General features: G+C 58.9%; 109 protein-coding genes and 4 tRNA genes (1 of these 113 only partly in view). 71 read left to right on the top strand and 42 right to left on the bottom strand.

The window, feature by feature from the left end:
- A protein-coding gene (locus ACN0RV_RS11045) for a type II secretion system protein (RefSeq protein WP_417347654.1) crosses the window boundary here: on the bottom strand, positions 1 to 72 show its 5' portion. It extends 483 nt beyond the left edge of the window; the window shows 72 of its 555 coding nt (coding positions 1–72); the start codon lies at positions 70 to 72; its stop codon lies off the left edge, out of view.
- A gap of 133 nt (positions 73 to 205) precedes the next feature.
- Between ACN0RV_RS11045 and ACN0RV_RS11040 the strand changes: the two genes are divergently transcribed.
- The 4 genes from ACN0RV_RS11040 to ACN0RV_RS11025 all read left to right on the top strand — a co-directional run bounded on the left by ACN0RV_RS11040 (position 206) and on the right by ACN0RV_RS11025 (position 2,957).
- A complete protein-coding gene (locus ACN0RV_RS11040) occupies positions 206 to 985 on the top strand; it encodes a CHAD domain-containing protein (protein WP_417347653.1) in 780 nt (259 codons plus the stop codon).
- A gap of 103 nt (positions 986 to 1,088) precedes the next feature.
- A tRNA-Ser gene (locus tag ACN0RV_RS11035) sits at positions 1,089 to 1,176 on the top strand.
- Positions 1,177 to 1,721: 545 nt separating this feature from the next.
- Positions 1,722 to 2,426, top strand: a complete 705-nt coding sequence (locus ACN0RV_RS11030) for a hypothetical protein (protein WP_417347652.1) — start codon at positions 1,722 to 1,724, stop codon at positions 2,424 to 2,426.
- 81 nt (positions 2,427 to 2,507) lie between these two features.
- On the top strand, positions 2,508 to 2,957 hold the full coding sequence (locus ACN0RV_RS11025; protein WP_417347680.1) for an FKBP-type peptidyl-prolyl cis-trans isomerase: 450 nt from the start codon (positions 2,508 to 2,510) through the stop codon (positions 2,955 to 2,957).
- Between the two features lie 182 nt (positions 2,958 to 3,139).
- Here the strand turns inward: ACN0RV_RS11025 and ACN0RV_RS11020 are convergent, their stop codons facing one another.
- The 3 genes from ACN0RV_RS11020 to ACN0RV_RS11010 all read right to left on the bottom strand — a co-directional run bounded on the left by ACN0RV_RS11020 (position 3,140) and on the right by ACN0RV_RS11010 (position 8,517).
- Positions 3,140 to 4,117: a helix-turn-helix domain-containing protein gene (locus ACN0RV_RS11020; RefSeq protein ID WP_417347651.1), complete on the bottom strand. Its 978-nt coding sequence runs from the start codon at positions 4,115 to 4,117 to the stop codon at positions 3,140 to 3,142.
- Between the two features lie 231 nt (positions 4,118 to 4,348).
- Positions 4,349 to 6,184: an Ig-like domain-containing protein gene (locus ACN0RV_RS11015; protein WP_417347650.1), complete on the bottom strand. Its 1,836-nt coding sequence runs from the start codon at positions 6,182 to 6,184 to the stop codon at positions 4,349 to 4,351.
- Positions 6,185 to 6,597: 413 nt separating this feature from the next.
- On the bottom strand, positions 6,598 to 8,517 hold the full coding sequence (locus ACN0RV_RS11010) for an Ig-like domain-containing protein (RefSeq protein WP_417347649.1): 1,920 nt from the start codon (positions 8,515 to 8,517) through the stop codon (positions 6,598 to 6,600).
- Positions 8,518 to 8,965: 448 nt separating this feature from the next.
- Between ACN0RV_RS11010 and ACN0RV_RS11005 the strand changes: the two genes are divergently transcribed.
- Positions 8,966 to 9,676 carry a TetR/AcrR family transcriptional regulator gene (locus ACN0RV_RS11005; protein ID WP_417347648.1) on the top strand — a complete coding sequence of 237 codons (711 nt, stop codon included), beginning with the start codon at positions 8,966 to 8,968 and terminating at the stop codon, positions 9,674 to 9,676.
- 578 nt (positions 9,677 to 10,254) lie between these two features.
- Positions 10,255 to 12,099: a cytochrome c3 family protein gene (locus ACN0RV_RS11000; RefSeq protein WP_417347647.1), complete on the top strand. Its 1,845-nt coding sequence runs from the start codon at positions 10,255 to 10,257 to the stop codon at positions 12,097 to 12,099.
- Between the two features lie 416 nt (positions 12,100 to 12,515).
- Here the strand turns inward: ACN0RV_RS11000 and ACN0RV_RS10995 are convergent, their stop codons facing one another.
- Together ACN0RV_RS10995 and ACN0RV_RS10990 are read right to left on the bottom strand one after the other, a co-directional pair.
- Positions 12,516 to 14,552, bottom strand: a complete 2,037-nt coding sequence (locus ACN0RV_RS10995) for a hypothetical protein (protein ID WP_417347646.1) — start codon at positions 14,550 to 14,552, stop codon at positions 12,516 to 12,518.
- A 314-nt stretch (positions 14,553 to 14,866) separates the two neighbouring features.
- Positions 14,867 to 15,451 (bottom strand): helix-turn-helix transcriptional regulator, encoded by a 585-nt coding sequence (locus ACN0RV_RS10990; protein WP_417347645.1) that lies wholly within the window; start codon positions 15,449 to 15,451, stop codon positions 14,867 to 14,869.
- 408 nt (positions 15,452 to 15,859) lie between these two features.
- Here ACN0RV_RS10990 and ACN0RV_RS10985 point away from each other — a divergent pair, with 408 nt between their 5' ends.
- The 5 genes from ACN0RV_RS10985 (at position 15,860) to ACN0RV_RS10965 (ending at position 22,580) form a co-directional block, all read left to right on the top strand.
- A complete protein-coding gene (locus ACN0RV_RS10985) occupies positions 15,860 to 16,600 on the top strand; it encodes a TetR/AcrR family transcriptional regulator (protein WP_417347644.1) in 741 nt (246 codons plus the stop codon).
- A gap of 282 nt (positions 16,601 to 16,882) precedes the next feature.
- The gene (locus ACN0RV_RS10980; RefSeq protein WP_417347643.1) at positions 16,883 to 18,091 is read left to right on the top strand and encodes an acetyl-CoA C-acetyltransferase; all 1,209 of its coding nucleotides are present in this window, start codon (positions 16,883 to 16,885) and stop codon (positions 18,089 to 18,091) included.
- Positions 18,092 to 18,102: 11 nt separating this feature from the next.
- Positions 18,103 to 20,235, top strand: coding sequence for a 3-hydroxyacyl-CoA dehydrogenase NAD-binding domain-containing protein (locus ACN0RV_RS10975; protein ID WP_417347642.1), 2,133 nt, complete (start codon positions 18,103 to 18,105; stop codon positions 20,233 to 20,235).
- 27 nt (positions 20,236 to 20,262) lie between these two features.
- Entirely contained in the window at positions 20,263 to 21,411 is a 1,149-nt protein-coding gene (locus tag ACN0RV_RS10970; protein WP_417347641.1) for an acyl-CoA dehydrogenase family protein, read from the top strand.
- On the top strand, positions 21,408 to 22,580 hold the full coding sequence (locus tag ACN0RV_RS10965; protein WP_417347640.1) for a CaiB/BaiF CoA transferase family protein: 1,173 nt from the start codon (positions 21,408 to 21,410) through the stop codon (positions 22,578 to 22,580). The genes ACN0RV_RS10970 and ACN0RV_RS10965 overlap by 4 nt, the downstream gene beginning before the upstream one ends.
- Positions 22,581 to 22,640: 60 nt before the next feature.
- Here the strand turns inward: ACN0RV_RS10965 and ACN0RV_RS10960 are convergent, their stop codons facing one another.
- From ACN0RV_RS10960 to ACN0RV_RS10925, 8 genes are all read right to left on the bottom strand, one after another.
- Positions 22,641 to 23,174 carry an NUDIX hydrolase gene (locus ACN0RV_RS10960; RefSeq protein ID WP_417347639.1) on the bottom strand — a complete coding sequence of 178 codons (534 nt, stop codon included), beginning with the start codon at positions 23,172 to 23,174 and terminating at the stop codon, positions 22,641 to 22,643.
- Between the two features lie 124 nt (positions 23,175 to 23,298).
- Positions 23,299 to 25,383: a flagellar biosynthesis protein FlhA gene (flhA, locus tag ACN0RV_RS10955; protein ID WP_417347638.1), complete on the bottom strand. Its 2,085-nt coding sequence runs from the start codon at positions 25,381 to 25,383 to the stop codon at positions 23,299 to 23,301.
- Between the two features lie 9 nt (positions 25,384 to 25,392).
- The gene (flhB, locus tag ACN0RV_RS10950) at positions 25,393 to 26,523 is read right to left on the bottom strand and encodes a flagellar type III secretion system protein FlhB (protein ID WP_417347637.1); all 1,131 of its coding nucleotides are present in this window, start codon (positions 26,521 to 26,523) and stop codon (positions 25,393 to 25,395) included.
- On the bottom strand, positions 26,520 to 27,299 hold the full coding sequence (gene fliR / locus ACN0RV_RS10945) for a flagellar biosynthetic protein FliR (protein WP_417347636.1): 780 nt from the start codon (positions 27,297 to 27,299) through the stop codon (positions 26,520 to 26,522). The genes flhB and fliR overlap by 4 nt, the downstream gene beginning before the upstream one ends.
- 3 nt (positions 27,300 to 27,302) lie before the next feature.
- Complete coding sequence (locus ACN0RV_RS10940; protein ID WP_417347635.1) at positions 27,303 to 27,572, bottom strand: flagellar biosynthetic protein FliQ; 270 nt, start codon at positions 27,570 to 27,572, stop codon at positions 27,303 to 27,305.
- A gap of 4 nt (positions 27,573 to 27,576) precedes the next feature.
- Entirely contained in the window at positions 27,577 to 28,311 is a 735-nt protein-coding gene (fliP, locus tag ACN0RV_RS10935) for a flagellar type III secretion system pore protein FliP (RefSeq protein WP_417347634.1), read from the bottom strand.
- The gene (locus tag ACN0RV_RS10930; RefSeq protein WP_417347633.1) at positions 28,304 to 28,666 is read right to left on the bottom strand and encodes a FliM/FliN family flagellar motor switch protein; all 363 of its coding nucleotides are present in this window, start codon (positions 28,664 to 28,666) and stop codon (positions 28,304 to 28,306) included. Before ACN0RV_RS10930 ends, fliP begins: the two co-directional genes overlap by 8 nt.
- A gap of 1 nt (position 28,667) precedes the next feature.
- Complete coding sequence (locus ACN0RV_RS10925; RefSeq protein WP_417347632.1) at positions 28,668 to 29,474, bottom strand: FliM/FliN family flagellar motor switch protein; 807 nt, start codon at positions 29,472 to 29,474, stop codon at positions 28,668 to 28,670.
- Between the two features lie 507 nt (positions 29,475 to 29,981).
- Here ACN0RV_RS10925 and ACN0RV_RS10920 point away from each other — a divergent pair.
- From ACN0RV_RS10920 to ACN0RV_RS10885, 8 genes are read left to right on the top strand one after another with little or no spacing between them, the layout of a single operon-like run.
- Positions 29,982 to 30,857, top strand: a complete 876-nt coding sequence (locus ACN0RV_RS10920) for an OmpA family protein (RefSeq protein WP_417347631.1) — start codon at positions 29,982 to 29,984, stop codon at positions 30,855 to 30,857.
- Positions 30,854 to 32,161, top strand: coding sequence for a sigma-54 interaction domain-containing protein (locus ACN0RV_RS10915; protein WP_417347630.1), 1,308 nt, complete (start codon positions 30,854 to 30,856; stop codon positions 32,159 to 32,161). Before ACN0RV_RS10920 ends, ACN0RV_RS10915 begins: the two co-directional genes overlap by 4 nt.
- Before the next feature lie 16 nt (positions 32,162 to 32,177).
- Positions 32,178 to 32,495, top strand: a complete 318-nt coding sequence (fliE, locus tag ACN0RV_RS10910; protein ID WP_417347629.1) for a flagellar hook-basal body complex protein FliE — start codon at positions 32,178 to 32,180, stop codon at positions 32,493 to 32,495.
- Positions 32,496 to 32,504: 9 nt separating this feature from the next.
- Positions 32,505 to 34,148, top strand: a complete 1,644-nt coding sequence (gene fliF, locus ACN0RV_RS10905) for a flagellar basal-body MS-ring/collar protein FliF (protein ID WP_417347628.1) — start codon at positions 32,505 to 32,507, stop codon at positions 34,146 to 34,148.
- Positions 34,149 to 34,167: 19 nt separating this feature from the next.
- Positions 34,168 to 35,154: a flagellar motor switch protein FliG gene (locus ACN0RV_RS10900; protein WP_417347679.1), complete on the top strand. Its 987-nt coding sequence runs from the start codon at positions 34,168 to 34,170 to the stop codon at positions 35,152 to 35,154.
- Positions 35,154 to 35,858, top strand: a complete 705-nt coding sequence (gene fliH / locus ACN0RV_RS10895) for a flagellar assembly protein FliH (protein WP_417347627.1) — start codon at positions 35,154 to 35,156, stop codon at positions 35,856 to 35,858. The genes ACN0RV_RS10900 and fliH overlap by 1 nt, the downstream gene beginning before the upstream one ends.
- A complete protein-coding gene (locus ACN0RV_RS10890) occupies positions 35,842 to 37,170 on the top strand; it encodes a FliI/YscN family ATPase (RefSeq protein WP_417347626.1) in 1,329 nt (442 codons plus the stop codon). Before fliH ends, ACN0RV_RS10890 begins: the two co-directional genes overlap by 17 nt.
- Positions 37,160 to 37,591 (top strand): flagellar FliJ family protein, encoded by a 432-nt coding sequence (locus ACN0RV_RS10885; RefSeq protein WP_417347625.1) that lies wholly within the window; start codon positions 37,160 to 37,162, stop codon positions 37,589 to 37,591. The genes ACN0RV_RS10890 and ACN0RV_RS10885 overlap by 11 nt, the downstream gene beginning before the upstream one ends.
- A 68-nt stretch (positions 37,592 to 37,659) precedes the next feature.
- Here ACN0RV_RS10885 and flgN read toward each other — a convergent pair whose 3' ends face one another.
- From flgN to flgA, 3 genes are read right to left on the bottom strand one after another with little or no spacing between them, the layout of a single operon-like run.
- Positions 37,660 to 38,106: a flagellar export chaperone FlgN gene (gene flgN, locus ACN0RV_RS10880; protein WP_417347624.1), complete on the bottom strand. Its 447-nt coding sequence runs from the start codon at positions 38,104 to 38,106 to the stop codon at positions 37,660 to 37,662.
- Positions 38,103 to 38,384, bottom strand: a complete 282-nt coding sequence (gene flgM / locus ACN0RV_RS10875) for a flagellar biosynthesis anti-sigma factor FlgM (RefSeq protein ID WP_417347623.1) — start codon at positions 38,382 to 38,384, stop codon at positions 38,103 to 38,105. The genes flgN and flgM overlap by 4 nt, the downstream gene beginning before the upstream one ends.
- 59 nt (positions 38,385 to 38,443) lie before the next feature.
- Positions 38,444 to 39,172, bottom strand: a complete 729-nt coding sequence (flgA, locus tag ACN0RV_RS10870; RefSeq protein WP_417347622.1) for a flagellar basal body P-ring formation chaperone FlgA — start codon at positions 39,170 to 39,172, stop codon at positions 38,444 to 38,446.
- Between the two features lie 94 nt (positions 39,173 to 39,266).
- Between flgA and flgB the strand changes: the two genes are divergently transcribed.
- From flgB to ACN0RV_RS10810, 12 genes are read left to right on the top strand one after another with little or no spacing between them, the layout of a single operon-like run.
- The gene (gene flgB / locus ACN0RV_RS10865; protein WP_417347621.1) at positions 39,267 to 39,617 is read left to right on the top strand and encodes a flagellar basal body rod protein FlgB; all 351 of its coding nucleotides are present in this window, start codon (positions 39,267 to 39,269) and stop codon (positions 39,615 to 39,617) included.
- Between the two features lie 2 nt (positions 39,618 to 39,619).
- Positions 39,620 to 40,033, top strand: a complete 414-nt coding sequence (flgC, locus tag ACN0RV_RS10860; protein WP_417347620.1) for a flagellar basal body rod protein FlgC — start codon at positions 39,620 to 39,622, stop codon at positions 40,031 to 40,033.
- A gap of 2 nt (positions 40,034 to 40,035) precedes the next feature.
- Positions 40,036 to 40,716, top strand: coding sequence for a flagellar hook assembly protein FlgD (locus tag ACN0RV_RS10855; protein WP_417347619.1), 681 nt, complete (start codon positions 40,036 to 40,038; stop codon positions 40,714 to 40,716).
- A 16-nt stretch (positions 40,717 to 40,732) separates the two neighbouring features.
- Positions 40,733 to 41,926 carry a flagellar hook protein FlgE gene (gene flgE, locus ACN0RV_RS10850; RefSeq protein WP_417347618.1) on the top strand — a complete coding sequence of 398 codons (1,194 nt, stop codon included), beginning with the start codon at positions 40,733 to 40,735 and terminating at the stop codon, positions 41,924 to 41,926.
- Positions 41,927 to 41,933: 7 nt separating this feature from the next.
- Positions 41,934 to 42,650 (top strand): flagellar basal body rod protein FlgF, encoded by a 717-nt coding sequence (locus tag ACN0RV_RS10845; protein ID WP_417347617.1) that lies wholly within the window; start codon positions 41,934 to 41,936, stop codon positions 42,648 to 42,650.
- Positions 42,651 to 42,664: 14 nt separating this feature from the next.
- A complete protein-coding gene (gene flgG / locus ACN0RV_RS10840; RefSeq protein WP_417347616.1) occupies positions 42,665 to 43,450 on the top strand; it encodes a flagellar basal-body rod protein FlgG in 786 nt (261 codons plus the stop codon).
- A 10-nt stretch (positions 43,451 to 43,460) separates the two neighbouring features.
- On the top strand, positions 43,461 to 44,126 hold the full coding sequence (gene flgH / locus ACN0RV_RS10835; protein ID WP_417347615.1) for a flagellar basal body L-ring protein FlgH: 666 nt from the start codon (positions 43,461 to 43,463) through the stop codon (positions 44,124 to 44,126).
- Positions 44,127 to 44,134: 8 nt separating this feature from the next.
- Positions 44,135 to 45,241: a flagellar basal body P-ring protein FlgI gene (locus ACN0RV_RS10830; protein WP_417347614.1), complete on the top strand. Its 1,107-nt coding sequence runs from the start codon at positions 44,135 to 44,137 to the stop codon at positions 45,239 to 45,241.
- Complete coding sequence (locus ACN0RV_RS10825) at positions 45,241 to 45,645, top strand: rod-binding protein (protein WP_417347613.1); 405 nt, start codon at positions 45,241 to 45,243, stop codon at positions 45,643 to 45,645. The genes ACN0RV_RS10830 and ACN0RV_RS10825 overlap by 1 nt, the downstream gene beginning before the upstream one ends.
- Positions 45,642 to 47,012, top strand: a complete 1,371-nt coding sequence (flgK, locus tag ACN0RV_RS10820; RefSeq protein WP_417347612.1) for a flagellar hook-associated protein FlgK — start codon at positions 45,642 to 45,644, stop codon at positions 47,010 to 47,012. The genes ACN0RV_RS10825 and flgK overlap by 4 nt, the downstream gene beginning before the upstream one ends.
- A gap of 9 nt (positions 47,013 to 47,021) precedes the next feature.
- A complete protein-coding gene (gene flgL / locus ACN0RV_RS10815) occupies positions 47,022 to 47,939 on the top strand; it encodes a flagellar hook-associated protein FlgL (protein WP_417347611.1) in 918 nt (305 codons plus the stop codon).
- A gap of 3 nt (positions 47,940 to 47,942) precedes the next feature.
- Positions 47,943 to 48,962, top strand: a complete 1,020-nt coding sequence (locus tag ACN0RV_RS10810) for a hypothetical protein (RefSeq protein WP_417347610.1) — start codon at positions 47,943 to 47,945, stop codon at positions 48,960 to 48,962.
- On the opposite strand, the gene ACN0RV_RS10805 is transcribed toward ACN0RV_RS10810, so the two are convergent.
- The gene (locus ACN0RV_RS10805; RefSeq protein ID WP_417347609.1) at positions 48,956 to 49,150 is read right to left on the bottom strand and encodes a hypothetical protein; all 195 of its coding nucleotides are present in this window, start codon (positions 49,148 to 49,150) and stop codon (positions 48,956 to 48,958) included. The two genes, ACN0RV_RS10810 and ACN0RV_RS10805, sit on opposite strands and share 7 nt — an antisense overlap.
- Positions 49,151 to 49,534: 384 nt before the next feature.
- Here ACN0RV_RS10805 and fliD point away from each other — a divergent pair, with 384 nt between their 5' ends.
- The 23 genes from fliD to ACN0RV_RS10690 all read left to right on the top strand — a co-directional run bounded on the left by fliD (position 49,535) and on the right by ACN0RV_RS10690 (position 67,575).
- A complete protein-coding gene (fliD, locus tag ACN0RV_RS10800) occupies positions 49,535 to 50,887 on the top strand; it encodes a flagellar filament capping protein FliD (RefSeq protein ID WP_417347608.1) in 1,353 nt (450 codons plus the stop codon).
- A gap of 11 nt (positions 50,888 to 50,898) precedes the next feature.
- A complete protein-coding gene (fliS, locus tag ACN0RV_RS10795; protein WP_286339657.1) occupies positions 50,899 to 51,279 on the top strand; it encodes a flagellar export chaperone FliS in 381 nt (126 codons plus the stop codon).
- Positions 51,254 to 51,574, top strand: a complete 321-nt coding sequence (locus ACN0RV_RS10790; RefSeq protein ID WP_417347607.1) for a hypothetical protein — start codon at positions 51,254 to 51,256, stop codon at positions 51,572 to 51,574. The genes fliS and ACN0RV_RS10790 overlap by 26 nt, the downstream gene beginning before the upstream one ends.
- Complete coding sequence (locus ACN0RV_RS10785; RefSeq protein WP_417347606.1) at positions 51,555 to 52,712, top strand: flagellar hook-length control protein FliK; 1,158 nt, start codon at positions 51,555 to 51,557, stop codon at positions 52,710 to 52,712. Before ACN0RV_RS10790 ends, ACN0RV_RS10785 begins: the two co-directional genes overlap by 20 nt.
- Before the next feature lie 16 nt (positions 52,713 to 52,728).
- Entirely contained in the window at positions 52,729 to 53,190 is a 462-nt protein-coding gene (locus ACN0RV_RS10780) for a flagellar basal body-associated FliL family protein (protein WP_417347605.1), read from the top strand.
- Between the two features lie 8 nt (positions 53,191 to 53,198).
- Positions 53,199 to 53,927 carry an RNA polymerase sigma factor FliA gene (locus ACN0RV_RS10775; protein ID WP_417347604.1) on the top strand — a complete coding sequence of 243 codons (729 nt, stop codon included), beginning with the start codon at positions 53,199 to 53,201 and terminating at the stop codon, positions 53,925 to 53,927.
- Complete coding sequence (gene motA, locus ACN0RV_RS10770; RefSeq protein WP_417347603.1) at positions 53,924 to 54,781, top strand: flagellar motor stator protein MotA; 858 nt, start codon at positions 53,924 to 53,926, stop codon at positions 54,779 to 54,781. The genes ACN0RV_RS10775 and motA overlap by 4 nt, the downstream gene beginning before the upstream one ends.
- 20 nt (positions 54,782 to 54,801) lie before the next feature.
- Positions 54,802 to 55,755, top strand: a complete 954-nt coding sequence (locus ACN0RV_RS10765; RefSeq protein WP_417347602.1) for a flagellar motor protein MotB — start codon at positions 54,802 to 54,804, stop codon at positions 55,753 to 55,755.
- Positions 55,748 to 56,056 (top strand): hypothetical protein, encoded by a 309-nt coding sequence (locus ACN0RV_RS10760; protein WP_417347601.1) that lies wholly within the window; start codon positions 55,748 to 55,750, stop codon positions 56,054 to 56,056. Before ACN0RV_RS10765 ends, ACN0RV_RS10760 begins: the two co-directional genes overlap by 8 nt.
- Before the next feature lie 375 nt (positions 56,057 to 56,431).
- Positions 56,432 to 57,796, top strand: coding sequence for a hypothetical protein (locus ACN0RV_RS10755; protein WP_417347600.1), 1,365 nt, complete (start codon positions 56,432 to 56,434; stop codon positions 57,794 to 57,796).
- An 18-nt stretch (positions 57,797 to 57,814) separates the two neighbouring features.
- Positions 57,815 to 58,480, top strand: coding sequence for a TorF family putative porin (locus ACN0RV_RS10750; protein ID WP_417347599.1), 666 nt, complete (start codon positions 57,815 to 57,817; stop codon positions 58,478 to 58,480).
- Positions 58,481 to 58,975: 495 nt separating this feature from the next.
- Positions 58,976 to 61,108, top strand: a complete 2,133-nt coding sequence (locus tag ACN0RV_RS10745) for a prolyl oligopeptidase family serine peptidase (protein WP_417347598.1) — start codon at positions 58,976 to 58,978, stop codon at positions 61,106 to 61,108.
- Positions 61,109 to 61,269: 161 nt separating this feature from the next.
- The gene (gene ybgC, locus ACN0RV_RS10740) at positions 61,270 to 61,671 is read left to right on the top strand and encodes a tol-pal system-associated acyl-CoA thioesterase (RefSeq protein ID WP_417347597.1); all 402 of its coding nucleotides are present in this window, start codon (positions 61,270 to 61,272) and stop codon (positions 61,669 to 61,671) included.
- Positions 61,661 to 62,347: a protein TolQ gene (tolQ, locus tag ACN0RV_RS10735; protein WP_417347596.1), complete on the top strand. Its 687-nt coding sequence runs from the start codon at positions 61,661 to 61,663 to the stop codon at positions 62,345 to 62,347. The genes ybgC and tolQ overlap by 11 nt, the downstream gene beginning before the upstream one ends.
- The gene (tolR, locus tag ACN0RV_RS10730; protein WP_028108974.1) at positions 62,344 to 62,778 is read left to right on the top strand and encodes a protein TolR; all 435 of its coding nucleotides are present in this window, start codon (positions 62,344 to 62,346) and stop codon (positions 62,776 to 62,778) included. The genes tolQ and tolR overlap by 4 nt, the downstream gene beginning before the upstream one ends.
- Before the next feature lie 3 nt (positions 62,779 to 62,781).
- Entirely contained in the window at positions 62,782 to 63,714 is a 933-nt protein-coding gene (gene tolA, locus ACN0RV_RS10725) for a cell envelope integrity protein TolA (protein WP_417347595.1), read from the top strand.
- A gap of 10 nt (positions 63,715 to 63,724) precedes the next feature.
- Positions 63,725 to 65,080, top strand: coding sequence for a Tol-Pal system beta propeller repeat protein TolB (tolB, locus tag ACN0RV_RS10720; protein ID WP_417347594.1), 1,356 nt, complete (start codon positions 63,725 to 63,727; stop codon positions 65,078 to 65,080).
- A 33-nt stretch (positions 65,081 to 65,113) separates the two neighbouring features.
- Positions 65,114 to 65,644, top strand: coding sequence for a peptidoglycan-associated lipoprotein Pal (gene pal / locus ACN0RV_RS10715; RefSeq protein ID WP_028108977.1), 531 nt, complete (start codon positions 65,114 to 65,116; stop codon positions 65,642 to 65,644).
- Positions 65,645 to 65,660: 16 nt separating this feature from the next.
- Positions 65,661 to 66,437 (top strand): tol-pal system protein YbgF, encoded by a 777-nt coding sequence (ybgF, locus tag ACN0RV_RS10710; RefSeq protein ID WP_417347593.1) that lies wholly within the window; start codon positions 65,661 to 65,663, stop codon positions 66,435 to 66,437.
- Positions 66,438 to 66,593: 156 nt separating this feature from the next.
- Positions 66,594 to 66,669: transfer RNA gene (locus ACN0RV_RS10705), tRNA-Lys, on the top strand.
- Positions 66,670 to 66,705: 36 nt separating this feature from the next.
- A tRNA-Lys gene (locus tag ACN0RV_RS10700) sits at positions 66,706 to 66,781 on the top strand.
- Positions 66,782 to 66,817: 36 nt separating this feature from the next.
- Positions 66,818 to 66,893 (top strand) — tRNA-Lys (locus ACN0RV_RS10695).
- 250 nt (positions 66,894 to 67,143) lie between these two features.
- The gene (locus tag ACN0RV_RS10690) at positions 67,144 to 67,575 is read left to right on the top strand and encodes a hypothetical protein (protein WP_417347592.1); all 432 of its coding nucleotides are present in this window, start codon (positions 67,144 to 67,146) and stop codon (positions 67,573 to 67,575) included.
- On the opposite strand, the gene ACN0RV_RS10685 is transcribed toward ACN0RV_RS10690, so the two are convergent.
- The 6 genes from ACN0RV_RS10685 to ACN0RV_RS10660 form a co-directional block, all read right to left on the bottom strand.
- Positions 67,559 to 68,083 (bottom strand): DUF4136 domain-containing protein, encoded by a 525-nt coding sequence (locus ACN0RV_RS10685; RefSeq protein WP_417347591.1) that lies wholly within the window; start codon positions 68,081 to 68,083, stop codon positions 67,559 to 67,561. The two genes, ACN0RV_RS10690 and ACN0RV_RS10685, sit on opposite strands and share 17 nt — an antisense overlap.
- Positions 68,084 to 68,111: 28 nt before the next feature.
- On the bottom strand, positions 68,112 to 68,438 hold the full coding sequence (locus ACN0RV_RS10680) for a DUF3135 domain-containing protein (protein ID WP_417347590.1): 327 nt from the start codon (positions 68,436 to 68,438) through the stop codon (positions 68,112 to 68,114).
- Between the two features lie 227 nt (positions 68,439 to 68,665).
- Entirely contained in the window at positions 68,666 to 69,922 is a 1,257-nt protein-coding gene (locus ACN0RV_RS10675) for an HD-GYP domain-containing protein (protein ID WP_417347589.1), read from the bottom strand.
- A gap of 56 nt (positions 69,923 to 69,978) precedes the next feature.
- Positions 69,979 to 70,404, bottom strand: a complete 426-nt coding sequence (locus tag ACN0RV_RS10670; RefSeq protein ID WP_417347588.1) for a DUF2057 family protein — start codon at positions 70,402 to 70,404, stop codon at positions 69,979 to 69,981.
- Positions 70,405 to 70,503: 99 nt separating this feature from the next.
- Positions 70,504 to 71,892, bottom strand: a complete 1,389-nt coding sequence (locus ACN0RV_RS10665) for an ATP-binding protein (RefSeq protein ID WP_417347587.1) — start codon at positions 71,890 to 71,892, stop codon at positions 70,504 to 70,506.
- Entirely contained in the window at positions 71,883 to 72,557 is a 675-nt protein-coding gene (locus ACN0RV_RS10660; RefSeq protein WP_286339635.1) for a response regulator, read from the bottom strand. Before ACN0RV_RS10660 ends, ACN0RV_RS10665 begins: the two co-directional genes overlap by 10 nt.
- Positions 72,558 to 72,800: 243 nt before the next feature.
- On the opposite strand from ACN0RV_RS10660, the gene ACN0RV_RS10655 reads away from it, so the two are divergent.
- Entirely contained in the window at positions 72,801 to 73,091 is a 291-nt protein-coding gene (locus ACN0RV_RS10655) for a YebG family protein (protein ID WP_417347586.1), read from the top strand.
- A gap of 147 nt (positions 73,092 to 73,238) precedes the next feature.
- On the opposite strand, the gene ACN0RV_RS10650 is transcribed toward ACN0RV_RS10655, so the two are convergent.
- The 3 genes from ACN0RV_RS10650 to ACN0RV_RS10640 form a co-directional block, all read right to left on the bottom strand.
- Positions 73,239 to 73,568: a hypothetical protein gene (locus tag ACN0RV_RS10650; protein ID WP_417347585.1), complete on the bottom strand. Its 330-nt coding sequence runs from the start codon at positions 73,566 to 73,568 to the stop codon at positions 73,239 to 73,241.
- 139 nt (positions 73,569 to 73,707) lie between these two features.
- The gene (locus ACN0RV_RS10645; protein WP_417347584.1) at positions 73,708 to 77,457 is read right to left on the bottom strand and encodes a translocation/assembly module TamB domain-containing protein; all 3,750 of its coding nucleotides are present in this window, start codon (positions 77,455 to 77,457) and stop codon (positions 73,708 to 73,710) included.
- Positions 77,454 to 79,319, bottom strand: coding sequence for an autotransporter assembly complex protein TamA (locus ACN0RV_RS10640; RefSeq protein ID WP_417347583.1), 1,866 nt, complete (start codon positions 79,317 to 79,319; stop codon positions 77,454 to 77,456). The genes ACN0RV_RS10645 and ACN0RV_RS10640 overlap by 4 nt, the downstream gene beginning before the upstream one ends.
- Positions 79,320 to 79,606: 287 nt before the next feature.
- Between ACN0RV_RS10640 and ACN0RV_RS10635 the strand changes: the two genes are divergently transcribed.
- The 4 genes from ACN0RV_RS10635 (at position 79,607) to ACN0RV_RS10620 (ending at position 83,961) form a co-directional block, all read left to right on the top strand.
- Positions 79,607 to 80,620: an isoaspartyl peptidase/L-asparaginase family protein gene (locus tag ACN0RV_RS10635; RefSeq protein ID WP_417347582.1), complete on the top strand. Its 1,014-nt coding sequence runs from the start codon at positions 79,607 to 79,609 to the stop codon at positions 80,618 to 80,620.
- A 292-nt stretch (positions 80,621 to 80,912) separates the two neighbouring features.
- Positions 80,913 to 81,329, top strand: coding sequence for a CBS domain-containing protein (locus tag ACN0RV_RS10630; protein ID WP_286339627.1), 417 nt, complete (start codon positions 80,913 to 80,915; stop codon positions 81,327 to 81,329).
- A 178-nt stretch (positions 81,330 to 81,507) separates the two neighbouring features.
- Positions 81,508 to 83,205 (top strand): gamma-glutamyltransferase, encoded by a 1,698-nt coding sequence (ggt, locus tag ACN0RV_RS10625; protein ID WP_417347581.1) that lies wholly within the window; start codon positions 81,508 to 81,510, stop codon positions 83,203 to 83,205.
- A gap of 87 nt (positions 83,206 to 83,292) precedes the next feature.
- Complete coding sequence (locus ACN0RV_RS10620) at positions 83,293 to 83,961, top strand: OmpA family protein (RefSeq protein WP_417347580.1); 669 nt, start codon at positions 83,293 to 83,295, stop codon at positions 83,959 to 83,961.
- 38 nt (positions 83,962 to 83,999) lie between these two features.
- On the opposite strand, the gene ACN0RV_RS10615 is transcribed toward ACN0RV_RS10620, so the two are convergent.
- The 3 genes from ACN0RV_RS10615 to ACN0RV_RS10605 all read right to left on the bottom strand — a co-directional run bounded on the left by ACN0RV_RS10615 (position 84,000) and on the right by ACN0RV_RS10605 (position 85,355).
- Positions 84,000 to 84,443: a copper resistance protein NlpE gene (locus tag ACN0RV_RS10615; protein WP_417347579.1), complete on the bottom strand. Its 444-nt coding sequence runs from the start codon at positions 84,441 to 84,443 to the stop codon at positions 84,000 to 84,002.
- 93 nt (positions 84,444 to 84,536) lie between these two features.
- Positions 84,537 to 84,845, bottom strand: a complete 309-nt coding sequence (locus ACN0RV_RS10610; protein ID WP_286339622.1) for a hypothetical protein — start codon at positions 84,843 to 84,845, stop codon at positions 84,537 to 84,539.
- 132 nt (positions 84,846 to 84,977) lie between these two features.
- Positions 84,978 to 85,355 carry a DUF1294 domain-containing protein gene (locus ACN0RV_RS10605; protein ID WP_417347578.1) on the bottom strand — a complete coding sequence of 126 codons (378 nt, stop codon included), beginning with the start codon at positions 85,353 to 85,355 and terminating at the stop codon, positions 84,978 to 84,980.
- 168 nt (positions 85,356 to 85,523) lie between these two features.
- Between ACN0RV_RS10605 and hrpA the strand changes: the two genes are divergently transcribed.
- Positions 85,524 to 89,402: an ATP-dependent RNA helicase HrpA gene (gene hrpA, locus ACN0RV_RS10600; protein ID WP_417347577.1), complete on the top strand. Its 3,879-nt coding sequence runs from the start codon at positions 85,524 to 85,526 to the stop codon at positions 89,400 to 89,402.
- A gap of 72 nt (positions 89,403 to 89,474) precedes the next feature.
- Here the strand turns inward: hrpA and ACN0RV_RS10595 are convergent, their stop codons facing one another.
- Positions 89,475 to 89,759, bottom strand: coding sequence for a hypothetical protein (locus ACN0RV_RS10595; RefSeq protein WP_417347576.1), 285 nt, complete (start codon positions 89,757 to 89,759; stop codon positions 89,475 to 89,477).
- A 292-nt stretch (positions 89,760 to 90,051) separates the two neighbouring features.
- Between ACN0RV_RS10595 and ACN0RV_RS10590 the strand changes: the two genes are divergently transcribed.
- The 5 genes from ACN0RV_RS10590 to ACN0RV_RS10570 all read left to right on the top strand — a co-directional run bounded on the left by ACN0RV_RS10590 (position 90,052) and on the right by ACN0RV_RS10570 (position 92,521).
- Positions 90,052 to 90,360 carry a hypothetical protein gene (locus ACN0RV_RS10590; RefSeq protein ID WP_417347575.1) on the top strand — a complete coding sequence of 103 codons (309 nt, stop codon included), beginning with the start codon at positions 90,052 to 90,054 and terminating at the stop codon, positions 90,358 to 90,360.
- A gap of 49 nt (positions 90,361 to 90,409) precedes the next feature.
- Positions 90,410 to 90,784 carry a DUF805 domain-containing protein gene (locus ACN0RV_RS10585; RefSeq protein ID WP_417347574.1) on the top strand — a complete coding sequence of 125 codons (375 nt, stop codon included), beginning with the start codon at positions 90,410 to 90,412 and terminating at the stop codon, positions 90,782 to 90,784.
- Between the two features lie 27 nt (positions 90,785 to 90,811).
- On the top strand, positions 90,812 to 91,192 hold the full coding sequence (locus tag ACN0RV_RS10580) for a hypothetical protein (RefSeq protein ID WP_417347573.1): 381 nt from the start codon (positions 90,812 to 90,814) through the stop codon (positions 91,190 to 91,192).
- A gap of 52 nt (positions 91,193 to 91,244) precedes the next feature.
- Positions 91,245 to 91,787 carry a GNAT family N-acetyltransferase gene (locus tag ACN0RV_RS10575; protein WP_417347572.1) on the top strand — a complete coding sequence of 181 codons (543 nt, stop codon included), beginning with the start codon at positions 91,245 to 91,247 and terminating at the stop codon, positions 91,785 to 91,787.
- 137 nt (positions 91,788 to 91,924) lie between these two features.
- The gene (locus ACN0RV_RS10570) at positions 91,925 to 92,521 is read left to right on the top strand and encodes a hypothetical protein (protein ID WP_417347571.1); all 597 of its coding nucleotides are present in this window, start codon (positions 91,925 to 91,927) and stop codon (positions 92,519 to 92,521) included.
- Here ACN0RV_RS10570 and ACN0RV_RS10565 read toward each other — a convergent pair.
- From ACN0RV_RS10565 to ACN0RV_RS10540, 6 genes are all read right to left on the bottom strand, one after another.
- Positions 92,518 to 93,612 (bottom strand): NAD(P)/FAD-dependent oxidoreductase, encoded by a 1,095-nt coding sequence (locus ACN0RV_RS10565; protein WP_417347570.1) that lies wholly within the window; start codon positions 93,610 to 93,612, stop codon positions 92,518 to 92,520. The two genes, ACN0RV_RS10570 and ACN0RV_RS10565, sit on opposite strands and share 4 nt — an antisense overlap.
- Positions 93,613 to 93,651: 39 nt before the next feature.
- A complete protein-coding gene (locus tag ACN0RV_RS10560) occupies positions 93,652 to 94,770 on the bottom strand; it encodes a DegT/DnrJ/EryC1/StrS family aminotransferase (RefSeq protein ID WP_417347569.1) in 1,119 nt (372 codons plus the stop codon).
- A gap of 32 nt (positions 94,771 to 94,802) precedes the next feature.
- Positions 94,803 to 95,732 (bottom strand): NAD-dependent epimerase/dehydratase family protein, encoded by a 930-nt coding sequence (locus ACN0RV_RS10555; protein ID WP_417347568.1) that lies wholly within the window; start codon positions 95,730 to 95,732, stop codon positions 94,803 to 94,805.
- A gap of 26 nt (positions 95,733 to 95,758) precedes the next feature.
- Positions 95,759 to 96,934, bottom strand: a complete 1,176-nt coding sequence (locus ACN0RV_RS10550) for a glycosyltransferase family 4 protein (protein WP_417347567.1) — start codon at positions 96,932 to 96,934, stop codon at positions 95,759 to 95,761.
- Positions 96,935 to 97,331: 397 nt separating this feature from the next.
- On the bottom strand, positions 97,332 to 98,738 hold the full coding sequence (focA, locus tag ACN0RV_RS10545; RefSeq protein WP_417347566.1) for a formate transporter FocA: 1,407 nt from the start codon (positions 98,736 to 98,738) through the stop codon (positions 97,332 to 97,334).
- A gap of 607 nt (positions 98,739 to 99,345) precedes the next feature.
- On the bottom strand, positions 99,346 to 99,591 hold the full coding sequence (locus ACN0RV_RS10540) for a hypothetical protein (RefSeq protein WP_417347565.1): 246 nt from the start codon (positions 99,589 to 99,591) through the stop codon (positions 99,346 to 99,348).
- Positions 99,592 to 99,853: 262 nt separating this feature from the next.
- Between ACN0RV_RS10540 and ACN0RV_RS10535 the strand changes: the two genes are divergently transcribed.
- Entirely contained in the window at positions 99,854 to 100,729 is an 876-nt protein-coding gene (locus ACN0RV_RS10535; RefSeq protein WP_417347564.1) for an alpha/beta fold hydrolase, read from the top strand.
- Positions 100,730 to 100,750: 21 nt separating this feature from the next.
- On the opposite strand, the gene bioD is transcribed toward ACN0RV_RS10535, so the two are convergent.
- Genes bioD through bioB form a run of 4 tightly spaced genes read right to left on the bottom strand, consistent with a single transcriptional unit; the run spans position 100,751 to position 104,365 of the window.
- The gene (bioD, locus tag ACN0RV_RS10530) at positions 100,751 to 101,437 is read right to left on the bottom strand and encodes a dethiobiotin synthase (protein ID WP_417347563.1); all 687 of its coding nucleotides are present in this window, start codon (positions 101,435 to 101,437) and stop codon (positions 100,751 to 100,753) included.
- Positions 101,430 to 102,227 (bottom strand): malonyl-ACP O-methyltransferase BioC, encoded by a 798-nt coding sequence (gene bioC, locus ACN0RV_RS10525; protein ID WP_417347562.1) that lies wholly within the window; start codon positions 102,225 to 102,227, stop codon positions 101,430 to 101,432. Before bioC ends, bioD begins: the two co-directional genes overlap by 8 nt.
- Positions 102,208 to 103,386: an 8-amino-7-oxononanoate synthase gene (bioF, locus tag ACN0RV_RS10520; RefSeq protein WP_417347561.1), complete on the bottom strand. Its 1,179-nt coding sequence runs from the start codon at positions 103,384 to 103,386 to the stop codon at positions 102,208 to 102,210. The genes bioC and bioF overlap by 20 nt, the downstream gene beginning before the upstream one ends.
- Positions 103,373 to 104,365, bottom strand: a complete 993-nt coding sequence (gene bioB / locus ACN0RV_RS10515; RefSeq protein WP_417347678.1) for a biotin synthase BioB — start codon at positions 104,363 to 104,365, stop codon at positions 103,373 to 103,375. The genes bioF and bioB overlap by 14 nt, the downstream gene beginning before the upstream one ends.
- Positions 104,366 to 104,534: 169 nt before the next feature.
- Here bioB and bioA point away from each other — a divergent pair, with 169 nt between their 5' ends.
- From bioA to ACN0RV_RS10495, 4 genes are all read left to right on the top strand, one after another.
- The gene (gene bioA, locus ACN0RV_RS10510; RefSeq protein WP_417347560.1) at positions 104,535 to 105,803 is read left to right on the top strand and encodes an adenosylmethionine--8-amino-7-oxononanoate transaminase; all 1,269 of its coding nucleotides are present in this window, start codon (positions 104,535 to 104,537) and stop codon (positions 105,801 to 105,803) included.
- Positions 105,804 to 106,001: 198 nt separating this feature from the next.
- Positions 106,002 to 106,436, top strand: a complete 435-nt coding sequence (locus ACN0RV_RS10505; RefSeq protein ID WP_157509257.1) for a hypothetical protein — start codon at positions 106,002 to 106,004, stop codon at positions 106,434 to 106,436.
- Positions 106,437 to 106,453: 17 nt separating this feature from the next.
- The gene (locus ACN0RV_RS10500; RefSeq protein ID WP_417347559.1) at positions 106,454 to 106,819 is read left to right on the top strand and encodes an MmcQ/YjbR family DNA-binding protein; all 366 of its coding nucleotides are present in this window, start codon (positions 106,454 to 106,456) and stop codon (positions 106,817 to 106,819) included.
- 548 nt (positions 106,820 to 107,367) lie between these two features.
- Entirely contained in the window at positions 107,368 to 109,080 is a 1,713-nt protein-coding gene (locus ACN0RV_RS10495; RefSeq protein ID WP_417347558.1) for an ammonia-forming cytochrome c nitrite reductase subunit c552, read from the top strand.
- A 551-nt stretch (positions 109,081 to 109,631) separates the two neighbouring features.
- On the opposite strand, the gene ACN0RV_RS10490 is transcribed toward ACN0RV_RS10495, so the two are convergent.
- Complete coding sequence (locus ACN0RV_RS10490; RefSeq protein ID WP_417347557.1) at positions 109,632 to 110,639, bottom strand: integron integrase; 1,008 nt, start codon at positions 110,637 to 110,639, stop codon at positions 109,632 to 109,634.
- 264 nt (positions 110,640 to 110,903) lie between these two features.
- Here ACN0RV_RS10490 and ACN0RV_RS10485 point away from each other — a divergent pair, with 264 nt between their 5' ends.
- A complete protein-coding gene (locus ACN0RV_RS10485; protein ID WP_417347556.1) occupies positions 110,904 to 111,962 on the top strand; it encodes a hypothetical protein in 1,059 nt (352 codons plus the stop codon).
- The last annotated feature ends 175 nt before the right edge of the window (positions 111,963 to 112,137 follow it).

The raw sequence follows: 112,137 nt of genomic DNA, 5'->3' as shown, positions 1-112,137 counted from the left end.
CACTGTCGCGAGCAGCGCCAGCAGAATGATGACGACCACGATCTCTATGAGGGTAAATCCTCGTGATGGCAAAGGAGTGACTCCTGACTTTTCTCTCTGTGTTCGAGGATAGAAAACTGATGTCCCTGGGTAAAGGGCGATGACAGCAAAGCCTGATTTGGGTTCGCCGTCTAGACTGAACACAGTTGAATTCAGGAGGTGATCTATGACGCGCCGGTTGATCCCCGCACTTCAGCCACGGTTGGCGGCACTGTATCTGCACGCGCTTGAGCAGGGGATGGCGATGGATTGTCATGGGGATATCGAACCTCTGCACCGGTATCGTGTGGCCCTGAGAAAGTTGCGTTGCCTGCTTAAGCTCTACCGTCCCTACCTGCCGGAGCAACCGGTGCAAGCGTTGCTGGCCAGCACGGGGCAGCAAGCTCGTATCAGCAACCGGATGCGTGATCTGGACGTGTTTGCCGAGTCTCTGGGGCGGGCGCATCCATTGGCTGCTCAGGTGGAGCGGTGGCGGCAGCAGAGTTTCACCGAGCTCTATCTTGCTCTGGGCCAGCTCAAGCGGGAGAGGATGCTGTGCCAGACCTGTCTCTCTGTGCCCTGGGGCAAGGACAAGGGGTCCTTTGAGGAGGTGACCGACCAGGTGGAGCGCAAACTGACCAGCAAGGCACACAAGGACCTGCAGAAAGCTCGGGAGAGCGGTGCCCCGGAAGCCTGGCACCGGCTCAGGCTGAGAATCAAGGCTCAGCGTTACCTCAAAGAGGTGTGTTTGCCCCACAAGCCCTGGAAGCGGGAAAAGGCGCTGCAGGATGCGCTGGGGGAGCTCAATGACAGTTGCAGCCAGATAGGGTTTCTTGAGTCCAGGTTGGATGAAGTGGACACTGGGATGAGGCCGTTGATGGAGAGGCTGCTTCAGGACACCCGGGAGCGAATGGCGCAGCAATTGGCGGCGCTGAACCAGCAGAGTTGGCACTCTGAACAAAATTAGAGCATTCAACAGAAAAACCGAAAAAAGGGTTTGCAATCCCAGTCTCACCTCCCTAATATACGCATCCGCAGCAACGATGAAGCATCGCTGTTAGCAACAATTTGGTTAGGTGTCCGAGTGGCTGAAGGAGCACGCCTGGAAAGTGTGTATACGGCAACGTATCGAGAGTTCGAATCTCTCCCTAACCGCCATATTAGAAGAAAGGCTCAATCGAAAGATTGGGCCTTTTTTCGTTTGGTTAGGTGTCCGAGTGGCTGCCCCGCGAAGCGGAAAAAGAGGCACGCCTATGTGTGCGCAGCCCAAGCCGCTATCCCACTCAGCCCTCATAAAACTCCAATGCCAATACAGCAACTGAGGCCGATGGGCTGCCATGCATACCTGGAAAGTGTGTATACGGCAACGTATCGAGAGTTCGCAACGAAGTAACGCCGAAGGCGATCATCTCTCCCTAGTTCGGCCCCGCGGCGGTGGTTTGAAAAGCTGCCTTTGAATTGTTCGTTAAGACAGCGTCGTTGATTCGTGCCGCCTTCGGCGATCATCTCTCCCTAATTCGGCGCCGCAGTGGCAGTTCGAAGAATGGTCTTTGAACTCGTAGCCACAGCGACCTCATTGACTTGTGCAGTCTCCGGCGATCGGCCCCCCCTTGTCTCTTGTTGCCACCCATCCTCTACGCTGATCACCAATTGCGACTATTCTTGATGGTTATTGCCTCAGGTTGCGCCCTTAAGGAGCCGCCGTGCCCCTCACCCGAACCCTGGCCAGGCGCCTGGTCAACTACCAAGACAGCCGCTGCCTGGGGGCGAGGTTGAGGCGCGCCAGGTTGGAACCTCTGCTTGAGATGATTCAGCGCTTGTCGGCCAGCGGTCAGCCGGTAAAACTGCTGGATATTGGCGGTACCGAGCAATACTGGCGCATCGTTCCTGAGTCCTTTTTGTCAAAGCACAAGGTGGAGATCACCATTGCCAACCCGGCTCCTCATAAGCGAGATACCGGCTGTGGCCACTTTCGCCAGCTTAAAGCCGATGGCTGTAACCTGAGCCTGTGCGAGGACCGAAGCTTTCACCTGGTGCACTCCAACTCGGTGATTGAGCATGTGGGAGACTGGCAGCGGATGAAGCGCTTCGCCGCCGAGGTGGCCAGAGTCGGTCAGGGCTATTTTGTGCAGACCCCGCACTACTGGTTTCCCATGGAGCCTCACTGCATGACTCCCTGCTTTCACTGGTTGCCCCGCCCCTGGAGGCTGGCCCTGGTGCAGCGTTTCGCCCTGGGAAACTGGAAGCAGGCGAGAAATTTGGAGCAGGCGATGACCACAGTGGACAGTGCACGGCTGCTGAATACTCCCATGATGGCGGCACTGTTTCCTGATGGGGAGCTTCGCTATGAGCGTATCTTGGGTCTGCCCAAGTCCATTCTTGCTCTCCGTCAGCCACCATTGCCTTGAGCCCGGGTCACTGCCCCTGCTACCATGAAATCTGTTTAGATATCGAGAGGATAAACAGTGTCCAAGTACATTATTATCGCCATGGTGGTGCTGCTGATCGGCTACTTCTTCTATAAGAGTTCCGCCAATGGCAAGGTGGCTCAGGAGAATGCCCGTATCGGCGATGAGTTTCTTGAGGAAAACGCCAAGCGCGATGGGGTGATCACCACAGAAAGCGGCCTGCAGATGCTGGTGCTGCAGCCTGGCGCCGGCGCGGTGCACCCAACTGCCAAGGACAAGGTGAAGGTTCACTACCACGGTTCTCTGCTGGATGGCACGGTGTTTGATAGCTCAGTGGATCGCGGTGAGCCTATCGAGTTCAAGCTGAATCAGGTGATCCCCGGTTGGACCGAGGGCGTGCAGCGCATGGTAGAGGGTGAGAAGACCCGCCTGTTTATCCCCGCTCGACTGGCTTATGGCAATCGCGGTGTGGGCAAGATCCCTCCAGGATCCCTGCTGATCTTCGAAGTGGAGCTGCTGGCCATTAACTAAGGCCAAAGTCTCCATCAAAAAAACGCCCCTGAACCTGAGTTTGGGGGCGTTTTTTTCTTTCCAGAGCTCCCAATTGGCAGGACCGCCTGCCTTCTCGGCTTCGAAGGCGTGACTGGGCCTTACCCCCTCCTGCCGGTACCGGTTTGCGCTAGCCGGCGAATGTGCCTGCTGACGTCGGTGCTTTAGACGGGGCTGAAGAGGTGATTTTCGCCTAGCGGCTTGCCTCCCGGGTTCATCCACCACTCCTTGTACTCCTTAAATGTCATGCCGCTGGCGTGTACGAACCTCTTTGTGACAGAGCTTTGGCTGCGTATTCCGAATTCGTGCATCACCGCCTTCACATTCCAGTTGTGCCGAACAACAGCCTGCTGAATCCTGGAAAAAATCGCCGCATTAACCATCTTTAGGGGCGTCGTTCCATGCTGTCGCAGCACTATTTCCAGATGCCGGCGTGAGCAACCCAGCATCAGGGACAACTGCTCTACATTGAGGCATTCGAAGGGTAGGGAGTTCAGTGCCCCCTGAACCTGCCTGATGACGCCAATGCGCTTACCCAGGCAACCTGCGCCGGGCGAAGCCGTGCTGCCGTCAGGGCCGTTGATAGTGAATTCGAAGGCATCGCCATCAAATTCCGCGTGTTCCAGGCAGGGCTTGTCTCCTCCATAAAACCTCCCTCCAAGAGGCAGCTTCAGTGTCATTGAGCTTGGTTTCAGCCCGGCATAACGCATCATCAACTGCAGGAAGATGATCATGTTCAGGTCACTGTATTTACCCACCAGGTCCTTCCTTGCGTGAGTGTGGGAGAGCCTCAGGGATGTGCCGTCGCAGGCAATGGATAGGTTGGGGTTGGCTATGGTTGAAGAGTAAACCAACAAGTATCGACACATTGAGGAGAGGGCAAGGTTATCTTGACCGACAATATTGGGTAACACGGGGTGGGTTGAGGTGGCCATTCTGTGGAGGTGGTCCGTAAAAAACTTATCGCTGCCCGCTTCCTCCTCCATGACTTGAAATATTCTGTTTGCGGTGAGTTTACCTATTGGCTCTAAGTCATGCAGTTGCAGAATATGATTATAAGGTTTAAGCCTGGATACCCCCATCTCTCTGCCTGATTTCAACAGTGATTTTACGGAGATGGCTGGAGAGATTTCGTATTGCATTAGGCATCCATGGAGCATAAGCCGGAATATATCACCTGACTCTAGCTAAGGAGGTGGGGGGCACCAACTGTGACTTTACACAGACTTGTGGTCTTTATGTCCTGCATCACCGAAACAATCAACTGGCAACCATGTTTACCGCAGGTCTATTTGTAGCTATGGGACCGATAGAAAAAGGCGCTTCATCGAAGCGCCTTAGAAAACTCAACCAGTGATAATTAACTGCATCGATTATTGAGTGCTTGCATCCAAGAATCTTTGGTAGCGCTTCTCACCTTCGATGAGCTTGTTACGCTCTTCATCACTGAATACGCCGGGAGTGGGGAACTCTGCACTATGGCAGCTTGAACAGGCGTTAGGCATGATGTCGAACTGAGTGCATTGCTTCATGTTCGGCGGGTAGGCGAAGTTTTCATAGCAATTGCCCATAGCCTGGATGGTCTGCCAGGCCTTGGTCAGATCCTGCTCCTCATCTGCGCCCTCCTCAGTAAAGGGGAGAAGCGCATCATAAACAGCCAAAGAGTCGGTTGGCGAGTAAGCCTTGAATGAGTGGCTGCGAATATCATAACGACGTGAGCGCTCAAAACTGTGCTTGCTGAATGGCATGTGACAATCGATGCAATCAACGCCCAGCATATCGTGGCTGGTCATCTTGTGAGCCGCATTGTCCTTATCCGTGTGACAGGAACTGCACAACTGGTCACCCGGCAACTTGAGTTCCTGGGAGTGGGGGTTATGACAGGAACTGCATGTCAGTCCAGCCTCACCGTGGGACGATGCCGCGATCTCCTCCGGATGGCTCTTGGAGCCGCGTTTATGGCCGTTACCGATCCAGTTTGCCCTTTCCATATAGGTGTAGAACTCGAAGAGGTTGTCGCCAACATTGAAATGCTCACCTTTGTCTTCCGGGTTGTCCTCATTGAACTTGTAGGGCAGCTCCAATGCATATGGGATAGGCTTGTTCGCCGGCATGCCTGACTGGTGACAATTGGAGCATTCTGAGCCCCTGTTCTCGCCTGTCAGGTCCGCTGGATTGACAATATCGTCTTTGTTCATGGATCGACTGTGCTTGGCACCGGGCCCATGGCATTTTTCACAACCCGTTTCCCAGTGTGCGTCCCAGATATTGGATTCGGTGACCACTGGGAAGCCGATAGGCAGCTGTTCCCATTTATCAATTTCAAATGCAGTCAGGTGACACTCTGCGCATTTGTTCTCGTAGGAGGATATCGATCTGTACATGCTCCACGTGGGCTCGGCGATGAATGAACCATCTGGGTTATACCAGAAGTAAGACAGCCAGGTTGTCCATCGCTCGTTTTCGCCGACACCTGTGTCGGGCCAATACACCAGTGGCAGTACCTGTAGGGAGTTCTTTTCTTCGTCATAGCTGAAGAAATTGATTTGGGTGCGATAGCCAACGGCGTCGATTTTATAGGAGACCTCCTTAGTGGCATCCACACCGTCATGCAGAGTCACCCAATATTCATCTCCTTTCATAAAGGTGGTGTATTTATGCTGATAGTCGGCATAGACAACCCGGGGCGTATCTTCTGTGCCCCAGGGCGCATCGATGGTATGGCCCTCTTCGGTGTAGAGTTTGCGCATCACGGTAGCATGCCGGGTATCTTTCCACTCGTCATACTGACGACTGTGACAGGTGGAACACTCCTTTGAGCCGACAAACTCTCCCCGGCTTAAGGGAGGCAGCTCAGTGTCCTTTTCGAGAACGTTGATGGTAATGGAGGAGCTGGCCTCCAGTGTACCGTCGGAGATTGTATAAGAGATGGAGATCTCGCCCGGTGGCTGATCCTCCTCGGCGGCATAGAGTACCTGATTATCCTCGACGGTCAGGTTGCCGGCCTTAACGACGCTCAGTGTGTCGCCGTCCGGGTCGGTGTCGTTTGCCAATACATCGATTGATACTGTCTCTCCCTGATAGAGGGTTACCTCATCCGGGTTTGCCAAAGGCGCGGAGTTTTTTACCTCAGGCGGGCTGTCATCACTGCCATTGCAACCAAAAAGCAATGGAATTAAAGCAGCACACAATAGGTTTACTTTTCTCATCATCATTCCTGTAAAAATATTAAATGGCGAGCTGCATGGCTGCGGTTCGCTACTCTATTTTTCCCTTAGGGATGATTTGAAGACAAATGCAAAACTTTTCCGATTAGCGAACGGTGTGGTGCCGATCGCCTAAACAGTTCACAAATTCATACTTGATTCGGAAGTGGAAGTAGTGACGGACAAAATTAGAGGTTTGGCATCTATATATTGTGCCGAATTTTATCCGTTGGACGATGAGCCCAAGGTGAAATGATTCACTTTTGGGTGAGGTATATGTGGGTGGAAAGGTGTTATTTCGCCATTGAGATTAAAGCTCTTGGTACCTTGCTGGCTAATGACGCCGAATACAAAAAAGGGCAGCGGCTGGTGCCGCTGCCCTGAATTAACCACTTTTAGGGTTAGGTAAGTAGGTGTTACTTCTGCTGGTCCAGGAAGCGCTGGTAGCGCTCTGTGCCTTCAACCAGTTTGGCGCGTTCGGTCTCGTCGAACACCCCAGGCTTGGGATATTCACCGTCGTGACAGTCGCTGCAGGCATTGGGCAGGACATCGAAGTAATCACACACCTGGCTCGGGCGGAAGATTCCGTCGCTGTAACACACTCCATTGGCGCCACCCATCATCTGGATGTAGTTCCACCAGTTGGTCATCACGGGATCGGTGCCTTCACCACGGGAGTAGGGGGCAAGGGCATCGAAGTTGGCCAGGGACTCGGCCGGGCTGATGGCATCGAAGCTGTGGTTGTCGTTGCTCCAGCGGTTGGCGACCGATTCGGTGGCGACGAAGTGACAGTCAACGCAGGAGACACCCACCATGTCGTGGATTGGCAGGGTGTGGTTGGTGCCGCGGTCCTGGTGACATTGGGTGCACACAGCATCTCCCTCTTTCTGCATGCCCATGGCGTGAGGGTCATGACAGGTCACGCAGTCGATCTGCATCTCGAAGTGCTTGGAGGTCATGTAGGTGGCCACCTGATTCTTCTGCCCCTTGGGGTAGTCGGTGCCAAGGAACACGTCCTGGGTATCCACTTCGGTAAACAGGCTCAGGTCATCGCCGGTCCGGTAGTGCTTTCCGGGGTTGGTGGTGATGTTTCCACCTTCATCGAACTCAGGCAGGTAGGGCTGAGAGTAGTGGTAGATGTCCGGATGCTTGGCCATCTGGTGGCATTGGGCGCAGGAATCCACGGATTGCTGGAAGCTCATCTTGCCTGGGTTGGTGATGTCGTCGCCCCTCATGCTGGTGGCGTGAATGGAGCCCTCGTTGTGGCAGCGTTCGCAACTGATGCCATCCTCTACCGCATCGGAGTCTTTGGAGTTGGTGTGGGCTGCCAGCATGGTGTATTTTTCGCTGACGTCCCACCCCTCAATATTGCCGCCAGTGGTGTGACAGGTGAAGCACTGGTTGTCCCAGCTCATCTTCTTAAGTTCTTCACGCTGGTCGATGGGGCCAGCAGGCGGGAAGTATGACATAACCATCTCGCCGTCTTTGACCAGGCTGCCGTCCTGGTTCCAGAAAATCCCGGTGGTGTAGAACGAAGTGAACCGGGCCACATCGCCGTTATTATACCAGGCAAAGGGCATCATCCGGCCATAACTGCTCTCCACGTTTGGATCGTTGTCGGAGGGGAAGTCGTAGCTGACGAATTGCTTGGAGGTGGTGCTGGAGATGCCGTCGATACGGTACACCACAGACTCGTCAGTATTGACCGCATCGTGCAGTTCGGCGTAGTACTTACCATCGGCCCCTTTATAGGTGGAGAACTCCATGTTGGGTTTGCCATAAATGGTGTGACGCTTGGGGTCGGCCTCGGTGCCCCAATCCAGTTCCGGGATGATTACCTCAATGGTCTTGTTTTCCTTGGTGTAGAGGCGACGGTAATCCTGGGCGTGCTTGGTGGGCTGCCAATCGTTGTAGTGGCTGGAGTGGCAGCTCTTACAGGTTTTGGCGGTAACGAAAGTGGCCTCGGTCGGCTCGATGACGCCATCTTCGATGGTGATGTAGACGGTTCCCTTGGTTTGGTTCTCACCGTCGGAGACGGTGTAGCTGAAGCTGGACTCACCCAGGGGGGCATCGGCTGCGGCACTGAAGCTCAGTTTGCCATCTCCGGTGATGGTCAGGTCGCTGGACACTATGGTGAGGGTGTCGCCATCGGCGTCGGTGTCGTTGGCCAGGGCATCGATCACCAGCGTGTCGCCACGGTTTATGGTGGCGTAATCGGGCTGGGTGACCGGAGCGCGGTTGTCAGGCAGTTGTATTATCTTGTTGTTGTCATCACTGCCACAGCCAACCAGGCCCACTGACAGTGCCAGCATGAGGGGCGTAGTTTTCTTCATCATCACTTGGTTATCCTTTTTGCGCATTTTTCTTTGCAAATAGATCGTACCGTGGAAAGGCATTGGCGCTGAGTGAGCGCGCTGACAGAGATTCATGGGCTGGGTGTCTCTTAGGTCGAGGCGTGACATTTCCTTTACAAACCTGCATCTGGGGCGAAACAGTTTCATTTTCAGGGTTTGAATAGGCCGGCCAGGTCACGGACTGTAGGTCATCGTCTGGCTACCTATGTCAAAAAGTGGAGAAGTTCTCCAATCGGTTGGGAAGGGGCGTGGTTGTTAATAATCCTCTTTTAAAATCAATCTCTTCAGTATGTTGCTGCTAGTTGCTGGTAATGCCGTTCGTGAGATAAAGGGTGAAATTTTCAGATTCATCGACGCGGGTGAATTCGCCTTGCCAACGAATCGAATGTAGAGTCCACTGCCACAGAGTTATCAAGCTAAGGGGCCAGCAATGGAAAACGACAACGCTCGAAAGTTGAAAGTAGCCAAAATTGCATTAGGAATGATTCGGGAACGCGGTTACTTGCAGTTTACTATGAATGACCTCAGTAAGGCCGCTAATGTTTCTCCTGGCACATTATATCGGACGTTCCCATCTAAAGATGACCTGCTCGTTTATCTGTTCGGATCCGTTGTAGGATCCTTGAGAGCATCATTAAGAATGTTCGACCGTATGGACCTCTCTGAAAGAGAAAAAGTGATTTGTCGAATCTGCTATCAGTATTATATTCGAAGCTATAACCCAGATCTTTCATCCCTGGACTTGATCGGTACAAATGCTGCGATTTTTAACCAGGCATCTCAGGAAACCAGGAATCGATTCAAAGAGATTTTTGATGAGACAACTCAGTGGCAGGCCGCTAACTTCACCAATTTGGTTTTCACGGGGAAATTGATTTGTAGCAAAGAGGAGTTAAAAAAGACCATTAAACGGTTGATAGTAATTTCCAGAGGCGGAATGGTTATAGCAAATCATATATTTGTCGAGAAAGAGATGTATCAGATAGAAGATCTGATGGAGTTTTGTGATTTGGTCCTGGAGCAGTTGACTTGGATTGGGAACGAGGGACGATGTGATTTTAGACTCATTCTATTGGCGATGCGTACCGTTCGCGACAAGTCAGCATCTGGTCATTCATCTCAGTTTCCTTTTGCCAGATAACGCTCTTTATATGGTTATTTCATAGGGCTGTATTCGATTTCTGATTCTTCCAAAGGGGGCTACGAATGATCGGCGGATTAATCTTTGGGCTCCCTCTGATTTTTGCTGGCTGTCTGATGATGAGTACGGTGGAGAAACTCTCCATTTCCCTGATCTCACTCGAGCATTAGTGAGGTGTTGATCATGCAAGGGGAGCGAGAAAGTGAAAAAGTATTCTGATGAGTGTGGCGGAAACGTTATCCCCATAGAAAAAAGCGTGAGGTTAAGCGTTTTGCACCTTTGGTGAGAAGCCTCTAGCGGTAAAAAACGTGGTCGAATTTACAATATTTGGTGCTGGTAGATACTGAGTCGCTCTAAGTTGACAGAGGATCAGTCTATCGTTTTTCCCTAAGTTACATTGGATTCGCTTATATGCCTGTCCAGGGATTTGTAGTATCAAAATTTGGATGATGATTATGAGACCATGTAGACTCGCGCAACTGTGCGCGTCATATCTGTTATTGGCTACGCTGACCGCTTGCGGTGGCTCCGATGGTGATGAATCAACGGCTCCGGAAGTGCCCCCGGTAGAGCCGCCCGTGGGCAGCAAACCTCACCAATCACTGGATATTGTGCAGCCACAAAAGGCCAGTTTCGACGGTGAGATCACCATCTATCTTGGCAGGTGGTACCCCTGTATGGAGCGTGAATACAAGGGTGACGGTGTCGACATCAGTCAATATTGCACCGGTGATGAGCCCCCAACGCCGATGGGTGAATACGCGGATAACGAGTTTAACCGCAATAAAATTACCCCGGATGATAGTAAGTACATCTTCAAGGTGAAGGCCGATGACATCAAGGCCTATGCGGCACAGCCGGACTCCCCCATTCCCCTTCGCCCCGATGTCTATGCTGAAGGCCATTTCTCGGTAATGGATGTGGTGCTCTATGCCTCTCACGTCCGCGACGACCTGGATGTGAAAGCGATCTGGAGTGAGGAACTTGGCACCCATCTGCTCAGCACCGCCTGGGACACCGATGGCGATGGCACCCTGTCTGAAACCGAATTGAATAACCGGAGCACTGACTGGTATCCCTCCTACATCTGGCATGACGGCGAGTTCGATCGCCTCCAGGGTACGCCAAACCTGGAGACGGTGTATGTTCGCGCCGACCTAGGCCTTGCCAAGAGCAAGATGCGTATCCGCATCCAGCCATACAATTCCGCCGTGACCGAGCGTCGTAACATGCAGTTCAAACTGCAAGCGGATCGTAGGCGAGCAAACGGCGATAAAGTCATTGTGCCTTTGGTGTGGGCAATTGATGCCCAGGGCAATGACGTGGTGAAAGTTCAAAACCTGGAAGTGACCGCCCACGACCTTCGCACAGACATCTTCCAGCCCGGCGTGATCACATCCATGGATGTGTGGCTGTCGCTTCAGGACCAGGGATTGGCCGATGTGCGCTTCACCTATTGGGGCACCATGTCGACGGAAGCGGAAGTAAACAACTACGCGCTGACGTCCGTCAATGGTCTGCGTGCTCAGGGAATGGTGGGCTGGGCTGCGGCAACCGGCGAAATGTTTACAACTCAGGACTTCTTCCTGGATGACCTGGAATGGCCAACCCCCAGTGCACTGATGGCAGCCGACAGAGGGGAAGGCGATCCTAAGCTCAAGGGCAAATGTCAGTGGATGCATGGCGGTCAGGGCCATACCATCGAATCCGCCCAAATCTGTATCGACGAGTGGTATAACAAGTTTGGTGGATTCATGGACCACGACATGCCTGATCAGGAGGTCATGCACTATCCAAAGGGAGTGATTTTTGCTGGCTATCAGACGTGGATGCCTGGTCAGTTTGACATCACCGAACGCCATTTCGTGGATGAAGATGGAGACTATGAAAACCAGGTAATCGCCGACATCAATGACGCCATTGCGCCTTTGACCGACGATCACTTTGGTTGGGGAATTGCCGACTGCCGCAACTGTCACGATGATGTGCATAAGGGCTCACTGGGGGTAGAGCAGCCCTATGAGTGTGCCGCTTGTCACGGCAGCAATGGCGCCATGAAGGGGCATGGTGAAGTCAGCCGCTGCTTCTGGTGTCATACCGAAGACAATCAGATGGCTCACCACGGTTCGGCATCGGGTTTCATGAAGTTTGGTGACGTTGAGTGCCAGGGTACCAGCGTGACCGGTTTGAACCTCGATGGTATGCAAGAGGGTTCTTGTGCCAATGCAGTGAATACCCTGGATGCAGAGCGCCTTGCTGGTCCTAATGGCGAGTGGGGGGGCATTAAGCAGCCCATCCATGACCAGGCGGATAACCTGCAGTATTACGGAGCCGGTGAACGTACGGGTATCAACAGCGACTGGCACAACAGTGAGGACTTCCCTGATCCTTACTCCTGTGTAACTTGTCATCCCAACGACTAGCGCCAGGAATCTGAGTCAAGCATTTGTCAGGCGATGATATTTGTCTTGACTGAGAAGAATGAGCTCAGAATAAAATAGAAGGCATACCAATGTTGGTATGCCCTTTTTGACGATACGCCTGGTTATTTGGACTGCGATTCACCCTAAGGTGACAAAAGGTTGGTATTGACGACTTGCTTTTAATGGTTGCCAGGAAGGTAAAATCGGAACATGTAAAGATGTTCCTTCTTTATAACTCTGATGCAGTGCTACTTGGTGAGCCTTTCATTGAAGTTAATGGAGCAGTAGCGAGGAGATGCAATCCTACTTCTGAATTGCTGTCCATAACGAGGTGTATAGAAAAGCCAGTTGTCATTGACAACTGGCTTAATTAACAGCCGTTAACCGATCTTCATTCGGCTCACAGGTAGTGCGATTTACTGCTTATCTTGGTGGCAGGTACCACAGGAGAATGGGTCTGGGAATTTCTTGGTGAAGTCATAATCATTGTTTGAAGACACCCAGCGATCGCCATAGCCTTTTTCGTCTCCTTCCAGGACTTCACTATGGTTGTCGGAGAATCCATACATATTGTTGTCATCTCCTGCTTTGCGACGCGTGGTAACTGTATTAATCCAGTTATCTTCATGTTTCAGCAGCTTGCGAGTGCTGGCTGGTCCATGATTCTTGGGTAACTTGTCTTCTGAGTGGCACCAGAAACAGCGGGCTTCCCGTCCATGGGCTTTGGGAGCACCATTATTGCCATGGCAAGTGGAACAGTAGTAGGGCTGGATTTCATCGAATCCGTCCGCTGCATTCACTGGCCAAGAGTAGCCACCATGCCCCAGAGGTGCTGCTTCTTCGTTATGGCATACGGTGCAGTCAGCCACTTTCCAGCCAAAGTGGTTTTCGTTCAACAGGGGAGCTTTGCCATTCTGGTTTTCTTCCGTTGCTGGAGTCAGGGTGCGCAAAGTCACAATGTCAGAGTCTATGTAGTCTGCTTTAACCCCTTTGTCTACAAGCGCATTATGACGCCAGTTGTAATCCCACTGGATGATTTCGTTTTTTGAAACGCTATCGATCTTGGTTCCGAGGCTATGGAAACCGGCATTGTTTAGATCTTGTTTCGACAAGACTACGTTTTCGGCACCATAAGGCATCATCCACAGATCGTTGTTGATGTTTCCGAACCAGCCTCCGATGCCAAATGCACTCCAGAAATCTCGCACGCAATCGGTCATTGGCACTGGAGTGTTGATCGTATCGGAGCGACCTGTGACAGCATCAAAGTTACAGACCCCCGGCATGCGGTCTGAGAAAAAGATGTCTTTGCCGAACTCGTTCAGGACAGAAGTGGTGGTGACGAAGGAGCGCAGCCCTATGGTCTTACCCAGTTCAGGGGCACGGGATAAGGCGAAGGAGTTAACAATAGCGCCAGTCTCCAGAGTTGGCCACCAGGTGAGCCTGAAGTCGTGTCCCATATCAGCCAGGGTCAAAAATACGTCCATGTTAGTAATGACGCCCTCTTGGTACACGTCACTCCTAAGGTTGTGTGCCTTGACCTCAATGTTTGTCGCAATTGGGTTTTCTGGGTCGTCGCTCCAGCCAATCCTGTCTACAATGACTTTTCCATTGTTCGAGGCCAGGCGCTCTGCTTCACTCTTCCAGAGGTGTTTAAGGCGGGCCTTGAAGGATGAAGAGGCGTCAATGAAGCGAATGCGTTGTTCCTCTTTCACCAAGAACATATCCATTCTATTGAACGGAATCTCCCCGCTATGGTCTCTGTACAACCCGGCCTTGCCCATGCTTTGGGTGAATCTAAAGTGCCAGTTACTTGACTCCTCTCCTTCATCGCTAAAGCTGCCATTTCCGTTTCGATCGTAGGCTAAAGTGAACTCATGCGTATTGTAGTCAGAGTTTTCTGGAGTAATGATCTCTCCTACGAACTTCATGTCGTCACGAGTTGCGACCATATAGCGCAGCAGGTCAAAAACAGAGTAGCTTCCCTCCTTGAATATGTCTGGCCTCGCTGTTCCTGCGCCCAGACCGTCGGGATTCGTTGACAATACTCGATGAATATCTTCGGCTGCGACTCGAGATATGTCTGTCTGTTGATTAATGACACCGGCAAGGTTTGCATCGAGGGCATTGACAAATCCGTCGCCATTAACGTCTGTGTTACATGGATGGGTGACGTTATCTGGCAATGTCATGCAGAATTTGCTTGAGTCCATGGTGATCCCGCGGATCCACTTCCATACTTGCTCGTTCATGTAGTCAAAGGTCACATTGACATGGCCTGTTAATCCACTGGTATCGAGTGCCATTTTACCGCTTTCAACATATTGCCAAGCGGGGTTATCTGGAGTTGGGTCCGGCCCGGGGCCAGGTGTTGCGGTCGTAGAGCTGTCAGAGCCACAACCTGCAAGCATTAATGCGAGTAGGCCAGATAGTGCCTTTTTGTTTTTGATCATCGATCGATTCTCCATTTTTGACCAAGAGTCAACTTTTGGCTTTGCCATACGGATTGTAATTATCATGGCGATAATGAGATTGAATATGACCGAACCATCTGATTTTAGGTCATATTTGATCTCAGTTTTTTATAAAATGGTTTGGATTTGTCTTTTATGGAAATTATATTGTGTAAAATTAAATCTAAATCTGACTTGCATAAATGCCATAGTGTCTTTAACACTCTGGATTGCTTATAACCAGAATTTTGCCCTCTAGATTGAACCATAGAGCCAATATGCTAAATGACTTCGGTGGAAATTTGATCGAGGCGTTACACCCAGCCCAAATTTCTGGCCTCAAAAATCAAGTTTGGCTTGTTGATGGCGCCAATTTTCTGCTTGGCAACAGACAGGTGATAGTCGACACCTCGGCTGGTTAAGTGCAGCACATCGGCAATTTCGCCTGCGCTTAGGCCCAGGGCGGTCATTTTTACGACCTGAAGAGTTTTTAACTTCAGCTCTTCCGGAACTTGTCCACCATGATTGTTTTTTAGGATGGTGTTACTTGCCAGGCTTAATGCATCTTGAGTCGAAAAGCGTTCAAGCTTTTGACACTGGATCTTGTTCGAGACGACTATCAGATACCCTATCATCATGGATTGGTCAGACGAAAAGACAGAGTAAGACTTTACCGATAAGGTGTGTCCGCCTACGGTGATTTTCCCCGATCCTTTCAGGCAGTCTTTAAGCCCAATAGCAATGCCGGCACCGGCTTTTCTCAGCTTGTGGTCAGACACTGAGATGGCTGTTACTAGTGACTGATCTATCTCATTTAAGTGAATCTCAACCACCCGCGTCGGGTAGGAGAGATGCTCATTACCTGCACTGAAAAATACCCAGCCTAATTCTGATTGCATAACCATCCTCCGATAGCGGCATTTGATGGCTGTCATTGTAGGAAAAACCTAAATCCGATTTCGGAGTGCCATTCGCAAGATTCACAGGGGTGATAACAGAGCCTTGGTGGTGTGATCGGCGTCACGCCTTGACTTGCTGAGGTGAATGCTTCATACGGAATCGGCGCCCTGGGCGTGATCTGTGTCATGCACTGTGTGTTATCACATCTGTCATCCCAGTTCGAAGTGGAGAGTTTCTCCATTTTTGGGGAGCGACAGGTGCTTGATCTGATTACAAGATTAATTATTTAAAATCAGGTGCATATGTGTGAGCTCTGTATTTTGAATCAAGAGGTGGATGGAGTTTTTGCCATTCAGGGCCAAATTAGCCGCAGCTGAGTTCAGTGTTATAGTGGAGCCATACGAGTGATGGAGCAACGCTCCTATCTGCACGAGAACGCAACACTGGACGTTAAAATGTTTAATAAAGCTCAGATAAGAAAGGTTAAAATTGCCAAAGCCGCCATGAGGTTGATCAGAGAGCAGGGCTATTTGCAGTTCTCGATGAATGAGCTTGCCAAAGAGGTGGAGGTAACCGCTGGCACTTTATATCGCACCTTTGCCTCTAAAGATGATTTGCTGGTTTATCTGTTCAGTTCGGTCATAGAAACTCTAGCCGAGTCAATGTATAAGTTTGGCAGGATGGATCTGTCAACAAAGGAAAAAATTGTCTGTTGTCACTGCTACCAGTTTTACTTGAGACAGTTCTACCCAGACAGCGCGTCACTGGATCTTATAGGTACCAATAAGGCGATATTCAATCAGGCCCGGCCGGAAACCAGAGAAAAGTTCAAGCGCATTTTTGATATGTCCACGATAAGATTTAAGAAGCAGTTTTCGGACTTGGTCGATAGTGGTAAGGTCAAAGCGGATCAAGAGCTTCTATTTCAGGTGCTGAGGCAGATGACTTTAATCGGTCGTGGGGGGATGGTGATATCCAACCATGTGTTTATTCCTCAGGACACATTTAAGATTGAAGACCTGATCAGTCTGTGTTGCCATACGCTGGATCAATTGGATTGGCAAGGAGATGAGGGTAGGGCGGATAAAAGACTTATTTTGCTGGCATTGCGCTCTGAAGTTGAGCAATCAGTGTCAGAACTTTGGTAATGGTAACTAGAATCCTTAGTCACCGCCTATATCTTTAGGCAACGTTACACGGTCATTCTACTTCAATGTGCTGTTCATGCCCTTTTGAACTTATCCTTACTGGATAATATTGCGTCGGTTACAAGCGCCTGAGCCTGAGTTCGGGGGCGTTTTTATGTCCGGGCATCGCCATTGGAGCATGGTGATGAGCAGTAAGGTCACTGCCTTTGACAAGAAAGGTCATTATCAAATTCCGCCACCTTGCCTAGAGTGATAACAGGCTCACTTCAGCAAGGACGATTGATGACTCAGCACGCCTACCTCTTTGATGCCATCCGCACCCCCAGGGGGCGGGGCAAGGCAACCGGGGCCCTCCACGAGGCCAAACCCATCTCTCTGATTACCTCACTGCTTGCCAGTCTGCAGCAGCGTAACGGCTTCGACACCAGCGCGGTGGACGACGTGGTCCTCGGCTGCGTGTCTGCCGTGGGGGATCAGGGGGCGGACATCGCCAAGACCGCCACCCTGGCTGCGGGCTGGGACGATGATGTGGCCGGAGTGACCCTCAACCGATTCTGCGCCTCCGGGTTGGAGGCGGTCAACATGGCGGCGATGAAGGTGCGCTCCGGCTGGGAGCAACTGGTGGTGGCCGGCGGGGTGGAGTCCATGTCCCGGGTGCCCATGGGCTCCGACGGCGGTGCCTGGGCCAATGACCCTGCCACCAACCTGGCCACCGGCTTCATGCCCCAGGGCATCGGTGCAGATCTGATTGCGACTCTGGATGGCTATTCCAGGCAGCAGCTGGACAGCTTTGCCCAGCGTTCTCACCACAATGCGGCGGCCGCCTGGTCGCGGGGCGCCTTTGCCAACAGCGTGCTGCCGGTGACCGACCAAAACGGATTGACCCTGCTGGATCACGACGAGCTGGTGCGGCCGGACTGCACCCTGGAGAACCTGGGGGGGCTCAAGCCCTCCTTCCAGGCGCTGGGGGAGATGGGCTTCGATGAGGTGGCCCGTGCCAAGTATCCCCAGGTGGAGCGCATCGAGCACCTGCACACCCCGGGCAATGCCTCGGGCATCGTCGATGGCGCCGCCCTGGTGCTGGTGGGCAGCGAAGCCGCCGGTCAGCAGTTCAATATGACGCCCCGGGCCAGGGTGATTGCCACCGCCGTGGTGGGCACCGATGCCACCATCATGCTCACCGGGCCGGCTCCGGCGGCCCGCAAGGCGCTGGCCCTGGCCGGGCTGAGCGCAGACGACATTGACCTCTATGAGGTCAATGAAGCCTTTGCCTCGGTGGTGCTGCGCTTTATCAAGGAGATGGATGTGCCCCTGGATAAGGTGAACGTCAATGGCGGCGCCATCGCCATGGGCCACCCCCTGGGGGCCACCGGCGCCATGATTTTGGGGACCCTGCTCGATGAGTTGGAGGCCAGGGATCTGAAGCGGGGCATGGCGACCCTGTGCGTGGGCGGTGGCATGGGCATCGCCACCATCATCGAGCGAGTCTGAGGGAGCAGAACATGAGCAGCATACGTATCGAACTGGAGAGCGATGGCATCCTCCATCTGGTGCTGGACAGGTCCGGCGCCTCCGCCAACCTGATGGACCGGGCCTTTGCCGAGGACCTGGCTGAGACCGTGTCAGCCATCCAGGAGATGGACTACAAAGGCATTATCTTGCGCTCTGCCAAGAGCACCTTTTTTGCCGGAGGCGATCTGGGTCAGATTGCCCAAGTGACCCGGGAGAGCGCAGGGCCATTTTATGACATGGTGGAGTCAATCAAGGCCAGTCTGCGGGCCCTGGAGACCGGTGGCAAACCTGTGGTGGCCTGCATCGGCGGCGCCGCCCTCGGCGGTGGCTGGGAACTGGCCCTGGCCTGTCATCATCGTATCGCCCTGAACAGTAAGGGGGTGAGAATCGGGCTGCCCGAGGTCACCCTGGGGCTGCTCCCCGGGGGAGGCGGCGTGGCCCGCACCGTGCGCATGTTCGGATTGCAGCAGGCGTTGCCCCTGTTGACCGAGGGGCGGCAGTTCTCCCCGGCCGAGGCGTTGGAAGCCGGCCTGGTACACCAATTGGCAGACTCGGAGCAGGGCATGTTGCAGGCGGCCAGGGAGTATATCCAGGCCCATCCCCAGGTGGCTCAGCCCTGGGATGAGAAGGGCTATCGCCTGCCCGGTGGCAGCCCCAGCTCTCCCAAGGTGGCGCAAATGCTGGCGGTGGCTCCGGCCATGCTGCGTAAGAAGACCAAGGGGGTACTGCCGGCACCGGAGGCGATTCTCTGCGCCATGGTGGAGGGGGCCCAGGTGGACTTTGACACCGCCTGTCGCATCGAGTCCCGCTACTTCGTTGAGCTGGTGTGCAGCCAACAGGTGAAGAACCTGATCAACACCTTCTGGTTTGAACTTAACGCCATCAAAGCTGGCGCCGGGCGCCCTGAGGATGTCTCCCCGTCTAAAGTGACCCGGGTTGGGGTGCTGGGTGCCGGAATGATGGGCGCTGGCATCGCCTACGCTGCCGCGTCCAGGGGCATCGAGGTGGTGCTCAAGGATGTCAGCCTGGCTCAGGCACATAAGGGCAAGGCCTACAGCGAAGCCCTGATGGCGAAGCGGGTCCAGCGGGGACGCAGCAGTGAGGCTCAGGCCCAACAACTGCTTGAGCGCATAGTGCCGACGGAATCGGTGGCGGAACTGGCCGGGTGCGAGCTGGTGATAGAGGCGGTGTTCGAGAACCGCGACCTCAAGGCTAAGGTGACCCGGGAGGCGGAAGCGGTGCTGGCAGACACTGCCATGATGGCGTCCAACACCTCCACCCTGCCCATTACCGGCCTGGCCCAGGCCTCCAGGCAACCGCAGAACTTCATTGGTCTGCACTTCTTCTCACCGGTGGACAAGATGCCCCTGGTGGAGATCATCTGTGGCCAACAGACCTCGCCCGAGTCCCTGGCCCGGGCCTATGACTTCGTGCTGCAACTGGGCAAGACCCCGATCGTGGTCAACGACAGCCGCGGTTTCTTCACCTCCCGGGTGTTCGGCACCTTCACCAACGAGGGGATTGCCATGCTGGCGGAGGGGGTGGCCCCCGCCGCCATCGAGAATGCAGCCTGGCTGGCGGGGTTCCCCGTGGGGCCCCTGGCGGTCTCCGACGAGGTCAGCCTGACGTTGATGGAGAAAATTCGCAACCAGACGGTGGCGGACCTGGCTGAGGAGGGGAGCGCCGCATCGCCCAAGGAGGCGGACCCGGTGATTGATCGCATGCTGGAGCTGGAGCGTGCTGGCAAGGCCGCCGGTCGAGGCTTCTACGACTACCCCAAAGGGGAGAAGAAGCGGCTGTGGAACGGCCTGGCCGGGTACTTCCCTCAGGCCGAGGTTCAGCCGGACGTGCAGGAGCTCAAGGAGCGGCTGCTGTTCATCATGGCGGTGGAGACGGTGCGCTGCATGGAGGAGGGGGTGCTCAACCATCGCCGGGATGCGGACGTGGGCTCCATCTTCGGCATCGGCTTCCCCGCCTGGAGCGGCGGCGCCATTCAGTTTATCGACCACCTGGGCCCCAAGGCCTTTGTGGCCCGGGCGGACCAACTGGCCGAGAACTACGGCGAGCGTTTCCGGGTGCCCGACGGCCTCAGAGCGCGGGCTGCTAAAGGCCAGGGCTATTGATTCCAATCGATTCTCAAGGAGGAAATCATGTTTCCAAGAACTCTGTTTGACAGCGATCATCAACTGTTTCGCGACAGCGTCCGCCGTTTCCTGGAGGCGGAGGTGGTGCCCTTCCACGCCCAGTGGGAGAAGGAGGGCTGCGTCGACCGGGGCCTGTGGCTAAAAGCGGGGGAACAGGGCTTCCTCTGCCCGACTCTGCCGGAGGCCTATGGTGGGGTGGAGGTGGACTTTCGCTACAACGTCATCATCAACGAGGAGATCGCCCGGGTTGGGGCGTCCGGCCTGGGCTGGGGGCTGCATTCGGACATCGCCGTGCCCTACATCCTCCATTACGGCAGCGAGGCCCAGAAGCAGCGGCTGTTGCCGGGCTGCATCGGCGGAGAGCTGGTGACCGCCATCGCCATGACCGAACCCGGCACCGGCTCGGATCTGCAGGGGATCAAGACCAAGGCACAGCGGGACGGAGACGGTTGGCTGCTCAGCGGCGCCAAGACCTTCATCACCAATGGCCAGCACGCCAACCTGGTGATCGTGGTGGCCCGCACCGACCCGGAGGCGGGCTCCCGTGGCTTCAGCCTGTTCCTGGTGGAGGAGGGGATGGCCGGATTCAGCCGCGGCACCAACCTGGAGAAGATCGGTATGAAGGCCCAGGACACCTCTGAGCTGTTCTTCGACAATGTGCGCCTGCCCGCCGATGCCCTGCTGGGGGAGGAGGGGGCCGGTTTCGCCTACCTGATGCGGGAGCTGCCCCAGGAGCGGTTGTCGGTGGCCAGCAACGCGGTGGCCAATGCGGAGTCCATTCTGGAGCAGACCCTGGCCTATGTGGCGGAGCGCCGTGCCTTCGGCAAGCCCATCGCCGCCTTGCAGAACACCCAGTTCAAGTTGGCGGAGTGCCGCACCAAGGTGGATGCGGCCCGGGTGTTCACCGACCGCTGCATCGAACTGCACCTGGAGGGCAAACTGGATGCGGCCATGGCTGCCGAGGTGAAGCTGCTCACCACTGAGCTTCAGGGTGAGGTGCTGGATGAGTGTCTCCAGCTGCACGGCGGCTATGGCTACATGTGGGAGTACCCGGTGGCCCGGGCCTGGGCTGATGCCAGGGTGCAGCGCATCTACGCCGGCACCAGTGAGGTGATGAAGCTGATCATCGCCCGCAAGATGCTGGAGCAGCAATGAGCCCCGAAGCCAGTGGCCCCCTGACCGGCCTCAAGGTGCTGGATTTTTCCACCCTGTTGCCGGGGCCCTTCGCCAGTCAGCTGCTGGCGGACATGGGGGCTCAGGTGACTCGCATCGAGTCTCCCTCCAGGCCGGATCTGCTCAGGCAGCTGAGCCCCAGGGTGGGCGGGGAGTCGGCGGCGCACCTGACCATCAACCGCAACAAGCGCAGCCTGGCGTTGGATCTCAAGGCGCCACAGGCGATAGAGGTGGTTCGCCGCCTGGTGGCGGAGCACGACATCCTGCTGGAGCAGTTTCGCCCCGGAGTGATGGCTCGGCTGGGGCTGGATTACCCCAGCCTGAGGGAGTGTAACCCGAGGCTTATCTACTGCTCCCTGACCGGCTATGGCCAGAGCGGTCCCCTGGCCCACAGGGCGGGGCACGACATCAACTACCTGGCACTGTCCGGGTTGGCCAGCTACAGCGGCCGCACTGAGCCTGTGCTCAGCGGCACCCAGGTGGCGGATCTGGCCGGGGGTTCCCAGCAGGCGGTGATCGCCATTCTGGCGGCGCTGTTTGAACGCCAAAGCAGTGGTCTGGGCCGGCATCTGGATGTCGCCATGGCCGAGGGGGCTCTGGCGCTGAACGCCATGGCTTCGGCGGCGGTGGGTTGTGGAGCCCCGGCGCCCCAGCCGGGCACCGAGGTGCTCAACGGCGGCAGCCTCTATGACTACTATGCCACTGCCGATGGCCGTTACCTGGCGGTAGGGGCCCTGGAGCCTCAGTTTGCCCTGGCGTTTTTCCAGGCCATCGACCGGCCCAACTGGGCGGCGCATGCCCTGGCGCCCCCGGGGCAGCAGTCTGAGCTCAAGGGGGAGATCGCCGCAGTGATCGCCGAGCAGTCCTTGGATGTCTGGCGCCAGAGGTTTGCCGCGCTGGATTGCTGCGTCGAGCCGGTGCTGAACCTGGATGAGGCGATGGCCCACCCACAGTTCGTGGCGCGGGGCATGGTGCGTCAGCTGACCCATCAGGGCCAGTCTATAACTCAGCTGGCCTGCCCCCTGAATCGACAGGGGCCAATGCGGCCCGGGGCGGCTCTGGGGCAGCACAGCGAAACGGTGCTCAAAGAGCTGGGCTATGGGGAGGCGGAGATTGCCGACTTGAAAGCCAGTGGGGCAGTCGCCGGATAAGCCGAATCGGCCTAAATGGAGTCGTTAAAAAAGGCGCCACCGGCGCCTTTTTTCTGGGTGTTAAGCCACCCGCTCCTGGCGGTCATCCAGGCGCGCCGCCAGGTACTCCAGCAGCCAGGTTTCCCGCTGGATGGACATGCCCGCCTTGGGGCTGGCGGCCATGGTCTTATGGTTGTGGGCGATGGCGTCGTGGATGTTGACCCACAGCGGACGCATGCCGTTCTGCTGCTCGTAGTGCTCCAGCTGGGTCTCGCCCAACTGACGATCGGCGCTGCACAGGTAGCAGTAGGAGAGCATTCTCTGGTTGTCGGCGTCATCCTTGTACCAGGGGCGCAGCTCCTCGAACAGACCCAGCTCTTCGATAATGGTCAGATTGGCGGCCCCGGTCTCTTCGGCCACTTCACGCAGCAGCGCCTGCTCCAGGCTTTCCCCCTTATCGACGCCGCCACCCGGGAGGCTGTAATCCTCATAACGCTCGGTATAGAGCAGCAGGATCTGATCGCCGTCGAGGATGGCCGCTCGCACCGCCTTGCGCAGGGTTTCGCTGCCCTGGGGGATGGCGTCTGGGTGGGTGGTGCTGTTCAGGGGCTGCATCTGGGTCTCCGGCAATCAAAGCGCGCCATTGTACGCGCTGGATGGCTGGCTGAAAAGAGGCCCCGTAGTCTGAGATTCTGCGGGGCCGGGAAAGCCGTTCCGTGGCAGGGAGAACAGGATGGATTTATGCGGTGAGCTGGGCGGCGATCTGCAGCTCCCGGGTTTCCGGTACCTCGTTGTAGGAGAGCACATTCAGGCCCCGGGCGAAGGCCAGGGCATAACGGCCCAGCAGCGGCCTGAGCTGAGGGGCCACCAGCAGCATGGCGGGGTGACCCTGTTGGCGGGCGGCAGCCAGGTGCTCGGGCATTGCCTGCTGCAGCCGCGCCAACAACTGGGGATCGACCGGGAAGGAGTCCAGCGCCACCTGACCGCCCTGCTGGGCCTGGTTGAGCGAGGTCAGCAATTGCTGCTCCAGCTCCGGCGCCAGGGTGATGACGCTGAGCTTGCCGCTCTCGCCGGCAATCTGATGCACCAGATTGTGTTTCAGGGCACAGCGCACATCGGCGGCCAGCAGCACAGGGTCCTTGGTGGCGTCACTGGACTCCAGCAGGGTGGTGGCCACGGTGCGAATGTCCTTGAGGGAGACCTGCTCCCTGAGCAGCAACCTGAAGGTTTTCAGCTGCTGCACCGGAGTCAGGGCGGTGGAAAGCGATTCCGACAGCTTGGGCGCCACCATGGCCAGCCGCTCGCCGATGGCGTTGATGTCATCGTGTTGCAGCATCTCCGGCAGGGCTTCCCGCAGCAGCTTACTGACGTGGGTCGCGATGATGGTGGCGTGGTCCACCACCGAGTAGCCCAGGTTCAAGGCTTTGGCCTTGTCATTGCTGTCGATCCAGATGGCGTCCATCTGGTAGGCCGGGTCCTTGGTGATGATCCCCTCGATGTTGCCATACACCTGACCACTCTGAATAGCCAGCAGCCGCTCCGGCTGCAGTTCTGCCTTAGCCAGCGGGGTGCCGAGGATGGAGATCTGGTAGCCATTGGGGGGCAGGGAGAGGTTGTCCCTGACCCGCACCTCCGGCAGCAGGAAGCCTGCCTGTTCGGAGAGGGTGCGACGGATGCCGGTGAGCCGTTTGATCAGCTCCGCCCCCTGACTGCGGTCCACCAGGTGCACCAGGCGGTAACCCACCCCCAGTTCGATGATGTCGGTGTGGGGCAGGGCATCCCAGCTGGGCTGGGTGGGTTCGCTGACCAGTTCTTCCGCCTTCTCCTGCACCTCTTCCAGGGGCGCCTCCGGGGCCAGCTGAGACTGACGGAATGCGACGAACCCCAGGACGGTGGCAAAGGAGAGGAACACCAGGGCGGGCATGCCGGGGACCAGTCCCAGGATCGCCATGACGCCGGCGGCGGTGCCCAGCACCTTGGGGTTGGCCAGCAGCTGGCGGGAGAGCTGTTTGGGCATCTCCTCCGCGTCGGACACCCGGGTGACAATGATGGCGGCGGCGGTGGCCAGCAGCAGTGACGGGATCTGGGCCACCAGGCCGTCACCTATGGTAAGCAGTGCGTAGGTCTTGAAGGCGTCGGCGGCGCCAAGATCGTACATGAAGATGCCGATGCAGATACCGCCGATGATGTTGATGGCCAGGATCAGTATGCCGGCGATGGCATCACCGCGGACAAACTTGGAGGCGCCGTCCATGGCTCCGTAGAAGTCCGCTTCCCGGGCCACCTCCTGGCGTCGGGTTCTGGCCTGCTCCTGAGTCAGGGTGCCGGCATTGAGATCCGCGTCGATGGCCATCTGTTTGCCAGGCAGGGCGTCCAGGGTGAAGCGGGCGGACACCTCGGAGATACGCTCGCCGCCCTTGGTGATCACCACGAAGTTGATGATCATCAGGATCAGGAACACCACGGCACCGACGACGTAGTTGCCGCCAATCACCACCTCACCGAAGGCCTGAATCACCTTACCGGCGGCGTCGCCGCCCTGGTGGCCCTCAATCAGTACCACCCGTGTGGAGGCGACGTTCAGGGTCAGCCTCATCAGGGTCGCCAGCAGCAGCAGGGTCGGGAAGACGGAGAACTCCAGCGGGCGGCGGATGGAGACCGACACCAGCAGCACCAGAATGGCCAGGATGATGTTGAAGGTGAACAGGATGTCCAGCAGCCAAGGGGGCAGTGGCAGAATCACCATCGCCAGGATCGCCAGCAGCATCACCGGGATGCCCATAAAGCCTTTGTTGTTAGTCAGTGACTGTAGCAGCCGTGTCATCGGTTATCCTCAATCGTGACGCAGGTGTTGGGGAATGTGGAACTGGGGCAGGGGCTCGGGGCGCCCCTGTTTGCCACGCCGGTGGGCCTTGAGCTGCAGCACATAGCTGAGCACATGGGCGATGGCATGGTAGAGCTGGGCCGGAATCTGCTGCTCCACCTGGGTGGAGTGGTAGATGGCCCGGGTCAGAGGGGGCGCGCTGACCACCTCCAGATCGTATTTGGGTGCCAGGGAGCGCATGTAGAGGGCTACCTCGTCCACCCCCTTGGCCAGCACATAGGGGGCATCGGCCTTCTCTGGCTCATACTTGAGTGCCACCGCGTAGTGGCTGGGGTTAATCAGCAGCACGTCCGCCTGGGGCAGGGCCACCTCGGCGCGGCTTCTGGCCATCTTCTGCTGCAGCTGGCGGATGCGGGATTTGACCTCGGGTTTGCCCTCCTGCTGCTTATGCTCATCCTTGATCTCCTGCTTGCTCATCTTCAGTTTGCGCTTATGGCTCCAGGCCTGATACGGCAGGTCTATCACCCCCACAATGGCGACGGCGCCTGCCAGCCAGTAGAGGCCGCTGGTGAGCACGTCGGACGCCCGCTCCAGGGCCAGTGGCAGGGGCTGCTGGGCCAGCTTGGGCAGGGTGATCCACACCTGGCGCAGGTAGAGCAGCATGGTGCCGGCAATCAGCACCACCTTGAGAATGGACTTGCCCAGCTCTGCCAAGGAGTTCAGGGAGAACAGCCGGCCGAAGCCGGAGATCAGGCTGATGCGGCTAAGCTTGAAACCGGCGTTGCCCAGGTTGAGCAGAGGGCCCTCGGGCAGGGCGGCGGCCGCGGCGGTCAGCAGGTAGAGGCCAGCGAGTAAGGGAACCAGGGTCTGCAGCAACATCAGCAGGGCCAGCCCCAGGTGCTGCTGCATCATGCCGGGAGCCTCCAGGGCGGCCCGGGTGACGGAGAAGTTGTTGCTCCCCACCCCCTGAATGAAACTGGCCAGGTAGCCACTGCCGCTGTCCAGCAGGGTGGCGGCCCCCAGCAGCAGTACCGCACTGGAAAAATCCTTGGAGCGGGCAACCTGCCCCTGCTCCCTGGCCTTGCGCAGCCGGTTGGCCGTGGGTTGTTCGGTCTTGTCGCCGGACTGCTCATTGCTCATGGCGTCCCCCCGATCGCGTGCAGCATCACCCTCAGGGCGTCACTGGTCAGCTCCGCGTACAGTCCGGGAAGGCCGGTGAACACCAGCAGCAGGCACACCAGGCCCATCATCATCGACATGGGAAAGCCCAGGGCGAAGACGTTGAGGCTGGGGGCGGCCCGGCTGAGGACACCAAAGGTGAGGTTGACCAGCAGCATGGCGGTGACCGCCGGTACTGCCAGGGTGAGGGCCGAGGCAAAGATCCAGCCAAACCTCAGGGCCAGCATCTCCAGGGGCAGGTTGAAGATGCCGCTGCCCACCGGCCACAGGGTGAAACTGTCCACCAGGATGCCCAGGGCCACCAGGTGGCCCTCCAGGGCCAGAAACATCAGGATGCCGTAGAGCATCAGCAGCTGGCTGACGATGGCTTGACTCATGCCATTGACCGGGTCGTTCATGATCGCCATGGAGAGCCCCATCTGCATGGAAACCACAGAGCCCAGTACGGTAAGCACATGAACAAGCAGCAGCAGGGGAAACGCCAGCAGCATGCCGGTGAGGATCTGTTCGGCGGCCAGCAATACCGCGGTGAGTGAGGCGGCATCCACCTGGGGCGGCGTGGGCACCATGGGGGCCATCACCACAGAGAGCACTAGGGCCAGCAGTATCTTGACGCGGATGGTGACGTGGGCGCTGGAGAACATGGGCATCACGCTGAAGGCGCCCATCAACCGGCAGAAGGGCCACCAGATGTGGCCTAGCAGGCTGCCCAGTTCGGCGCTGGTCAGAGTCAGCATGGGCTAGCCGATGAGGTAGGGGATGTCATTGAACAGACGCTGAAACAGGTCCATCACCTGTTGCAGCAACCAGTGGCCGGCAAAGAGCACCATCAGCAGGGTCATGATCAGCTTGGGCAGAAAGCTCAGGGTCTGTTCGTTGACCTGGGTGGCGGCCTGAAACACCGCGATGATGATCCCCAGGGCCAGGCCGGGGAGAATCAGTATCGCCACCATATTGACCACCAGCAATACGGCATCGGCAAACAGGGTACTGAGAACTTGAGTATCCATGAGGCTATCCGAAACTGGCCGCCAGGGTGCCTACCGTCATGCTCCAGCCATCCACCAGCACAAACACCATCAGTTTGAAGGGGAGGGAGATGATCAGCGGTGATAGCATCATCATCCCCATGGACATCAGCACACTGGCGACCACCAGATCGATGACCAGGAAGGGAAGAAACAGTAGAAAGCCGATTTGGAAGGCGGTCTTGAGTTCACTGAGCACGAAGGCGGGCATCAGGGTCAGGAAGGGCACTTCATTTGGCGTCAGATCCAGAGAATCGCCGGAGATGCGCATCATCTGCTCCAGGTCCGACTCCCGGGTCTGAGTCAGCATAAAGGCGCGCAGGGGCACCTCTGCCCGCCGGGCGGCCTCTACCAGGTTGATCTCGCCGCCGTCGTAGGGCTGAACCGCGTTGGCGTAGATCTGCTCGCCCACCGGGCGCATGATAAACAGGGTCAGGATCAGGGCGATCCCCAGCAGAACCTTGTTGGGGGGGCTCTGCTGCAGGCCCAGGGCCTGGCGCAGTACCGCCAGTACCACAATGATTCGGGTGAAACTGGTGGCCATCAGCAGCAGCGCCGGCAGCAGACTGATGGCGGTCATCAGTGCCAGGATCTCCAGTTTGATGTTGATCGCCTGGGACTGGTCACCGTCGTCCAGAGTCAGCAGGGTCAGGCCCTCTGCACTGGCGGCAAAGGGCAGGACCAACAGCAGCAGAGGCCAGAAGCGGGCCAGCTTAGCCATCGTAGCCGCCAGAGACCTTGGTATTTTCCACCTCCAGCAGGCGAACGCCGTAGCGGCCATTGACCTCGACCACCTCACCCCGCCCCAGCAGGGCGCCGTTGACACGCAGATCCAGGGGTTCGCCTACCATGCGGTCCAGGGTGATCACGTCCCCCTCGCCCAGGGTGGTCAGCTCTCCCAGGGTCATTTCGGCGCTCGCCAGCTCCAGGGAGACCTGCACGGGCAACTGCTGAAAAAAGCCCATATCCTTCTTGGGACGGGATTGAGGGGAAGCGGAAACGGTGGCCGTCGGTACCTCCTCCTCCAGCAGGTCATCCAGCAGCAGATCATCATCCAGCAGGTTGTCATCAACCACGTTAGTACTCCTCAGCTTTATGGGCATCCTGGTTGAGCTTGGCCACCAGTTTGCCGTCTTGGGCATGCACGCTGGCGTAGAACTGGGTGCGGCCACCTATGGTAACCGGGCAGCGGGCGTGCAGATGTATGGGCAGAATGTCGCCCTCTTTCAATTCGTTGAGTGTCTGGACCGGCACCGCTTTGCGGGCCAGTTCCACCCGGGCCTGGACCGGAATCTGGGTCATTCGCTGTTTCACCTTGGACATCAGCTCAGGATCGGCTTTGTGCTCGGTGCGCTGTTCGGACAGGGAACCGAGCAGGGCTTCGCTGACATAGAAGCGGATGGCCTCGAAGGGGTGGCTCCGGGGCCACTCGAAACGCCAGCAAGCGGGAGACTGAATGCCGTCCAGGCTGGGCACCACCTCCAGATCCAGCTCATCCATGGAGAGTCGGGTCTTGGGCAGGGTTTCCAGGCTGGTTTCGACAATGCGATGAGCCAGGCGCAGTTCGGAGTGGCTGATGGGACGCAGGGGGCTGACCAGCCGTTGGCTGGCGCCGCCGTAGTAGCTGCTGGCCAACTGATCCAGGGTACAGCGGTCGATGGCCAGCCAGGCCAGGGCGGTGCGTCCGTGACTGAGGACAAAACAGGCATTGCCCTGATTCGGCGGCAGGGGCTGTTCGTCCAGCCTGACCCGCACCGGTGTGGCCTGGCCAAGGCGCATCAGGGGTTTGAAGATCTGCAGCACCGCATCCAGCATCTGGCTGTATCCCAGTTCAAGCTGGCGAAGCAGGCGGCTGCGAGCCAGCTTTTCCTGGACCAAAACCACAGGCCTTACCGTTGCGTCAGTGTCACCAGCTAATAGTTTTGCTTTTGCTGTTGTCTTCATTATGAACTGTTCTTTAATTGAGCTTAAATTCGTAAAACCCTGCTGCCATTAGACCTGGGCTGGGTGTAAAGCGCTGTCCAACACGAATGTTGCGTAATATATGGATCAATCATATCAGCACTGCTTTTATTTATTTCTTTACTCTTGGCTAGTATTTAGAACATCAGTCAATTATCTGACAAAGTCAAAAATACGTTGTCCAAATCATGCCGTTCATTCACGACGATGGCTAACATATCAGGGGTTTGCGGGGCGTTCAATGATATTTAATGAAAAATAAATCTCATTGATTGCTCGGTAGAAAAATATAAATTCAAACTTGATTTCTTGGTCGAAAAAATAATAGTCTGCCAACTCTTAAAAATTCGCCCAGTGACTATAATGTCTAGTTTGATAAATAAGGTATTTTTGACGGCTGTCGTTTTTCCGGCGCTCGCTAACGCAGCGGTGGTTAAATTTGGCACGCCGCTGGAAAGAGCTGGATGGAAATTTGACGGTGACAAATTTCAGTGCCGTCTCATACATGAAGTCGATAATTTCGGCCGATTTGTCTTACGCCGTCACGCCGGTCACCCACTCTCCCTGGCCCTGGAAGCAGACTGGCTGCCTGGGCAGGGCATCGACGCCGAGTTCAGCCTTCAGAAACCTGGGTGGCAACCCTCCTCTCCCGATGTTGCCCATCACTATTCTGCCCATTGGCAGCAGAGCCAAGCCAGGCTGGTTGGGGCGGGCGAGCCCTTCCTTCAGGCCCTGGAGCTGGGTTGGAATTGGCAGGTGGATCTCGGTGACCAACTGGGTCAGCAGTGGCGGGTATCCAGTGCCAATGTCCAGGGCCAGTCGGCCGCCCTGGAGATGCGCCAATGTCTGAACCAGTTGCTGCCCATGTCCTATGAGCAGGTGAGACGATTGGAGATTCGGTACTCCAGCGGCGGTGTGGAGCCGGCTTTTGGAGCCGCTGACAACATCCACGCCGCTGCCGCCTATGTTCAGGCAGACGCTCGCATCAACAAGGTGCTGGTGGATGGTCATACCGACAGCGACGGAGACAGCCTGTCCAACCTGGTGCTAAGCCGCACCCGCGCCGACGAGATCGCAGCCCGACTGGTGGCTGCCGGCGTGCCCGCGGCAAAGATAGAGATTCGAGGCCACGGGGAGCGTTTCCCCCTGGTCAGCAATGGCAGTGCCGCAGGGCGCGCCAAGAACCGCAGGGTCACCATTCGCCTGGTGATGGCCGGAGATGACCAGGCCCCCTCACAGGAGGCGGCGCCGGACATGAGCAGCACCCTGCCAAAAATACTCAATGCTCAGGAGAGCGGAGAATGAGCGATTACTCCATTCGAATTGCTGGATTTGAACTCAGTGGGTGCGACCGGGCTCAGCTGGACCTTCAGGGGTTTACCCTGCTGGATATCGACAGCCGAAAACCCGCCTGGCTGACCCTGGTTGGCTTGCAGGGGTGCTCCCCTGAACAGGTCAGTCAGAAGATGGCTGAGGTTGCTGGCAGCATGAAAGTGGTGCTGGTAGACCCGGATGCCGGTGAGGTGGCCAGCGCCGCCCTGAGCTGCGGCGCCCAGGATTATCTGCTGGCTCCCCTGGATCTGGAGCAGTTGCACCGGCTGATTCGCCGTCTCATCACCATCGAAAGCAGCCGGGCGGATCTGGTGGCAGAAGCGCCGGCCAGCCGCCAGTTGCTGATGCTGGCTCATCGCGCCGCCTCCACCGAGGCCAGCGTGCTGCTCTCTGGTGAGAGTGGCACCGGCAAGGAGCAGCTGGCCCGTTACATTCACCGCCACTCCGCCCGGGCGGACAAACCGTTTGTGGCGGTCAATTGCGCGGCCATTCCTGAGTCGATGTTGGAGTCGGTGCTCTTCGGCCATGCCAAGGGGGCGTTCACCGGTGCCCATGCGGACAAGGCGGGTAAGTTTGAGCTGGCCAACGGCGGCACCCTGCTGCTGGACGAGATTGGTGAGATGCCGCTGATGCTGCAAGCCAAGCTGCTTCGAGTGTTGCAGGAGCGCGAAGTGGAGCGACTGGGTTGCCACAAGCCCATTAACCTGGATATCCGCATCATCGCTGCCAGCAACAAGGATCTTCGCAAGGAGGTGAGCGAAGGCAACTTCCGGGAGGACCTGTTCTACCGTCTGGATGTGTTGCCCTTGCACCTGCCACCTCTGCGGGAGCGCCGCGAAGACATTCTGCCGCTCGCCGATCACCTGCTTGAGCGCCACAACCATCTGGCCGGGGACGACAGCTGCTACTTCAGTGAAGCCGCCCGCGCCGCGCTGCTGGCCCATGATTGGCCGGGCAATGTCCGCGAGCTGGATAACTGCGTACAGCGGGCCCTGGTGATGCGCCGGGGCACCGCCCTGCAGGCCCTGGAGCTGGGACTGCCCCAGCAACAGGTGATTCCGGCGAGTGCCGCCACGGGTCAGGGACTCAAAGCCTCCAAGCAGCAGGCGGAGTTCCAGTACATCATCGACACCCTGAAACGGTTCGGCGGCCATCGAAGCCGCAGCGCCGAGACCCTGGGGATGACCACCAGGGCGCTGCGTTACAAGATGGCGCAGATGCGGGAAGCGGGCATCGATGTGGATGCCATTATCAAAAACGCCGAATGTGCCGCGTAGAGGAAGCTGAGCAATCATGAGCATTATTACCGAGCAATCGATGCTGGCGACCATGGCCCTGCAGAAGGACCAGGCGGCGGGCTTCATCCGTCCGGCCGAGGACCAGGCCGAGGCGGCCAACTTCTCAGAGCTGATGAAGCAGAAGGTCGTGTCCGTCAATACCGACCAGAACCTGGCGTCGGCCCGCACCGCTGCGGTGGAAACCGGGGAAAGTGATGACCTGGTGGGCGCCATGGTGGCGTCGCAGAAGGCCAGCCTCTCATTCAGCGCCATGGTGCAGATTCGTAATCGTCTGGTGGCCGCGCTGGACGAGATCATGAAGATGCCGATCTAGGGGAGCACTATGTCGACCGTATTATCCCAATCCGCTCAACCTCTCGGCTTCCTTGACGGCGCTCGCAGCGTCTGGCAGCGCTTTGTCCGCTCCGAAGGGGGGCAGGGGCAGGTGCTGCTGGTGTCGGTACTGGCGGTGATCGCCGCCACCGTCATCGTCCTGGTGTTATGGAAGTCCGGGGGCAACCTTCGCCCCCTGTATGGCAATCAGGAGGGGTACGACAGTGCCCAAATCATCGAGGTGCTGGAGGCTGAAGGGATCGATTATCAGATTGACCGCGGCACCGGCCAGCTGCTGGTAAACCACGACCAGGTGGGGGCCGTGCGCATGGTGCTGGCGGCTCGTGGCATCAAGGCTCAGCTGCCCAGTGGCCTGGACACCCTCGACAGTGACGTGACCACCAGCCAGTTTATGGAGCAGGCCAGGTACCGTCATGGCCTGGAGGGGGAGATGGCCCGCACCATCATGGCCCTGGATCCGGTGAAAGCCGCCCGGGTTCACCTGGCCATCCCCAAGCGCACCCTGTTTGTGCGCAAGCAGGATGCCCATACCTCCGCCTCGGTGATGGTGGATCTGCAGCCGGGCAAAACCCTGAGCCCAGGCCAGGTGGCCGCCGTGGTCAACCTGGTGGCGGGCAGTGTGCCCGGACTCAGCCCCAAACGGGTGCAACTGGTGAACCAGCGCGGTGAGCTGCTGGCGGGGAATGAGGCCCTGGGCCACAACGCCAACGGCCTGAGTGCCAAGCAGGTGGAGTACAGCCGCAGCCTGGAGCAACAGCTGATTCAGCGGGCGGAAAGCATGCTTCTGCCGGTATTGGGTCCCCAGCAATTCCGGGTGCAGGTGTCTGCCGACATCAATTTTGACCAGGTGGAGGAGACCCAGGAGAGCGTCGATCCCAGCGTGGTACTGCTGCAGGAAAAGGTGCGCAGCAACCAGAACAACGGCTCCCTGGCCCTGGGGATCCCCGGAGCACTCTCCAACCAGCCGCCGGCCCAGGAGGGGGAGCAACCCTCGAATCAGTCCAGCACCCTGAGTGAGGAGTCCAGCCGCAGCTTCGAGGCGGGGCGCTCGGTGCGCCACACCAAGTATCAACAGGCGCAACTGGAGCAGTTGTCGGTCTCGGTACTGGTGAATCAGCGCGCCGACGGGGCCCAGCCTTGGACCCAGGCTCAGCAGGATCAGATGGCCCAGATGGTGCGGGATGCCATCGGCTTCGATGCCAGTCGTGGTGACCAGTTCTCCCTGTCGGTGTTCCCCTTTGCGGTGGTGGCCGAGACCCCGGTAGAGCCGATGCCCTGGTGGCAGCTGCCGGAATATGCCCAGTATTTCCGCTACCTGGTGGGAGGCCTGGTGGGGCTTTGCCTGATCTTCTTCGTGCTGCGCCCCATGGTCAGTCACCTGATCAAGGTGGAGCGGATGCCCAAGGAGGCGCCGCCACTGCCGGTTGCCGACAACCCGCCGGAGCTGGCGCCGCCGCCGGAGGCTGAGCCTGAGCAGAAGGGGCTGAGCAGTGCCATCGTGGCCCTGGGGCTGCCGGAGCCCGGCTCACCCCTGACCGTACAGTTGGAGCACCTTGGCATGCTGGCCAAGGAGGAACCGGCCCGGGTGGCCGAAGTGATCTCCCAGTGGATTGGAGCAGAGAAACGTGACTAATGCCCTGAAAGCGTCCCTGATGGACAACATGGAGCAGGCAGCCATGCTGCTGCTGAGCATGGGCGAGGAGGGTGCCGCCAAGGTGCTGGCCCACCTGGACCGCAGCGATGTACAGCGCCTCAGCCACAAGATGGCTCGTCTGAGCCACATCTCCCATGAGGAGGCCGGTGGTGTGCTGAGCCGCTTCTTCGATGCCTATCGGGACCAGTCCGGTATCGCCCGGGCCTCCCGAGGCTACCTGCAACGCACCCTGGATATCGCCCTGGGCGACCGGGTGGCCAAGGGACTCATCGACAACATCTATGGTGACGAGATCCAGACCCTGGTGCGTCGCCTGGAGTGGGTGGACCCCAAGCTGCTGGCCCACGAGATCACCCACGAGCACAGTCAGCTTCAGGCGGTGCTCCTGGGGCTGCTGCCTGCGGAGAACGCCTCTCTGGTGCTGCAACACCTGCCGGGCCACTGCCACGATGAGGTGCTGCTGCGCATTGCCGCTTTGGGGGAACTGGACCGGGATGTGGTGGAGGAGCTTCGCCAGCTGGTGGAGCGCTGCGTGGCCATCGCCATGGAGAAGAGCCACACCCAGGTGGCCGGCGTGAAACAGGTGGCGGATATCCTCAATCGCTACGAAGGCGACAGGGAACAACTGATGTCGGTACTCCGGTTGCACGACCAGACCCTGGCCACCCAGGTGGAGGACAACATGTTCGACTTCATCATCCTGGGTCGCCAGAAGGACGACACCCTGCAGAAGCTGCTGGCAGAGGTGGATCCGGAGACCCTGGCCATCTCCCTCAAAGGGGTGGATTCCACCCTCAAGAAGGCGGTGCTTGGCGCCCTGCCCAAGCGGATGTCCTCCTCCATTGAGACCCGGATGGAGGCGATTGGCGCCGTGGCGCTCTCCAGGGCGGATCTGGCCCGTGCCGAGGTCATGGAGAAAGCCAAGAGCATGATGGAAGCCAAGGAGCTGGAACTGCAACTCTTTGAAGAGCCGGTGGTGGAGTAATGAGTCAACAACACTGGAACAATCAAGCAAGCCGGGTCCGCCTTTACCATTTCCCGCCCCTGGGCTCTCAGGGGGGCGACACCGCCCCGGCCACTTCGCCTGCCGACTACCAGAGAGCGGTAGAGCAGGGGTATCAGGAGGGGATGGATCAGGGCCGTGAGGCCGGCTACCAGGAGGGCCTGGAGATGGGCCGTAAGGAGGGTGTTTCCCAGGGGGTGGCCGAAGGCCGCAACCAGGGCCAGGCCCAGGCTCATCAGGAGATGGAGCAGCGCCTGGCGCCCATGATCGCCCCTCTGACCGCGCTGCAGCAGCTGCTGCGTGAAGGTCACGAACAACAGCTCAAGGGGCAGCAGGAGCTGATCCTGGAGCTGGTGAAACGGGTGGCCGAGCAGGTGGTGCGCTGCGAACTGACCCTGCACCCGCAGCAGATCATGAGCCTGATTGAAGAGACCCTGGCGGCCCTGCCCGATGGACGCACTAACCCGGTAATCCATCTGGAGCCCGGTGTGCTTGCCACCCTCACCGAGGTGGCGGCGGATCAGGTGGCCCAATGGGAGCTCAAGGCTGACCCCACCCTGGGTATCGGCGATGTCCGGGTGGTGACCGAAGAGTGCGAGGCGGACGCCTCCACCGCCACCCGACTGGATGCCTGCATGGAGCAGGTGGCCAAGCACCTGGTGGATGATCATGGCCAGGGTGCTTAACCTCGCCTGTCACCCCAAGGTACCGGTTGCCACCATCTACGGCAGGCTGATTCGGGTCAACGGACTGATGCTGGAGGCCGTGGGTTGCCAGCTTGGCACCGGCGACCGCTGTCTGCTGGGCTGCCGTGATGGCAGCGAGGTGGAGGCCGAAGTGGTGGGCTTTGAAGGTGCCACCTTGCTGCTGATGCCCTTGCACCCCACCTCTGGATTGATGCCTGGGGCCAGGGTGCGGCCCATGTCAGGCCCCTCCACCGTCCCGGTGGGCCCTGGCCTGCTCGGGCGGGTGCTCGATGGCAGCGGCAACCCCATCGATGGCAAGGGCCCCCTGCGCCACTGCACTGCCCAGCCCACCCACTTAAAGGTTCCCAACCCCCTGCTTCGTCGGCCCATCGCCGGTCAGCTGGATGTGGGGGTTCGTGCCCTCAACACCCTGTTGCCCATCGGCAAGGGCCAGCGCCTTGGCCTGTTCGCCGGCTCCGGTGTGGGTAAGTCGGTGCTCCTGGGGATGATGACCCGCTACACCCAGGCGGATGTGGTGGTGGTAGGGCTCATCGGTGAGCGGGGCCGTGAGGTCCGCGAGTTTCTCGATCATGCCCTGGGCGAGGAGGGGCGTCGCCGCGCTGTGGTGATCGCCGCACCGGCAGACACCACGCCGCTGATGCGCCTGCGCGCCGCCCGCCTGTGTCATCAGATCGCCACCGGATACCGGGATCAGGGCCAGGATGTATTGCTGCTGATGGATTCACTGACCCGCTATGCCCAGGCCCAGCGGGAAATTGGCCTCAGCCTGGGGGAGCCGCCGGCGACCCGGGGCTACCCGCCCTCTGCGTTTTCGACCCTGCCTTCCCTGGTGGAGATGGCGGGCAATGGCGAACACCCCAATGGCAGCCTGAGTGCCCTCTACACAGTGCTGGCAGAGGGGGATGACCAGCAGGATCCGGTGGCCGACGCCGCCCGGGCGATCCTCGACGGCCATATCGTTCTCAGCCGTGCCCTGGCACAGCAGGGGCATTTCCCCGCCATCGACATCAACGCCTCGGCCAGCCGGGTGGCGGATCAGTTGCACAGCAAGGGGCAGCTTCAGGCGTCGGCCCAGGTTCGCCGTCTGCTCGGCCGCTACCAGGAGGTGCGGGAGCTGCTGCCACTGGGGGGCTACCAGCCCGGCCAGGATGCGGAGCTGGATCTGGCGGTGCGCAGTTACCCCACATTGGCGGGCTTCTTGCAGCAGGACAGAGACGAGCGGGTCACCCTGGCGCAAAGCACAAAGACCCTGAAGACAGTGCTGGAGGAGATAACCCAACATGGTGCGTAAAATACAGCTGTTGCGGGAGAAGCAGGAGCAGCAGATGGCTCAGCTGGGGCAGCAGAAGCAACGCAGTCAGCTCAGGCTGGCGCAGCTGGAGCGCCGTCGCCTGGGGCTGGAGCAGGCCCTGGAGGCCAGCGGTGAGGCCCAGGTTGGGGGCAATGTCCTCAGCTGGCAGAATCGCAGCCACTATCGGGGGCAGCTGATTCCCGCCACTCAGAAGCTGGCCCTTGAGCAGGGGCTGGCGGAGCAGGAGCAGGGGCGCATCAGCCGACTTTGGCAGCATGCCCTGGCTCGCCGCCAGGGGTTGGTCTGGCTTGAGGAGCAGCGTCGTCAGCAGGGCCAGGCGCGGCAGAACCGCACTGAGCAGCACCAGCAGGATGAGGCGGGCGGCCGGATGGCGGCGTCGGCTCGGGGGTTCAGGCGTTAGCCGCCCGGCATCAAGGCAGAAAAAAAGGACCCCGGGGGTCCTTTTTTTGTTTCTCTGACAATCGGTGCTCAGGGTTGCAGCTGCCCATAGTCGTTCTCCAGGGCCTGGGCCTTCTGGGGATCGACCAGTCGATTGAGGGAGCGCTGCTGTGTATTGAGCAGGCGGCCATTGATGTCGTTCTGGGTCTTGCATTGATGCACCAGCTGCTGCAGCTGCTGCCACAACAGGCCAATCTTCTTGCCGCTGTCCCCGGGGATGGCCGACAGCAGTCGCTTCATCCCCTTGTCGTCGCCGGGAAGCCCCAGGGCCGTCAGTTGTTCACAGCGACGCAGGGCACGCTGCTGCAACACCTGACACAGTTCGTCCTGACGGCTGTTGTGCCTGGACAGGGCTTGGGTGTCACGACGCTCCAGCAGACCGTGCTGATGACGAATCAGGCTCTTGAGTTGTTGATACTGCTTAACGTCCAGCTGAATCCCCTTGACCAGCTGACGGACCTGTTCGGCTCGGGTCACTGTTGCGACCCGTGCTCTTCCAGCATCGCTTCCGCAATCTGTTCCAGATCGATGGGGTAACCCTCGGTGGACAGTTCCGCCTGCAGGGCGGCGATCTTGTTTCTGTCGACGCTGTCCATCTCATCCAGCTCTTTGCTGGCCTGGTTCAGCTGTTGCCACTGCTGGCTGACAGACTGGGACTGGTTTTCGCTCTGGTGCTTACTCACCGGGGCATTGCTGGTGTTGGCCTCCTGGTTTTGCAGGGAGACCAGCTGCTGGGATACCGGAGTAATTTCCATGGTGTTCTCTCAATCGATGTTGCCTTTGACTATGGAGGGCGGCCATTTTCGGCAAGAACTTAAAAAATTGTTTCTACTTTTCCTGTCGCGACGATCCGGGCGGAAACAATTTTGCCGGATCGGCTGTTCTTCACCCTGATCACCTCACCTTCGCTGCCTCCCTTGAGGGCAACGCCGGATGTGGTGGCGGCAAAGCTGTCACCACGGGCCAGCATCACCACCTGCTGGCCGCGTTCCACCATCAGTGGTGGCATCAACTGCTGGGCCTTGATGGGGGACCCGGCCCGTATGCCGCGTCGGGCACGCTGACCGGCAATGGACTCCATGGACATCAGCAGATCCCCGTCGGAGGGGGTCAGCTTGCGCTGTTGCCATTGCAATTGTGAGGGCTGGATGAGGTGGCCGGCCATCAACTTGGCCCGGGTGACCGGGACCCGGGCCTGGAGAGAGAGGGTGCCACGCACCAGCAGGGACCATTTGGGGTTGGGGCAGGTAACCCGCCTGTGTTGGCGGCCCACAGGAAAACGCCCCCGTTCCCCCTCCAGCAGCAGCGGTTGGGTGCAGGGGGGCAGGGTGGTGGCCCCTGAGGGGAGCTGGACCCGAATATGGTTCTCCAGCCACTGGCCCGGATGCTGTTGTTGCCACAGGCGCACCTCTTCACTGAGGGCGTCATTAACCGCGGAGCGGATCTGCTGTGAGGCGTCCTCGGCGGTCGCGGACAGCGGAAACCCCAGCAGCAACAGCAGGGGGAACAGGGAACTTCCGCTTCCGTTAAACCAGGCTCTCAAGGCGTATCTCGTTGTTATATATAAAAATAAAAACCTGGCACGGATTTTGGATTCCAGTGGCCAGGACTGTATTAACACGTTACTAGGAGTTGCCATGGCTATCAACCTGGAATCGGCACTGGGCCTGCATGCCCAGGGGTTGGATCTGAGGGTGGAGCGCACCAAGATTCTGGCCGCCAATCTGGCCAATGCAGAGACCCCCGGCTACCTGGCCAGAGACATCGATTTCTCCAAGGTGATGCAGGGGTATCAGGGCAGTGGCCAGCTGCAGCGGGAGTATCAGCTGGACTACCGGGTGCCCCACCAGATCGCCGCCGACGGCAACACGGTGGAGCTGGAGCAGGAGCAGGCGCGTTTTGCCGCCAACTCCATGGATTTCCAGACCAGCCTCACCTTCCTGAACATGAAGATCAACGGCATTCGTACTGCCATCGAGGGTCAATAACCATGTCGTTCAACCGAATCTACGACATCGCCGGCAGCTCCCTGGCCGCCCAAACCCAGCGGCTGAATACCGTGGCCAGCAACCTGGCCAATGCCGATGCTGCCGCCGCGGACGCCGATCAGGCCTACCGGGCGGTGAAACCGGTGTTTCGTGCCATCTACGACCAGTTCAATGGCGTTCCCTCCGCCAAGGTGGAGGTAGCGGCGGTGGTGCAGACCGACGCCCCGGTGGAGATGCGCTTTGAGCCGAACCACCCCTACGCCAATGAGGAGGGCTTCGTAGCCTACTCCAACGTGGATACCGTGGCGGAGATGGCGGACATGATGTCCGCCACCCAGAGCTTCGAAGCCAGCGTCAACATCATGAACCGGGCCCGCTCCATGCAACAGGGCCTGCTGCAACTGGGAACCAAGTAACCATGACGGTCAATGCCATCAACAGTGCCGCTCAGAGCAGCGGTGACAGCAACCAGATTCAACCCAATTCTGCGGCGGATCTGAAGAACGAATTCATGACCCTGATGATCGCCCAGATCGAAAACCAGGACCCCACAGACCCCCTGGACGCCAACGAGTACGTGGCCCAGCTGGCCCAGTTCTCCCAGGTGGAGAGCCTGGAGTACATTCGCCAGAACCAGTCAGCCCAGATGACCATGATGGAGAACGCCGCCATCGTTCAGTCTGCTTCCCTGCTGGGCAAGCAGGCGATGGTGCCGGCGGACAGCTTCACCCTCAGTGGTGAGGCTGTGGACGGCAAGCTCTATCTGGAGAACAGCGCCGAGTCGGTTCAGGTTCAGTTGATCGACGGCAAGGGCGAGGTGGCCGCCACTCTGGATCTGGGCAGTCAGGGCAAGGGGGATGTGCCCTTTGCCGTGGACCCACAGCAGCTGGGCCTGGCGGACGGTGAGTACAGCCTCAAGGTGACCGCCACCGCAGGGGACAGCGAACTGCCGGTGAACACCTTTGTTCGGGCCCCCATTGAGAAGATTCATTTTGCCAGCGCCTCAGGAATGATGATGGCGGAGATGGGCAATGGACTGGGCACCGTTTCGGTGCTCAACATCAGCGAAGTCAGCGCCACCGACAGCGCAGTGCAATAAGGATACTGAGGATACTATGTCTTACAACATCGCCATGAGTGGCCTGCGCTCCACCAGTCAGGAGCTGAACACCATCAGCAACAACATCGCCAACGTCTCTACTGCCGGTTTCCGCGGAGCCCGCAGCGAATTTGCCGCCATCTACAACGGTGGCCAGGCCGGGGGGGTGTCCATGACCGGCGCCAGCCAGAACTTCTCCCTCAACGGCACCATGAACTACACCGGCCGCTCCCTGGACCTTGGGATTCAGGGCAACGGTTTCTTCGTCCTGGGCGCCGATGATGGCACCACCCTCTACAGCCGTGCCGGCATGTTCAACCAGAATGCCGACGGCTATGTGGTGGACCCCTATGGCAACCGTCTCCAGGGCTACCCGGTGAGCAGTGGTGGCACCATTTTGACCGGCTCCGTGGGCGACCTGCAGGTGCAGGCGGGCTCCATTCCGGCCCGGGCCACCACCGAGGTGAACATGACCGCCAACCTGGACGCCAGGGTCAGCGCCATCACCGCTCCCTTCGATGCCACCGACGTGAGCACCTACCACAGCTCCAACACCGTCTCTGTCTATGACTCTCAGGGCAACAAGCATGCCCTGACCCAGTACTACGTCAAGACCGCCGACAACAACTGGACTGTGCACTACGCCGTGGATGGCACCCCCTTGGCAGACACCAACACCATGAGTTTCGACACCTCCGGCAACCTGACTGCCGGCGGCAGCGACACTCTCACCATCAACGCAGCCACCCTGGGCACCGGCTCGGCAGATCTGACCCTGGACCTGGAGTGGAACAACACCACCCAGTACGGCGCCGATTACATCACCTCCAAGATTGACCAGAACGGCAATACCTCAGGTGAGATGAAAGGGGTACGGGTGGCCGAGGATGGCAAGGTGTACTCCACCTACACCAATGGTGAGGAGCGGCTGCAGGGCCAGGTGGTACTGGCCAACTTCACCAACCCCAACGGTCTGGAAGCGGTGAACAACACCGCCTGGATTGCCAATCAGGAAGCCGGTGACCCGGCGGTTGGCGCCCCGGGCAGCGGCACCCTGGCGGGCCTCTCCGCTGGCTACATCGAGGGCTCCAACGTGGACCTGACCGCCGAGATGGTCAACCTGATGACCGCCCAGCGGAACTACCAGTCCAACGCCAAGGTGCTGACCGCGGCGGACACCATGAATCAGTCCCTGCTCAACGCCATCTAGGTGACCCATGGATAAGTTGCTCTACACCGCCGTCAGTGGCGCCAACCGGGTGATGGCGGCCCAGGCCCTGAAGGCCAACAACCTGGCCAACGTCGACACCAACGGTTTCCGTGCCGATCTGGAGCGGGTTCAGGCGCTGGCGGTCTCCGAGACCCGGGTGCTGTCCCAGCTGGGCAGTGCCGGTGTCAGCCGCAAGGCGGGCGAACTGGCCCCCACCGGCCGTACCCTGGATCTGGCCATCGAGGACCAGGGGATGTTCACCCTGTTGACCCCCAACGGCGAAGCCTACAGCCGGGCCGGTCACCTGGAACTCGATGCCTTGGGACAGCTGACTCAGGGAGGCTTGCCGGTGGCAGGCCTGGACGGGCCCATCGTGCTGCCTGAGTACGAGGAGATCTTCGTCGGTGACGACGGCACCATCAGCGTCATTCCCGCCGAGGGCGGGGTGATCGAGGAGGTGGGACGCCTGAAGCTGGTGAATCCGGATATGACCCAGATGCGCAAGAGCCCGGATGGGCTGCTGCGTCCGGCGGATGGGGTCCCCCTGGCCGCCGTGGACCAGGTGAAGGTGGTCAGTGGCTTCCTCGAGGGGAGCAACGTAGACGCCGTTCAGGAGCTGGTGTCCTCCATGGATCTCAGCCGCCAGTTCGAAGTCCAGATCAAATTGATGAAGAGTGCGGAAAGCCTGGCCAAGTCCGGTAACCGCCTGCTTAACGACGTATAACAGGGAACAACGCCATGAGTTCAGCACTGTGGATCTCCAAGACCGGCCTGACGGCCCAAGACACCAAGATGACGGCCATCGCCAACAACCTGGCCAACGTCAACACCACCGGTTTCAAACGGGACCGGGTGGCCTTCAATGACCTCTTCTATCAGGTGCAGCGCCAGCCCGGCGGCCAGGTGGATGAGGTGAACGACCTTCCCTCCGGTCTGCAGCTGGGCACCGGGGTACGGGTGGCGGGCACCCAGAAGGTGTTCACCACCGGTAATCTGGTGACCACCAGCCAGCAGCTGGATCTGGGCATCGAAGGTCAGGGGTTCTTCCAGGTGCAACAGCCTAACGGCGACCTGGCCTACACCCGTGACGGACAGTTTTACCGTAACGCCGATGGCGAGATGGTGACTGCCGGCGGCCTGCCCCTGGTGCCGGGCATCACCATTCCGGAGGAGGCCCTGACGGTCACCATAGGTTCCGATGGCCGGGTGACCGCCCAGATGGCGGGTCAGGCGGACGCCGAGGAGCTGGGCCAGATCACCCTGGTGAACTTCATCAACCCTACAGGTCTGGAGTCCCGCGGCGACAACCTCTACGCGGAAACTTCTGCGTCTGGCGTGCCCGTTGAAGGCATCGCCGGAGAGCAGGGGATGGGGACCCTGCGCCAGGGCGCCCTGGAGTCTGCCAACGTCAACGTGGTGGAGGAGATGGTGGAGATGATCTCTACCCAGCGCGCCTACGAGATGAACGCCAAGGTGCTGACCGCGTCCGACGAAATGATGCAGCTCCTCAACCAGACGGTGTAAGGAGAGAGTGATGAAAGCCTGGATCGCCCTGTTTTTCCTGTTTCTCGGGGGCTGTGCCTCCCACTTCCCTGAGCCTGCGCCGGTGCCGGACACCCCGACCTGGGCACCGCCCACGGTGGATTACAGCCTGCCCGCCGCCCAGGACGGCAGTCTCTACCGCCCCGGCTACATGCTGACCCTGTTCAAGGACAAGCGCGCCTTTCGTGAGGGAGACATCCTGACGGTGAACCTGGATGAGCGCACCCAGGCCAGCAAGAAGGCGGACACCTCCACCCGCAAGAGCACCAACCTCAGCGGACAGGGTGACCTGGCGCTCTCCAACGGTAAGAGCTACGCCACCAGCGGCTCCCTGGGCACCGGTCATCAGTACAGCGGCAACGGCTCCAGCAGCCAGCAGAACCAGCTGACCGGTTCCATCACGGTGACCGTGGCCAAGGTGCTGCCCAACGGCGTGCTGTTGATCCGGGGCGAGAAGTGGCTGCGCCTGAATCAGGGGGATGAGTATCTGCGCCTGGTGGGCCTGGTGCGCACCGACGACATCGACAACGGCAACACCCTGTCGTCCCAGCGCATCGCCGACGCCCGCATCATCTACGGCGGCAAGGGTGCCATCGCCGACAGCAACAGCATGGGTTGGGCTTCCCGCTACTTCAACAGCCCCTGGTTCCCCATGTAGGAAGACCTATGAGAATTCTGTTTATTCTTCTGCTCATCCTGTCGTTGCCCCTGCCTCTGGTGGCTGCGCCTCAGACCCGCCAGATGATGGACCTGGTGGATGTGCAGGGGATTCGTGACAACCAACTGGTGGGGTATGGCCTGGTGGTCGGCCTGACCGGCACCGGCGACAAGAGCCAGGTGAAGTTCACCGCCCAGTCTGTGGTCAACATGCTCAAGCAGTTCGGGGTGCAGATCGACGGCACCTCGGACCCCAAGCTGAAGAACGTGGCTGCGGTGGCCATCCACGCCTCGGTGCCGCCTCTGGCCAGCCCGGGCCAGACCCTGGATGTGACCGTTTCCTCCATCGGCGATGCCAAGAGTCTGCGCGGCGGCTCTCTGCTGATGACGCCCCTGCGCGGGGTCGATGGCGAGGTGTACGCCGTAGCCCAGGGCAACCTGGTGGTGGGCGGAGTCACCGCCGAGGGGCGCGACGGCACCTCGGTGACCATCAATGTGCCCACCGTGGGGACCATCCCCAACGGAGCCCTGCTGGAAGCCTCCATTCCCAGCAGTTTCCAGAGTGGCGGCGACATCGTCCTCAACCTCAAGCATCAGAGTTTCAAGACCGCCCGCAACATCGAACGGGCCATCAACGACACCTTTGGCCCGGATGTGGCCCGGGCCCAGAGCAACGCCAAGGTACGGGTGCACGCCCCCAGTGACCCCCGACAGCGGGTCACCTTCATGTCGATGCTGGAGGAGCTCGAGGTGCAGCCGGGACGTCGGCCCGCCCGGGTGGTGTTCAACAGTCGCACCGGCACCGTGGTGATGGGCTCGGACGTTCGGGTGCATAAGGCGGCGGTCAGCCACGGCAACCTGACGGTGGCGATCACCGAGCAGACCTCGGTGAGCCAGCCCGGGGCGTTCTCCCCAGGCAACACCGCGGTGACCAGCAACAGCAACATCAACATCGACCAGGGCGATGCCTCGATGTTTGTCTGGCCCGAGGGCACCTCGCTGGACACCATCGTCAAGGCGGTCAACTCCCTGGGCGCCGCGCCGGCGGACCTGATGGCCATCCTCCAGGCCCTGGATGAGGCCGGTGCCCTGGACGCAGAACTGGTGGTGATCTGATGCAGATAAGTTCCAATGGCGGATACCTGAATCGACTGGATGCAGGCCAGCTGGTCTCCCAGCACGGCCACAACGGCGCCATCCAGGCCGTCAGCCAGCAGTTTGAGGCCCAGTTCCTGCAGACGGTGCTCAAGCACATGCGCGCGGCGGCGGATGCCCTGGCGGACGAGGAGAGCCCGCTCTCCTCCAAGAACAACGAGATCTACCGTGACCTGCACGATGCCGAGCTGTCGCTGACATTGAGCGGCCGGGCCGGCACCGGACTGGTCCAGGCCCTGACCCGTCAACTGGGTGGGGAGTTTAAGTCCGAGGCGGCCCCGGTCGCTGTGGATAGGCAACCTCCGGTCACCGTCGCCATGCAGCAGGCGGTGATCCTGCCTTTTGTTGCTAAGGAAGCCCGATGACAACCATGTTAAACACCGGCCTATCCGGGCTGCTTGCCAGCCAGGCGGCCCTGTCAGTGACCTCCAACAACATCGCCAATGCCACGGTGGCCGGCTACTCCCGTCAGCAGGTGGTGCTGGGCACCGTCGAGGGCGGTGTCTATGGCCGTGGGGTGGCGGTAGAGGGGGTGAGACGCATCGCCGACCAGTACCTGGTGGACCAGGTGTGGAGCACCACCACCAGCGCCAGCTTCCAGCAGACCCAGTCCAGCTACTTCAGCCAGGTCGAGCAGATAGTCGGCTCCGAAGGATCCAACATCTCCACCGGCCTGGATCAGCTGTTTGCCGCCCTGAATGCCAACCTGCTCTCGCCCAATGATCTGGCAACCCGTCAGTCGGTGGTCAATGAGGCCAAGGGGCTTTCCCTCAGGTTCAACGCCATCAATGACGGCCTGCAGAGTCAGTTCGAACAGGTGGAGAGTCAGCTGCGCGCGTCGGTGGAGCAGTCCAATGTGCAGCTCCAGGAGGTGGCGCGACTCAATGCCGAGGTGAAAGGCCATGGCGGCACCGCAGAGGCACCGCCAGAGCTGCTGGATGAGCGTGATGCGGTGATTGCCGAGCTGTCCAAGCAGCTGGACCTGACCGTGTCAGAGAATCACGACGGCACCCTGAATCTGGCCCTCACCCAGGGCCAGCCCCTGGTGGTGGGCACCCATGCCGCCAAGCTCTCCATGGCCCCGGATCCGGCCAAGCCGGAGTTTGGCCGTCTGAGCGTGGCGCTGGAGGGGGCGGAATTTGCCATCGACGAATCCGTGGGTGGCAGCATCGGCGGCCTGCTGGATTACCGGGACAACAGCCTGGTGGACTCCAAGGCCTTTATCGATGAGCTGGCTGCCCATGTGGCCGACGAGATGAATTCGGTGCTCTCAGCAGGCACGGATCTCAATGGTGCGGCGCCGACTCAGGATCTCTTCAGCTACGATCCCCTGAATCCTGCCGGCACCTTGCGGGTGACCTCAGGATTTACCGCCGACAAGCTGGCGTTCGGCCAGGATGGCACGCCAGGGGACAACAGCAACCTCAAGGAGCTGGTGGCCCTGGCAGACAAGACACTGACCTTCGGCTCCCTGGGGCTGGACGTGACCCTGGGTGATGCCTTTGCCTCCAAGCTGGGGGAGCTGGGCTCCCGCAGCCAGCAGGCCAAGCTGGACGCCGACTCCTCCCTGCAGGCCCAGCGTCGTGCTCAGGGGGAGTGGGCCGGGGTCAGCGGTGTCAACCTGGATGAGGAGGGGGCGAACCTGATCCTCTATCAGCAGGCCTACCAGGCCAACGCCAAGGTGATCTCCACCGCCGATCAACTGTTTCAGACTGTGCTGCAAGCCTTCTAAGGAGCCCTGATGCGCATCTCCACCCAACTGTTGTACAACAACAACCTGCACAGCATGCAGAACGGGGCCGCCGAGCTGGGGGACCTACTGCAGAAGATGTCCAATGGCAAAAACATCCAGCGCCCTTCGGACGATCCCATTGGTGCCGTTCAGGTGTTGACGGTAAAGCGTGACCAGGCGGCCACCAGCCAGTTCGTCGACAACATCGGTGCCTTGTCTGACAGCCTGGACCGCAACGAGAGTTACCTGACCTCGATGATCGATCTGCAAAATCGCATGCGGGAGATCGTCAGCGCCGCCGGCAACGGTACCCTCTCCCCCGAGGACCGGGAGGCCTATGCCGACGAACTGGCGACCCTGAAAGACGCCATGGTGGACCTGGCCAACGCCAAGGATGATAAGGGCAACTACCTGTTTGCCGGCAACAGCACCACCACCGCCCCGATCCAGCTCGATGCTGCCGGTGACTATGTCTATCGGGGGGACAACAAGACCCGTGAGGTGCAGGTGTCGGACTCCACCTGGATCACCGCCAACAACCACGGAGAGGATCTGTTTTTCTCCGGAGGCGGCAAGGACATCTTCAATGCCCTGGACGACTACGTCGAGGTGCTCAGGGACCCGACTCTCTCTCCCGGGACCCCGGGGTTTGATGGGGAGCAGATCAGCATGATGGGTTCACTGGATGACGCCCTGACCAGCATCAGTGCCGCGGTGACCACCATAGGGGGACGCCAGAACAGCCTCAGCCTGATTGAAACCTCTCATCAGGACATGATGCTGTTCAACAAACAATTGGTGGGCGAGGTGGAGGGGCTGGATTATGCCGAGGCCCAAAGCCGTTACCAGAGCTCTCTGGTGGCCCTGCAGGTGACCCAGGAGAGCTTCGTCAAGATCAGCCAGCTCTCCCTGTTCAACGAGATGTAACCCATGCTCTCTGCCATCCGCGACACCCAGGTCTCACCTCTGTCTCACCAGCCCAGGCTGAATGGCCTGGGCAGTGCGCCGACGGTCAATGGCGGCGCCGAGCACCGCCCGGTGCCGGCCACGCCCCTTTCCAGGCACAGGCTGCTCTGCTATGACCGCTGGGAGCGGATCAGTCGCGGCCATCACCAGGTGCTCTACGCCCAGGCGGCGGAGGAGACCCTGATGCAGCAGTGGCGTCGCGCCCGCAAGCTGCACCAGCTGATGACCCAGGCCCTGTCACAAGGTTCTCTGGTTCAGGCTGAAGAGATGGAGCGGTTCAGGCGGCAGATGTTGGGCCGCCGTGGCAGTTTCGCCGGTAACCCGCTGCTGGACCACAGGCTGGAGCCTGTGGCCGAGCGGGGGGCCTCCTCTCCCAGGCTGTGCCAGCTCAATTCTGTGGATCTGCTCAGTGCCAAGGCCAGAGCCGAGACCATAGATCTGCGCATCGGAGATCTCTGGCTGCAGTTGCCTCTGCCCGCCCAGGGCACGCCACAGGGGCAGTTGGCCCTGGTTCAGCGGGCCTTGTCCCAGTGCGGTGTCGAAGCCAGCATAGTGGAGGGGCAGTTGCAGTTCGCCCTGCCGGAGGTGCTCTGGCAGCGGCTGGATGGTCACTGGTGGATGCGGGGCCAGGGACAGAGGTTGCCCGCGGGTGAACTTCGGGGGATCAAGTTGGTGGAGCTGCACCATTGGCAGGACCCCAGAGGGTGGATATTTACTGATCTGCAGGGGATAAGGGAATCTTTGCCCAGGGTTCAGGGGGTGGTCGCCAAACTGGCTCGTATGCTCAAGCAGATGCGCAGTGCTTTGGAGCTGGCATCAGAGAGGCTGTTGGGGGAGAACGGCGGATTGCAGCTCCAGGAATTGCCTCAGCAACTCGATGCCCTGAGTCTATTGCTCAAGCCCCAGGGGTTTGGCCAAAGGATGCAGAATCTGATGGCCCAGGCCAACACCAGCCGCAATCAGACCCAGGCGCTGCTTTACTGAAACTGGCGGCGGAACTCGTCGCACTCCTGCTGATTGACCATGCCACTGCTCTTGAGCTGCTCAAGGTGGCTCTCCAGCCTGTGCAGGTGATCTTCGGTCAGTGGGGCCAGCCCTTTGCCCAGCCTGATATGACGGTAGAGCAGTCCGCCTCCGACGGCAGCCAGCAGCAGTATCACTATGGTGGTCATGGGTGTCACTCTCTTTAGCGGTATTACGGCGTCGAAACTTTGCGCATTCTCTCACGTTACCCGCCCACAAATCAAACAAAAACCTCTTTAAATTCATTGCCTAAGCTCGATCTTAAGGATCCATTCTGATCCGGCGCAGGATCCTGGATCTACCGAGCCATTTTCCCTTTCGGCTGTTTAAGTTTGCCCGTGTCGGGGTCGCCCTTTGAATCAGGTGGACCCAGTGGGAGGCAAGGCGGAAGAGTCGCTTCCCTTCCGCTGTCGTCCCGGTTAGTGGCAGGGGGAGAACTTCCGCGGCCATTAACATAACTATCAGAAACGTAAAGAAAATATGTTGTGGCATGAAACTAGCATGCTATCGGGTTCAATCTTGAGGAGACGCGGATGATTTCCGGAATGTCGGCGGCACAGTGGGCCGATCAGTTGGTGGCCGTGGAGCGCAGCGGCAAAGATCAGCTCTACAGCACCAGAAAAAGTGACTATCAGGCCGAACTTGATGCCTACAAGCTGCTGGAGTCGTCGCTTAAGCAGATGACCGCCGATCTGGATGCCCTGAGCGACGATGCCTTTAATGCCAAGAGCGGCAGCATCAGCGATGAGAGCATCGCCAAGGTGACCGTGGCGCCCGATGCCCCGGCGGGCAACTACAACCTCAAGGTGAATCAGTTGGCCCAGGCCAACCAGAAATCGGCCAGCTTCGCCTCTGAAGATGCACTGATCCCAACCTCGGGCATCTTTGAAATCGAGGTGGACGGTGAGGTGCTGACCATTGACTTTTCGGTGATCAACCCCTCTGGCACAGGCACGGTGTCCGGCCTGAGAGATTACATCAATGACAATGCCGCGAACCTGGGTGTCCAGGCCTCTTTGATGCGCAAAGGGGATGGCAGCGTCGAGTTGCTGCTGACCTCCAAGGAGACCGGCACCGCCAATCAGATTCAGATCAACCAGGACGATGGCGGCTTTGGCTTCACCGATCTGGTGGCCGCCCAGGATGCCCAGTTCGAGCTCAATGGCGTCGCCATCACCAGCGCCACCAACTACGTGGAGAAGGTGATCGATGGCGTAGATATTGAGCTGACCGAAGCCCATAAGGCCGGAGAGTCCAGCACCATCAGTGTGGGCTACGACACCGACAAAACCCTGGACTCGGTGAAGGAGTTTGTCTCCTCCTACAACAAGCTGATGAGCGAGATCACCGGACTGACCCAGAGCCTGGGCAGCAGTATCGAGGTGGAGTCCGACATTGGCAAAGAGGACGACGAAGACAAGGAGGAGGCCAATAAGATCAAGGAGGAGCAGCTCGGTGTGCTTAAGGGGGATTCCAGCATCCGCATGCTGAAAAACCGCCTTAACAACGCGCTGTTTCCGGCCACAGACAATGGCATGCGCCTCTCCGACATCGGCATCGAACTGGATCGCAACGGCAAGATGAAGTTGGACGAGGAGAAGCTGGAGACGGCGCTGAAGAGCGACTCTGCCAAGGTACAGGAGATGTTCACCTCCACCGATGGTTATGTAAACCGGCTGGACGGCATCATCGATCCCTTCACCGATCGCGATGGCTTCATCGACACCAAACAGGACAATCTCGATTCGCGGATGGAGCGGCTCGAAGACGACATGACGCGGCACGACTATCAGATGCAGCAAGCCTATCAACGCTATCTGGCGCAGTTCACCGCCATGGAGCAGTACATCAACTCCATGAACGCCAGCGCCGGAATGTTCTACTAACGGAAGACCACATGTTACAGGAACAGGACCCATTCAACGCCTATAAGCAGACCTCCCTGGATGCCCGGGCGGCGGCCGCCAATCAACACGAGATGGTGCGCATGCTGCTCGATGGCCTGCTGGAGGAGCTCTCCCGGGCCGAAGGCCACATTCACGCCCGCCAGATAGAGAAGAAGGGTCACTCAGTGCAGCGATGCATCAACATCGTTCAGGGGCTGGATTCCATGCTGGATCTGGAGAGCGGGGGGGAGGTGGCCATGAACCTGCATCAACTTTATGACTTTTGCAGCCGGCAGTTGCTGACCACCAGCATCCGCAACGACGCAGAGCTGCTGGCGCCCGTGGTAAAGGTGGTTGGAGAGATACGTGAAGGCTGGGAAAACCTCAACTGAGCAGTGGCACCGCATCGGCCTGGCTCTGCAGAAGTTTGCTGCAGATCAGGACTGGGCTCGTGTGGCCCAGATAGACAGCAGGATGCAGCAACTGCTGGTCGCTCAGGGAAAGCCCTCCAGTGAGGAGGAGCTTCAGGCGCGAAAGGCGCTGGCCCAGGTTCACCATCAGGTGCTGGGGCAGCTGATCTCCGCCAGGGATCACCTGGCCAAGGAGATGGACAGATTTCAACAGCAGCGGGAGGGCATCACTGCCTACCGCAGGACGGAGTTAAGTGTTGAACCCGATAATCACTAGCTTGCCAGGCTTCTCTCAATCCCAGGGCGCTCAGCCTAAGGGGGGGGAAGTCGGCGACTACCCCAGCTTCGCCACTGTGTTGCCCGCCTATGCGGCGCAGGGGCCTGGGCCTGGAGAGTCCGGTGACGGCCTGACAGGGGAAGTGACGGCCATCTCTGGCCAGGCTCAGGAAACGGTGCCGTTTCCGTCTCAGCAGCAGCCTCAGCTGGCAAGTACGGTCAGCGAGGAGGCCGCGGACTCCGACCTGGAGACGGGGCTGCCTTACGTCAGTCAGCCGGGGCCTAACGCCCAGGGGATTGCGCCTGACAGCGGGAGCGGGGAGAGGCAACTCAGCCTGGCTGGCATCTTGCCTCAGGATGGTCAGCAGGCCGTTTCTGCGGCTTTGACCGGTGCGCCGTCACCGGAGCAGCCCAGTCCGCGCACTGCCCAGTTGCAACAGCTTGCCCCTCAGGTGGTGGCTTCGGCGTCTGAGGTGATGGTCGCCCCCACCCAGCAGATGAATACCTCGCTGGTGCAAGGTCATCTGCCGGCAAGTTCCGTGGGCAGTTCCATGGGCGAAAGCCTGGGTGCCTGGCGTCCCCTGACCGGCAATGCCGTTACCCAGGTGTCAGCCACCGAGTTGCCCCCTCAGCTTGCCGAAGGGGAGAGACGAACGACCGACACGGCGGCCTCGGTCATGACGCAAATCTCCGGCGGCAGGAGCAGTCAGTGGGGGCCACTGCCCCTGGATGCCTCCGCAGGGTTTCAGAACCTGGGCAGGCAGATGCTGGCGCCCCTGAAGGAGCAGGTGCGCTTCAGCCTGGACCATGGCATCACCAGGGCGGAAGTCAGACTGGATCCGCCGGATCTGGGGCGCATCGATCTCAGTGTGCGCCACGAGGGAGACAGAGTGACGGTTCAGTTGACCGCCGCCAACCCGGCTGTGCGCGAAGCGTTGGCCCTTGGCGCCGAGCGTCTGCGCAGTGAGATGAGCCAGGGGCTCGGGGCAGAGGTTCAGGTGGATGTGGGGCAGGGCGCACCACAAGAGAAACAACAACAACCAGAGTATCCGGGAGGGAGCACGCCGCTGATGGCTGCCCTGGACCCGGCGATGGAGCAACCCGCGACCGAGCGGGATCTCATCGATATGTTGGCTTAAAGGTAGGGGTAACGTAATGGCGATGTCGACCGGAGTAAAACGGTTACTTCAAGTGTGCGTGCTGCTGGTGTGGTCTGGGGCCATGGTCATAGTCGGCGTGGTGGGGATCGGTAAAACCGACGATCTCGAACTGCCCTTTGGCCTGGGCGTGGCGACACCTGAGCCGGACAAATTCTATCCCCTGGACAAGTTGGTGATCTCCCTTCCCGGGGAGCGCTATCCCAGGTATCTGTTGCTGGAGATGGCGCTGCAAAGCCCCACCCAGGAGATTGAGAGCAAGCTGATTGCCAGCGATCCGCTGCTGAAGAACACCATGATCAAGCTGATGGGCAACAAGAGCCTGGATGAGCTCAACAGCACCTCCAACATGGAGAAACTGCAGGCCGAAGCCAAGGTGGCCCTGCAGGAGGTGCTGACCAACCACGGTTTCGACGTGCAGCTGGATGCGGTGCTCTTTACCCGTCTGGTGGTTCAGTAGGAGGGGTTATGTTGGCACAAGCATGCAGTTATCAGACCGACGCCCGCGAGGGCAGCGAATCGGCCCAGCTCAGCCAGTTTCTGCCCTTGGTCAAGCGGGCGGTCAACCAGCTGCGCAGCCATTGCGGTAGCCAGCTGGAGCCCCAGGACATGGAACAGATTGGGATGATGGCATTGCTGGACTCCCTGCGCCGCTATCCGGGAGAGCTGGATGGCGGCTTCATCAACTTTGCCTCCAAGCGGATTCGCGGTGCCATCCTGGATGAACTCAGGCGCCTGGACTGGCGTCCACGCCCGGTGCGCCAGCAGGCCCATGAGTTCAACGATGTGGTACGGCGCCTGTCACGGGAGCTGGGACGGCCCCCCAAGGACAGCGAAGTGGCCGAGGCGATGGCGTTGACCCCGGCCCAGCTCAGAGAGCGGCTCTACGCCAGTCAGGCTGAATCGATGCAGAGCCTGGATGAGCTGTTCCAGAACGGGGTGGAACCGGACGGCAGCCCGGATGGGCAGAAGCGCTTCATCGACAAACGTACCCTGGTGAAAGCCCTGGGCAAACTTAACAAGCGGGAACAGCTGGTGCTGGGCCTCTATTACCAGCACGAACTCAATCTCAAGGAGATCGCCCTGACCCTTAACCTGACCGAATCCCGGGTGTGCCAGTTGCATAAGGCCGCGGTCAAACAGCTCCGGGAAGTTCTAATGACCTGGCAGACTCAGATGGAGAGACAGCGCCCATGAAGAAGTTGATCGGATTTTTCGGCCTGCTCCTGGCTGTGTTTGGCGGATACGCCTCTCACGGCGGTAATCTGGGCAACCTGTGGCAGCCCGCCGAGATGGTGATCATCTTCGGTGCCGGCTTCGGCGCCCTGTATATCGCCAACCCCACCGACGTGATCAGGGATATGATTCATCAGCTCAAAGAGATGTGGAATCAGGAGAAGGAGGATCCCGAACTCTACCCTCAGTTGTTTGGCCTGATGCATGTGCTGCTCAGCCAGCTGCAGTCCCAGGGGATGAAGGTGCTCGATGAGCACATCGAAGCGCCCCACGAAAGCTCCCTGTTCCTGATGTACCCGGCGGTGCTCAAGCAGCCTGAACTGCTGCAGTTCACCGTGGACAACCTGCGGATGCAGTCCATGGCCAAGGTGGCGCCGCACGATCTGGAGGCGTTGCTTGAGGAGGAGATTGAGAGGCTGCATGAGGATCACCTTCGTCCCTCCGAGGCCCTCTCCAAGGTGGCGGAGGCGATGCCCGGCTTTGGCATCCTGGCGGCGGTGATGGGGATCATCATCACCATGGGCAGCATCGACGGCCCCCTGACCATGATTGGGGTCAAGGTGGCCGCCGCCCTGGTGGGGACCTTTATCGGCATCTTCGCCTGTTATTGTCTGTTCGACCCCCTGGCCACCGCCCTGGAGCACCAGGTGGACCGGCAGACCGCCAGGCTGCGCTGCATGGCGGCGATCCTGGTGATGCATGCCAAGGGCAAACCGCCCCTGCTGGCCATCGACGCAGGCCGCCGTAAGATTCAGCAGGAAAACCGCCCCAGTTTCATCGAGGTGGAACGTTGGCTGGAGGCCCAACAGCTGTGAGTCAGCATGGGAGATCACCGGTGATCATTAAGAAGGGCAAGAAACACAAACATGGAGGAAGCCACGGCGGCGCATGGAAGGTGGCTTTTGCGGATTTCACCTTGGCGATGATGTGCTTCTTTATGGTGATGTGGCTGATGCAGGTGGCGGACGTTAACGAACGCCGGGCCATCGTCCAACAGCTCAACGGGCCGCCCATTGAACAGGGGGCCAACCCTCTGGCCACCAGCATCAACAGCTCCATCATCGATTTTGAGGGGCGGCCCAGTATCGATCAGGCGGGCATTCCCGCCACGGGTACGGGACCGGAGCAGGCCGGGGTGGCGATGTTCAACAACATTCCCGAAGGTCAGCAGGACGCCGAGGCGGGGCAGGGTAAGGAGCTCAACGCCATGATCCCCGGCGAAACCAATGCTCAGGTGCCTCTGGAAACCCTGGCCTTGCAGGTCAAGCAGCTGCTCAAGCAGGGGGATCTCTCCCGTCATGTGGACGTGGAGATGACCCCGGATGGATTGCGTATCCTGATCCGGGATGCCTCGGACCGCTTTATGTTCAAGCGGGGACGCACCCAGATGGAGCCCTACTTCGAGGACCTGATGCTGGCCATGGCCGAACTGCTGGCTCCGGTGAAAAACCGATTCATCATCAGTGGGCATACCGATGCGGCCCCCTTTGCCGGCAGCCGCACCACCAACTGGGAGTTGTCGGCATTGCGGGCACTGGAGGCGCGACGGGCACTGACCATTGGCGGTGTGGCTCCTGAACGGGTGTTGCAGGTGGCGGGTTACGCCGACCAGATGCCCCTGATCCCTGAGGATCCCATGTCCGCCTCCAATCGCCGCATCGAACTGTTCATCTTGAGTGACCAGGGGACCGAGGAGCTGGAGCAGCAGCACGGCCTGAATGAGGCCAAACTGCAGCAGGCCAGGTTCCGCGCCGAGCAGAATCAACCCAGGCTGAGATACAATGACTGAACCTCTCGACACCCAACCGGCGGGCTTTGTCCGCCATGGACCGGACCGGCTGCAAAAGGTGTTTCTCTACCTGATTCTGGTGAATTGGCTGGTCGCCGGACTGTTGCTGCTGAAGCTGGATGAGCTCAGTTTCCTGGCCGGGGTGTTGGCGGGCAGCGGCATCGTCATGCTGCAGTTTTTGCTGCTCAAACTCTCTCTGATGCGGGCCCGCCGCGCCGGTGACGGTTATCTCCTCTATCCCGTGGTGATCAGTACCCTGCTGATCGTGACGCTTCTTATTGGGTTTTTCTTCCTTTACTGAGACCGGCCCGGCACAAACCTCTTTGAGTGCCGGGTCATTTTTTTCCTGCGGCTTACTCCTTCCCTCATTTCTGAAAGATGAAAAACGCTTTTTGCGGATTGTTCATATTCAGCTTCAGCTAACAGTTTGTGGATTTCCCATTTCTCACCTGTGACCATTGTCACTGTTGCCTGTTACTGCCTGAAGCAAAAATAAACCCAGATAAGTAATGGTGCAATTTATTACTTTATCTTCTGAGTGTTTATTTGCGGGGAATAATGGAAAGGCAGAAGGAACTGCGCCTCGTTTTTCTCACAAGCCTCTTCCGAGGGCTGAATATTTGGCTTGAAACAATGATGAGTAACTCTTTAAGCCAAAATAAAAAGGGAAAAGATGATGAAATTAACCAATCTATGCCGCGGGGTGAGCGTTGCCCTGATGGCGGGGGCTCTCCTGCCCGGACTGGCCCAGGCCCAGGGGGGATGCGTCAGCTGCCACGCCAAGCCCAAGATGCTGGAGCGGATGCTGGTGAAAAAGCAGGTGGAGCTGGGTGAGCTCTCTGTCTCGGAGCGGGTGGTCCAGCTTCAGGTTAACCGTGACGCCATGGGCAGTCATGGTGAGATGGCGTGTGGCGACTGCCATGCGCCCCTGGCGGATGGTCACACTGGCTGGCACCCGGCGGTGCAGCTGGACCCCACCGCCGATGGCGGCAGTGTCTGCGGTGACTGTCATGGGGAGGAGATGGTGACCAACTTCCGCCATTCTCTTCACTATACGGTCAACGGCATTGCCAAGGGGCTGACCGAGCGCCTGGCTCAGACCCCCAATGCCCAGGAACTGTTTGAACAGATGCACACCGACACCGGCGAGGGATGTGCCGCCTGCCATGCCACCTGTGGGCAGTGTCATGTCAGCCAGCCCAATTATGCCGGTGGCGGCTTGTTGAATAATCACCAGTTCCTAAAAGAGCCACAGCCTGAAAAAACCTGTGAGACTTGTCATTATGAAAATGCAGAAACCCATAAAGAGGTTGATGCTCACGTAACAAAATATGGCATGACCTGTTTGGATTGCCATACGGATTTAGTGGAGTTCCATGGGCGGGATATTAATGATATTCCTCAGGGGCGTTATTTCGGTGACGGTCCTAAGGTGTCCAAGGTTGGCCCATTTGAACAGACGCAGAAAAAAGAGATTGTCCAGGTGAAATGCGAGGACTGCCATCAGGATAAAGTGGCGGACCATACCGAACTGCTCAGTGGCAAAAAGGCCCTGATAAATCATAACGACAGCCTCAAATGCACCGCCTGTCATACCCAACCCTACACCAACTGTTTTGGCTGCCATGAGGACTCCCCTGAATCGGTGGGTACCTGGGAGCAACTGAAGCGGGTTGCCAAAGGCGCCCTGGGTCAGGTTGGTGATGATGAAAACATCAAGCTCGGCCTGAGCGTTGCCGGCGATCCCCACAGCAAGCTGGTTCCCCTGAGCCACTCCGGCGGCGTCAGCGCCGACAGCAAGGCGGTGGTGGACCTGAATCATCCCGACACCAAGTCCTACTGGGTGCCCTTTGCCGCCCACTTCGTTGCCAAAAACCCTCTGGCAACCCCGGAAGCGCGCACCAGTAAACGGATGTGCGAAAACTGCCACAACACCGACAACGACATCTTCCTCAAAGAGAGCGATGTGCAGCTTGGCGTCACCGACCCTGTTTCTGAGAAGCAGTGGATCGTTCCCCAGTCTCGTCTGCCCAAGCATTAACCCCTGGAGTACAACAATATGAAAAAGATGACAGCACTTGCCCTGGCCCTGATCAGCACTCAGGCCCTGGCCAATGACGCCCCGGTATCCTTCTCCGGATACACCATGGGACTGAGTAACTACCTGTGGCGTGGCCAGACCATCAGCCTGGACAACCCCTCTCTGCAATCGGATCTGATGGTGGAGCATGACAGCGGCTTCTATGCCGGGGTCTCCTATGAGACCTACCGTTATGAAGGGGAGGCCGGTGAAGAGGTCAAGGATTACGAGATCGACTATTACGGCGGCTACTACCAGATGCTGACCGATGATCTGGGCATTGGCCTGATGGCGATGAAGTACACCTATGGCGATGGCGGTGACACCGTGGAGTACACCCTGTCGGTGGACTACCAGAGCCTGGGCATGACGGTGAACTATGATGAAGACGTCAAAGCCTGGTACACCGAGTTGAACTACGGCATGGGGCTGTTCCATGACTCCACCCTGGAACTGCATGCCGGCATGTTCTTCGACGCCGATTATTACGGCTATGGTGATGAGAACAACCCCGATGACAGCTTCTATGATGTGGCCCTGCGCTACGACTACCCGGTGCTGGAGAACCTCAGCCTGCTGCTCGAGGCCAGCTATCAGGAGTATGACAAGGACCACTACATGATCGGTGTAGCTTACTGGTTCTAAGCTGGTTTGACTCAAAGCGCTCCGGAGCGGTGGTTTCGGAGCGTTTTTTATGTGCAGGCAAAAAAAAGCCCGCTGAGATTCAGCGGGCAGAATAGCAATCAACAAAAAAGAAGGAAGTTAAGCAAAAGAACCTTTAAACCGCTCTGACCTGCTTAGAGCCACAACGGCCGGAAATCTTGACTCGGAGAGTCTCTATCTCCTCAATGGTTGCTATTCTATGGTGCACCAAAACTTACCACAACCAAGAAAAATTGCTTTTTCGCATAAAAAAAACTAATTTCACAATCCCCGTATATGCGTCGCTTTTTATATGCCCAATTCGGGAAAACTCCCGTTCAGGGGCGGGTTTGGCCGATGTGTGCACCAAAACTGTGCGTTCGGTCACGTCGTTGCAAAACTGTAAGCAAAATTAATCTTAACCTCCTCGTCTCTTGGTCTTCCACCCTTCGGCAGATATAGTGTGTCCGGATACAAAAACATGAAAAAGGAATAACAATGCGTAATTTGGCATTTTCACTGGTTGCCTTGTCACTCGTGGGCGGCTGCCAGTCCTTTGATAGCAAGGAGCAAGCTCAAGCCCCGGATACCCGCCGTATGGATCTGGTTGAAGAGATCCACGGCACCCAGGTGGCCGACCCCTATCGCTGGCTGGAAGATCTGGACAGCCAGGAGACCCACGACTGGGTGATGACTCAGAAGGCCTACGGTGATGATTACCTGGCCGCCATCCCCAACCGCCAGTCCGTGGAAGCGCGCATCACCGAACTGTGGAACTACGAGAAACTGTCCGCCCCCTCCATCAAGGGTGACAGCCAGTTCTTCTATCGCAATGATGGCCTGCAGAGCCAGTCCGTGCTCTATCGCGCCGACAAACAGGGCAATAACCCTCAAGTGTTGCTGGATCCCAACGGCTTCTCCAGTGACGGCACCGTCGCCCTGTCCGGCGTCAGCATCAGCAAAGATGGCAAGATGCTGGCCTACGGCACCTCTCAGTCCGGTTCCGACTGGCAGCAGTGGCAGTTTGTGGACATCGACACCGGTGAAGCGCTGACCGACAAGCTGGAGTGGATCAAGTTCTCCTCCGCCGCCTGGGACAAAGAGGGGCAGGGGGTCTGGTACTCCCGTTATGACGCGCCACAGGCCGGTGCCGATAAGATGGAGCAGGCCAACTACTTCCAGAAGGTGTACTACCACAAGCTGGGCACCGACCAATCCCAGGACAAGCTGGTGTACCACCGCCCTGATCAGAAAGATTGGGGTTTCTCCGCCGAACTGTCGGATGAGGGCAACTACCTGGCGATCACCGTTTCTCAGGGGACCGATCCCCGCAACCGATTCTTCTATCAGGAGATGGCCACCGGCAAGACCGTGGAGCTGATGCCTGATCTGGAAGCGGAGTACCTGTTCCTGGGTAACGACGGCGACACCTTCTATTTCAAGACCGACTACCTGGCGCCCAAGGGCCGCATCATTGCCGTCGATCTGAACAAGCCCGCCAAGGCGAACTGGAAGGAGCTGGTGGCGGAAACCGACAACACCATTTACAGCGCCTCCATCGTCAACAACAAGTTTGTGGTGAGCTACCTCAAGGACGTGTTGGCCGAGGTGAAGGTCTATGGTCTCGACGGTCAGGAGCAGGCGACCCTGGATCTGCCCGGTGCCGGTCGAGTCACCGGCATCAGCGGTGGTCGCAAGGACAAGCAGTTCTATTTCCTGTTCAACTCCTACATCCACCCAACCAGCGTCTACCGCTATGACTTCGATGGCAGCAAGGTTGCCGCCCATCAGGTGCCCAAGGTGGCATTCAGCCCAGAGGACTACGTGTCTGAGCAGGTGTTCTACACCAGCAAAGACGGCACCCGGGTGCCGATGATCATCTCCTATAAGAAGGGGCTGAAAAAGGATGGCAACAACCCGACTCTGCTGTATGCCTATGGTGGATTCAACATCTCCCTGACTCCGCGCTTCTCCCCGGCCAACATCGCCTGGATGGACATGGGCGGCATCTACGCCGTGCCTAACCTGCGCGGTGGTGCCGAGTATGGTGAAGCCTGGCACCAGGGTGGCATGAAGGAGCGCAAGCAGAATGTGTTTGACGACTACTACGCCGCCGGTGAGTATCTGATTGCCCAGAACTACACCAATGCCAGCAAGATGGGGGCCTATGGCCGCAGTAACGGTGGCCTGCTGATGGGCGCCGCCCTGACCCAGCGTCCCGATCTGTTTGCTGCCATCCTGCCTGCGGTTGGCGTGCTGGATATGCTGCGCTTCCAGAAGTTCACCATCGGCTGGGCCTGGACCTCAGAGTACGGCAGCGCCGATAACGCCGAGGACTTCCCCTACCTGCTGGCCTACTCGCCGCTGCACAACGTGGCCAAGCGCGACTATCTCGCCACCATGGTGATGACCGCCGATCACGATGACCGTGTGGTGCCCTCCCACAGCTTTAAGTTTGCCGCCGAGGTGCAGCATCAGCAGACCGGTGAGGCCCCGGTGATTGCCCGCATCGAAACCAAGGCGGGTCACGGTGCCGGTAAGCCGACCGCCATGCGCATCGCCGAGTTCTGCGACATCTATGCCTTCCTGTGGCATAACTTCGGCCTGGAACTGCCCGAGAAGATTCAGTAACCTTGACTGATATCTAATCAAAAGGGGAGCTTGGCTCCCCTTTTTTGCGCCAAGACGCATTTTGAAACCCAATCTTCACCCCTTCACCCTCCCATCCCCAGGGGCCATGGGGTATAGTAGCCAGTCATTCCAATTACCAGATGCAAGGCACAGGCAGGGAGATGGCGTTTCACTGGCCCGTTCGGGTTTACTATTCCGATACTGACGCTGGCGGGGTGGTCTACCACGCCAATTACCTGAACTTCTTCGAACATGCCCGGTCTGAGATGTTGCGGGAAAAAGGCTTCGAGCAGGATGAGCTGGCACAGTCCGGCGTGCTGTTCGTGGTGCGCAATATGGCTATCGATTTTGTCCGTCCCGCCAGATTCAACCAGGCCCTGACCGTGGTAACCGAGGTGACCAAACTGGCCGGCGCCTCCATGGTGTTCAGTCAGTCCCTCGAAGACAGTGAAGGCAGTTGCTACTGCCGGGCCCAGGTCACCGTGGTTTGCATCGACAGTGAGGCCTTCAAACCCAGGCCGATCCCGTCACACATTAAGCAGGAGTTAGCGCGTGTCAGCTGAGATGTCCTTTATCAACCTTTTCCTTGAAGCCAGTTTGTTGGTAAAGCTGGTGATGCTGCTGCTGCTGATGCTCTCCGTGACCGGTTGGGCGGTGATCCTGCAGCGTCACAACGTCATCAAGCAGGCCTCGACTCATGCGCGTAAGTTCGAAGACAGGTTCTGGTCCGGGGTGGATCTGACCCGCCTCTATCAGGAACTGAGTAGCCGCGGCGATCGCAACTCCGGCATGGAGCTGCTGTTCAGTGCCGGCTTCAAGGAGTACATGCGCCTGTCCCAGACCGCCAGCAGTGGCGGCGCCATCATGGACGGCACCCACAGGGCGATGCGAGTGGCTCTCTCCCGGGAAGTGGACAAACTGGAGTCCAACCTGTCCCTGCTGGCCTCTATCGGTTCCACCAGTCCCTACATCGGCCTGTTTGGCACCGTGTGGGGGATCATGAACGCCTTTATCGCCCTGGGTCAGGTACAGAACGCCACCCTCAACATGGTGGCCCCGGGTATCGCCGAGGCACTGATCGCCACCGCCATGGGTCTGTTTGCCGCGATTCCTGCGGTACTGTTCTTCAACCGCTACTCCACCAAGGTGGAGAAACTGGAGAACACCTACATCAACTTCATCGAGGAGTTCTCCAGCATCCTGCACCGTCAGGCGTTCCACGATAAGGAAGCGCGCTGATGCAGGGGTACCAGCGTAAACGACGCCGCAAGGTGGCGGAGATCAACGTGGTGCCCTACATCGACGTGATGCTGGTGCTGCTGATCATCTTTATGGCCACCGCCCCCATCATCTCTCAGGGGGTGAAGGTGGATCTGCCCCAGGGAGAGGCGGAGCCGCTGAAGAAGGACTCGCGGCCACCCCTGGTGGCGTCGGTGACCAGCGAAGGGCAGTACTTCCTCGACAATGGCAGCGTTCAGGATGACCGTCCGCTGATGCTCGACGAGTTGGCGGCCCTGGTGGCCGCCGAACTGCAACTGGACCCTCAGCGTCCCGTAGTGGTCAAAGGGGACAGAAGCGTCTCCTATGACGAAGTGATTCAACTCATGGTGAGTCTGCAGCGGGCCGGTGTGCCCTCTGTGGGCCTGATGACCGAGACGCCGGAGCAGTAACCGATGCAGCAGAAAATGACACTCCCCTTTGTGGTCTCTCTGCTGGCGCACGTTGGTCTGGTCGCCCTGCTGGCCCTTGGGGTGGACTTCTCCAGCAAGCCCAAACCGGTTGCTCCCCAGCCCTCTGCCCCTGTGGTGCAGGCTGTGGTGGTGGATCAGGCCAAGGTGCAGGAGCAGGTGGAGCGGATCAAGCAGGCCAAGGCCGCCGAGGCGGAAGCGGAACGTAAGCGCCGCGCCGAAGAGGACAGGAAAGCCAGGGCCGCCCAGGAGAAGCTGAAGAAGCTGGAACTGGAGCGTAAGCGCAAAGAGGCCGAGATCAAGAAGGCGGAAGAGGCGGCCAAGCAGGCCAAGCTCAAGCAGAAGCAGGAGCAGGACCAGGCCCGTAAGCTGGCTGAGCAGCGCAAGAGAGAGGAACAGGCCAAGGCCAAGGCTGAGCGGGAACGCAAAGCCGCCGAGGATAAGGCCAAGGCGGAAGCCGCCGAGCGCAAGCGCAAAGAGGATGAGCGCAAGCGTAAGGCGGAAGCGGAGCGCAAACGCAAGGAGGAGGAGCGCAAGCGCAAGGCCGCCGAGGAGGCCGCACGCAAAGCCCGTGAGGCGGAGCTGGCGGAGCAGTTGGCGGCGGAGCAGGCCCAGATCGAGGCGGCTCGCAGCAAGAAGGTGCTCTCCGAGGTGGACCGTTACACCGTATTGATTCGTCAGACGATTCAACGTAACTTGCGCACCGACACCAGCATGCGCGGCAAGGAGTGCCGGGTGAATATTCGACTGGCACCGGATGGCTTTGTCATCTCCAGTAAGACACTGGGTGGCGACGCCAACCTGTGCCGGGTAACCCAGGCGGCGATCAACGCCGCGGGTAAACTGCCTGTGTCCCAGGAACCGGATGTCTACGCCAAATTGAAAGATATCAACCTAACAGTACAACCAGAGCAATAGCGACAGGCTGATGAGACTGATAAAAACACTGACAATGGCATGGGTGGCCCTGATGGCCATGATGAGCATGCCGGCGAAAGCCACCCTGGAGATCGTCATTACTGAGGGAATCGACGCCGCCCGGCCCATCGCCGTGGTGCCCTTTGTTTGGGAAGGGCAGGGCGAAATGCCCGCCCAGATCGCCGACGTGGTTTCTTCCGACCTTCGCCGCTCCGGCACCTTCAACCCCATCGCCCGGGGCATGATGCCCGGCCAGGTATCCAAGGCCTCCGAGCTGGATCTGAAGGCCTGGATCGCCACCGGCGCCGAAGCCGTGGTGGTGGGCAAGGTCAGCGAGTTTGGCCCGGACCAGTATCAGGTCAGCTTCGAGCTGGTGGATCTGGTGCGTGCCCAGATGACCGGCGGTGAGAGCCGTGGCCTGCAAAATGGCGAGCTGGTGCAGACCCAGGACCATATCCTCGATGGCCGGGACACCGTGATTCGCGGCAGCCAGTTCCGTCAGTATGGCCACCGCATCTCCGATTTGGTGTATGAGGCCCTGACCGGCATCAAGGGCGCCTTCCTGACCCGCATCGCTTACGTGACTGTGGCAGATAACGACCCGTTCAAGTTCCAGCTGCGTGTGGCCGACTATGATGGTTACAACGAGAAGGTGCTGCTGCGCTCCAAAGAGCCGCTGATGTCGCCCTCCTGGTCCCCCGATGGTCGTAAGCTCTCTTACGTGTCTTTCGAGAATGGTCGTTCTGAGATCTACATTCAGGACCTCTATACCCAGAAGCGGGACAGGCTCACCAGCTTCGAGGGGATCAACGGTTCTCCCAACTGGTCTCCTGATGGCACCAAGATGGCCATGAGCCTCTCTAAGGACGGCAACCCGGAGATCTACGTGATGGACATCGCTACCAAGCAGATGAAGCGCATCACCAATCACTATGCCATCGATACCGAGCCCAGCTGGCATCCCGATGGCAAATCCCTGGTATTCACCTCCGAGCGGGGTGGTAGACCGCAGATTTATCGAGTATATTTGGACACCGGAAGGATCCAGCGTCTGACCTTCCAGGGTGAGTGGAACCTCGGTGGTTCTGTGACCCCGGATGGTCGTTACTTGGTGATGGTCAACAGGACCAATAACAGGTTCCACATTGCGCGCATGGAGCTGGAGACCGGCTTTATGGACGTGTTGACGGAAACCTACCTGGATGAATCACCAAGTGTCGCCCCAAATGGCACAATGATCATTTATGGGACAAGCCACAATGGCCGCCAGGTGTTGGCAGCCGTTTCGGTGGATGGCCGCTTTAAGGCCAGAATTCCGACTCAGGTGGGCAGTGTGAAAGCGCCTTCTTGGTCGCCTTATCTTTGATTGGAAAAGTAACGAATTAAAAGGAAAAGATAGATGAAGCTCAATAGCCTCCTCAAAGGTATGCTGATTGCTGTACCTGCTCTGGCGCTGACAGCCTGTTCCAGTACCTCCGACAGCGACAGCCAGTCCCAGACCGGCAACACCACCAACGAACAAGCTCAAAGCGGCGTTCAGACCGGTGCCGTTGAGCCCGTACTGACTCCTGCTGAGCAGCAGCGTCTGAAGTACCAGGAACTGCGTAAAGAGCACATCCTGTACTTCGAATTTGACCGCAGCGACATCCAGGGCAAGTACGGCGAACTGCTGGAAGCCCACGCCAACTACCTGATTGAAAACCCAGGCGTTAAGGTGCTGATCGAAGGCCACGCCGACGAGCGCGGTACCCCTGAGTACAACATCGCCCTGGGCGAGCGTCGTGCCAAGGCCGTATCCCGTTACCTGCAGGGTCTGGGTGTACTGTCCTCTCAAATCTCCGTAGTGTCCTATGGTGAAGAGAAGCCTCTGGACGGTTCCGCCACCGACGCGGCTCACGCCAAGAACCGTCGTGCCGTACTGGTTTACTAAGCGAAACGGTTAATCTATGAAGAAAGCTGTTATTGCAACAGCTCTTCTATTCATGGGGGCGCAGCTTCAGGCTGCGCCCGCTCCCGTTATAGAAGCAGCTGAAAATGCCCCTCAGTCCCTCTCAGGGGACGATATCAACTCCCGCGTCACCCGCCTGGAGCGGTTGATGAAGGCGCGCAACCAGGCTCAGCTGCACATGCAGCAGATGTTTGATCAACTGCAGATGGAAGTGTCCCAGCTGCGTGGTCAGGTGGAGAGCCAGCAGTATCAGGTACAACAGATGGTGGAGCGCCAGCGTCAGATGTACCAGGAACTGAGCCGCATCGAGGAGCAGTTTAAGAACGGTGCCCCTGTCCAGCCTCAGGCGGTCACACCTCAAGCTGGCGGCCAGGTGCCTGTCGCTGTGCCCAATCTCTCCCTGTCCGAGGCCGATGCCTACCAGCAGGCGGTGGATCTGGTGCTGAAGCAGCGCAAGTACGATGAGGCGATCCCTGCCTTTCGTCAGTTCATCGAAAACTACCCCCAGTCCACCTATACTGCCAACTCCCACTACTGGTTGGGTCAGCTGCTGTATAACAAGGGTGAGATGGCCCAGGCCAAAACCGCGTTTGAGACTGTGGTGAACAGCTACCCCGATTCCGCCAAGCGAGCCGACTCCCTGCTGAAGCTGGGGATGATTGCCGCAGACGCCGGAGACAAGGCGGGTGCCACCGGTTACTTCAACCGGGTAGTGAAAGAATATGGCAACTCCAACGCCGCTCAGCTGGCGAAAAAAGAGTTGTCAAAAGGCTAAGTTAGCCGTTTTGTCCGGCTCTGGAATCGCTTTTTTGTCCGCTTAGTTGCTTTTGTGCGCAAAAGGCCAAAAAAGACAGATTTCCAGTTGCACACCAAGGCGAAATTGGTATTATAGCCGCCCGTCGGATGAGGGAGTCCTCAGAAGACAAAAAGTGGGTCGTTAGCTCAGCTGGTAGAGCAGTTGGCTTTTAACCAATTGGTCGAAGGTTCGAATCCTTCACGACCCACCACTTTCTTCCCCGCCTGGGGATGAAAACCAAAAAAGTGGGTCGTTAGCTCAGCTGGTAGAGCAGTTGGCTTTTAACCAATTGGTCGAAGGTTCGAATCCTTCACGACCCACCACTTTCTTCCTCCTTTGGGGATGAAAACCAAAAAAGTGGGTCGTTAGCTCAGCTGGTAGAGCAGTTGGCTTTTAACCAATTGGTCGAAGGTTCGAATCCTTCACGACCCACCACTTTCTTCCTCCTTCTTATTGTCTTCCCATTTGATTGCCGCACTTTTTGTGTGGATTTGTCGTGCCTGTCCTACACTGAATCTGGTTTTTCATTCGTCCTGCCGAAAGGCTCTGATATTGATGATTCGGACTGGGAGTGCGCGCCATGATCTTCAGAGGGGTTGCCGTCGCCGTCATTGCGGGGATACTGATTGCACCAGTGGTGGGTGCACAAGAAAATCTTGTTGAAAATCCGAAGTTTGAAATAGGAATGCCGACCGGATGGTCCACCAGCTCCTTCAAGCAGGAGGGGGTTGAGTACGGCTGGTCCCAGGCCCAGAAGACCGTCGCCATCCACATCGACCCGCAGATTCCCAACGATGCCCGCTGGCAGCAGAGAGTGGTGGTCAAACCCAACACCCGTTATCGCCTCTCCGGCTGGGTTCGGGTGCAAAAGACCACCCCCACCATAGATTTGCTGGACGTCGGCGGCAATCTGTCGGTACTGGAATCACTGCCGGAGCAGGGCTCCTTTACCCATACCGAGCCTATGCTGGGGTCACTGGGCTGGCGCTACCGTCAGGTGGAGTTTGATACCGGCGAGCGCAGCTGGATCACCATTGCCCTGAGGCTGGGCATGTACGCAGGCCAGACCACGGGCAGTGCCTGGTTCAGGGCCGTGCAGCTTACTGAGCTGGAGTAGCGCCGGGGAGCTGGCTGAGCAGCTTATCCATCACCTTACGGGTCTGCTCCGCTCGCCATTGGGCATCCGCCTTACCCTTGAGCTTGAAGCCGTCGGAAGCGCGCCACACCTGGCGCTCGCCGTCGAACAGATCCAGGCGAATCTTTCTGTAGTCCGCTTCTGTGGGGGTTACCGGAATGGAGACGCTTCCGCCAATGGCGGTGTTGCCACTGCTGCGGCCGCCGCCGATCCCGATGGAGAAGCCCGAGTCATTGGCCTCTGTTTCACGCCACAGGCTGATCTGAAGCTTGTGGCTGGATTGGTCCACCAGTTGCCACCCCGTGGTTGCCAGAGCCTCTCTGAGCGCCAGCTCTGAGCGTTCGGCAGCCAGGGGGTCATCCCTGTGACGACTGGGCAGCAGTTGCACCTGGCTGACTGAGTTGAAGTCGAAGCCGGGATCATAGTCTACGTCGCTCTTGGCGGCACAGCCGACAAGCAGCAGCAGAAACAGGCCAGTCAGTACTCTCATCACTCCCTCCATGGAATCGGTATCGGTGTCAGGTGTTCACCGCCTTGCGGGCGTGAGCTTGTCCCAGGGGAACCACCCGGCTGCGATTCAGCTCATCTGGGCGGTTGAGTGCGGTGTTCAGCAGATCGAGCTTATCATGCATCATGCGCGAAATCTCAATCATGCTCTGGTAAGGATTGCTGGCCCGCTTCCGGGTCAGGTCGATGCGGTGCTGCAGGGCCTTGAGTGCGTCGCGATTGGACGCCTTGGCCTGGCTGATGGTCTGGTCGATGGCGGCCTGGCGAATTCGCTCCAACTGAGCTGGGTCGGTTTTGGCCAGGTGCATCATCTCGTCGAACGTGGGCAGCTCAGTCATGTTTCCCTCCGGTGAAAAAGGCAAACATCCTCTGTCTGGCGTACCACCACTCCATGGCAAGACTTGGGTCGGGGCGGCAGTTATTCCCCCCGGCCGACAGAATAAATATTGACCTGGATCACGCTTTGGTCAAATGGGAAGGGAAGGAAGATGAGCGGCTTAGCTCTAAAAGCCAAAGAAAACGCGCCACAGGGGCGCGTGAGTCTTCAATCACCTGGTTAGGCCTGTTATCCGTTCCTGGTGTCGTAGAAGTAGGAGATGCGCTCCTTGGGGCTCAGGTACTGGAAGGCTTCTGGCGTCAGCGCCGAGGCGACGATGCTGCGCTCGATGGTCAGTCCCTGGGTATCGATGGCGATGGCGGCCGCTTCCTGACGGGGGATGGCAGGGTCGTAGACCAGCACCGTGGGGTAGAGCAGCTTCTCTGAATCCACCGAGGTCACCAGGCCAAACTGGCCGCTGGAGAGCTGGACCACGCTGCCTGGGGGGTAGACGCCCATCATCTTGATGAACTGCTGAACATAGTGGTTGTTCAGTTTGTCCTTGAAGATCTTGTACAGCATGCCGAGCACGGTGCCCGGTGGGCGGGTGCGGGTCTTGTCCCTGGGATGACAGAGGTCATCGTAGGTATTGACCACGGCGATCAGCTGGGCCAGAGGCTCGATGTCATTGCCCTTGAGTCCTTTGGGATAGCCACTGCCGTCGAGGAACTCGTGATGCTGGCTGATCATGGCGGTGATGGCGCGGGGCAGATGACTCTGGTTGCGCAGCAGCTCCTGACCCAAAATGGGGTGGCGCTGTATCTCGCGTAAATCTGCCTTGGAGGGCTGCTTCTTGGACAGCAGGGACTTGGACAGCAGCAGCTTGCCGCAGTCGTGAAGCAGGCCGCCCTGACCGACCACAGCGATCTCCTCTTCGCTCATCCCCACCCGTTTGGCCAGCATCATCGCCAGCACAGTAACGTTCAGGGCGTGGTAGGAGGGATCATCGGGACGGATGTCATCGTTCATCAGGTGCAGGGTGACCTGACTGCCGGCACTGAGGCTGGCAGCCATCTGCTTAATCAGCTTGGAGCTGAGCATCAGGCCTTCCATGGGCTTCATGGGCAGGCGGTTGTTGATGGCTCGCAGCTGGGCCAGGGAGTCGGCGTACTCCCGCTCGTGTTTCTTGTATTCGCGGCGGAACTCCTTGAGTTCGCTGATCCCTTGCTGCTTCTGATGCAGCATCTGCTCCTTCATCTTGTCCAGGTCCGGGACACTGTCCGCCAGGTTGGGAATGGCGGGGGCGCTGAGCACGCCAGCATCGCTGCGCTTGAGGTCCACGACGACGTGGGTCAGGCGCAGTTTCTTCAGCAGTTGGATCTGGTCCCTGCTGCGAATCTTGAAACTGTTGAACATGAAGGGGTGTTCACGCCAGGAGATGGGGAGACGAATGTAGTTTCCCACCTGCAGCTGATCCACCGCGATTTTTTGGAGGGTTTTGCTCATAAATGCCGGTAACTTCTTACGCTACCGGCATTTTATTCGCTTTATGTTTGCACTGTCTAGAACTGATTGCCTGCCAGACCGGTCTGGTTGAGCAGTTCGGTATGGGATCGCAGGCCATGTTCTACCCGATTATCAGCGTCATCCATCAGGGTGAAAATCGGATCATTAGCCAGCATTTGCCCCTGCTGGTCTGAGTAGGCGGCGGGGGCATCCAGGAAGTATTCCTCATCTCCCTTGGCATTGAAGGTCATCTGATGCAGTTCGGAACGAATGAACCAGTGGCTCTCCGCGTCCTGTTCAAACAGGCTGTCGTAACGAACGGTGACGTTGTTCACTCCCTGGTCCAGTTCGATCTGACTGGCATAGGCGGGGACGCTCTTGCCGTTGATGGATACAACCCTGACGTTTTCCCCCAGATTCAGGGTGGCGGCGGATACCGACAGGGACAGGGCAGTGGCGCTAAGCAGAATTAAGGCTCTCATCTTTCTCTCCTAGTAACGGTTTTCTCCTTGCCCAAAAAAAGACCGGCCCAGGGGCCGGTCTGTTTCAAAAAAGTTGCATAAATATTGAGCTAAAGTGACCTAAACCTTCTTAGGTGCCTCAAAACGCAGCACAATGGCCGCCCCCTGCAGTGGGGACTCCTCGATGGTCATGGTGCCGCCGTAGCCCAGGACGATGTCATGGACCACCGCCAGTCCGATCCCCTGGCCGGGGTTGCGTCGGTCGGCGCGTACTCCCCGTTCCAGCACGGCTTCACGCATCTTGGGTTCGATGCCCGGGCCATCATCCTCTACGGCGATGGTGAGGGTATCCGCCTCCACCGAGGCACGGACCCGCACCTGGCTGATGGCAAAGCGGTAGGCGTTCTCCAGCAGGTTGCCCATCATCTCCATCAGGTCATCCTGATTGCCGGGGAAGCGGGCTTCCTCCTGCAACTGCAGGTCCACCTGCACCTGCTTCTCCCGGTAGACCTTGTCCAGCATGGCGGTCAACTGCTCCAGGGTGGGTGTGATGCTGACTTGCTCCCGGGTCAGGCCCTGACGGCCAGAGACCGCCCGGCGCAGCTGATACTGGATGATCTGATCCATCTGGCCCAGCTGGGAGAGCATCTCCTGCTGACGCTGGCTCTCATTGAGGTTGGCGTCCTCCATGATGGCATTGGTGGCCGCCAGCCGGGTCTTGAGGCTGTGGGCCAGATCCTTCATGGCATGCTGATAGGTCTGGCGCTGGTGTTTCTCCTGGGAGATAAGCTCATTCAGTGCCTTGGTGACCTCTTCCAGCTCAGTGGGATAGCCCTGGCTCAGCTGTTCCCGCTCGCCACTGAGTATCCTCTTCACCTCTTCCGAGAGCAGCCTCAAGGGGCGCAGCCCCCAGTAGCCGGCACTCACCAACAGCAGGCCGGAGAGGGGGATGAACAGGCCCACCCGGAAATAGGTGGCCCGGCGGGCACGGTCCAGACGCTTCTGCACCTGCTCGGCGTTACGAAGCACCAGCAGGTCATACTCCTTGTTATTGATGCTCACCGGCATGGGCACCACGGCATAGAGCTGGCTGTCAGCCAGGGTCACCATGTAGGGCGGGGAGGCGTCCCGTGCCACCTGACGGACCCGATCACAGCTGTCTTGCAGACCCCGGCGGCGAGCCTCCACCGAGGAGGTGTAGTGGTCACGCATGCCGTTGACACAGGTGATCAGCAGGTAGTCGCTGGCGCGGCGGGCTTGGTCCGAGGGTTCTGACTCCAACACCTCATTGCTCTTGGGCAGCATCCCCTCCAGGCGCAGCTCGGTGGCGATGGAGGGCAGACGGGCGATGATGTCGTTGGTCTGGTTGACGTAGAAGTCCTGAACCTTCTGCTGGTTGATCACTTCAGCCAGGGCCAGGGAGGCGACGGTGATGATCGCCAGAGAGGTGAGCATCAGCCGCCGCTGCAGCCGCGGCTGTTTGCTGAACAGGATGGGGATCAGCCGCATACCAGATTGAACCTGTAGCCCTGGCCACGAATGGTCACTATGGGGTTCTCCAGACCACCCTGGCTCAGCTTCTTACGTACCCGGGAGATCATCACCTCGATGGTGTTGGGATCCCCCTCCTTGTCCTGATACAGGATGTCCAGCAGGCGTTGTTTGGAGATCACCTGCTGATGATGACGCATCAGGTACTCCAGAATCTGATATTCGAAGGCGGTCAGTTCCAGCTCGGCTTCGCCCAGGGTCGCCTGTTTGGCGGCCATGTCCAGGGTCAGGTGTTCGCACTGGATAACCGGTTTGACGAAGCCTGCACTGCGACGCACCAGGGCGTTAAGGCGGGCAATAAGCTCCTCGACCTGGAAGGGCTTCACCAGGTAGTCATCGGCACCGGCATTGAGGCCAGCCACTTTGTCTTTCCAGTGATCCCTGGCGGTCAGGATCAGAATGGGTTGACGGAAGCCATTGTCTCTCAGGTGCTGAATCAGATCGATGCCGTCCTGATCCGGCAGGCCCAGGTCCACCACGGCGATGTCCACCGGATAGTTCTCAGCCAGATAACGCCCCTCTCCGGCAGACTCCGAGGCCATTACCTGGTTGCCCATCTCGGTCAGGCGGACCTTTAGGTGGTGGCGCAACAGGGCATCGTCTTCAATCACCAGTATCTTCATTGTCACCTCGGGTGGTTGGCGGAAAAGGGAGGGCAGTTGCCCGGTGCCACTAAGGATAGTGCCTTTGCTCTGAATCTTTCCTGAACCATAACATAGCAAAGAAAAACTAACAGAGTATCCGATGGTTACATAGCATATCGCCAGAACATAATTGACCGGTATCAAGGGATGGGGTTGAGGGTCTGTATTTATATACAGTGTTGGGGTAGACTGGCGCAAAACTAGTCGATTGGGGGAGCCGAAATGGCAGTCATCGTTAAATACGTGGTTGAGCGGGATGGAGTGGAGAAAATGACCTTTGCCAGTAAAGCGGAAGCCGATGCTTATGACAAGATGCTGGATATTGCTGACGAACTGGAAGCGATGATCCAGGGCAGCGGCCTGGTTGAGCAGGAGGAGCTGGTCGAATCCCTGGCTCTCTACCTGGCAGAGCGTAAGGAGGAGGTTGCCACCATCCTCAAAGGCAAAAAGAAAGCCCCCGCCAAGCCCGCCGAAAAGAAACCCGCCCCCAAGGCTGCCGATAAAGCCGCCTGAGCATAAAAAAACCGGCTCGAGGGAGCCGGTTAGCAAAACCTTGCAGGAAAATAATGATGATACTCTGCCCATTTGCTGGCGAGTGTCGCCATTTTACCACTTTGGTCTAAAGGCCTGCTTACCCCCTAGGGGGTATTTTGTCGACGATCAGCGCTGGAATTTTGCTCTGATGGCGTTGGCGCTCCAGGCAATCAGCAGGTTACACAGCATCACCGCACCCAGAATCACCGCCATCCGCATCCAGGGCTGCTCAAAGGCGATCCTCATGGAGATCAGCCGGTGGGCGGTGGGCAGCCACACCAGCAGAGCAGAGAGCACCAGGCCCGCCTGCACCACCAGCACAGACCAGGGACGGCGGGTCAGCAGCAGCGCTGGAAGCAGGGCCACGGGCACCGCCACCATGGCGTTGCCGTAGCGAAGGAAGTGGGCGCCCAGAACCACATAGGCAAGGATGATCAGCAAGATTCGCCACCACATGGGGGCCTCCGGTACAGCAATTGGAATTCGGCCCCTATTGTCCTACGTATTCAGTCAGTTAATCTGCGACTTGTCTCATAGTAACGGGTTTATTAACTACCTCTAAAGTAGTAATTTGCCCCCGCCAATACTCAGGTTGTCACTCGATGTCGAAGCTGTAGTAGATGTCCAGGGAGTCCTTGAGGGTGTTGTTGATCCCCTCAATCCACAGGCGGTTCTGCAGGTAGTAGCGCACCGTAACCTCGGTGATGGGTTCGAAGATGTTGACCCCATACTTGAGGAAGACCTTCTCCCCCAGGTAACCGCTGATGGCCACCTGAGTGTCGTCCCCATCCCCTTCGGTGCCGACCCGAACTTCACTGAAGCCCAGCTCCTCGCCCAGGGTGGAGAGCATGCCACCGGTTTGGGCCAGACCCAGGTTCACTGCTGCCGAGGCCCACAGGGCGTTGCCGTTGTCAGTACCGCCCAACCCACGCCCCTGGGTGATGTAGGAGAGGATCTCCTGCTGCTCCATGCTGGGATTGGAGAACAGGGTCATGGTGGGTTCGGTGACCACCCCGGAGAGGCGCACCCCGGCGATGACGTTTTCCGACTTGATCTCCCTGATCGCCTCCACATCCAGGGTGGGCAGGCTGGGGGGGCCGTTAAACAGCACCTTGCCCCGGCGAATGGTCAGTTGCTGGCCAAAGGCGCGGAATTTGCCCTGGTGCAGGCTGATGTCGCCGAAGAGCTGAGGTGTCTGGTAGGCCTTCTGTCTCATGGTGAGCTGGCCGCCGAGATTGCCACTGATCCCCAAGCCTTCAACCGTCACCTCTTCGCCCACATTCAATTGAATGTCCATGGCGAAGGGGGCAGGGGGTTCCGCTTCGGTATCGGGGCGGTTGTCGACAAACTGAACGTCGTCGGAGAGGGCGACACCGCCCTCCGGCAGCTGCGACAGGGTCAGGGCTGCCTTGGGAATGTCGATGCGGCCGGTGACCGCCATCGCCTTGTCATCCTTGCGGAACCTCAGGGTGGGGGAGGCTTCGGCAATCAGCAGGGGGGGCTGAAGAATGTCCAGCCTGTCCCCAAGCAGCTCAATGTCCGCATGCAGGGTGTCTTTACTCCAGTCCAGCCATCCGCTGGCCTGAACCGGGCCATCGCCCACCATCAGCTCGGTGTCGATGTCGGCTCTCTGGCCGGTGAGATCCAGCTCTATCTCAATCTCGCTGAGCTCTGTGGGGTTGGTCAGAGAAGCCAGCCGCCCCTGCCTAAGATCCAGGTCGCCGTTGAGCAGAGGCGTGGTCAGATCGCCGCCCAGGCTGAGGTTGGCGGTCACCAGTCCCTCCAAGGCTGCGATGCGAGGCACAGCCTTGGTCAGGGGCGCCAGGTCAAAGCTGTTGAGGGTGAGCTCACCGTTCATGGCATAGGGCGCCTGAGGCTCCAGGTGCAGGCGACTGCGAATCAGGGGGGCATCGTCGTCCAGCTCCAGGGTCAGGTCCAGGCCGGCATCGGACAGGGTGGCATCCAGATCCAGCCTTTGCCAGGGCAGTTGCACCTGGGCCCGGCGTGGGTCAGCCTTCACCAGGACCGTGCCCTGATCGCTGTGTACCTGGGCCCTGAGCTGAGGCAGGTGCCCCGGCAGCCAGGTGGTGTCGAGCTCGGCGGTCAGCTGAGTGTCCAGGGAGAACTGCGGCGGCAGCAGAGGCTCTGCTGTCCTGGGGAGGTCGGCGGTCAGGGCCATCTTCACCGCTCCGCCGCTGCCGACGTTGGCAGGAATGGGCAGACACAGGGTGGCAGCCGGTCCCTGCCAGCAGTGTTCGCTGATCACGAAGGCTTGACTGGCGAAGGAGAAGGTCACCGGCGCCGCTTCTTGCTGTTGCCATAGTCCCAGTGGCGTGGTCACCTTGGCGCCGGAGAGTACCCCCTGCCACCAGGTAAAATTGGGGTCCAGCTTACCCGCCATGGCCAGCTCTCCGCCCCAGGGGGTGGTGTCGCTGCCCTCCAGTCCAAGGATGGCGCTCTGTTCGGTGATATCGCCATCGCCGTCCAGCGTCAGCAGGCTGAATTTTTCGCCGGCCAGGTCGAGATCCGTGGCGGAGAGGTTCAGCATAAACCCATGGTTCTGTGTGGGTTGGTACCACCCCTTGGCCATCAGCCGGTTCAGGCGCTGGGTTTCGAAGGCCAGCTGTTGCCCTTCCAGCTCCAGCTGGATCTTCGGTTGGTCGGTGGCCCCGCTGACAGAGAAGGCCAGCTGTGCTTCTCCGCGGAGTCTGGAGTCCCAGCGTGCCAGATCGGCCAGGGCCAGCTTGCCCTTCATCTGCCACTCGGGTTCACTGCCGCCATCGGCCGTCAGCTGGCTGCCCCGGTAGAGCACGTCGAGCTCTTTGGCCCTGGCCTTACCGTCGCTGCTGGCGGCCAGGGTGCCCTTGAGGGTAAAGGGGTCTCCGTCGAAGCGGCCTTCAAGGTCGGCCTGGCTGAGGCTGACGGACCAGAGCTTGCCATCCCAGGCCCCCCGGGTGAGTCCCTGACCACTGACTACCAAAGGCAGTTTGGGGCTCAGGGTGGCCAGTTCCAGTGCCCGGGTGTCCAGCTGCGCCTGCCAGGAGAGCAGGTCGCCATACTGAAGCTGGCCCTTGAGGTCGCCGCCGCCACGCTCGCTCTCCAGGCTGGCCTGGTGCACCGTCAGCAACCCTGGCTGATGTTCAAATTCACCATTGAGTCGGAAGGAGGGGTAGTCCCACAATTTGCTGGCGCCCTCGAGGGTGAGCCGTTGATGGCGCAGATTTCCTGAGCTGCTTAGCCTGACCTCGCTGACGCGATAATCCGGGGCGTCGCCAAAGGGCCAGCTTAGGCGCTCGCCGCTGAGCTGTACCTGATAATCCAGAGTCGGCGAGGCCAGGGTGATCTCACCCGAAGCCTGTGCCTGCTGTTGGCCGGTGGCGGCCACATCGAATTTCAGTTTGCCGAGGCTGCCAGCCGCGGTCAGCTGCAGTGCCTGGCCTTCAAGGCCGGGCGTCCACGGCAGCTTGGCTATGGTGCCCTCGGCCTTGGCATCCAGTGGCCAGGGCCCCTGAAAATCGAGGCTGCCGTAGAGGCTGACATTGGCCCACTCATGCTCGGCGTCGAGCTGGTCCACCTGAAGCAGGGTGCCGCGCCAGTTGGCGTCGAACTGGCCCTGTTGCAGCCTCTGTACCAGGCCGCCTATGGTCACCAGGCCACGGCTCAGCTTGATGTTGTTGGCGTCGATGGGGAAGGGCAGAGCCACCCTGGGCAGGGCGGCCATGGCCCAGGAGTCATCGTCGGCTTGGGCCTGCGGTGCTATCGTCTCCTCCGTGCTGGGCGTCAGGGGAATGTAGACGGCAATCTGGGTGGCATTGAGGCGGTTGACCTTGAGTTCACTGGGGTCGAACAGGGCAGAGCCGGAGAGCTGACCCACGGCAAAGTGCATATCGTCGACCCGCACCCGGACCCGGCTCAGCTGCAGCAACTTGGCCTGAATGGTAAAGGGCAGGCTGAAGTGGGGATCGCCCTCTGTCTCCGATTCCGCCTCGGTGTCCGGAGCGTTATCTCCCCCCAACAGGTCGGTGTCGATGTCCACCGCCACGCCGTTGGCCATCAGCCGGTCGCTGCACAGGGTCTTGTGCAGCAGGCAACTGGGACGCCAGTCCAGGGTCAGGTTATCCACGGTCACCGACAGCCCATCGAGCCCTTTGTAGGCCACCTTGCTCAGGTGCAGATCCCGGTTTAGGCGACCATTGGCTTTCTCTATGGTGAGGCCAGGCACCAGGGTGTCGGCGGCGGCCATCAACAGGGCGGTGCCGCCTCTGGTACCCACCAGCAGAGCCAGAGCCACCAGGATTGCCAGGGGGACCCCGAGGAGGAAGCTGAGCAGACGCCGCCAGGTCATAGATCCGCTCCTATGGTGATGTGGATGCGCCATGGCGGATCGTCTTCACTGATGCCATAGCCCACATCCAGCTTGATGGGACCCACTGGCGAGATCCAGTGCACCCCGGCGCCTACGGAGTAGACTGGGGTAAAGTCATTGGTATTAAACGCGTTACCACCATCTACAAAGGTCGCAAGTCGCCAGGAGTCATTGAGATAATACTGGTACTCCATGCTGGCGACCGCCAGGTAACGCCCGCCCACCACCGCTTCTCTGGTGTTGCCTTCGTCGTCGATGACCTCCACCGTGGGTCCCAGAGACTGGTAGGAGAAGCCGCGGATGCTGGTATCACCACCGGCGAAGAAGCGCATGGAGGGCGGCACCAGTGGCAGGTCGGCGTTGTCCACCTTGGTCAGGCCGCCATCCAGACGAAACACAAATCTGTGGTTTTCCCAGGGGGTGTCCACCCATTTAAACTGTCCCTTTATCTGAGCCAGGGTCACGTCAGAGCCGGCGCTGTCGGAGGCCACTTCCAGGCTGTAGATCTGGCGAAAGCCCCGCCTGGGATCCAGGGGAGACCCCCAACGCTTGGTCTTGGACCAACTGATGCCGGGAAGAATCAGGCTGGATTCGAAATTCTGTCCGCCGGTGCCCCAGCGCTCCTCGAGCCAGCGCAGGTAGTAGTTGCGCAGCCAGCCATCGTCCAACCGGGTCTGCCGGCCCACCCTCAGGCTGTACTGATCGCTGTCGATGTTGCCGTACTGGTCCCGCTCCACCAGGGCGTTGATCACCATTACATCGTCCAGGGGATGATCCAGCGGGATGCGGTAGTTGAAATTCATCTGCGGGTTTTGGGAGAGCTCAAAGGTCAGCTCCTGACTGTGGCCCGCCTCGTTGATCCTGGGCGTGCGCCAGGTCGCGGTGGCCCTGGCACCGGTGTCCGTGGTAAAACCCAGCCCCAGATCCACGGTGTGGCGGGCGGCTGGGGTCAACTGCACCTCAAGGGGCACCTGGTAATCTACCGCCTTGTCGGTCTGGGGCAGGACCCGCACATCGCCAAAGTAGCCGGCGGACAGCAGATTGGAGTTGAATCGGGCCAGGGTGGTGGCGGCATAGGGAGCGCCGGTTTCAAAGGGCACCATGGCGTCCAGCAACTCGGGTTCCAGTTCGAAGGGGGAGAAGTTCACTTCGCCCAGCCGGTAGCGGGTGCCGCTGTCATACACCAGGTAGAGGTCAGCCACGTTGGTGTCCCGGTTGACCTCAAGTTTGGAGACCGAGAACTTACCGTCGAAGTAGCCGCGCATCAGGCCTTCGGAGAGGATGCGGTTCTTCAGCTGTTGGTAACGGCCGTGGTGGAGGATCTGTCCTGGCCTGAGAGTGGCGTTTTCCACCAGGGCGGTCATCGCCGGATCGACCTTGGCGTCCCCTTCCAGCCAAAGCATCACATAGCGATAGCGTACCGGCTCTCCCGGGTCGACCGTCAGGGTGATGGGCCAGATCGCCCGCTCTCGGTCGATGGTCACCTTGATCTGGCCGTTGTAGTAGCCCAGGGCCGCCAATGCATCCTGGGCCCGCTCCTCCAGGGTAAAGACGAAGGCGTTTCGCTCGGCACTGGAGTGGGGCAGAGGGGTCAGATAGAGCTCAATGTTGCGCTTAAGCGGGTCTGGTGCCCCGCGGATGGCCAGATTCACCAGCGGCTTATCGCTGTGCTTCCGCTCCTTGAGCAGCCGAAACTTTCGTTTACGCTCGCTCTCCCCCTCCTGGTCGGCTGAGGCAGTGTCACTGTCCTGGCCAAACAGGGGAAAGGTCAGCAGATTGCTGGCCTGCACCGGCAACGAGGCGCACAGCAGCAGCCACAACAGCAGAGTTGCAGCTCTCATCGAACTCTCCGCAATAACGGGAGTGGGCGTCGAGGGTACATTCCGGACGGGGACACGCTCATGGTAACCGGTAGTTAAAAGATAGCCTTGGCCGATAACAATTGGAAAAAAATCAGAAAATTAAGCCTGTGTGATACTCCTCTCATAATACCTGCCTCTTTGTGCATCAGGCCAGAAGAAAAGGTCGGTATGCGAGTCAGTTGTCGCCTGTGTATCCAATAAGGCCAGAAACTCGGGATGATGGTATGGTGTGAAACCCAATTGAATCATCACGGATGAGCATACCCATGAGAATCTCCCTGTTGGCTGCTGCCCTGTGCCTGTGCAGCGCTCCTGTCCTGTCGGCGCCTCTGGCCATCGCCATTCACGGTGGTGCCGGCACCATTGACCCTGACAAGATGAGCGTGGAGACCCAGGCCAAGGTGAGGGCCAAGCTTCAGGAAGCGGTGCGCACAGGCTACGTCGTGTTGCAGGAGGGGGGAAGCAGTCTGGATGCGGTACAGCAGGCGGTTCAGGTGCTGGAAGCCAGTCCCCTGTTTAATGCCGGTGTCGGTGCGGTCTACACCTATGAGGGGGCCCATGAGCTGGACGCCTCCATCATGGATGGCCGTACTCTCGAGGCGGGCGCGGTGGCCGGGGTGCGTCAGGTGAAAAGCCCCATCGAGTTGGCCCGGCGGGTGATGAACGACTCTCCCCATGTGATGCTGTCCGGTCAGGGGGCGGTGGAGTTTGCCCTGGAGCAGGGGCTGGAGCTGGTGCCCAATCACTACTTCGACACCGACAGCCGCTATCAGAGCCTGCTGCGAGCCAAGAAGAAGATCATGGAGAACCAGCAGCACACCAAGGATTACAAGGCGGCGGTGGACAGCCTCGACCCCGGCTACAAATATGGCACTGTCGGCGCCGTGGCCCTCGATGGCGACGGCAACCTGGCGGCGGCCACCTCCACCGGCGGTATGACCGCCAAACGCTGGGGGCGAATCGGTGACTCTCCGGTTATCGGTGCTGGCACCTATGCGGACAATGACAGCTGTGCCGTCTCCGCCACCGGCCATGGCGAGTACTTTATCCGCTACAACGTGGCGGCGGACATCTGTGCCAGGGTGAAGTATCAGGGGGTCAGCGTCGATAAGGCGGCATCAGAGGTGATCCATCAGGTGCTGCTGCCGGTCGGTGGCACCGGCGGAGTGATTGTGGTCAGCCCGAAAGGGGAGATTGCCATGCCGTACAACACCGGCGGCATGTACCGGGCCAGCATCGACAAAGATGGCCAGGTAACAGTGAAGATCTGGGACAACTGACAGAAGGGCCGGCATCGAACCGGCCCTTTTCTTTATTCTCCCAGGGCTCCGAAGTCGTCTTCACGCAGCAGCGGCTTGCCGTCGGTATTTACCGTCCAGAGCTGGTGGTCCACGGCTATCAACAGGCTCGGACCCTGGTGCGGGCGGTGATCGAGGCCGTTGAAGGGAAACTCTCTGAGAATCCGGCAAGCTAATCGTACAACCAGATTGAGCGAATCTTTTTTCTCCCCGAGGCAAAAACTGCTTTCAGGCACTATGGTTACAGGGAGTCACCATAGTTCAAGGGGAAACAATGGAATCGGTAAAAGTACAAGACTATATGGAGCGTCATCCAGTGTGGCTCTCCCCGGAAACGCCGCTCTCAGTGGCCGTGGATACCCTGTTGGAGGCCAAGCAGCCCGGGGCTCCGGTCGTGGACGCCGACCATCACCTGGTTGGCTTTGTCTCTGAGCAGGATTGCCTGTCGGTGCTGCTGGCAAGCAGCTACCACTGTGACATCACCGCCACCGTCGCCGACTGCATGCGCAAGGATGTATTGACGGTGACGCCCGAGGATTCGGTGCTGAGCCTGGCCGAATCGATGCTGGGACAAAAACCCAAAATCTACCCGGTGCTGGATGAGGATAAGGTGGTCGGCATCATCGATCGCAGCCGGGTGCTCAGTGCCATCAGTACTCACCTGAAAAGCTGCTTCCGCAACGCGGTGTAGTGGCCCTGTGTCCACATACCCAAGGGGCGCCGCGGCGCCCCTTATCATTTTCACTCGCCGGCGAATTGGGCATAACGCTTTGTAACAGTTAGTCGTTTGTTTTTTCATCGCCCGCTCTGACGGCGGAATCAACAGCTGGTAGTCTGGTCAGACTCCCATCGTTAACAGAGCCAAAACAATGAAGAACACCCTCTGTACCCTAGCGCTGACACTGAGCTGTCTGCTGCCTGCCCACGCCTTTGATCGGGTAACCGGCCACCATTTCGCCTCCCGTTCCGAGGTCCTGGCGCAAAACGGCATGGCCGCCACCAGTCAGCCTCTGGCCACCCAGGTGGCACTGGACATTCTCAAACAGGGCGGCAGTGCGGTGGATGCCGCCATCGCCGCCAACGCCATGCTGGGGCTGGTGGAGCCCACAGGTTGCGGCATCGGTGGCGATCTCTTTGCCATCGTCTGGGATGCCAAGAGTCAGAAACTCTATGGCCTCAACGGCTCGGGCCGCAGCCCCAAGAGTCTGACCCTGGAACACTTTCAGCAGCTGGGCATGACCAGCATTCCCCCTTATGGGCCGCTGCCGGTATCGGTGCCCGGTACCGTGGATGGCTGGTTTGAGCTCCACGGGCGCTTCGGCACCCTGCCGATGAAGTCGATTCTGGCTCCGGCCATCGATTATGCAGAGAAAGGTTTTCCCGTTTCTGAGCTTATCGCCTATTACATGAACCGCAGCGCGCCTCGACTCAGCCCCTATCCCGGGTTCAAAGAGACCTTTATGCCCGATGGCAAGATGCCGCAGAAGGGAGAGATCTTCCGCAATCCGGATCTGGCCTACAGCTACCGGCTGCTGGCGGACAAGGGACGGGATGCCTTCTACCAGGGGGAGATCGCCAGACGCATCGACGCTTACATGAAGGAGAACGACGGTTTCCTCAGTTACCAGGACCTGGCCTCCCACCGCAGCGAATGGGTGGAGCCGGTGAAGGTCAGCTACCGGGGCCATGAGCTGTGGGAGCTGCCCCCCAATGGCCAGGGGATCGCGGCTCAACAGATTCTCAAAATCCTGGAAGGCTACGATATTCAGAAGATGGGGCTGGACAGCGCCGAGTATGTGCACACCTTTGTCGAGGCCAAGAAGCTGGCCTTTGCGGACCGGGCCAAGTTCTACGCGGACATGGAATTTGCCAAGGTGCCGGTAGAGGGGTTGCTGTCGGAGGAGTATGCCACCCAGAGGCGCAAGCAGATCGACCCGAACCGGGCCGCCCGCAGCGTTGACCCGGGGAATCCGGCTCTGGGCCATGGCGACACCATCTACCTGACCACCGCCGACAGCCAGGGCAACATGGTGTCGCTGATCCAGAGCAACTATCGCGGTATGGGATCAGGCATGACCCCCACCGGGCTGGGCTTTGTGCTCCAGGACAGGGGGCAGTTGTTCAACCTGACTCCTGGAGAGGCCAACAGTTATGCCCCGGGTAAGCGTCCCTTCCACACCATCATTCCCGCTTTTGTGACCAAGGAGGGGAAACCTTGGCTCAGTTTCGGGGTGATGGGTGGCGCGACTCAGCCCCAGGCTCACGCTCAAATTCTGGTCAACCTGCTGGATTTCGGGATGAACCTGCAAGAGGCGGGGGATGCCCCGAGGATACTTCATACAGGTTCCAGTCAGCCTACGGGTGAGACCATGGCCGATGGTGGCGTGGTTTCCCTGGAGAGTGGATTCTCCGCCGCCACCCGTCGCAGTCTCATCGAGAAGGGGCATGTACTTCAGGAAAACCTGGGCAGCTTCGGTGGCTATCAGGCGATCCTCTGGGATGAAATCAATCAGACCTATGTGGGCGCTTCGGAGAGCCGTAAGGATGGACAGGCGGCGGGCTATTAAAACAGAGTAAAAATCACTGGGATTTCATGCATTGGCGGATATACTGCCGTGCATAAAGACAATCCATGCAGTTTTGGGGGAAGTTCTATGACTCTACGTATTCGCACCGCCGCCCTGGGCCTCAGCGCTCTGGTGGCCATCAGCGGCTGTACCACCCTGGATCCCTATACCCGGGAGGAGAAGACCGCCAACGCCACCGTAGGCGCAGGCATCGGTGCCATCACTGGCGCCATCATCGGCGCAGCGGTGTCCAGCAAGAGTGACCGGGCCAAAGGGGCCTTGATCGGCGCAGGCATCGGCGGCCTGGCTGGCGGCTCCGTGGGCTACTACATGGACCAGCAGGAGATGAAGCTGCGCCAGCAACTTGAGGGCACCGGCGTCAGCGTGACCCGGGTGGGCGATCAGATCATCCTCAACATGCCGGGCAACATCACCTTTGACACCAATCAGGATCAGCTTAAGGCGCAGTTCTACCCTACGTTGAACTCAGTGAGCCTGGTGCTGAAGGAGTTTGAGAACACCCTGATCACCGTGGCCGGGCACACCGACAGTCGTGGTGAGGCAGACTACAACCAGAAGCTGTCTGAACGCCGGGCGGCCAGCGTGGCCAGCTACCTGGTCAATCAGCAGATCCCCTATCAGCGGGTGGCTGCGGTGGGCTACGGCGAGAGCCGCCCCATTGCCGACAACATCAACAAGGCGGGGCGGGCTCAGAACCGTCGGGTGGAGCTCACCCTGGACCCCATTGTCCGCTAACACCTTCAAAGACAAGCCCGGCAGATGCCGGGCTTTTTTTAGCGAATCTTTTCCAGCCAATAGCGGTTGGCGTTCAGCCCTTCGATGACTTGGGCCTGGTTATCCAGACGTTGCAGCCGGTTTTCCGTGACCCGGTAGTGGGCAGGTGCGGCTCTGTCCCTGGGAATGATGATGCTATTGCCCGAGTTGTGCCATTGGAATTGTCCTTTCAGATCACTGCCGTTGCTGCGGCGTCCCAGATAGATCTGTTTGAGGTGGTAGCGACCATCGGCGAACAGGGTCAGTTCGGTGACTATGCCATCGCAATCCGGGCAGGGTAGGGTGCCGCGATAGGTGCCGCTCCAATCCAGAGCGTTGTGAGCATTGTGGCCGTCAATGACCGTAGGCGGAGGTGTGGTTTTGGCGATATTCACCGGGCGTTGTTCCGGGGCGGCGCAGCCCACAAAAAAACACGCGGAAGCGAGTAGTATCAAGGCTTTCATCAAGCCCTCCGAGGTTATCCTTAACCCCTTTAAGCTGAAACAGATAGCCGAGGAAATCAAGGGCGGAGATCAATCATCCGCCCGAAATGTCAGTTATCCAAACAGTCCCAGATAGAGAGCCCGGGTGATGGCGATGTTGGCCATGGTGTCCAGCACTATGATGGCCCACTTCAGGGCAGGGTGGCGTTTCTGCAGAATAAAGGAGGGCACGGCCACGGTCAGGGGCAGCATGACCAGACCCAGGGCCAGGAACAGCAGTCCGCCGAGGATGCCGGAGGGCACGCCTGAGCCATAGATCAGCACCAGGAAGATGGCGATAAAGGTAAACATGACGCGGCGGGAGGTTTTGGTGGCCGCGGTGCGCTGCTCAGGATCCTGCAACAGCTCTTCAATGGGAGTCATACCCGGTTCTCACTCTAAAATGAACTGTCCGTACCCTATGCAAAGGCGTGGGCTATTTCAACACCGGTGAAAAGCAAAGGGGTTGTCTGATCACGTTTTGACCACATTTTGGGTGCTGGCAGTGGCGATCCCTCAGAGGGGAAACAAGCCGCGCCACAGGGGCATCAGGTTACGCCCACCCAGCCAAAGCCACTCCACCAGCAAACAGGCCTGCACCAGGCCGATGCTCCAGAAGGCGACCTGGAAGGGGCGTTTGCGGGTCTTATGGCGCCACAGCTGCTGACCCAGGAGCGCCCCGGACCAGCCGCCCAACAGGGCCACAAGGTGAAGCGTCATCTCGGGAACGCGCCACTGTCCCCGTCGGGCTCGCCGTTTGTCCAGTCCATAGAGGCAGAGTGCCACCACACTGGCTGCGGCCCACCAGAGCAGAGGCCATTGGTAGAGACGCAGCGCCGGCCAGAGTATCAGCAGGGGCAGGGCGGCGATGGTCAGGGTCAGTCCCAGGGGCATCTTTGTCTCCATGGATTCAAAACTCAGGACCCGGCAACCCTAACCCTGTGGACCGGGCAACTCAAGAACTGGTGGCTTTTTAGACCATTGGCTGCTGGCACTTTCATCAGGCCATTGGGCGCAGGCCCTGAAACTGCTAAGATCCGTCGATTCACATCAGCCATTGGGATGTCCAACTTGAGTAACCCTTTTTCGCCCCAGCAACTTGCCCTGTGTATGCAGCAGGACGCTGCCACCATTCGTCGCCGGTTGAGCGGCATGAAAAAGCTGAAGGATGCCAGCAAGCGCCAGGCCATCCAGGAGCAGCTGCAGGGCCTGCTTGAGACCAGTCAACAGCGGGTGATTGCCCGTCAGTCTGGTCTGCCGACCATCGACTATCCGGATCTGCCGGTCAGTGACCGCCGTGACGAGATAGCCGAGGCGATTCGGGGCAACCAGGTGGTGATTGTGGCCGGTGAAACCGGGTCCGGTAAAACCACCCAGCTGCCCAAGATCTGTCTGGAGCTCGGTAGGGGCACCCGGGGCCTGATTGGCCATACTCAGCCGCGCCGTCTGGCGGCCCGGGCGGTGGCCAGCCGCATCGCCGATGAGCTGAAGAGTCCCCTGGGCAACCATGTGGGCTTCAAGGTGCGCTTTGCGGATCAGACCAGCGGTGACAGCTATGTGAAGCTGATGACCGACGGTATCCTGCTGGCGGAGATTCAGCATGACCGCCGCCTGGACCAGTACGACACCCTGATCATCGATGAAGCCCACGAGCGCAGCCTCAATATCGACTTCATCCTGGGCTACCTCAAACAGCTGCTGCCCCAGCGACCGGATCTCAAGGTGATCATCACCTCGGCCACCATCGACGTCGACCGTTTCTCCCGCCATTTCAACGATGCGCCGGTGATCGAAGTATCGGGCCGGACCTACCCGGTGGAGATGCGCTATCGCCCTCTGGTGCGTGATGAAGAGCGGGATCTCGACCAGATGGAGGGGATCTTCCTGGCGGTGGATGAGCTGTGCGCCGAAGGCCTGGGGGACATCCTGATCTTCATGAACGGTGAGCGGGAAATCCGCGACACCGCCGATGCCCTGCGCCGCCGCAATCTGCGCGATACGGAAATTCTGCCTCTGTTTGCCCGGCTGTCTCACTCGGAGCAGGCGAAGATCTTTGCCTCCCACACCGGGCGACGCATCGTGCTGGCCACCAACGTGGCGGAAACCTCCCTGACCGTGCCCGGCATCAAGTACGTCATCGACCCGGGTACCGCCCGCATCAGCCGCTACAGCTACCGCACCAAGGTACAGCGCCTGCCCATCGAGCCGGTGTCCCAGGCCAGTGCCAACCAGCGGGCCGGCCGTTGTGGACGGGTCTCCGAAGGCATCTGCATTCGCCTCTACAGTGAGGATGACTTCGGCAGCCGTCCCGAGTTTACCGACCCGGAGATCCTGCGCACCAACCTGGGCTCGGTGATCCTGCAGATGCTGGCCCTGGGGCTGGGTGACATCGCCGCCTTCCCCTTTGTGCAGCCGCCGGACAACCGCCACATCAATGATGGCATGCGCCTGCTGGAGGAGCTGTCCGCCATCGAGGTGCACCAACGTCAGCCCCGCATGACCAAGCTGGGGCGACAGCTGGCCCGTTTGCCCATCGACCCGCGTCTGGCCAGGATGATCCTGGCGGCCAAGCCCTACGGTTGTGTGCACGAGGTGATGGTGATTGCCAGCGCGCTCTCCATTCAGGATCCCCGTGAGCGCCCCATGGACAAGCAGCAGCAGGCGGATGAGAAGCACCGGCGCTTCGCCGACAAGGAGTCGGATTTCGTCGCCCTGCTCAATCTGTGGGATTACCTCAAGGAGCAGCGCAGCGAACTGTCTACCAACCAGTTCCGCCGCATGTGCCGCACCGATTTCCTCAACTATCTGAGGATACGTGAGTGGCAGGACCTCTACAGCCAGCTGCGCCACTCCCTGTCCGAGCTGGATATGAGCATCACCATAGGTGAGCGTGCCGGTTACGAGCAGATCCACCGTGCTCTGCTGGCGGGACTGCTGTCTCACATCGGCTCTAAGGAGCCCGAGGGCCACTTCAAGGGGGCGCGCAACAGCCAGTTCCACATCTTCCCGGGCTCTGCCCTGGCGAAGAAGTCTCCCAAGTGGGTGATGGCCGCCGAACTGGTGGAAACCAGCCGGTTGTTCGCCCGGATGGTGGCCAAGATCGATCCCCTGTGGGTGGAGCCCCTGGCTGAGCATCTGGTCAAGCGCAGCTACGCCGAACCCCACTGGGAGCAGAAGCCCGGCTCGGTGATGGCCTTTGAGCAGGTTTCCCTGTTCGGGGTGATCGTGGTGCCCAAACGCAAGGTGCAGTACGGCCCCATCGACCCGATGGAGTCGCGCAACATCTTTATCCAGCAAGCGTTGGTGGGTGGCCAGTTGGGCTCCAACGAGGCCTTCCTCAAGGACAACCTGGCGCTGATCACCGAGGTGGAGGAGCTGGAACACAAATCCCGCCGCCGGGACATCCTGGCGGACGATGCCACCCTGCAGGAGTTTTACGAAGAGCGCATTCCCGAGGGGATCTATACTCGCCAGCTGTTCAGAGGCTGGTGGAGTAAGACCGGTGCCAAGGACAAGGAACTGCTGAATTTCTCCAAGGCGCTGCTGATGAAGCGGGATGCCGGCCACGTCGGCGAGCTCGACTTCCCGGATCACTGGTATCAGGAGGGACTGGTGTTGCCGGTGACCTACGCCTTTGAACCCGGTGAGCTGGACGATGGCGTGTCGGTGCACATTCCCCTTGCGCTGCTCAACCAGGTGCAGGAGCAGGGGTTCGATTATCTGGTGCCCGGCTTGTTGCATGAGAAGCTGGTGGGACTGATCAAGAGTCTGCCCAAGGCGATGCGACGCAACTTCGTGCCGGCGCCCAATTACGCCGATGCGGTGCTGCAGGTGATGGAGCCTCATCAGATGCCGCTGCTCGATGCCCTGTGCAAACATCTGCTGAGGATGACCGGGGTCCGGGTCGAGCCAGACGCCTTTGACCTGTCTGCCCTGGATACCCATTTGAGGGTCAATTTCAAGGTGGAGGATCATCGTGGCAAGGTGCTGGCCCAGGGCCGGGACCTGCATGAGCTCAAGCATCAGCTCAAGGGCCAGGTGCAGACCGCCATCGCCAAGGTGGCGGACAAGGGCATTGAGGCCGAAGGGTTGACCCAGTGGAACTTCGGTACGCTGCCGCAAAGCTATGAACGCAAGCAGGGCAACTACAAGGTCAAGGCCTACCCGGCCTTGGTGGACAGCGGCGACAGCGTGGCCATCAAGCTGTTCGATGACGAGTCACGGGCGGCGATGGCCAACCGGGCGGGCCTGCGTAAGCTGCTGCTGATCAATGTCCCCAACCCGGTGAAGTACCTGCAGAAGTCCTTGCCCAACAAAGCCAAGCTGGCGATGTACTTCAATCCCTTTGGCAAGGTGGATCTGCTGATTGACGATTGCATCCACTGTGGCCTGGATCAGCTGATCGACGGTCATCCGGACGCAGTTCGGGATCCGGATGCCTTCGATACGCTCAAGGAGCAGGTGCGCGGCGCGCTGGGTGACACCGTGGTGGCCATCGCCATCAAGGTGGAGCGGGTGATGACCCTCAGTCATCAGGTGAAGAAGCGTCTCAAGGGCAAGATGGATCTGCAGACCGCTTTTGCCATGTCGGACATTCAGAGTCAGCTGGACGGCTTGGTCTACAAGGGGTTTGTTCGTGACACCGGCTGGCAGAGGCTGGATGATCTGGCTCGCTACCTTCAGGGCATCGAGCGCCGACTGGAGAAGCTACCGGTGGATCCCAACCGGGACAGGCTGCATCTGCTCAAGATTCAGAAGGTGCAGGAAGCCTACCAGGGGGTGCTCAACAAACTGCCCAAGGGGGTGGCGCCTTCCCCTGAGCTGGCGGAGGTGCGCTGGATGATCGAGGAGTATCGCATCTCCAGTTTCGCCCAGACCCTGGGGACCAAGTATCCCATCAGTGACAAGCGGATTATTATGGCGATTCAGGAAGCCGGCTAGGCGGTTTCAGGCGGGGCCTGGGAATGGAAAGGGCGCAGACCACAGTCTGCGCCCTTTTTGAATCTGGGGGTTCTAGAAGGGTTGTTGCCTGGCCAGGTTCAACGCCATCTGCTGCAGGTACTTCCGGGCGTAGCGGCCAGCGATCACCTCATCTTCCGTTGCCTGAGGTTGGGGTTCCAGGGGCGCCAGCACTTCCACCGCGTGTCCCAGCTTTTCCAGCTCCTGAAGGCTCTCTACCCGCCCCTTGCGCAGAGCGATAGAGAGCTGCATCCAACACACGGCGTTGCAGTGATCACCTCGGGCCTGGCAATCCGCCGCCCGTTTCATGCAGTCGGCGGCTATGGTTATCCTTCTCATGGGCATGTCCGTCATTGTGATTATCTGGCCCGGCACCGACACCTCCTGTTGTCGCGGGCCATATTGCGCTGTCTCACTCCCTTGAGGCCTTTTAGTTTAGGCGATCTTAACCGGCCCTGTGCCAGCGAAGTGGCACGGTGGGCGCCAATCAGTTCTAACTTACTGGGCGGTCAATGATTGACCATTTTATCATTCTGTATCAGAGTGGATTTTGCTGTTGAATCTAGATTCTGTTGTTGAGGCCGCCCCGGTCCGACTCGGCTGGGTCCGGCTCCTGATAGAGGAGGCCAGGATGGCCTTTGAGTGGGTAACAAACAGGGTGTGCCACAGGCACCGAATCTCCACAGAACGCATCAATCAGGGCCACTGCTATGAGTGGGCATCCCTGGCCGCTCAGCGCTGCCCAAGTGCTCAGGTCTTCTATGTACGCCGACTGATGCCGCACGCCTTCATCTACTTTGCCGGATTGTGGTTTGACGCCGACACCCCCAAAGGGGTGCGCGACTGGCGTGCCTTGCCGCTGTTTAAAGGGTGCCGGAGCCTGCTCAAGGAGCAGGGGGTGATACGCTGGATGCCAGGCGATCGATTTTGGCTAAACTAAGCAATGAGTTGTCTCAGTTGAGCAGAGGGCGAGGCCTCAGGGTGATAGGATGAAATGGTATCTGATGGCGTGGCAACGCTGCCTGCAGTTTCGCGGTCGGTCGCGCCGAACCGAGTATTGGATGTTTGTGCTGATCAACATTCTGGTGGCCATCGCCATTGCCTTTGTGGATCTGACGTTGGGCACCGTGGATGAGCAGACCGGGACAGGCACCTTCAGTACCCTCTACTCTCTCATTGTGTTCCTGCCGACGCTGGCGCTGACGGTCCGGCGGCTGCACGATACCGGCCGCACCGGCTGGTGGGTGCTGATAAGCCTGATTCCGATAGTGGGGGTGATCGTCTTATTGGTGTTTATGGTCTTAGATGGCGAGCCGGGAGACAACGACTTTGGGGCCAATCCCAAGGGCGGAGTGGCTTTCTGAATCTCACTGCTTTATCGCGGAGGCGTCATGAACAGATTGCTGGCAATGACTCTGGTGGTGTTGTGTGTCTTAAGCAGCGGCACCTCGGCCGAGGAGGCGCGGCGTCATGGCGAGGTGGACAGATCGGTGTCTCCCTGGCAGGTCTGGAATGGCGAGCTCGGCAGCTGGACATCGCTGGAGGCGTTCTGGCTGGCACAGGCCGCCAAAAACGGCGGCCTGAGTTGGGGCAGGGGCAGCGACTACCCCGACTATGACCAGGTGAAGGAGTACGATACCCTGATCATCGAGCTGCCCAGTGGCCCCTGTATGATGGAGTTCTTCCACAGTCGCTGGCGCCGAGCCAATGATGTGCGCCGCTGGGACCCGGCTTTTAACGACTATGGTGGTTGCCCAGACGTATTTAAGTAGCGCCGGGCTGCCGTCGCTCTCATTGGTCAAAGCACTCATCAGGAGTTAGACGGTGTTTCACCCCATCACCACATCACGAACCAAAATCCGCATGTTAACCGCGGAAGATGGGTTTCTGATTCAGGATTACTACAAGGACAATCGCGAGCACCTGCGCGCCTGGGAGCCCCACCGTAGCGAAAGTTTCTTTCACCTGAACCATCAGCTGGAACTGATTCGAGTCGCTCAGTTGGAGTGGGAGGACCGTCGTTCCCTGAGGCTGGTGGCGCTGGACCCTGATGAGCAGAAGATACTGGCGGTGATCAACCTGACCAACCTGGTATTCGGCCCCTTCCAGGCGGCCAATCTGGGCTATTCGGTGTCTCATCGTCACCAGGGGAAGGGGTTGATGCGTGAGGTGCTTGAACCTGTGTTGGCCTTCGCCTTCGGCGAGCTGGGGCTGCACCGGGTGATGGCCAACTATCAACCCAACAATCGACGCAGTGAGCAGTTGCTCCAAGGGTTGGGGTTTGTTCGTGAGGGCTATGCCAAGGCTTATCTGAAGATTGATGGTCAGTGGCGTGACCACGTTCTGACCGCCCTGGTTGCCTCCTGAGATGGGGCAAAGACGAAATTTGTGTAATACATCACCCATACGAGCTTTTGGCGGCTTGCCCAAAATCATTCCTGTGTCAAAATCAGGAGACTGTGACCACGGAAGTGTCACAAGTAGTTGAAAAAGGGAGCGTTATTATGGAAAGTGCAGGCTTTATTGCCCGAAACTTGGGGGTGGCGTTGGTCGGTGCCATCCTGGGTGTCAGCGTAATGCAGCTGGCCCAATCCCAGAAAGGCCATCCCCTGGCGCTGATCAATGCGGATGTCCAGCAGGTGTCAGACGACGTCATCAGCAGTGCCACCGCATTGCAGGATGAACTGGACCGGTTGAAATCCCTGACCGCCGATCAGCCTCAGCTCTTCCCGGTGGTGCAACACATCGACGTCATCAGTAAGAGCCTGATCTCCGATTTGGGGCAGATCAGCTACTACTCCGATGCCATCGAGAGCAACTTCCTGTGGCTGGCGGAGCGGGAGCGCCTTTCCCACATCAATACCCTTCCCGACTTCGTACTGCCTCTGAACAAGGGCGCCTCCCTCTGTGGTGACGGCATCACCTTCTCCGTACTGGGAGAGCTTGAGGATCGCATCGAGACCCGACTGGCGGGGCGACGCATCCACTTTAAGGTGGGGGATGAGCGCATTTTCGAGATTGATGGGGAGCGGGCCAAGGTGTCCTACCTGGGTCGCTTTGACCAGTATTATCAGTTCCGCCTGCTCTGCTCTCTGGTTTAGCGCTCCAGCCGAGCCGCTACCCATTCCGCCAGAGCCAGTGACGCGGTGAGCCCGGGTGACTCAATGCCTGCCAGGGCCACCACGCCTCTGATGCCTAACTCTCCAGGTCCAAGCAGGGCAAAATCGACCCCGGGCTCTCCTGGGCCGGACAGCTTCGGGCGCACCCCGGCGTAATCCGGCGTCAGGGTTCGCTCCTCCACCTGCGGCCAATAGTGGCCAATCGCCTGTTTGAACCTAGCCTCCAGTCCCGGGGTGACCTCGAAGTTCGCCGTGTCACACCACTGCACATCAGGCCCAAACCTGGCGTCGCCCGCCAGGTCCAGGGTCAGGTGGACGCCCAAACCACCTGGCTCGGGCAGGGGATAGATGAGGTGGCTGAAGGGGGCGTCGCCGGAGAGTTTGTAGTAGTTGCCCTTGGCCAGAGTTTGCCGGGGCACAGCCTGGTTGGAGAGGCCCTCGATGCGGCGAAGCAGGCTGGGGGTCGCCAGTCCTGCCGCCAGCACCAGTCGCTGACACAGGAGCTGACCCTGATTGGTGGTGACGACAAGCCCTGCCGTCGCCGGGCGAATGGATTCCACCTGGCAGTGGAGTGCCAGCATGGCCCCCTGGTGTTGGGCGTCCCCCAACAGGGCCAGCATCAGCTGGTGGCTGTCCAGGATGCCCGACTCCCGGCTGAGCAGGGCCCCGCGGCATCGAAGTTCGGGTTCCAGCGCTCGGGCCTGGGCTTCACTGAGCAGGCTTACCCCCTCGACTCCGTTGGCGTCGGCCTGTGTTGCCAGCTGCTGCAGCTGCGCCAGCTGAGTATCGTTGGTGGCCACCACCAGCTTGCCACAGCGGCGGTAGGGGACGCCGGCCTGATCCAGAAAGGGGTAGAGCAGGGTGCGTCCCCGAATGCAGAGGCGGGTCTTGTGCCAGTCACTGGGGTAGTAGAGGCCGGCGTGAATCACTTCGCTGTTTCGGCTGCTGATGCCGGTGCCTATGGCCGGCTCCTGTTCAAGAAGCAGCACCTCCCGTCCCCGGGAGGCCAGGGCGCGTGCGCAGGCCAACCCTATCACCCCGGCGCCCACCACCAGGGTGTCTATCCTCTCCATAGGTCACTCTCCCTCTGTTGGAGGGAACAGCATACTGGGTCACAGCCCGCTGACAAGGGGCCCCTGGTTCAGCAGATCCACATTCTGGACCACCCGCTCTATCTCCTCGTCACTCATGCTGGGGAACAACGGCAGGTTGAGGATGCGTTTGCTGACCCGCTCTGATACCGGGCAGGGCAGATGGCGGCTGGGCGCCTCCCCCTCCAGGTAAACGGGTTGCCGGTAGAGGGGCATGGGATAGCAGATACGGGTGTCTATTCCCTGCTCCTTGAGGCCGGCAGCCACCTGATCCCGCTCATCCAACTGGATGGCATAGAGGAAGGGGGCGGCGAGAGTCTCAGGCTCCGGATTGCGGAGGATCTCGATACCCAGCTGCTCAAAGTGATGATCGTAGGCCTGGCATACCCGCCGGCGCCCCGCCAGATAACGGTCCAGCTGCTTCAGCTGATTCAGTCCGATGGCGGCGGAGATGTCGGTCATGCGGGCGTTGTAACCCAGCTTGCTGTGGATGTACTTGTCCGACTCCCCCTGGTTGCGGTACAGCCTCAGGGTGTGGGCCAGTTCATCATCGTCGGTGAAGATCATCCCCCCCTCGACGCAGGTCATCACCTTGGCCATATGGAAGCTCATGGTGGCGATGTCGGCTTGACTGCCCAGAGGAGCTCCCCGATAGAGGCCACCCAGGGAGTGGGCGGCGTCGTGAAGCAGGAACAGTTCGTGCCGCCGTGCCAGCTCATTGAGCGCCTGGAAATTGGCAGGCAGACCACCGTAGTCGATGTAGACAATCCCCCGGGTCCTGGGAGAGAGGGCGGCATTGAGGGCCTTGGGGTCGAGATTGAGGTTGTCCGGGCAGACGTCCACAAACACCGGGGTGGCCCCAACCCGGGAGACCGCCGCAGCGGTGGCGAAGTAGGTGATGGCAGGAATGATCACTTCGTCACCCGGAGTCACCCCGAGGGTGCGCAGGGCGATATCCAGAGCCACTGAGCCGCTGCTGACGGCGATGGCGTGGCGTCGGGCGAGGCGCTTGGCCATCGCCTTCTCAAACTCGCCAGCCCTGGGGCCCATGGTCAGCCAGTCATCGTCGAAGGCCCCAATGATCGCCTTCAGGTCCTCGTCGCCCACTTCGGGGCGGGACCAGGGGATGGATTGGTTCATCGGCACTCTCCTAAGGGTGTGTTGCTCATGACCTAAAAGTTCCGGTAGATGGAGAAGGGTTTCATCAGAGGACAGACCTTGAGCAGTTCGGCAATGCCCTGATCCAGGGTGACGCTGGCGCCAAACCCCAGGGTTTTGATTCGCTGATAGCTGACGGCATAGTCCCGCTTGTCCAAGTCCTCGCCAAATTCGGCGCAGTGCAGGTAGTAGTCGTATTGGGCCTGAATGCGCTGGGCCACCTCCAGCTTGGTGTAGTTCAGGGCTTCATCGCCCACATTGAAGGGCTGTCCGCTCATCTGGTCATAGTGGTCCATGGCAAACAGGATGCTGGCGGCGGCGTCCACCGCGTGGATAAAGGTGCGTCTTGCATGGCCTTCGTACATGACGAAGGTGCGGTTATGCACCACCTGGTGGACGATGTCGTTGACCAGAAGATCCAGGCGCATCCTGGGAGAGACCCCGAAAACGGTGGCAAACCTCAGGGGAACCCCCCCTACCTTCAACGCGTGAAGTTCCGCTTCCGCCTTGGTTTCTCCGTACAGGGTCAGCGGATTGATGGGGGTTTCTTCGGTGCACACCCCGGCGACGGCGCCATAGGTGGAGCCGGTGGAAGCCTGAATCAGTTTCTGGGAGGGGCGCATGCGGCCGGCTATGGCTTCAATGATCCCCACGTTGGTCTCTTTCGCCGTGGTGGGGTGATGCTGGCAGGCGGGGTAGCCGACGATGGCCGCCAGGTTGACGATCACATCCGCTTCGTCCACCAGGGGCATCAGTTGTTCCGCGTCTCTGGCATCGGCGTGGAACACCCGCAGGTTCGGGTGTCCCATGATGGACAGCAGCGGGCCAATGCCCCACAGCAGCTTGTCGATGATGGTGACGCTGTCTCCCCGCTCCAGCAGTTTGGGGACCAGGATGGCTCCGATGTAACCGGCTCCGCCGGTGACCAGCACCTGTTGTGGCATGGCGATCTCCTCTTAGCGTGTTTGGGCTATCTGGGGCGCTCCATTGCCTGGGTGTCCAGAGGCGGCTCCCTGCCGCCCAGCATCTCTTTGTAGATCTGAATCATGGTGTGGCTGCACTGCTCGAAGGAGAAGGCGCCGCAGGCACGAATCGCCTGGCGTCGATAGGCGGCGTACTCCTCAACCACCTGATTGACCTGCTCGTGGGTTTTCAGTGCCCAAAGCTCGGGGTCATCAAAGCTCAGACACTGACCCACGCCCGTCGCGTCCACCACCCGCTGAAAGCTGGGAATGGGAGAAGCCAGAGGGAAGAGGCCGGCGGCCATCCCCTCCAGCAGGGTCTGGCCAAAGCCTTCATATTCTGAGGCGCTGACCACAAAGGAGTTGTGGCTGGTCAGGCTGGTGAGCTGGTCATCGGACAGCCCCAGGTGCAGCTTCACCCGCTGCTGCAGGCCGAGGCTGTCTATCTGGCGCCGCAGTCTCACCAGGTTGTTGTCCCAGTCGCGGCCGGCGATGTCCAGGTGGTAAGCCTCATCCAGCTTGGCCAGACAGGCAAAGGCGGTCAGCAGCTTGTCCAGGCGCTTGTTGTCGGAGAAACGGCCGATGAAGATGAGCCCCCGGGTGGCAATGCGACTGCCGCCGCCACGAAATTTGTCGATGTCGGCGCCGTTCTCCACCAGTTTCAGCTTCGGGGCCTGGCAGATCTGGGCGAAAGTTTCATAATCGCCCTGGCTGATGGCCAGGATATGGCGGTAAGCCTTACAGCTGAGCTGGGTAATGGAGCGGAAGTAGGCTCGTTTGAGCCGTGCGGCAAACTGGGTGTGGAAGAAGCCGCCATGGGTACTGGCCACCAGCGGCTTGCGATGCACAGAGCGGGTCAGGGCCAGGAAGTCGAAAAAGAAGTCGATGCCATGAACATGAACCAGATCGGCAGGGGCGATGGCGCGCAAAACCCCGGGGGCTATGGGGTACTTGTAGCTGCCCACATAGTGAAGGCGACGTACCGGGATCCCCTCAACGGTATCCGTGGCCGGCAATATCTGGGCCCTGGGTTGGTGAAACAGCCGGTTGAGGGTCACCACAGACGCATCGATGCCCGCCTCCCGTTGCGCCTCCACCAGGGCCTGGACGAACTTCTCCAGTCCGCCGACACCGGGATGGAACTGTCGTACCACGTGGATCACTTTCAACGGACTGTCGGGCATGGGTTGTGGTTTCCTGTTGGGAAAAACCGTCCTGGCTTCGAGAGGCATCCTTGCCCGGCCTTGATTCGGCCTGGGTCAGGCTAAAAAGATAGTTCAGATTTTTTACTTGAGGGGGAGGAAATTGGTGACCAGCTTACCGGGGGTAATGATCTTAGCGGGGGATAATTCGGTTAAGAAGAACGGCACCCATTGAGGCGTGACTCTGAAGGCGGGAGCGTTGGCCTTCCAAGTCGTCACCACCCAAAGCAGCTGCCGCCGGGTTGGCCCATAGGGGCGCCGTGAACGGCCCGGGTCCTTAGCCAGAATCAGCAAGGCCCGGGCGCCTGGGGTTGTTAAGGCCAACCGCTGTCGCCAACACTCTCGGAAGGGATCAACAGCCTCTGACCATCACTTGGGGTTAAGCGACCTCGGCGGTTTCCTGAGGGGCTTGCTGCCAAGGCTCATCGGTGAGTGCTGCCAGCACACCGCGGCGCTCAATCACACCGGCCAGACGACCGTCCCGGGTGACCACAACCAGCTGGCTGCCCTGGGGGATGGCATTCATGGCGCGTTGCTCCAGGTTGTCCAGATTGAAGCTGGTGAGGTAGCCGGCGTCGCTGACCGGATAGAGCGTCTTTTCATCCACCGCCAGGCTGCAGGCCAGTCGAGTCAGGGGTTCGCCAACATCACAGCTGAAACGGATCGGTTGCATCACCTTGCTGACCGGCATCAGTTCTGTGTCCTCAAACTCGGTCAGGTAGTAGGCGCGCAGCAGGTCCTGGTCATCCACAAAACCCAGAGGCTTGTCGTTTTCGACCACCAGGGCCGCACCGCAACCGCGGCGAAGCAGTTGCTGGGCTGCCTGAGTGACAGGGGTATCAGGGCTGATGGTCAGGGGCAGGGTGTGACACAGGGTGCCGGCAGTCAGTTTGGTGTTGGTCATGATCTTCTCTCCTTGAGCAGGGACGGAATCGGATTGAATCTGGGTGCGGCCGTGAATCCACCAGTGGGCCAGGCCCACCATGGCGGCGCCGCCGATGATGTTGCCCAGGGTGACGGGCAGCAGGTTGTTCTTGAGAAAGTTCGCCAGGGTCAGATGGGCGAAGTGGCTGGGCTCCAGCCCCAGGCGCAGCCAGTCGACTGCCTCCTGGCTGTGGCGGATGGCGATGCCCAGGGGCACCAGAAACAGGTTGGCAATGCTGTGCTCGAAGCCGGTGCTGACGAACATGGCCACAGGCAGCATCAGCAGCAGGGCTTTGCCCAGGGGATCTTTGGTGCTGAAACTCATCCACACCCCGAGACACACCAGCAAGTTACACAGGATTCCCAGGGCAACCGCCTGCATAAAACTGTGTTCCAGTTTGTGCTGGGCCAGGTTCATCACCGACAGACCCCACTGGCCACCATACAGATCCCCCTGATTGGCCAGCATCAGCAGCCCCACCAGAGTCAGCGCTCCGGTCAGGTTGCCCAGAAACACCAGAGACCAATGACGAAGCATCTGGCCGGTGGATACCCGGCCATTGGCCCAGGGGACCACGGTCAGCACGGTGCTGGTGAACAGTTCCGCACCGCACAGCACCACCAGGATCAGGCCCAGGCTGAACACCAGGCCGCCGGCGAGGCGGGTCAGTCCCCAGGACTGGTCGACGGCACCGGTAACCACGGTGATGTAGAAGGTAAAGGCGATGCCGATGTACAGGCCAGCCATGATCGCCAGGGCAAAGGTTTTGCCCCGGCCATTGGCCAGCTTGCCCTGGCCAAAGCGCTCGGCGGCGGCGATCAGCGGGTCGGATTTGGGAAGAGAGGAAACTGGGGTCAACATGGTTTACCTCTCCGATGACTGAATGGGTGTGGCGTCACAAAAAACATGATGGCGCTCCTTGGCTCACATCTGGTTGGTATTGCAGTGGTTCACCTTCACGTTACGGGGAGGGGTCATAAAAGAAAAATTGATCTTTTTTTCTATGATAATAAGTAAATCTGATTAATGGCTTGGTCCGGAATTCTGAAATTTGGTGGCGAAGGTGGGTGGTTTTGCGCGATCCGGATCACGCGGCCGGGGTTGCTTGAGTGATTGCCGTCACCTTGTTGGCGTGTTTGAGATTTGGCTCGAACGGGGTTTTGCTTTTTGCGGACGTGGATGGATAGGGGCAGGTGATCGGTACGGGTCCGGGGGGATCATAATAATAGGATCCATTGATATAAATCTGGATTATCAGTGATCCGGCTGATAAGTGGCTGCCTGAGTCTTGGTTGATCAGGCTGTGACCCTTGTGCGACGCATGATCTTGAGCCCGACCTTGTGGGTGGGTGTCAGGCGCCATCCGAAACGTCTCGATATCAATTTAATTGATGATGGTTAGAAGAAAGATTTGCGTATCTGTTTTTTATGGTGTGATAAGGGCGGGGTTATGACCCGCCCCTGGGGGTTAAAGTTTACCGATTTGGTCCTCCCAGACGGTGGCTGCGGCATCGGTAAAGTCATAATGGTCGCGGATGTAGTTAAGCGTCCTCATCTCGGTAGGGGTAACAGAGTGGCCATCGCGGGCACTGTTGAGCAATGCCATCGCCTCATCTTTGGATATGCGATGTTCGCCCACTCCCTGAGTGTGGGCCTGGGCCATATCAAGCAGGGTTTTCTCATACTGCACGCCGTTGATACTGACATATGCCATGGTGAACTCCTCGTCAAAAACTCATAGGCGGGGTCACTCCCCGAAGACCGCAGCCTGGGCCGCAACAGCAAAGGGTAGCAGTGGTTGAAAGTGCCGATGACGGCCCTGCGGTCGGGAGGAATATTTGAGATTTAGATGGGCTGATCTTCAGAGATTAGCCATATAGAAATTTTAGCAGTGAGAGTATATTAGCCCGCGCTGGATCCCGTGGTGGACGCTGCATCATCCGGTGACTAAATGAAAACGATCTAAGGAGCACCGCATGCAGATGGAGTTGCGGCCACTGACGACGGCAGGGGGCTACGAAGTGGCCACCAGTTGGTACCGCCCCGACGGCGACGCCGTTGCCACCCTGATACTCGCCCCGGCCATGGGCGTGGCCCAGCAGTACTACCAGCCTCTGGTGCACTGGCTGGTAGAGCAGGGCCTCACCGTCATCACCTTCGACTATCACGGCCTGGGCGCATCCAGAAAGGGCCCACTGCAGCAGTGTCACGTCAACATTCTCGACTGGGGTCGTTTTGACTGTGCGGCGGTGATCAACGCCGCCTATCGACACGATCAGGCCCACCCACTCATCTGGCTGGGCCACAGCCTGGGAGGCCAACTGCCGGGGATGACGCCCAACTCCCATCTTCTCGACAGAATCATCACGGTTGCTGCTGGCAGTGGCTATTGGCGTGAAGCGCCTCCCAAACTGAAGCGCAGGGTGTGGTTGCTGTGGTACCTGGCGGCGCCCCTAGCCACCAATGTGGTGGGGTATTTTCCCGGAAAGAGGCTGAAAATGGTGGGCGATCTGCCCGCAGGCGTGATGCGCCAGTGGCGCCGCTGGTGTCTGCATCCCAATTATGCCGTGGGCGTGGAGGGTGAGCCCATTCGGGCAGGCTTTGCCTCGGTACGCTGCCCCATCACCGCCATCAGTTTCGAGGATGATGAGCTGATCTCACCGAAGAATGTGGAGAGGCTTCATCTGGATTACCGCAAGGCACCGGTGACCCTGGTGCACCTGACCCGTAAGGAGTGCGGCGGCAAAACCGGGCACTGGGGCTTCTTTCACCCCAGACAAAAGACCCGGTTATGGCAGGATGTTTTGCAGAGCGAACTTGATCCCCATCCACACCGTCTGGCCGCCGGTTGAGTCTGAGGCTCTCTGGAACTGTTACTTGCCCCCAAGGGCGAGCGGGCTCAAATCCAGGTAGTGGCCGACGTCAGTGTCGGTCTGCTGAAGATAGGGGATGCGCCCCAACAGAGGTGCCCCCAGGTGCTGGCGCAGATAGTCCAGGTTTTCCTGTTGGCAGGCGGCGTCGGGGTCCACATGGTTGGCGATCCAGCCAGCCAGCTTCAGGCCGTCGGCCTCAATCACCCGCTTGCTCAGCAGGGCATGATTCAGGCAGCCCAGGCGAATTCCCACCACCAGGATCACCGGCAGTTGGTGTTCAACCACCCATTGGTTGAGGTTCTCGGTGTCCGACAGGGGCACCAGCCAGCCTCCGGCGCCTTCCACCACCACCACCTCCGCTTGTGCTTGCAACTGCTGCAGTCCCTGGGTCAACACCTCAGACTCGATCTCCACCTGGTCCATGGGCGCAGCCAGGTGGGGTGACAGTGGCTGGGTCAGGGCATAAGGGTTCACTTCCCGGTAGGCAAGGGAGAGCGAGGAGGCCTGCTGCAGAGTCAGGGCATCGTCGTTTCTGAGTCCCTCGGCCGTGCTGTGGCAGCCGGCAGCCACCGGCTTGTAACCCGCGCTGTGGATGCCCAGGGCATTGAGCGCCTGAAGCAGGGCTTTGGCGGCCAGGGTCTTGCCGATGTCGGTATCGGTGCCGGCAACGAAGAAGGTCTTAGTCAAGGGTAAACACTCCGTAGCAGACACGGTAACTCAGGGGCAGTTGTTTGGGGCTTGAAGCCAGGGTCTGGTAGGCCTGCTCCAGAGCCGCCAGGGTATGGCGGCTCAAGGTCCTGTGGCCATCACCCTGGTGCAGGTGGGTGGCGCCGACCCCCTTGAGGGCACGCATCACCGCCAGGGCGGAATCGTAATGCAGGGTCACCGTTTCAAAGCTCAGCTGAGCCGGATTGAGTCCGGCGGAGGCGACGGCGATGCGCAGCGCTTCCTCACTCATAAAGCGATTGACCCTGGGCTGGTTGTCAACCTGACGCCAGGCCTGGGCCAGTTCATTCAGGGAGCCCTCGGCCAGGGTGCTGATCAGGATGCGGCCGCCGGGGCGCACCGAGCGTTTGAGCTGCCTCAGGGCATGGGTCAGATCCTGGCTCCACTGAAGGGCCAGGCTGGAAAACACCATGTCCACACAGTCGCTGCCCAGAGGCAGGGCATCGGCATCACCCTGCAGGCACAGGACGTGGGGGCAACGCCGACGGGTGTGGTCGAGCATGGGGGAGGCCAGGTCCAGGGCGACCAGTTGATGTCCCTGGTTGGCCAGCTTCTCGGTGAAGTGACCGCTGCCGCAGCCCAGATCCAGCACCTGCCCCAGTGGCAGCGGCCCTGCCAGGGTTAGCAGGCGCTCGCCGACCAGTCGCTGCAGCTCGGCATGACTGTCATAGCTGGCGGCGGCGCGGCCAAAGGTGCGACCGATGGCGTCCTTATTGTGCTGCGTCAATGCTTTATTCTGTTTCGGCTGCATGCCACACCTCATTCAGGGCATCGGCCAGTGCCAATATCTGCTGATCGCTGTGTTCGGCGCTCAGGGTCAGCCGCAGTCTGGCCTGGCCGGCGGGTACCGTCGGGGGCCGGATGGCGCTGATCCAGAATCCTTTCTCTTTTAGCTGAGCGAACAGTTCCAGGGCGCGCTGGCTCTCTCCCACCATCAGCGGCTTGATGGGCGTGGCGGTGCTCACCAGGGGCACATGGGCCTCCAGGTTGGCGGCTAGCAGCTCTGACAGGGTGTGCAAGCGCTCACGTCGCCATGGCTGGCTCTGAATCTGGCGCACCGCTTCGGCCAGGGCACAGGCCTGGGCCGGGGGCAGGGCGGTGGAGTAAACCAGGTGGCGGGCAAACTGGGTCAGATACTGGGCCACGTCGCTGCGGCACAGCACCGCGGCGCCGGCACAGCCAAACGCCTTGCCGAAGGTGACCACCAGAATATCCGGCTCTATCTGGGCGGCGGCGCAGCTGCCTCGCCCTTGTGGCCCCAATACGCCACAGCCGTGGGCGTCGTCGACCATCAGCCAGGCGCCCTGCTTATCGCACAGCTGGCGCATCTCGGCCAGCGGGGCCTGATCCCCATCCATGCTGAACACCCCTTCGGTGATCACCAGCTTGGGGCGGTCGCCGGGTGCGGCCTCGAGGCGGCGAGCCAGATCGGCACTGTTGTTGTGGGCGAAGCGCTTCATGGTGGCCGGGCAGAGATGGCCCGCCTCCTGAAGGGAAGCGTGATTGAGTCTGTCCTGCAGCAGCAGATCGCCCTTATGCATCAGGGCGTGGATCACCGCCTGATTGGCGGCAAAGCCACTGGAGAACAGCAGGGCGGCCTCGAATCCCAGCCAGTCACACAGCAGCTGTTCCAACTGGTGATGGGCCTGGTGATGGCCGGTGACCAGGGGAGAGGCGCCGCTGCCGGCACCGAAGCGCTGCAGACCATCCTGCCACGCCTGGCGAATGTGGTCGCACTGGGCCAGGCCCAGGTAATCGTTGCCACAGAAGTGGTGGTAGAGCCTGCCATCCACCCTGATTTTGGCCCCCTCCTGCCGCTGAATCGGCTGGCGGTGGCGCAGCAGGCCCTGAGAGAGCCTGTCGGCCAGGGCCTGGTCGATGCGTGCCTTGAGCGGATCAGCGGCTGGCATCGTAGAACAGGTCCTCATCGCTGGGGCGGGAGGCGATATTGTGGCTGACCCTGGCCATCAGGGCATCGGCCTCGGCCACGTCGGGGCGCTGGGACTTCTGCTCCGAGTTGATGCCAAGCTTGTTGAACAGCAGCAGGTCCTTGTCTTCGGACGGGTTGGGGGTGGTCAGCAGCTTGCAGCCGTAGAACACCGAGTTGGCACCGGCCATAAAGCACAGGGCCTGCATCTGCTCGTTCATGTTTTCCCGGCCGGCGGAGAGGCGCACCGCAGATTGGGGCATCATGATGCGGGCAATGGCAATCAGGCGAACAAAGTCGAAGGCCTCCACATCCTCGGCCTCCTCCATGGGGGTGCCCTTCACCTTAACCAGCATGTTGATGGGCACACTCTCCGGGTGGGTAGGCAGGTTGGCCAGTTCCACCAGCAGGCCAAAACGGTCGTCGGCGCTTTCGCCCATGCCGATGATGCCGCCGGAACACACCTTCATCCCGGCGTCGCGGACATGGCTCAGGGTGTCCAGTCGATCCTGGTAGGTGCGGGTGGTGATGATGTTGCCGTAGTACTCCCTGGAGGTGTCCAGGTTGTGGTTGTAGTAATCCAGACCGGCGTCGGCCAGCTCTTTGGCCTGATGGGCGTCCAGCATCCCCAGGGTCATACAGGTTTCCATGCCCATATCTTTGACGCCGCGGATCATCTCCACCAGGTAGGGCATGTCGCGCTCTTTGGGGTTCTTCCAGGCGGCGCCCATGCAGAAGCGCTGAGAGCCTGCGGCCTTGGCCTTGCGGGCAGACTCCAGCACCTGCTCCACCTCCATCAGCCGCTCCTTGACGATGTCGGTTCGGTAGTGGGCACTCTGGGGACAGTATTTGCAGTCCTCAGGGCAGGCGCCGGTCTTGATGGAGAGCAGGGTGCTGACCTGCACCTTGTTGGGATCGTGATATTGGCGGTGCACCTGTTGTGCCTGGAACATCAGTTCCATAAAAGGCAGGTTAAACAGGGTGTCGACCTCTTCCCGGGTCCAGTTATGTCGCAGCTCCACGGCGGCTCCCCAATCTGTATGTGGTTATAGGTAAATGCTTGGCTAGTCTAATCCAAGCCGATAGACTGTCAACCAACAACAGGTTTAACCATTGACTATTGATTAAAAAATGACCATCGACATTCAGTTTGACCAAGACCATGTCTGGCACCCCTACACCTCCACACTGGACCCCTTGCCTTGTTACCCGGTGACCCGCGCCGACGGGGTGGAGCTGACTCTGGAGGATGGGCGACGGCTGATCGATGGCATGTCCTCCTGGTGGTCGGCCATCCACGGCTACAACCACCCTGAGCTGAACCAGGCGGCCGCCGCCCAGCTGGAGCAGATGTCCCACGTGATGTTTGGTGGCATCACCCACAAGCCGGCGGTGGAGCTGTGTCGCAAGCTGGTGGCGATGACGCCTGAGCCTCTGGAGAAGGTGTTCCTGGCAGATTCGGGTTCGGTGTCGGTGGAAGTGGCACTGAAGATGGCCCTGCAGTACTGGGCCGCCAAGGGGGAGCGTCGGGCCAAGTTCCTGACTCTGCGCCACGGCTACCATGGCGACACTTTTGCTGCCATGTCGGTGACCGATCCGGATAACTCCATGCACAGCCTCTATAAGGGGTTTCTGCCGGAGCACATCTTTGCCGACTCTCCCGAGGGCGGCTTCTTCGACCCCTGGAACCCGGACGACTTCAGCGACTTCCGCAACAAGTTCATGGCCAGCCATCAGCAGTTGGCCGCGGTCATTCTCGAGCCCATAGTCCAGGGGGCCGGGGGGATGCGCTTCTATCATCCCGAGTTCCTGCGGCAGGTTCGCCAGCTGTGTGACCAGCATGGGGTGCTGCTGATCTGCGATGAGATTGCCACCGGTTTTGGCCGCACCGGCAAGCTGTTTGCTTGCGAGCATGCGGGAATCAGCCCGGATATCCTCTGTCTGGGCAAGGCGCTGACCGGAGGCTACATGACCCTGGCGGCCACCCTGACCACCAAGCATGTGGCCGACACCGTCTGCTCCGGTGCGGCGGGGTGCTTCATGCATGGCCCCACCTTTATGGGTAACCCCCTGGCCTGCGCCGTGGCCAACGCCAGCCTGACGCTGATTGGCGAAGGGCACTGGCAAAACCAAGTGGCGCAGATTGAAACGCATCTGGCGGAGCTTTTGCCGCCCCTGACGGAGCTGGAGAAGGTGAAATCGGTGCGCTGGCTTGGCGCCATCGGGGTGGTGGAAACCCATGAACCGGTGCACGTTGCCGAGATTCAGAAGGTGTTTGTGGAGCAGGGCGTCTGGATCCGTCCCTTCGGTCGTCTGGTGTACATCATGCCGCCCTACATCATGGATGCGACACAGCTTCGCCAGGTGGTCAGGGCGATGGAGGTGGGCCTCAGCGACTGATGCGCCTCTTTAGCCTTGCGTGTGCGTGTGTTTGTTCTTTTGGTGTCAGGGACGGCAACATCTGCTTTTCGCACACTTTAGCAGGACTAAAATCGATAAATATTCGATAAAGCGCCCCAGATTCTGCTCAGGATCAAGATTGAGGTTCGATCCTTTCTCTAGCATGGAGATTGGCGTCAGTCTCAGGGAGAGCAGTGTGTGGGCGCACTATATCGACGGACTCAATTCAGCGGCATGATGGTGTCGGGGCTCACCGCCCTGTTGATCACACTGTGGTGGGCAGGCTGTGACAGCTTACCTGTTCTGCTGCTTTCTACTCTGGTACTCATGGTTGGAGCCATGCTCAGCTCCCTGACCATCGAAGTGCATCCCGCTTTCGTTCGCTGGTACTTCGGCCCCCGGGTGTGGCGTCGGCAACTCTCTCTATCAGAAATTGACCAGGTATCGGTGATCGCACGAAGTGAAGATGGCCGATGGCCGGTTCATCTGGGGCGCAGTGGCTGGGTATACCAGGTCTCGGGCCACTATGCCGTCGAGCTCAGGCTGCATTGCGGTAAGATAATCCGCCTGGGTACCGATAACCCAGATGAAGTGGTGGCTGCGATCCGTCGCCATCAGCAAAACCTTTCCTAACCACAGCGGAGGTGATCATGGACCAACAACAGGTCAAATCCTACCTGCTGGCACGCCCCTGCTGCTTACTGGACACCCCGTTCGGGCCAGAGGTGGCGGTATTTAAGGTAAAGGGCAAGATGTTCGCCACCCTGGCACTCAGCCAGGATAGGCGCCACTACTGGATGAACCTCAAATGTGACCCCGATGAAGCCCTGGCGCTGAGAGACATCTTCGATGCGGTGATTCCCGGGTATCACATGAATAAGAAACACTGGAATACGGTGATTCTGGATGGCTCCATTCCCAATGGCGAAATAGAGCGAATGATCGACAACTCCCACGCCCTGGTCGTACGCTCGCTGCCCAAGCGGGACAGAACGGCCGTGGAGGTTCACCTCTAAAGCCTGAATGCCGGGTAGCGACAACTGGACTGGCACCGAGCGGGCCCCCTCTGCCCGCTCATCGCCTACCGTTGTTTTTACTTTTCCCTTTTTGCCGACAGTGTTGTGCTCCTGTGTCGAATAACCTCATTGTTCAGGTCGAACATTTTGTGGTTATTACTGATAATTGCATGCGCCAGGGTAATGATTTAAATCATGTTCGTCGAGATATCTATTATTATTTCTTCTATGGTTAGAACATAGAGAAATTATTAGTCATTCATATATTGGATTGGCGCGGCCAAAACAAATTTGTTTTTTGGATGAATTCAATCTTGCGCGATTTTGTTCATGGGGGGAATAAAATATTGTCGAACGGTATTTGTTTATTTGGTCAATACCCATATACCTATAAAGTGGTACTCCCAAAGGGGTATTTGATAATATCTTGTTCACATTTTTAAATAAACGCAAAGATCTGGCATTGCTGTTTTATTAATCGCGGTGATTAAATCTTTAACGCAATGGGCCCGTTGCAACTCACTCTAAAAAGTTTTCAGAGGGAAATGATGAAAATTAATAAGTTGCTTGTTGCAGTTGCCGTATCGGCGGTGCTTGTCGGTTGTGATGACGATGATACTACGGTTGTAAACGTTGAATGTGGTGAGGGCTCTGTCCTTAACACCGAAACCAATGTCTGTGAAGTGGTTCCGGTAGAACCGCCACCGGCGGTGGAGTGCGGTGAGGGCACAGTGCTGAACACCGACACCAACACCTGCGAAATGATTCCACCAACGGGTGCCGTTGACTTCTACAACAGTGATAACTGGGCCGAGAGCTTCCCGGATCAGCACGCCTCCTGGGCCAAAACCGAAGAAAATACGCCGGAAGAGGGCGTGACCGATCTTCTGGAAGATAACCCCAATCTGGTCGTGACCTGGGCGGGCTACGGCTTTGCCAAAGACTACAATCGCGCCCGTGGTCACCACTTTGCGCTGACGGATGTGATCTCCTCGCTGCGCACCGGCAGCCCGATGATCGTCGACGGTGCCGTTCAGGGCGAAGCCATGGCGGCCAGTTGCTGGTCCTGTAAATCTCCGGACCTGGCCAGAATGTACGATGAGATTGGTGAAGCCAACTTCACCGACAACTCCTGGTCCACCTGGGGCCATGAGATGGCCAGCACTATTGGCTGTGCCGACTGCCATGAGCTGGGTGAAGACCAGCTGCGCCTGTCCCGCCCCTATACCGACCGGGCCATGACCACTGTCGGTCTTACCTTCGGTGCTCAGGATGCCGCTGAGCAGGGCAGCCAGGTGTGTGCCCAGTGTCACGTCGAATACTACTTCGATGGCACCGACCACAAGAAGGTGAAATACCCCTGGGACTTCTGGGTGCCCGGTGTGAAGACTGACTACGCCTCACAAGCGGGTTACGCCGGCGACGATGGCCTGTATGACGGCTTTTCCGCCGAAGCTCAGCTGGCTTACTTCGACTCCATCGGCTTCAAGGACTGGACCAATGCCATCTCCGGCGCGCCCAGCCTGAAGACTCAGCACCCCGAGTACGAAAACCTGGCCGACCGTACCAGCCACGTGATGTCTGGCCACCTGGACTTCAGCTGTGTTACCTGTCACATGCCCAAGTCCACCAACGACGACGGTGTTGAGTACTCTAACCACAACGTTCGCTTCGATGCGGCCAGGCTGCCCAGCAGCTGTCAGGGTTGTCACAACCCCGATACCTTCGAGACCATCCTCAGTGGTCGCAAGGACGAGATCAAGGCTCTGCGCTTTGGCGCCAACGGCACCGATGCTCGTCTGACCGAACTGCACTTCAAGGCCCAGGCCATCTGGTCTGCCAACGGTGTAGAAGGCCTCAAAGAGGGCAAGACCATCGGTGAGGCGAAAGCCAGCTACGAAGGCGCGCTGAAAGCGGGCAATGAACTGGCCGGTGAGATGAACAGCCTGCTGACCAAGATCCGCAACGCTCAATGGTTCTGGGACAGCGCCACTGCGTCTCACGGTATCCACGCCCACAACAAGGCGGAAGCGGTTCGCTTGCTGGAGAAATCCAACGGCATCATCGATACAGCCCTGGTAGAGGCGGATGCCCTGCTGGCGAAGTATGATCCGGACTATGTCTTCGACATTACCGCGGTAGACACCAAAGCTGAGGCACAACCTCTGGCTGGTCTCGACCTGGAGAAGATGAAAACTGATAAGGCCAAGTTTATCTCTGAGCGTGTAGAGAAAGAGTGGCCACACGAGCTTAAGAAGTAAGGTAAGCGCGACGGCAGAGTAGGCTGGAGTTTCGGCTCCGGAATTCATCTCATCCCAATGCTGCCGTCACTGTATTTCAGAAAAATTTGAAATACAGGCTCGCCGTTCTTAAGGCCATGGCATCCCTTCTGTATATTCGTCTTCTGACGGAAGGGGTGCCTTTTTTGTTGTTCATTCTCACCTTGATGCCCAGATAAAAAATAGTGTGGGTTGACCATAAACAAGAACCGCTCAATAGAATGAAGAGCTGCTTCTGGCAGCGACACAATAAAATAACCCAAGAACTTTTTCATCCTCCAGGCTATTGACCGGGGAGTGGTCACTCTGGCGCCGTCCAGGAGCTTAGGCCGCACACAATGCCAACGACAGTCCGCTTTGGCCCATATGATTCAAGAGTTTGATCCAGCAAATTGTTTAACTCTTACCACTGGGGTAGAGTAACCCCTCACAACCCGACTAATTCCTTAGTTTTCAGCACCTTCGAACAGGTTGCCGAAACGGCGGAGCTGTGCCCAAACACAGTGGGTTATCAAAGTGTTAGTCCAATGTTTTCAATGGCATATAGGTTGGCGTTCACTAACATAATCAATGTTGTGACCTAAGTGACTTAGTGGACTCTGAACGCCATCCGCTCCCATCTGCAATACGTGGGTATAGATTTGTGTGGTCCTCAAATCCCGATGCCCCAGTTGCGCCTGTATGGTACGAATGTCGGTGCCTCTCTGCAGAAGATGAGTGGCGAAAGAGTGACGCAGAGTGTGGCAGGTCACCTGTTTGGTGATTTTGGCTTTTCTTGCTGCCATCTTCACCGCCTTTCGAAGGCAGGATGGGTGGATATGGTGACGTCTTAACGCGCCGCCGTCAGGATCGTGGGACAGAGTGTCCGAGGGAAAGAGAAACTGCCACCCCAGTTCAAAGGGGCCATTTGGGAACTTTCTGGCCAGGGCGAATGGCATGTTAACGCCACGGTACTGCGGATGCTTACGATCCTGCTGAAGCAGATGGTGTACTCGAGAAATCTGGCACCTTAGGGCGTCGAACAACTCCCTGGCTAACGTCACGCGTCGATGTTTACCACCCTTGCTGTCCCAGATTTGGATACCGGAATAATCAAAATCGAGGTCTTTGATTCTCAAGCGGTAGGCCTCACTCTTGCGAAGACCACTGCCATACATCAGCTGCATGGCCAATCTGTAGCGAGGCGCTGCGCTGGCCAGGAGGGCGGACACCTCGGACTGGGTCAGAACCACCGGCAGTTTGGGCTGGCGTTGGGAGCGCTGGAACTCCAATGTCAGTGCCAGTGGCTGATTGACGATCTCCTTATAGAGAAACACCAGCGCATTAAGAGCGATGGCCTGGGTACTGGGTGACAGATTGCACTGGGTAGCCAGGTAGGACAGGAACCGCTCAGCTTCGCAGTGGCCCAACTCAGAGGGATGTTTCTGACCACAGAAGTTGATGTACCGCCTTATCCAGAGTGAGTAGGTGCGCACCGTGTTTTCACGGTATCGCATGGCGCGCATCCTCTCGGCCAGATGCTGAAGAAATGGAGATGTCATTGATGGCTCTCGATAACTGTATGGATATACAGTTATAGGTCAAATCCGCTTTTCCGCAAGCGGGATCCGCCTTACGCTCAAAACTGCCTTTAACGATTAGGGGTAAATTGGCCGGTAAGTCAATGATGTTAATGTGATTTTGGTGTGATTAGAGAATGTCGCCCCCTGCGGATAGGCGGCGAGATTTTAATGAGTGATAGGCGGCAAGTCGCCGCATAATAAGCTGTTAGGTTCTTATACATACACGTAACCAAGGAGTAATACGTGTCAAATATTTCCCAAGTAAGGGGAGCCTTATTAGAAGAGGCAATACTTCACTTATTAGAAAAAGTGGGATATGAAACTCTCACAAATTCTAGTGTTTTTAATAGCCAAGAGTTACGTGGTGGGCATTCGGGATTAGAAGTTCGAGGAAGAGGTTCTTGGCATCAGATTGACGCTTTAGCTTTATTTCCTGCATCTCCAGCATTTATGTACCCACTGAGGTTAATGGTTGAAGCCAAATGTTACCGTGAAAATAGACCCGTTGGAATTGACGTAGCTCGTAATTCTGTTGGCGTACTCAAAGATATTTCGGAGAATTACTTTACTGTTCAGCGTAGAGCAGGGCAACATCTTCAAGTTCCTAGCTTTAACTATCATTCAGCAATATTTTCTACATCAGGTTATACAGCTGGTGCAATTGAGTATGCTCTAGCTCATCAAATATTTTTAATCCAATACAATAATGTATCTGTCATTCAACCTCTAATTAGAGCTATTATGCAATTTACTCCAGAGTGCTTAACTAATCTTGGGAAGCAATCTGTCAAAGAAGTTAGAGAAAGATATAGAAATGCAATTCGAGGATCTTTCTATGATATGGACATACGTAGCTATCTAACAGAAGAAGGAATCGAGTTAATTGATACTGCTTTAGTTGAGTCTCTGCAACAGATTCAAGGCTCTTACTTTGGCATGCTCCAAGGGCGTTGGCCTTTGCACCTTCTCACTCAGCAAGAGCTACCACCTCATGCATTTGAAACAGATGTAGTGCAATGCCGAGTAGTTGGATATCAAACAGGAAATTGGAAATTTACACCTCTGGACTTTCAACCTGGTGACCAAGGTTGGTTCGAGCTAGAGTTTGACCTTCCTCAGCAGATAGCCTCCCTCGTCGCAAGAGAATGGGATAGTAGAGAAGCTGTTGCAAACATAAAGAGGCAACATTTTTCCTTTATTCAGCTTTCGGGAATTATTGGCGGCATTAGAAGGAGTGTAAAGCTAGAGCTTAATAATGAGTGGATTGAGGAATATATTAGTAGCCTTCAACCACGAACCTAACAAGTCAATCCAGCCGACCGCCTACGGCAGCGGCTGATTGAGGCGTTATGTTTCAAGGTGAATTTGTGTCCTACAAGATGAATGAGCAGCAGATTCTTGCCGTAAACAATCTCTCTGACCAAGAGAGGTACAAGCACTTCATCTCCAAGGTCGTCGATTGGAAGCAAGTTTGGGG

Origin of the sequence: Ferrimonas sp. (genome assembly GCF_048263965.1) — a bacterium.
Classification (GTDB): Bacteria; Pseudomonadota; Gammaproteobacteria; order Enterobacterales; family Shewanellaceae; genus Ferrimonas.
Note: the sequence above shows the minus strand (reverse complement) of the source record. Positions and strands in the feature narration are given on the sequence as shown.

Excerpts from the sequence above, each read along its gene's own strand:
- ACN0RV_RS10970 (WP_417347641.1), top strand. The coding sequence starts at position 20,263 with ATGTTTCCAAGAACTCTGTTTGACAGCGATCATCAACTGTTTCGCGAC.
- flhB (WP_417347637.1), bottom strand. The coding sequence starts at position 26,523 with ATGAGCAATGAGCAGTCCGGCGACAAGACCGAACAACCCACGGCCAAC.
- ybgC (WP_417347597.1), top strand. The coding sequence starts at position 61,270 with ATGGCGTTTCACTGGCCCGTTCGGGTTTACTATTCCGATACTGACGCT.
- ACN0RV_RS10610 (WP_286339622.1), bottom strand. The coding sequence starts at position 84,845 with ATGACTCCCATTGAAGAGCTGTTGCAGGATCCTGAGCAGCGCACCGCG.
- ACN0RV_RS10650 (WP_417347585.1), bottom strand. The coding sequence starts at position 73,568 with ATGTGGTGGCGAATCTTGCTGATCATCCTTGCCTATGTGGTTCTGGGC.
- ACN0RV_RS10750 (WP_417347599.1), top strand. The coding sequence starts at position 57,815 with ATGAAAAAGATGACAGCACTTGCCCTGGCCCTGATCAGCACTCAGGCC.
- ACN0RV_RS10990 (WP_417347645.1), bottom strand. The coding sequence starts at position 15,451 with ATGCAATCAGAATTAGGCTGGGTATTTTTCAGTGCAGGTAATGAGCAT.
- pal (WP_028108977.1), top strand. The coding sequence starts at position 65,114 with ATGAAGCTCAATAGCCTCCTCAAAGGTATGCTGATTGCTGTACCTGCT.
- ACN0RV_RS11015 (WP_417347650.1), bottom strand. The coding sequence starts at position 6,184 with ATGAGAAAAGTAAACCTATTGTGTGCTGCTTTAATTCCATTGCTTTTT.
- hrpA (WP_417347577.1), top strand. The coding sequence starts at position 85,524 with ATGTCCAACTTGAGTAACCCTTTTTCGCCCCAGCAACTTGCCCTGTGT.
- ACN0RV_RS10605 (WP_417347578.1), bottom strand. The coding sequence starts at position 85,355 with ATGCCCCTGGGACTGACCCTGACCATCGCCGCCCTGCCCCTGCTGATA.
- bioC (WP_417347562.1), bottom strand. The coding sequence starts at position 102,227 with ATGCAGCCGAAACAGAATAAAGCATTGACGCAGCACAATAAGGACGCC.
- ACN0RV_RS10985 (WP_417347644.1), top strand. The coding sequence starts at position 15,860 with ATGGAGCAACGCTCCTATCTGCACGAGAACGCAACACTGGACGTTAAA.
- ACN0RV_RS10680 (WP_417347590.1), bottom strand. The coding sequence starts at position 68,438 with ATGACTGAGCTGCCCACGTTCGACGAGATGATGCACCTGGCCAAAACC.
- ACN0RV_RS10900 (WP_417347679.1), top strand. The coding sequence starts at position 34,168 with ATGGACAACATGGAGCAGGCAGCCATGCTGCTGCTGAGCATGGGCGAG.
- flgL (WP_417347611.1), top strand. The coding sequence starts at position 47,022 with ATGCGCATCTCCACCCAACTGTTGTACAACAACAACCTGCACAGCATG.
- ACN0RV_RS10565 (WP_417347570.1), bottom strand. The coding sequence starts at position 93,612 with ATGGAGAGGATAGACACCCTGGTGGTGGGCGCCGGGGTGATAGGGTTG.
- ACN0RV_RS10890 (WP_417347626.1), top strand. The coding sequence starts at position 35,842 with ATGGCCAGGGTGCTTAACCTCGCCTGTCACCCCAAGGTACCGGTTGCC.
- ACN0RV_RS10620 (WP_417347580.1), top strand. The coding sequence starts at position 83,293 with ATGACTCTACGTATTCGCACCGCCGCCCTGGGCCTCAGCGCTCTGGTG.
- ACN0RV_RS11040 (WP_417347653.1), top strand. The coding sequence starts at position 206 with ATGACGCGCCGGTTGATCCCCGCACTTCAGCCACGGTTGGCGGCACTG.
- ACN0RV_RS10535 (WP_417347564.1), top strand. The coding sequence starts at position 99,854 with ATGCAGATGGAGTTGCGGCCACTGACGACGGCAGGGGGCTACGAAGTG.
- ACN0RV_RS10495 (WP_417347558.1), top strand. The coding sequence starts at position 107,368 with ATGAAAATTAATAAGTTGCTTGTTGCAGTTGCCGTATCGGCGGTGCTT.
- ACN0RV_RS11005 (WP_417347648.1), top strand. The coding sequence starts at position 8,966 with ATGGAAAACGACAACGCTCGAAAGTTGAAAGTAGCCAAAATTGCATTA.
- ACN0RV_RS10570 (WP_417347571.1), top strand. The coding sequence starts at position 91,925 with ATGGAAAGTGCAGGCTTTATTGCCCGAAACTTGGGGGTGGCGTTGGTC.
- flgM (WP_417347623.1), bottom strand. The coding sequence starts at position 38,384 with ATGGAAATTACTCCGGTATCCCAGCAGCTGGTCTCCCTGCAAAACCAG.
- ACN0RV_RS10810 (WP_417347610.1), top strand. The coding sequence starts at position 47,943 with ATGCTCTCTGCCATCCGCGACACCCAGGTCTCACCTCTGTCTCACCAG.
- ACN0RV_RS10845 (WP_417347617.1), top strand. The coding sequence starts at position 41,934 with ATGGATAAGTTGCTCTACACCGCCGTCAGTGGCGCCAACCGGGTGATG.
- ACN0RV_RS10915 (WP_417347630.1), top strand. The coding sequence starts at position 30,854 with ATGAGCGATTACTCCATTCGAATTGCTGGATTTGAACTCAGTGGGTGC.
- ACN0RV_RS10500 (WP_417347559.1), top strand. The coding sequence starts at position 106,454 with ATGGACCAACAACAGGTCAAATCCTACCTGCTGGCACGCCCCTGCTGC.
- ACN0RV_RS10590 (WP_417347575.1), top strand. The coding sequence starts at position 90,052 with ATGGCCTTTGAGTGGGTAACAAACAGGGTGTGCCACAGGCACCGAATC.
- ACN0RV_RS10975 (WP_417347642.1), top strand. The coding sequence starts at position 18,103 with ATGAGCAGCATACGTATCGAACTGGAGAGCGATGGCATCCTCCATCTG.
- ACN0RV_RS10745 (WP_417347598.1), top strand. The coding sequence starts at position 58,976 with ATGCGTAATTTGGCATTTTCACTGGTTGCCTTGTCACTCGTGGGCGGC.
- ACN0RV_RS10805 (WP_417347609.1), bottom strand. The coding sequence starts at position 49,150 with ATGACCACCATAGTGATACTGCTGCTGGCTGCCGTCGGAGGCGGACTG.
- focA (WP_417347566.1), bottom strand. The coding sequence starts at position 98,738 with ATGTTGACCCCAGTTTCCTCTCTTCCCAAATCCGACCCGCTGATCGCC.
- fliH (WP_417347627.1), top strand. The coding sequence starts at position 35,154 with ATGAGTCAACAACACTGGAACAATCAAGCAAGCCGGGTCCGCCTTTAC.
- ACN0RV_RS10995 (WP_417347646.1), bottom strand. The coding sequence starts at position 14,552 with ATGATCAAAAACAAAAAGGCACTATCTGGCCTACTCGCATTAATGCTT.
- ACN0RV_RS10490 (WP_417347557.1), bottom strand. The coding sequence starts at position 110,639 with ATGACATCTCCATTTCTTCAGCATCTGGCCGAGAGGATGCGCGCCATG.
- flgH (WP_417347615.1), top strand. The coding sequence starts at position 43,461 with ATGAAAGCCTGGATCGCCCTGTTTTTCCTGTTTCTCGGGGGCTGTGCC.
- ACN0RV_RS10660 (WP_286339635.1), bottom strand. The coding sequence starts at position 72,557 with ATGAAGATACTGGTGATTGAAGACGATGCCCTGTTGCGCCACCACCTA.
- flgE (WP_417347618.1), top strand. The coding sequence starts at position 40,733 with ATGTCTTACAACATCGCCATGAGTGGCCTGCGCTCCACCAGTCAGGAG.
- fliR (WP_417347636.1), bottom strand. The coding sequence starts at position 27,299 with ATGCTGACTCTGACCAGCGCCGAACTGGGCAGCCTGCTAGGCCACATC.
- ACN0RV_RS10585 (WP_417347574.1), top strand. The coding sequence starts at position 90,410 with ATGAAATGGTATCTGATGGCGTGGCAACGCTGCCTGCAGTTTCGCGGT.
- ACN0RV_RS10630 (WP_286339627.1), top strand. The coding sequence starts at position 80,913 with ATGGAATCGGTAAAAGTACAAGACTATATGGAGCGTCATCCAGTGTGG.
- ACN0RV_RS10885 (WP_417347625.1), top strand. The coding sequence starts at position 37,160 with ATGGTGCGTAAAATACAGCTGTTGCGGGAGAAGCAGGAGCAGCAGATG.
- bioF (WP_417347561.1), bottom strand. The coding sequence starts at position 103,386 with ATGCCAGCCGCTGATCCGCTCAAGGCACGCATCGACCAGGCCCTGGCC.
- ACN0RV_RS10760 (WP_417347601.1), top strand. The coding sequence starts at position 55,748 with ATGACTGAACCTCTCGACACCCAACCGGCGGGCTTTGTCCGCCATGGA.
- fliE (WP_417347629.1), top strand. The coding sequence starts at position 32,178 with ATGAGCATTATTACCGAGCAATCGATGCTGGCGACCATGGCCCTGCAG.
- tolB (WP_417347594.1), top strand. The coding sequence starts at position 63,725 with ATGAGACTGATAAAAACACTGACAATGGCATGGGTGGCCCTGATGGCC.
- ACN0RV_RS10635 (WP_417347582.1), top strand. The coding sequence starts at position 79,607 with ATGAGAATCTCCCTGTTGGCTGCTGCCCTGTGCCTGTGCAGCGCTCCT.
- motA (WP_417347603.1), top strand. The coding sequence starts at position 53,924 with ATGAAGAAGTTGATCGGATTTTTCGGCCTGCTCCTGGCTGTGTTTGGC.
- bioA (WP_417347560.1), top strand. The coding sequence starts at position 104,535 with ATGACCATCGACATTCAGTTTGACCAAGACCATGTCTGGCACCCCTAC.
- fliF (WP_417347628.1), top strand. The coding sequence starts at position 32,505 with ATGTCGACCGTATTATCCCAATCCGCTCAACCTCTCGGCTTCCTTGAC.
- ACN0RV_RS10665 (WP_417347587.1), bottom strand. The coding sequence starts at position 71,892 with ATGCGGCTGATCCCCATCCTGTTCAGCAAACAGCCGCGGCTGCAGCGG.
- flgK (WP_417347612.1), top strand. The coding sequence starts at position 45,642 with ATGACAACCATGTTAAACACCGGCCTATCCGGGCTGCTTGCCAGCCAG.
- fliD (WP_417347608.1), top strand. The coding sequence starts at position 49,535 with ATGATTTCCGGAATGTCGGCGGCACAGTGGGCCGATCAGTTGGTGGCC.
- ACN0RV_RS10685 (WP_417347591.1), bottom strand. The coding sequence starts at position 68,083 with ATGAGAGTACTGACTGGCCTGTTTCTGCTGCTGCTTGTCGGCTGTGCC.
- ACN0RV_RS10595 (WP_417347576.1), bottom strand. The coding sequence starts at position 89,759 with ATGAGAAGGATAACCATAGCCGCCGACTGCATGAAACGGGCGGCGGAT.
- ACN0RV_RS10560 (WP_417347569.1), bottom strand. The coding sequence starts at position 94,770 with ATGAACCAATCCATCCCCTGGTCCCGCCCCGAAGTGGGCGACGAGGAC.
- tolA (WP_417347595.1), top strand. The coding sequence starts at position 62,782 with ATGCAGCAGAAAATGACACTCCCCTTTGTGGTCTCTCTGCTGGCGCAC.
- bioB (WP_417347678.1), bottom strand. The coding sequence starts at position 104,365 with ATGGAACTGATGTTCCAGGCACAACAGGTGCACCGCCAATATCACGAT.
- ACN0RV_RS10960 (WP_417347639.1), bottom strand. The coding sequence starts at position 23,174 with ATGCAGCCCCTGAACAGCACCACCCACCCAGACGCCATCCCCCAGGGC.
- ACN0RV_RS10940 (WP_417347635.1), bottom strand. The coding sequence starts at position 27,572 with ATGGATACTCAAGTTCTCAGTACCCTGTTTGCCGATGCCGTATTGCTG.
- ACN0RV_RS10615 (WP_417347579.1), bottom strand. The coding sequence starts at position 84,443 with ATGAAAGCCTTGATACTACTCGCTTCCGCGTGTTTTTTTGTGGGCTGC.
- ACN0RV_RS10550 (WP_417347567.1), bottom strand. The coding sequence starts at position 96,934 with ATGCCCGACAGTCCGTTGAAAGTGATCCACGTGGTACGACAGTTCCAT.
- ACN0RV_RS10965 (WP_417347640.1), top strand. The coding sequence starts at position 21,408 with ATGAGCCCCGAAGCCAGTGGCCCCCTGACCGGCCTCAAGGTGCTGGAT.
- ACN0RV_RS10690 (WP_417347592.1), top strand. The coding sequence starts at position 67,144 with ATGCCGACCGGATGGTCCACCAGCTCCTTCAAGCAGGAGGGGGTTGAG.
- fliP (WP_417347634.1), bottom strand. The coding sequence starts at position 28,311 with ATGGCTAAGCTGGCCCGCTTCTGGCCTCTGCTGCTGTTGGTCCTGCCC.
- ACN0RV_RS10670 (WP_417347588.1), bottom strand. The coding sequence starts at position 70,404 with ATGAGAGCCTTAATTCTGCTTAGCGCCACTGCCCTGTCCCTGTCGGTA.
- ACN0RV_RS11020 (WP_417347651.1), bottom strand. The coding sequence starts at position 4,117 with ATGCAATACGAAATCTCTCCAGCCATCTCCGTAAAATCACTGTTGAAA.
- ACN0RV_RS10775 (WP_417347604.1), top strand. The coding sequence starts at position 53,199 with ATGTTGGCACAAGCATGCAGTTATCAGACCGACGCCCGCGAGGGCAGC.
- ACN0RV_RS10825 (WP_417347613.1), top strand. The coding sequence starts at position 45,241 with ATGCAGATAAGTTCCAATGGCGGATACCTGAATCGACTGGATGCAGGC.
- ybgF (WP_417347593.1), top strand. The coding sequence starts at position 65,661 with ATGAAGAAAGCTGTTATTGCAACAGCTCTTCTATTCATGGGGGCGCAG.
- ACN0RV_RS10580 (WP_417347573.1), top strand. The coding sequence starts at position 90,812 with ATGAACAGATTGCTGGCAATGACTCTGGTGGTGTTGTGTGTCTTAAGC.
- ACN0RV_RS10830 (WP_417347614.1), top strand. The coding sequence starts at position 44,135 with ATGAGAATTCTGTTTATTCTTCTGCTCATCCTGTCGTTGCCCCTGCCT.
- ACN0RV_RS10675 (WP_417347589.1), bottom strand. The coding sequence starts at position 69,922 with ATGAGCAAAACCCTCCAAAAAATCGCGGTGGATCAGCTGCAGGTGGGA.
- ACN0RV_RS11025 (WP_417347680.1), top strand. The coding sequence starts at position 2,508 with ATGGTGGTGCTGCTGATCGGCTACTTCTTCTATAAGAGTTCCGCCAAT.
- flgG (WP_417347616.1), top strand. The coding sequence starts at position 42,665 with ATGAGTTCAGCACTGTGGATCTCCAAGACCGGCCTGACGGCCCAAGAC.
- ACN0RV_RS10640 (WP_417347583.1), bottom strand. The coding sequence starts at position 79,319 with ATGAGAGCTGCAACTCTGCTGTTGTGGCTGCTGCTGTGCGCCTCGTTG.
- fliS (WP_286339657.1), top strand. The coding sequence starts at position 50,899 with ATGTTACAGGAACAGGACCCATTCAACGCCTATAAGCAGACCTCCCTG.
- ACN0RV_RS10855 (WP_417347619.1), top strand. The coding sequence starts at position 40,036 with ATGACGGTCAATGCCATCAACAGTGCCGCTCAGAGCAGCGGTGACAGC.
- ACN0RV_RS10980 (WP_417347643.1), top strand. The coding sequence starts at position 16,883 with ATGACTCAGCACGCCTACCTCTTTGATGCCATCCGCACCCCCAGGGGG.
- ACN0RV_RS10655 (WP_417347586.1), top strand. The coding sequence starts at position 72,801 with ATGGCAGTCATCGTTAAATACGTGGTTGAGCGGGATGGAGTGGAGAAA.
- ACN0RV_RS10540 (WP_417347565.1), bottom strand. The coding sequence starts at position 99,591 with ATGGCATATGTCAGTATCAACGGCGTGCAGTATGAGAAAACCCTGCTT.
- ACN0RV_RS10555 (WP_417347568.1), bottom strand. The coding sequence starts at position 95,732 with ATGCCACAACAGGTGCTGGTCACCGGCGGAGCCGGTTACATCGGAGCC.
- flgB (WP_417347621.1), top strand. The coding sequence starts at position 39,267 with ATGGCTATCAACCTGGAATCGGCACTGGGCCTGCATGCCCAGGGGTTG.
- ACN0RV_RS11010 (WP_417347649.1), bottom strand. The coding sequence starts at position 8,517 with ATGATGAAGAAAACTACGCCCCTCATGCTGGCACTGTCAGTGGGCCTG.
- flhA (WP_417347638.1), bottom strand. The coding sequence starts at position 25,383 with ATGACACGGCTGCTACAGTCACTGACTAACAACAAAGGCTTTATGGGC.
- ACN0RV_RS10780 (WP_417347605.1), top strand. The coding sequence starts at position 52,729 with ATGGCGATGTCGACCGGAGTAAAACGGTTACTTCAAGTGTGCGTGCTG.
- ACN0RV_RS10645 (WP_417347584.1), bottom strand. The coding sequence starts at position 77,457 with ATGACCTGGCGGCGTCTGCTCAGCTTCCTCCTCGGGGTCCCCCTGGCA.
- flgC (WP_417347620.1), top strand. The coding sequence starts at position 39,620 with ATGTCGTTCAACCGAATCTACGACATCGCCGGCAGCTCCCTGGCCGCC.
- ggt (WP_417347581.1), top strand. The coding sequence starts at position 81,508 with ATGAAGAACACCCTCTGTACCCTAGCGCTGACACTGAGCTGTCTGCTG.
- ACN0RV_RS10755 (WP_417347600.1), top strand. The coding sequence starts at position 56,432 with ATGAAATTAACCAATCTATGCCGCGGGGTGAGCGTTGCCCTGATGGCG.